Origin of the sequence: Arthrobacter sp. efr-133-R2A-120 (assembly GCF_030209835.1) — a bacterium.
Classification (GTDB): Bacteria; Actinomycetota; Actinomycetes; order Actinomycetales; family Micrococcaceae; genus Arthrobacter.
This window is the reverse complement of sequence record NZ_JARVRF010000007.1, coordinates 1-115343: the sequence shown is the minus strand read 5'-3', so window position 1 is coordinate 115343 and position 115343 is coordinate 1. Positions and strand designations below refer to the sequence as shown.

Genomic DNA, 115343 nt, shown 5'->3' with positions numbered 1-115343 from the left:
ACCCGGCATGGGCGGTGCGGGGATGCGCCCGGCTTCTGCTCCGGCGTCGGGCCCGTGGCCATGGATCCAACCGAATCGCGCGGTGCGGGCGTCCTCGTCGCTCAGGAGCGCCTGGGCTTCCCAGTCTTCGCGGGCCTGCTCCACTTCCTCGTGCGTCCGGCCCACGAAGTTCCACCACATCAGGATGTCCTCTTCGAAGGGTTCGCCGCCCAGGAGCATGAAGCGGGTTCCAGGAGATGCGTCGAGGCGGAGCGATTCCCGGCCCATGCCGAGGAAGGCCAAGGGGCCGGGGTCGACTTCTTGGCCGTCGATCACCGCGGAACCGTCCAGGACCAGAACCGCATGCTCGAAATCGGGATTCAGCGGCAGCTCGACGGCGCCCGAGGCTGAGACTTCGACCCCGACAATCGGGCTGTACATGACCGCGGGGGAGCGCTGCCCGGCGAATTCGCCCACGAGAACCGTAGCCCTGAAACCGTCCGCCACGACCACCGGCAGCTCGATGATCTGCTCGAACGACGGCGCCTGGTGCCTTACGGCGTCGGGCAAAGCAACCCACAACTGCAGGCCCCGGGACAGCGGCAGGAGGGCGCCGCCGTCGGGCGCGTCAGGGTGAAGTCCTGCCGGCAGGACGCCGAACTCGGAATGCGAAATGCCTCGGCCCGCCGTCATGATGTTCAACTGCCCGGGACGGACCACGACGTCGCTGCCGACGCTGTCGCGGTGCCGCACCTCGCCCTCGAGGGGCCATGTGACCGTCTGCAGTCCCATGTGCGGATGGGGAAGGACGCTCATCGCGATGCGGTCCGGGCCGAAGCTGTCCAGGAAGCACCAGGCGCCTACGGTCGGCATGCCGCGCTGGGGGAGCGTGCGGGAGACATTCATGGCCCGGACGCCGCCCAGGGGAACCTCGCGGGCCGGCCAGAGCTGTACAAAGGGTCCTTGCCCGCGATGTCCGGCTGGGCAGACTTCCTGCGACGGGGCCGTTTCCAAGTTGGTCACAATACAACTCCATGTGCTGAACAGTGTTCTCCCAGCTTAGGCCTAGGCTGGCTCCATGAGCATCCAGTTCGACACCCGCCCGGCCGCGTACGGAGTGGTCATCCGCGACGGAGCGATCCTTCTCGCCTATTGGAAGCAAGACGGCAAGGAAGGCTGGACCCTCCCTGGAGGAGGCCTTGATTTGGGCGAGCATCCCGTGGACGGTTGCCGCCGCGAGATCCAGGAGGAAACCGGGTACGACGCCGACATCGGAGCGATGCTGGGCATCGACGTCGGCCACTGGCCGGGTGAGGAGCGGCTCGACGGATCAGACCGTGATTTCCAGGCAATCCGTCTCGTCTACGAGGCAAGCATCACGGGCGGCGAATTGACCCATGAGATAGACGGCAGCACGACCCACGCCGCCTGGGTGCCGCTGGGCAAGGTTTCTGGACTGAACCGGGTGTCCCTGGTCGATATCGGCCTCCGCCTGCACAGTGAGCGGCCCCTCAACGGAAAACTGCCGACGCCCTGAGCATTGCCGATTCATTACGGTCTTCGCGCCTGCGCTGACATCGTCGGTGGTGCTGGTTAGGCTGTAGAACATCAGTTCGCTGTTGATTGAGTTCCATCGTTGATATTTGCGGCCCGAAAAGTTAGGTAAGCCCCGGAATGGCTGAAGCCATGATTGAGTTCCAGAGCGTCACCAAGCAGTATCAGGGCGGACAACCCGCTGTTGATGGATTGAGCATGTCTATCGACAAGGGTGCCATCACCGTATTCGTCGGCCCCTCGGGCTGCGGAAAGACCACGTCCCTGCGGATGATCAACCGCATGGTAGAGCCCACCTCGGGCACCATCACTGTGGCCGGCAAGGATGTTTCGAACGAACCGGCCGCACAGTTGCGCCGCTCCATGGGTTACGTCATGCAGTCTTCGGGACTCATGCCGCACCGTTCCGTGCTGGACAACATTGCCACCGTTCCGCGGCTCAACGGCGTTTCCAGGGCGGCGGCCCGCAAACGGGCGGAAGAGCTGCTCGACGTCGTCGGGCTGGCTTCGGTGCTCGGCAAGCGGTACCCGTCCCAGTTGTCCGGCGGCCAGCAGCAGCGAGTCGGGGTGGCCCGCGCGCTCGCAGCGGACCCGCCCGTATTGCTCATGGACGAGCCCTTCAGCGCGGTGGACCCCGTGGTCCGCGACGAACTCCAGCAGGAACTCCTCCGGCTCCAGCGCGAACTGGCCAAGACCATCGTCTTCGTCACCCACGACATCGATGAGGCCACCGTGCTCGGTGACAAAGTGGCCGTCTTCGCCGTCGGGGGCAAATTGGCGCAATACGCGGCCCCGGAAGAGATCCTCCGGGCCCCCGCCAATGACTTCGTAGCATCCTTCGTGGGCCGTGACAGGGGGTTCCGCCACCTTTCCTTCAACCCCGCCGATGCTGTTGCGGTGCATCCGGTCAAGACGGTCGAGGCCCCGCAAGTGGCCGCGGGCAGCAGCGAATGGGCCTTGGTGCTCGACGGCGACTCCCGGCCCATGGGATGGGCCTCGCCGCGCGACGGCGCCGGACTGATTCCCGGAGGCTCCTTGTTCCGGCGCGGGGATACGCTCCGCCGGGCGCTGGATGCCGCGTTGTCCTCACCTTCGGGCCTTGGCGTAGTAGTCGACGACGACGGCAGGCTCGCGGGCGTCCTCAAAGCCGATGAAGTGCTGGCGCTCATTGAGCAGACCCGGCACAACCGGGAGGACGCCCCCTGATGGAATGGTTCCTGGCGAACAGCGGCATGGTCTTCGAGCGGGCCGGCGAGCACCTGATCCTGGCTTTGATTCCCATGGTTTTGGGTCTGCTCATTGCGGTTCCCTTGGGGCAACTGGCCCGGCGGAACCGTACCCTCAGGACCGTCGTCACCACGGGAAGTTCCCTGCTGTACACCATTCCTTCCCTGGCGCTTTTCATTATCCTGCCGCCGATCCTGGGAACCCGGATCCTGGATCCGCTCAACGTGGTGGTTGCCCTCACCCTCTATGCCGTTGCCTTGCTGGTGCGGGCCGCAATGGACGCGTTCGATTCCGTGGACGACGACCTCCGCATGGCGGCAGTGTCCATGGGATTCAAGCCGACCGCACGGTTCCTGCAGATCGACCTTCCGCTTTCCTTGCCAGTGCTCTTCGCTGGCCTGCGCGTGGTGTCCGTCAGCAATATCTCCCTCGTGAGCGTCGCCGCGCTGCTGGGGGTCGGGAACTTGGGAATGCTGTTCACCGACGGCCTGCAGCGAGCGTTCGTCACTGAGGTGGTCATCGGCATCATCGCGATTCTCCTGCTGGCCCTCATCATGGACACGTTCTTGGTCCTGCTCGAGAAGCTGCTGACGCCCTGGACGCGTGCCGGTGCGGCAACCGCCAAGCAAGACGCCAAAGCAGCGCAGTTCATCGCGGATGCCGAGATCCACGCGGAGGCGGCCCGATGAGCAACATCTTCGTGGATACGCTCGCTTGGCTCACGGATCCGGTTCACTGGTCGGGAAGCGGCGGAATCGCCACGCGGCTCCTGGAACACTTGCAGTATTCCGGGCTGGTCCTGGTGATTGCCGCGGCCATCTCCGTGCCGCTGGGTCTCTTCATAGGCCACACGGGACATGGGCGCGTCGTTGCCGTGGCATTCGCCGGCGCCTTGCGGGCCCTACCCACCCTCGGCCTACTTGTCCTCTTTGCCCTGTTGGCGGGAAGCGGACTCATGCCTCCCGTCTGGGCCCTGGTCATCTTGACGGTGCCGCCCCTCCTGGCCGGGACCTACGCGGGGATTTCCAGCGTGGATCCAACAGTGGTTGACGGGGCCCGGGCCATGGGCATGACAGAACTCCAGATCTTGTTCCGGGTGGAGCTGCCCAACGGACTCCAGGTCATGTTCGGTGGCATCCGCACGGCGGTCCTCCAGGTCATCGCAACGGTTTCCGTGGTGGCGTACCTTCCGTTGGGCGGCTTGGGGCGTTATCTTTTTGACGGATTGGTCCTCCAGGACTTCCCCCGCATGCTCGGCGGGTCACTGCTCATCGCGGCGTTGGCAATCGCCGTCGACCTCATTCTGGCCATGGCGCAGAGGATCCTCCTCCCGCCCGGACTTTCCATCGATTCCAGCGGCGGCCATAAGGCCGCCGGAGATCTCGCAGCCGCCGCACCAGCAGGGGCTGCCGTTCAAGGAGGTACCGCATGAAGCAACCCGTCACCCTGACCCGCCGCGGGTTCGGCGGCCTGGCGGCCGGAGTCGGCATTGCGCTTGCTCTGAGCGCGTGTGGCGGCAGCCCGCTGTCCACCCCGTCCACCAACGCTCCCTCCGGGGCCGGCGGCTCGCTCACTGTGGGCTCGGCAGATTTCCCCGAGAGCCAAGTCATCGCCGAAATCTACGCCGGAGCACTTAACGCCGCCGGCGTCACTGCTACCACCAAGCCCAATATCGGATCCCGGGAAATCTACTTCAAGGCTGTCCAGGACGGTTCGATCGACCTCGCCCCCGACTATTCCGGCAACCTCTTGTCCTACCTGGACGCCAACGCCACGCAGGTCTCGGCCGATGACGTCTACAAAGCGCTGCCCGGGAAGCTTCCACAGGGCCTCGGAGTGCTCGACCCCGCCAAGGCTGAAGACAAGGACGCCATGGTTGTCACGAAGGCCACGGCGGAGAAGTACCAGCTCAAGTCCATCGAAGACCTTGCCAAGGTCTGTGGGGACTTCACGATGGCAGCACCTGCAACCTTTGAGACCCGCGCCTATGGGTTCCCGGGCCTCAAGGCCAACTACAACTGCGTGCTCAAGGGCCTGAAGCCGTTCAGCGACGGCGGCGGCAACCTCACGCTGCAGGCCCTGCTCTCCAACGACGTCCAGGTTGCCGACATCTACACCACCACGCCGTCCATCCAGGACAACGCCCTGGTGGTCCTGGATGATCCCAAGAACAACTTCAAGGCCCAGCAGGTCCTCCCGCTATACAACATGGCCAAGATGACGGACAAGGCGAAGGCAGCCCTCAACAACGTTTCCAAGATCCTGACCACGGATGACCTCATCAACCTCAACCGGGCAGTCAGCGGCAACCAAAAGCAGAATCCCAAGGACGCTGCTGCCGCTTGGCTCAAGGACAAAGGGATCGTGAAGTAGGTCCCCACCGCCTCCCTCGCCTCGCTCCGCTCGTCCAGGGAACCCTCCCCGCTACCTCCCCAATCTCGCAAGCTCTATTGGGGCCCCTCGGTAGCGGGGGCCCAGGCGGCGGAGGCCCCTGCCAAGGACGACGGCGGCGTGGAACCCTTTGGGGGCCCCGCCGCCGTCGTCCTGAATGTGAGTGATGTCTCAACGGAAGTACATCCCCGGTATGGCATATTTGATGAATGGCAGAATTCAAGCAGTCCACCAAGCTTCATAATGTCCTTTACGACATCCGTGGACCGATTCTTCAGGCCGCCCAGCAGATGGAGGCAGAGGGTCACCGCATCCTCAAACTGAACATCGGAAACCCGGCACCGTTCGGATTTGAAGCGCCGGACGCGATCCTGGTGGACATGATCCGCCATCTGCCACATGCCCAGGGCTACAGCGATTCGCGCGGAATTTTCTCGGCCCGCACCGCCGTCTCGCAGTACTACCAGACCCGCGGCATCCAAAACATCCACGTTGACGACATCTATCTTGGCAACGGCGTCAGCGAGCTCATCACCATGTCGCTCATGGCGCTGCTGGAAGTGGGGGATGAGATTCTCATTCCCACTCCCGACTACCCGCTCTGGACCGCCTCGGTCGCACTCGCGGGCGGCCGTCCGGTCCACTATCTGTGCGACGAAGAATCGGGCTGGCAGCCGGACCTTGAGGACATGGAATCGAAGATCACGCCTCAAACCAAGGGCATCGTGGTCATCAACCCGAACAACCCCACGGGTGCTGTGTACCCGGAGGAAACCCTCAAGAAGATCGTGGCCCTGGCCGAGAAGCATGGCCTTGTGGTGTTCGCCGATGAGATCTACGAGAAGATCCTCTACGAAGACGCTGTCCACGTGAATCTTGCCGCACTCACCGGCGACGACGTGCTCTGCCTGACGTTCAGCGGATTGTCCAAGGCCTACCGGGTATGTGGCTACCGTGCCGGCTGGATGGCCATCTCCGGTCCCAAGAAGGACGCCGCGGACTACCTCGAGGGCATCAACCTGCTGGCCAACATGCGCCTGTGCGCCAACGTGCCGGCGCAGCATGCCATCCAGACCGCCCTCGGTGGCCACCAGAGCATCAACGATCTCATCCTGCCCGGCGGCAGGCTCCTTGAACAGCGGAACAAGGCCTACGATCTGCTCAACGCCATTCCTGGCGTGAGCACACAACAGGCCCGGGGTGCCCTTTATCTGTTCCCGAAGTTGGACCCTGAGGTCTATCACATCCGCGACGACGAGAAGTTCGTCCTCGACCTACTCAAGGAACAAAAGATCCTCGTCTCACATGGACGGGCCTTCAACTGGGTGCGTCCGGACCACTTCCGCATGGTGACCTTGCCAAACGTCAAGGATATTGAAGAAGCGATCGGCCGCATGGCGGACTTCCTGGGGCGGTACCAAGGCAACTAGCCTGTTGTGCAAGCCGCGATGAATGCGGCCGGACCAGAGGGGACGTCGAAATGGCCGCTGCAGTGCGTTTCAAGCACAGTCCGTCAAAGGAACTGAAAGCCCGGCCGGGCTTCTTGTTGTCCGAGGTGGACCCGGAATCGACGCCGGGCTACAAGGGGAAGAAGCCTGACGGCGTCGCCTTACTGGCCGCCCAGGACGAACGCTTGGACGAACTGCAGGAAATGCTCTTTGCCGAGGGAAAGTTTGGCTCCTCCAAACGGGTGCTGTTGATCCTCCAAGCAATGGATACTGCCGGCAAGGGCGGGATCGTGGAGCACGTCGTCGGATCCATGGATCCCCAAGGTGTCAAGGTTGCTCCGTTCAAGGCTCCCACCGACGAGGAGAAAGCCCACGATTTCCTCTGGCGGATCGAGAAGGCACTTCCCGCCGCCGGATTCGTCGGGGTTTTTGACCGTTCGCACTATGAGGATGTGCTCATTCACCGAGTGCACGGTTGGGCTGATGAGGCCGAACTGGAACGGCGCTACGCGGCCATCAACGGGTTCGAGGCACGCCTCGCCGAACAGGGCACGGCGATCGTCAAGGTGATGCTCAACATCAGCCGCGATGAACAGAAGGAACGCCTGCTGTCACGCTTGGACGACCCGTCCAAGCACTGGAAGTACAGCACGGGCGATCTCAAGGAACGCGCGTTTTGGGATTCCTACATGGAGGCCTATCAGCTCGTGTTCGAGAAAACGTCAACCGAGGTGGCGCCTTGGTATGTGGTTCCGGCGAACAAGAAGTGGTTTGCGAGGATCGCTGTCCAGGAGCTTCTTCTGGAGGCGCTCGAGAAACTGGATCTGGGCTGGCCTAAAGCCGACTTTGATGTGGCGGCGGAACGGGCCCTGGCGGTCCGATCCTAGCTGGCCGCCGGGTCATCCTCGCCGCTGTTCCGGGCCGCGGCCAGCCTCCTGCGGGCACCCTCCAGCCACTCTTCGCAGCGCTTCGCCAAGGCTTCGCCGCGTTCCCAGAGAGCGAGCGATTCTTCAAGGCTTGCTCCGCCGGCTTCAAGGCGGCCAACCACGGCCATGAGCTGCTCGCGGGCTTCCTCATAGCTGAGGGCGTCCAGGTTGTCGGCGGAAGCCTTGGCCGCAGGGGATGTGTTCTCTGCTGTCATTTCTCAGTCCTCATTGTGCTGGTGCTTACTGGGGTGCCCGGGAGCTCCGGAAGATACGGGAGCTCCGGAAGATACGGCCGCAAGGCGGCCTTCCGCCAGGCGGAGGGTCAGCTCCGTGCCGTCGGGGGCTTGATCCGGGTTCCGGACGACGTCATGGCCCACTCCGTCCGCCCCTGCGACCTGGACGACGGCGTACCCCCGGTCGAGCGTTTTTTGGGGGGACAATGCCCTCACCTGGGCGCGGAGGTGGTGCACCTGATCAAGTGCGCGTACAACTGCGGAGCTCACCGCGGTGTGGGCATGTTTCCGGAGCCGTTCGACGTCCTCTTCCCGTGCAATGACCATTCCCTCGGGGGACGCCAGCACGGGGCGCGATCTCAACGCATGGAGTCGATCCGTTTCGCGGTCCACGAGGCGTCCGACGCCGCGGCGTAGCTGCTCGCGGGCCTGACGTACCCTTGCCAGTTCCTCGGAGACGTCGGGGACGATCCTCTTCGCGGCGTCGGTGGGCGTGGATGCACGAAGGTCGGCGACATCGTCCAGGATAGGGTGGTCGGCCTCATGGCCAATTGCGCTGACTACCGGGGTGGCCGCTGCGGATACTGCCCGGACCAGTTCTTCGTTGCTGAACGGAAGCAGATCTTCCAGGGCTCCACCACCACGGGCGATCACGATCACATCCACGTGCGGATCGGCATCGAGTTCCTTGAGCGCAGCCAGGATCTGGCTGACTGCCGTGACACCCTGGACTGCAACTTCCCGGACGGCGAATTCGACGGCGGGCCAGCGAAGGGCCGCGTTGCGCAGGACGTCTTTCTTGGCGTCGGAATCGCGGCCGGTGATGAGCCCGATCCGGTGGGGGAGCAAGGGCAGCCGTTTCTTCCTCGAGTCTGAAAACAGCCCTTCAGCGCCAAGGGCCTGGCGCAAGCGTTCGATTCTGGCGAGGAGATCGCCGAGGCCGACGGGACGGATGTCCTTGATCGACATGTTGAGCCGGCCGGTCTTGAGCCAGAATGCGGGTTTCACCAAGGCCACGACGCGTGAGCCACGCTCCAGCGGCATCTTCTGGCGGTCCAGGACGTTGGACCACAGTGACGCGGGCAAGGAGATTTCGGCGTCGGTGTCCCGCAGCGTCACGAAGGCACTGCCCCCGCGACGGTTGAGTTCGATGACCTGGCCTTCGATCCACGCGGCCGGGGCCCGTTCTATGTGGGTCTTGAGCTTGCGGGACAGAAGCTGCAGCGGCCAAGGATTGTCCGGACTTGTCTCCGACGCCGTCGCGGGCAGGGTTGACTCTGCCTTCGTGGACTCTTCTCCGGCGGACACTTCTTCCTGGTCTCCCGCGTTCGGGAGTCCGGAAATCGGCAACGCCCGTGGCGCGCCGCCGGGAACGGCATCATAGGACACGCGGGTAGCCTCCTGTTGGTGGCTGGTGCATGGTTCTGTCCTCGCTGGTACTTTGCTAGGAGGTGCCGGAAGCATCCCTGCTATAGGTGCTACTGAAATTTTGCTACCGAAAAGATTGTGCTACCGAAAAGCGGGCGGCAGGCTTCCAACTCTATCCATACCTTGTAGCATGCATGACCGACATTTACCCGTCGTTGCCCCGCCTGGAACTGCTGCACTCCAAACTTGAGGAATCCATTGCGCTCGTTCGTCTCTGCAATCGCAGTGATCTTTGCCCTTCTGCTCACAGGAATCGCCGTCCCGATGGCATGGACGGACGCCAACATCGTCCGGGAAGACGGGTTTGTGGCGCTCACCTCGTCGATCGGGAAGGACCAGGCGTTCCAGGCGCGCCTGGCCGCTACAGCCGTCGCGAGCCTTGAATCCAAAATCAACCTACCGGCGCCGGTGGAACAACTTGGCGCTTCCTTCCTCAAAGACGCGGCCGCCGCAATGACCACGTGGCCCGAATACCCGCAAGCGTGGAATGAAACCGTAGGCCGGAGCCACCAACTGAATTTCGCAGGCAACGGCAGCTCCGGGAACCCGACCGCGGGGACGTCCTTGGTGCTCGACGTCGGGCCCTTGGTCAAGATCGCGGCGGACCGGCTGCACGCGGCAACCGGCCTCCCCATTGCGACGCCGGACTCCACACTGATCAACATCGGCGGCCCTGCCCAGCGCCAGCAGGTAGACGCCATCGCCGCCTATGCGCCGATGTGGTGGATTGCCGGCCTCGGCGCCGTCCTGCTGTTTGCCCTGGGGCTGCTTTTCGCGAAGCGCAGGGGCGTGGTTCTCCTGTTCGCCGGACTGGGCCTGGCCGCAGTCGCGGCGTTGTGGCAAATGGCTACGACTGTGCTGAAGGGGGCAGGCGACGCGGGCCTGGGCGGAACCGGCACGGGCGGCCTCTTCGCGCGCGAGTTGCTGGCAGCCTCGGTCGACAATTTCACCGGCTGGATCACTAACGCCTGGATTGCTGCGGGAGTGCTTGCGCTTCTTGGCCTGTTCGTCGTGATCTTCTCGCGCAAAGCCGGGCCGAGCTTGCGGGCGAACGCTGCCGGTAGCATGGAGGGATGACCAGCTCAGCAGTTTCCATTCCGATGCCCTCTGTCCCGCGTAGGCGTCGGACGCCGGACGAGGTGCTGGCCGCCGCTCCGGTCTCCGGCCCCAAGCGCGTCTTGCTCGCGGCCCCCCGCGGATATTGCGCCGGCGTCGACCGCGCAGTCATCGCAGTGGAGAAGGCATTGGAACACTATGGGCCGCCGGTTTACGTTCGTAAGCAGATCGTGCATAACGTGCACGTGGTCACCTCCCTGGAGGAGAAGGGTGCCATCTTCGTCGAAGAGACGGACGAGGTACCCGAAAGCGCCCTCGTGATCTTCTCGGCCCATGGCGTGTCCCCGGCCGTCGTGCAATCGGCCGAAGACCGCGGTCTGCGCACCATCGATGCCACCTGCCCGCTCGTCACGAAGGTGCACCGCGAAGCCGTCCGCTTCGCCAAGGAAGACTACGACATTCTCCTTATCGGCCACGACGGTCACGAGGAAGTGGAAGGAACGGCGGGCGAAGCCCCGGATCATATCCAGATCATCAATGGTCCGCACGAAGTGGACAAGGTCACTGTGCGCAACCCGGAGAAAACCATCTGGCTTTCGCAAACCACGCTGAGCGTCGACGAGACCATGGAAACCGTCCGGATGCTCAAGGAGCGGTTCCCCACGTTGCAGGATCCGCCCAGCGACGACATTTGCTATGCCACCACCAACCGCCAAGTGGCCATCAAAAAGATTGCCCCGCAGGCCGACCTGGTGATCGTGGTGGGATCTGCGAATTCCTCCAACTCCGTGCGGCTCGTCGAAGTGGCGCTTGAATATGGTGCCAAGGCCTCCTACCGGGTCGATTTCGCGAATGAGGTGGACGAGGGCTGGTTCGAAGGCGTCGCCACCGTGGGCGTCACCTCCGGCGCTTCCGTTCCTGAGGTCCTTGTCCAGGACGTTCTCCGTTTGCTGGCCGACTACGGTTATGGTGCGGTTGAAGAGGTGGTAACGGCGGAGGAAGACCTGCTGTTCTCCCTGCCGAAGGAACTGCGCGCTACCCTCAAAGAGGCCGGAGATGTCACACGGGCCTTGGGCGGACGCGGGAACCGGCCAACGTCGTAGTCCCGGTCCGGGCGCGGCACCCTGTGCCCGGCCCGGACCCCTACTAGGCCGGTCTTAGGCCGCGGATTCGCCTTCGATCAGTTCGGGTGCGGCAAGCGCCCGCGGCACTGCTTCCACTGCGGACGGTGACACCAGACCGTCGGTGTCCATTGAATTGAGTTTCCGTGCCGTCGGCAAGACGCGTGCTTCCAGGGTTCCGACGAGTGCGTTGTAGCGATCCACCGAGGTCTTCAACGATGAACCCAGCTTGCCCACGTTGTCGCCGAGAGTGCCCATCCGTTCGTACAGCTGCCGGGCGAGCTCGAAGAGTTCCCGGGCGTTGTCCGTCAAGACGTCCTGGCGCCAGGTGAAGGCGACGGACTTAAGAACTGCCAGCAAGGTGCCGGGGGACGCGAGCACTACGTTCCGGGACAAGGCGTGGTCCAAGAGGGCGGGGTCCGCTTCGAGTGCGGCGGCCAGGATGGATTCCGCGGGCAGGAAGCAGATCACCAGTTCGGGGGAGTTGCCGGGGATGTCCCAGTACTTCTTGGACCCCAGGGCATCCACGTGGGACTTGAGGGCCTTCGCGTGCGCGAGGAGCAAAGCATCCGCGGCGTTGCCCACAGACTGCTCGCCGTTCCCTGCCAGGTGCCTCGTGTTGCCCTGTTCCTGGGCGGCGAGGTAGGACGCCAACGGAACTTTTGCGTCCACCACTAGCTGCTTTCCACCCGGCAACTGGACCACGAGATCCGGCCGGACGGCGTTGTCGGCGGAAGCGGAATGTACCTGTTCGTGAAAATCGACGTGACGCAGCATTCCGGCCGCTTCCACTACCCGGCGGAGCTGGACTTCACCCCACTGGCCCCTGGCGCTGTTGGACCGGAGGGCGGAAGCCAGGGCATGCGTGGAGCGCAGGAGTTGTTCATCGGACAGCCGGGCTTCCTGGAGCTGCTGGGCGAGCTGGCCGTACTGCTCCAAGCGATCCCGTTCCAGAAGCGATACTTGTTGCTGGACGGCAGTCAGCTTCTCGGCAACAGGGGCGAGAGCCCGCAAGACGCTGCCATCCTGATTCCTGGACTCGTTCAGTTCACGGTTCTGCGACAACAGAAGCCGCCGTTCGGCGTCGGCGGCGGCAAACTGGGCGTTCACCGCGGCAAGCCGGGCCGAGACGCCGTCGAAATCTTCTTCGAGCGCGGCATTGCGGCGCCGAAACAGGAAGAAGCCAGCCACCACGCCGGCGGCCGCTCCCAGAAGAAGCATGAACAAAGCGAGTATTACTGCAAAACCATCCATGTCTCCAACCTTGGCATAGGGGTCGGACAATTTAGCGAAGCCGGGTCACGGCACCCGGGCGTGGGGTCCAGGGTTCCACCCGCGAAAGCGGGGAAGGGCACTCAACGGGTAGAATCAATGCTCGTGGCTCTTACTATTGGCATCGTCGGACTGCCCAACGTCGGCAAATCAACTCTTTTCAACGCACTGACCCGCAACCAGGTGCTGGCCGCGAACTACCCGTTCGCCACCATCGAGCCAAACGTCGGCGTCGTCAACCTCCCGGACCCGCGCCTGCAGAAGTTGGCGGAGGTCTTCGGATCGCAGCGCCTCCTGCCCGCCGTCGTCTCGTTCGTTGACATCGCAGGCATCGTCAAGGGCGCCTCCGAAGGCGAAGGCCTGGGCAACAAGTTCCTGGCGAACATCCGCGAGGCAGAAGCCATCGCGCAGGTCATCCGTGTCTTCGATGACCCCGACGTTGTCCACGTCGACGGCAAAGTCGATCCGCGCTCGGACATTGAGACGATCAACACCGAACTGATCCTGGCCGATCTCCAGACGATCGAAAAGGCCATTCCCCGGATCGAAAAAGAAGTCAAGATCAAGAAGCGGGAAGCCGCGGAACTCGCAGCAATCCTGGCTGCCCAGGCCGTCTTGGAGCGTGGTGACACCATCTTCTCCTCGGTCAAGAGCGACAAGCTCGAGATGGAGCACCTCAAGGAGCTCAGCCTCCTCACGGCCAAGCCCTTCATCTACGTCTTCAATGCCGACGAAGGAATCCTGGGCAGCCCGGAAAAGCAAGAGGAACTGCGCGCCATGGTGGCGTCGGCAGACTGCATTTTCCTTGACGCCAAGCTGGAATCCGATCTCGTCGAACTCGACGAGGAAGAAGCCCGCGAGATGCTCGAGATGAACGGCCAGGACGAATCCGGCCTCGACCAGCTGGCACGCGTCGGTTTCCACACGCTCGGACTCCAGACCTACCTCACGGCCGGTCCCAAAGAAGCCCGCGCCTGGACCATCCACCAGGGCGACACTGCGCCGCAGGCCGCAGGGGTCATCCACACGGATTTCCAGCGCGGATTCATCAAGGCCGAAGTTGTCTCATTCGATGACCTCATCGCCGCCGGATCCATGGCCGAGGCCAAGTCCCGCGGCAAGGTCCGTATTGAAGGCAAGGAATACGTCATGGCCGACGGCGACGTGGTGGAGTTCCGCTTCAACGTCTAGAACAGCGGCCAGGGCACCGCCGACATCTCGCCGCTCGGAGCCGGAAACCGCCCTGCCGAACGCAACCGGGCGCAGCGCGCGGCGAGCGATGCGATTTCTTCGGCGCTGAGCAATTCCGCCAGGTTTCGGCCCAGCCCACCGTGCAGTCCTTCGCTGACACGATCGATGCCCTCGCGTTCCTCGGCGGTCAGAGGGTCTCCCAGCCATCCCCACAGCACCGTGCGCAGCTTGTGGTCACGGTGAAAGGTGAGCCCATGGTCCACGCCGTGCCGGTGTCCGTCCGGCATGGCAAGAATGTGGTCGCCCTTGCGGTCGGCGTTGTTGACGACTGTGTCGAACACCGCAATGCGCCTGAGCGCTGGCGAGTCTTCGTGAACGAGGGTGACCATGCGTCCGTTCTCATCCCGTCCCTCGAGAACGTGCTTCCAGCCCGTCTCCGGCACGTGGTCTGTCGCCACGAGGTCCACGGCGTTTTGGGCGGGGTCTTGGTCCTGCCAGAGCTGCACCATTCCTTCGCCCATCGGACCATCGCGCAGCCAGGTGTGCGGCACGATGTCCCAGCCGAATGCCTGCGAGACCAGGTACGCGGCCACCTCCCGGTGGGCCAGGGTGCCGTGGGGAAAGTCCCACAGCGGAGTTTCGCCGGCTATCGGCTTGTAGACGACCACCACGTCGCCGATGCTGCCCAGAAATGTAGCGTTTGAAGCCGTCGTGATGCGGCCGGTGAGCGTCAACTCGGCGGTCCCGAGCTCCGGCGTCGGCATCAGACCTCGGGAAGGGTGCAGATGTGCCCGTCGGCGTCGATGGGGTACCCGCAGAGCGGGCACGTCGGACGCCCGGCGCCCACGATCTCTCGGGTGCGCTTGGCGAAGGCGCGGGCCGTGCCGACCGGCATGCGGAGCAGCAGCATTTCGGTCTCGTTAGCGCCGTCCTCATCGTTGGCATGGGCATCGGCATCGGCCTCGGTGATGGCGTAGGCCTCTAGTACCACCTGGGCCGTGGTTGGGTCCCAACCTAGGCTCATGGCGCCGGTGCGGAACTGCTCCTGAACGGCCTCGAGCTTGTCATTGTCGACAAGTTCAATGGGAGTACCCGTGGGGACGCTGAACGGGTTGCCCTCCACGGTGATGAGCTGGTCGAGAATTTCGTCGATCTTCTCCGCGAGCAGAGCCGACTGCTCTTTCTCCAGGGCAACACTCACGATCTGCGTCCCTGCGCGCACCTGCAGGTAGAACGTGCGCGCCCCCGGAAGGCCAATGGTGCCGACGACGACCCGATCAGGCCAGGCAAACTCGTGAACACGTGTAGGCATGTCAGTATTCTAGGCACATGAGGTTCATGGCGCCTTTTGCCCTGCACCGCCGCCCACCGGCGCATCGCCAGAGTGGATGCCGTTCGTCAGCCACGACAGATCACCCGCGTCGGTGTTGGTCGCATAGACGCTCGGCCGACTACCGCCGTAGCGCACGATCGATACGGAACCGGGGCCCACGGTAATACGCTGGAACAGGTCAAGGTGCATGCCGAACGCGTCGGCGAGGATTGACTTGATGATGTCACCGTGGCTCACCGCCACCCACACGGCTCCTGGCCCGTACTCGGCTTCGAAGGCTGCATCGTGGCGTCGAATCGCGGCCACCGACCTAGCCTGCATCGCGGCCATGGATTCACCTCCGGGAAAGACGACGGCGGACGGTTGGGACTGCACAACCGGCCACAGATCCTCGGTCGCGAGGTCACTGAGCGTGCGGCCCTGCCACTGGCCGTAATCGCACTCGGTGAGATCGAGATCGACCGGCGCGTACGGCGTGCCAGCCTGGCGATCGAGGATGAGCTGGGCGGTCTGCTGACACCGCTCAAGCGGGCTCGACACCACCGCGACCAAGGGCACCGCCGCGAGCCGGTCTCCAGTCAGAGCCGCCTGGTCGCGCCCGACTTGGTCCAGGCTGATGCCGACCGCCCGCCCGGCCAGCAGCCCCGTGGCATTGGCTGTGGTGCGGCCGTGCCGCACGAGAATAACTGTCGCCATCCACCCAGCCTAACCACCCGCTCGCTGCGGTGGAGCCGATATTTACGCCGTCCTATCCGGCACGGGGTAGACCAGGGCAACTTCGCCGGCCGGACGCCTGCTGCCCACGGCGAGCACGGCGTGTACATCCTGGTCAGGTGCCCGACACGGCACTACGTCTCGGCAAGTATTTTAGAACGTCGGCTCAGTTCTGGCTCAACCTGCAGACGCATTACGATCTCGACGTTGCCGAAGATCGTGCGGCTGGGCGGATCGCTGCCTTCACGCCTCTCAAGGTCGCGTGAACAAATCGGTGCGGCTGGTCATCGACATGCCGGTACAGTTCATCTCGCGAGTTATCCACATAGCGCAACTCAGCCGTCCTGCGCAGCTTGCGCTTTGGCAATACTTGGTGGATGGGAATCAGATATTACGCATATGCATTCGACGGCGACCTCACTGAACAGGTGCTTTCCGACCCGATGACCTTCGTGTCGGTCGATCCGCTTGCTGATGCTTGGGGCCTTGACCCTGGTGTCGGGATCAGTGGTACCACCTTCGAACAATTGATATCTGAGCGCGACATGCTCTATCTGGACAAGGCATGGCGGCATCTGCAGGTTCTCACGGCCCCATTGGGGGAGGCCATGGCGGCGCGACCCGCTTTTCGTATGTTTGAAGGCAACGTGACCATGCATGGCGAAGGTTGGGATCCGTGGGTAAGGGCCTTGACTCCGCCCGAGGTTTTGGCGATTGCTCAGGACTTGGACGATATCTCTGATGCGGAGGTGAGGCTGCGGTTGCCGGATTCGCCATGTGTGGATCGGGACCTTGACGTCGAGTATGCCGTTGGCTATCTTCGACGGGCTCGGGTCTTCGCCACCAATCTCGCCGACGAGGGGCGCGGCATGGTCTACCTGATCGGGTAACGATCATCCTGTCTTAACCCCAACCGGCGACATCCTGGCTCAGGATATTAGGCCAGGTTTCGACGTCGTCCGGGGTGCGGGCTACTGTCAGCGTTGCTTGCGGGAGCAGCGCGGCAAGGGTTTCCGCGGTTGACAGGGGGTGGCCCGGATCATCGACCCACGCCAGGATCGTCGTCGGTACGTCGATTCGCGCGAGGGCCTCAGGAGCAGGCAGATCGCTGAGTGCCGCGCCTCGAAACAATGACGGCAAGAGGGAGTCGGCGACGTCGGGCACCGTCTCCGGCGCACCAATTGTGGCCGGCGGCGCCGTTGCCCCGCGCGTGGTGGCGAGGAACGCCTCGACACCAACAGACTCGATAAGCGCCGCGGCTACCCGGTAGTTTGCAGCCTGTGCAGCTCGGGTTTCCCACGCGGTGGGTGGCACCATAAGCGTGAGCCCGGTAAAGCGGCCTGGCTCGCGGGAAGCGGCGTGCAAGAGTGTGCCGGTACCCATGGAGGGACCAACTCCGTGGACACGTTCGCCTGGGAACCAGTGATCGAGCAGTCGCAGGAGGTCGTCTGCGAGGTTTTGCCATTGATATTCCTCGGGGACCTTCCGACCCGTCGACCGGCCATGGCCGCGTGCGTCGTACCGCAGCAGTCGAGTTCCACTAAGCCCTCGGCCGAGGTCGAGGTTGAGCACCCGATCGCGCGCGCGGCTTGAGGTAAGTCCATGCAGTTGGACAATCGGGTGTCCACCTTCATCGCTCAAAGCAACCGCAAGCTCGGCTCCGGGAACCTCGAAAGTGGGCATCAGGCTCCTCGTTTCGTGACTGGCCGCGTCACCTCTTGCGGCCGCGTTGAACATTCAGGCTATCTGGGGCGATAGGATACTGCCATGCGCCTGACCAACGTCACGCACCTGCGCCTACCATTCGGACGACTTTGGGGCTATGACGTCAGTGTGTCTGCGCTCGGCCGACGCCTTCCAGTGTCCTTTGACCAGCGGCTCCATGTAGGGGCAGGCGACCGCCCCGGCTCCTGGATGGCATTGTCTTTTCGGCTGCCTACACCAACTCATCGTGAGTCAATTGCCGATGCCTGGCTGGCTGTCGTCGCCCGTCATGGCACACTGCGAACGGCATTCGTGCCCGGCGCGGATGGTGATCCGGAGCTTCACGAAATTGATATTGCTCCGGGAACCTGGGTGGAGCATCAGGTACCTTCTGGCCAGGCCGTCAATGACGCGGTGCGGGACATTCTCGACGCCGCATGTTCGCCATACCAACGTCCCTCACACCGGCTGTGCGTACTGGAGACCGCTGCCGGACTCACGGTCGTGATTGCGGCCGACCACGCCCACGTCGATATGTGGTCGATGCTGGTGATCGCGCGCGACCTGCTGTCGGCGCTCGACGCCGGGAGGGCGGGCCGTGAACCGTTGCCCGGGCCGGCGCCGGCATTTGTTGAACACACGCAAGCACTGCTGGATCGGAATGCGGCGCCGGATCACGTGCGTCACCGATGGGAAGAAATCATCGGGGACAGCGGCGGCGTCATGCCGCAATTCCCCCTGCCCCTGGGTGCGCCCAATCCGCAGCGCGAGCGTGTGGAAGTTCGCGATGTGTTCGATCTCGACGACGGTGCCGCATTTGCTGCGCAAGCCCGCAATGACGGTGTCTCGACGCTCGCACTCGCAGTTGTTGCGATGACAGCGGTAACCCGCGAGTTGGCAGGGGCCCCATTGCGAGCCGTCTTTCCCGTGCACAGCCGCTTCGACGACAAATGGCATGACTCAGTCGGCTGGTTCATAACCAATTCGGTACTTGAGTCGTCGGCCGCCGAGCCACTCGCTGCGGCGGCCGCCGTGAAAGAGGCTGTGCAGCTTGGCTCGTGGCCGCTTGCAGACGTGCTGGCTCCATGGGGCGGCATGCCCGTAGCTCCTGGGATGTTCGCGATCTCCTGGCTGGACCTGCGCAGGCTGCCGGTGCGAATCGACTCTGTCGGACTCGACGCCCAGTATGTGAGCGCGACAATCGACACGGACGGCGTCATGCTTTGGTTCATCCTGGACGAGTCCGGTCTGCACTTGAGATGCCGCTATCCCGACACCGTTGAGGCTCGAGCCAACGTCGGCGGATGGCTTGATCTGCTGGTCGCCCGGCTGCAGGCAGATGCGCGATCCTCGGTTCGAGGACTGCTGCGGGTGGCGGGCCGCACCTTCAGGCTGGAACGGGCGAGTCGCGATGATGTCGAGGCCATCGCCGCGCTGCTGTCTGATGATCAGTTCGGTCCCGATCGTGAGTGCGTCGAGCTCGAACGGTACGAGGCGGCCTACAACCTGGTTGTTCGAGACAGTTCCAACTATCTGGGGGTTGTCCGCAATGATGCCGATCGCATCGTTGCCACGATGCAATTGACCGTCATTCCAGGACTTTCCCGGGGTGGTTCTTCCCGACTTCAGATCGAGGGACTGCGGGTTGCTGCCGCGGAACGTTCACAGGGCCTGGGCACCGCGATGCTTGAGTGGGCACACAATTTCGGGCGTGCGCGTGGGGCGCAACTGGCGCAGGTGACCACCGACGAAGCACGGGAACGGGCTCGCGCCTTCTACACGCGGCTCGGATACCGGACTGCCCACGTAGGGCTGAAGCGGAGCATATAGGCATCTTCAGTGATGGAGAAATAACCGAGATAAGCCCCCGGTTCGCCTTGAATCGGGGCTTATGTCATGTTGGCGTGGATTACGGAACCACTAGGACGTCCTTCAATGATTGCATCTCGATAACAAACTTTACCGGCGGGAAACTTTGGACCCAAACATCCGTTCCGGGCGCTAGGCTACTGCTCATGTGAGACCAGCCACAAGCCTGCTGAGGGGGTTGTGGCAGTCTGCCGGAGTCAACAGCGCCGGCTTTTTCCACTCAAAAAAATAGGAGGCGGAATGCGTTTCGGACGTACTTCCAAAGCAGTGGGCATTGCGGCAATCGCCGCGATCGCACTGAGCGCCTGTGCCGGCAATTCCGGTGGCAATACCCCATCCACCGGAGCAGCCAAGACGGGTGGCACGGCCACTGTGGTCGAGGTCAACGCTTTCAACACGTTCAACCCCAACACAGCCGACGGCAATACTGACATCAACTCCAAGGTCAGCTACGCGACGCACTCGGGCTTCTACTACATCGACAACAAGCTGAACGTCGTCCACAACGACAAGTTCGGCAAGATGGAAAAGGTCTCGGACAATCCGCTGACCGTCAAGTACACCATCAACAGCGGCGTGAAATGGTCCGATGGCACGCCCGTTACGGCCGCGGACCTCCTCCTGCAGTGGGCGGCCTTCTCCGGTTACTACGACGACGCGGATCCCAAGGCCAAGACCGGTACGTCCTACTTCTCCTACGCTGGTGACAACACCGGCCTCAGCCTGACGGACTTCCCGGAGATCGGCGACAACAACCAGTCCCTGACGCTCAAGTACTCCAAGCCGTTCGCTGACTGGGAGATCGTGCTTGGTGGTCCCGGCATTGACGTTCCTGCCCACGTCCTTGCGCAGAAGGCCGGCCTGAAGGACACCCAGGCCTTGATTGACTTCTTCAAGAGCAAGCCGCGCGGAAATACCAAGGCACCGCTGCCTACGGACCCGAAGCTGAAGGCAATGTCGGACATGTGGAACACGGGCTTCGACACGAAGACGCTTCCCGCAGACCCCACCCTGTTCCTCTCTAACGGTCCTTACATCGTGAAGAGCATGAACCAGGACCAGTCCCTCACCATGGTCCGCAACAAGGACTACAACTGGGGACCGACTCCAAACCTTGACGAAATCACCGTCCGATACATCGGTTCGGCACCGGCACAGGTCCAGGCCCTCAAGAACGGCGAAGCGGACATCATTGCCCCGCAGGCTTCCGCCGACACCCTTGAACAGCTCAAGGCACTCACCAGCCAGGGCGTCACCGTTGACCAGGGCAACCAGCTGGCCTTCGATCACTTGGACCTGAACTTCTCGGGCCCGCTGGCTGACCAAAACGTGCGCACGGCATTCATGAAGACCGTGCCCCGCAAGGACATCGTCAGCAAGATCATCGGCAAGCTTGACCCGAACGCGAAGCCGCTGGACTCGCAGATCTTCGTTCCCCAGCAGGCTGCCTACGCTGATTCCGCCAAGAACAATGGCTCCTCGGCCTACCAGGACGTGGACATCGATGGAGCCAAGAAGCTCCTCAACGGCGCTACACCGGAAATCCGCATCATGTACAACAAGGACAACCCGAACCGTGTTGACGCTTTCTCGCTGATCCGCGAATCCGCCACCAAGGCGGGCTTCAAGATCGTCGACGGCGGCCTCGGTGCCTCCGACTGGGGCAAGGCGCTCGGAAAGGGCGGCTACGATGCCACGATCTTTGGTTGGATCAACCCGGGCGTCGGAGTCTCCGGCGTTCCGCAGATCTTCAAGACCGCTGGTGGCAACAACTTCAACCAGTTCAGCAACACCGATGCTGACAAGTTGATGGAAGAGCTCGTAGTCACTACGGACCGCAGCAAGCAGGACGACCTCGAGAAACAGATCGACAAGAAGATCTGGGACAGCGCTTATGGTGTTCCGCTCTTCCAGTCGGTGAACGTGGACGCTTACAGCGACCGCATCACGGGCGTGAAGCTCATGCCGAACCAGACTGGCGTTTGGTGGAACTTCTGGGAGTGGGCTCAGAAGTAGGTCCCAACTCAGCGAGCAACACCGCTAGCCGGGGCGCCGGGACCGAAGATTCATGGTCCCGGCGCCTTCGGGTTGGTACACCAGCTAAACTGTCTGCTTCCCACCGACCTCAAGCAGGGAAGGGACACGATCCTGCGATAGGCACTGGCGATCCCGGGCCTGGATTTCGAGGTTTCACACCATGTTGACCTATATCGTCCGTCGGCTCGTCACGGCGGCACTCATTCTTCTTGGAGCATCATTCCTGGTGTATCTCCTGACAGCGTTGTCAGGGGATCCCTTGGCAGAGTTCCGAGCCAGCAGCGCACCGAACCGGCAAGCGCTCATGGACTCACGAACCAATTTGCTCGACCTCAACACACCTGCCCCGCTGCGCTACTTCAAGTGGCTCGGCGGCGCCGCCCAGTGTCTCGTGCCTTTCGGGAACGCCTGCAACCTCGGTAAGAACATCGCGGGACAGCCGATTACGGAGGCACTCGGCTTCGCGCTGGTTCAAACTTTGACTCTCGTCACCGGCGCAACAGTCCTTGCCATTCTCATTGGCATTTCCCTAGGCGTGGTCACTGCCCTCCGTCAGTACAGCGCCTTGGACTATGGCGTGACGTTCATGGCCTTCCTGTTCTTCTCCCTGCCGATCTTCTGGGTTGCCGTGCTCCTCAAGGAATTCGGCGCCATCGGCTTCAATGACTTCCTTCGAAATCCGGAAATACCACCGGCCGTGGCCTTGGGGATTGGTGCCGTTCTTGGCGTCATCGCCGCTGTGGTCGTCGGGGGAGCGGCCAAGCGCCGCCTGATCGTCGGTGGATCGGTATTTGCGGTTGTCTCCCTCATCCTCTTCTACTTCTCCCTGACGCAGTGGTTCCGCAACCCTGGTTTGGGCCCCGTCATCATCGCCATTCTTGGTGCGGGAATCGCCGTCGGAATCACCATTCTGGTTTCCGGGCTTAAGAACCGGAAAGCGCTGCAATCGAGCTTGATCGTGGTCGGCATCGGCGTCATCGCGTACTTTGCAATGCAACCGCTGCTCAATGAGGCTACCGGGCTGATGATTTTCCTTCTTGCCATCGCCACTATCCTTGTTGGCATGGCCGTCGGGTACTTCATGGGCGGCTACGACCGGGGACAGTCAATGCGTGCAGCCGCCATCACCGCCTTCCTGGTCGGGGCCCTCGTGATCGTGGACCGTTTCATGCAAGCGTGGCCGTCCTACTTCAACAACAGCAGGGTGCGTGGACGTCCGATCGCGACCATCGGGGCCGGAACCCCGAACATCCAGGGCGATTTCTGGATCCTGTCAACGGACACCCTCACCCACCTCGTCCTGCCGACGGTCGCCTTGATCCTGGTGTCCCTGGCCAGCTACACGCGATTCACGCGTTCGTCGATGCTGGAAATCATGAACATGGACTTCATTCGGACGGCGCGGGCAAAGGGCTTGAGTGAGCGTTCGGTGATCATGGGTCACGCCTTCCGTAATGCGCTGATCCCGATCGCGACGATTGTTGCTTTCGACATCGGAGCCCTCATCGGCGGTGCCGTCATCACGGAGACAGTTTTCTCTGTCCGCGGCATGGGCTTCTTGTTCATCGACGGGCTTCTGCACATTGACCCGAACCCGGTCATGGGTGTCTTCCTGTGTGTGGCCGTTACGGCCATGGTCTTCAACCTGATAGCGGACCTCGCTTACTCCGCACTCGACCCACGTGTAAGGATCAAAGCATGAGCCAGCCAACACAAGAGGAAGAACTCCTCGCGCAACAGGCGCTCGCTGAAGCTGCAGCCACCCAAACAGGCAGCGAAATCACCAGCGGCCTGAGCCAAGGCCAGATCGTCCGCAAGAGGTTTTTCGGCCACACCGGCGCCCTGATCGGTTTGGCAGTCTTCGTGGTGATCTTCCTGCTCGCCTTTACCGCGGTGGGTGCCTTTGGCCTACCGGGATGGTGGAAGTACAACTATTTGGACGTTTCGCCGCTCGTCAACGACGGCGCTCCGACGTCATCATTATGGCCGTTTGCCTGGGGCGAGCATCCCTTCGGCCAGGACCGGATTGGACGCGACCTGTTCGCCATGACAATGCGTGGCGCACAACAGTCCATCACGGTCATGCTCCTGATCGGCGGGATTGCGGGTGCGATCGGCGCGATCATCGGGGGACTTGCAGGCTATTTCCGCGGCTGGGTCGAAGCCATCCTCATGCGCCTCACCGACGTCATCATCATCATTCCGCTGTTGCTCCTCGCAGCCGTCGTCGGTCAGATTGCCAGCCGAAGGGATGAAGGAAGCTGGATCGCCGGCTTCGCGTCCAGCAACAGCGTCGTCATCCTGGGTATTTTCCTCGGACTCGTCAGCTGGGTGGGCCTGGCCCGTCTTGTCCGCGGTGAGTTCTTGACCCTGCGGGAGCGGGAATTCGTAGATGCCGCCCGGATCTCCGGAGCCTCCAACGCCAGGATCATCTTCAAGCACATTCTCCCGAATGCAGTTGGCGTGCTCATCGTCAACGTCACCTTGACGATGTCCGCTGCGATCCTGCTTGAGACGGCCCTCAGCTACCTCGGCCTGGGTGTACATTCACCGGACACCTCGCTGGGCCTGTTGATTTCGCAGAACCAGGAGGCCTTCGCCACTCGGCCATGGCTGTTCTGGTACCCCGGCCTCTTCATCATCCTGATCTGCCTCAGCATCAACTTCATTGGAGACGGCCTGCGGGACGCCTTCGATCCGCGGCAGAAGAAATTCAAAGCCAAGAGCGCCGTCGAAACAACGCGCCAGTCAAGCACGACGACGGCGCCGCTCGCCGATACTGCGCAGGGCAGCTGAGTGGGACCCACCTTGGGGGACCTATTGCAGGAAGACCGCCCAGTAACTGGCCGCCACGAGAGCTACCGTGGCGGCCACGCGGAACCAAGCAACGCTCACGGTCACCAAAGTGTCCTCTGCCCGGCCAGGTTCGACACGGCCGGATTCCACGAGGCTCTGCCAGCGACTCCTGACCAAGACAGCCGCGATACCGGAATCCGTGTTCCTCAGGTCTCCGGGACGGACAGAGCTGCCCGGACCGTACGAAGTGCCGGGGAGGCCTTTCAGGTGCTCGGGGCGGGCATTGCGCCCGCCCCAGATACCGGGGGCGGGCGCAGCCCACGCCGGATACTTCTTGCGCGGCGTCATGAGGGTGAGGGCATACCGGGTATCCACCTGTACCAGGGCGTCCCACGGGACTTCGATGGTCCGGTAGGGATTTTCCAGCGTGACTCCGGAGTCCCGGACCTCCACCGCCGGGCGCCAAAAGAGCAACCAGCCCAGGAAAGCAATCAAGAGCAGGGGAGTGGTGCCCAAAAGCGCACCGGGTCCGGCCACCACAAGGGTCACGACTATCCCGAAGGCCGCGACTGCCCAGCAAATCCAGGCGAACAGCCTGCTGGTGCGGGCCTTGAAGATTTCGACATTTCCGGCATGCGGCTCTTGGCTCATGCCCCTAATAATTCAGGATTCCGGGCTACTTCACTAATCACCCCTTGGAGGGTGGCCCGGGTGGAAGGGAATACCCAACATGACTGACAACGCCAGCCCCGAACCAGAGGCAACGCAGCTTGAGACTGCCTCGGACAAGACTGCGCCGGGGAGCGTGGTACTGGAAGTCCGCGATCTCAGTGTGGACTTCGGCGTGGAGAAGAAGTGGATCCCGGCCGCCATCGGACTGAACTATGAGGTCCGGGCAGGCGAGGTCCTCGCGATCGTTGGAGAGTCCGGTTCCGGGAAGAGCGCGAGCTCCATGGCTTTGCTGGACCTCCTGCCCAGCAACAGCCGGGTAACCGGCAGTGTGAAGCTCTCGGGCAAGGAGTTGCTTGGCGCAAAGGCAGGCGCTATCCGGGAAGTCCGCGGCAAGGACGTCGCAGTGATTTTCCAGGAGCCCATGACGGCCCTCAACCCGGTTTACACAGTGGGTGCCCAGATTGTTGAAACAATCCGGCTGCACAATGTGGTTTCTCCGCTCGAAGCCAAGGAGCGTGCATTGCGCATGCTGGAACTGGTGGAGCTTCCCGACCCGGAGAAGGCCTTCAAGTCATATCCGCACCAGCTTTCCGGTGGCCAGCGCCAGCGCGCCATGATCGCCCAGTCGTTGTCCTGCGATCCGAAGCTCCTCATCGCGGATGAGCCCACCACGGCCCTCGATGTGACTGTCCAGGCCGAAATCCTGGACCTGATGCGCCATCTGCGCAACAAGCTGGACAGCGCCATTGTCCTCATCACGCACGACATGGGCGTGGTGGCCGACTTGGCCGACCGCATTGCAGTGATGCGCAAGGGCGTCATTGTGGAGACCGGCACCGCGCAGCAGATCTTCAGCAACCCGCAGCATGAGTACACACAGGCGCTTCTGGCAGCGGTCCCGCACCTGGGGCAAGGGGCGGACAAGGCCGACGTCGACGTGACCGCGGCATTGGCTGCGGCAACCAACACGGAGCTGGAATCCGTTGAACATGACGAGCTGCTTCGCCGGGAACGCGAGAACCAGGCAGCGTTGAAGGCAGCGGCGGAAGAAGCGGCCAAGCCCAAGGGAAACCCCGTGCTCGAGCTGATCGACGTCGCTATTGAATACCCCAAACAGGGACGGGTGCCCGCGTTCCGCGCTGTCGAGGGAGCCAACCTCGTGATCTACCCCGGCCAGGTGGTGGGCCTTGTCGGGGAGTCCGGTTCGGGCAAAACGACCATTGGACGCGCCGCCGTCGGGCTCTTGCCTGTGGCCGCCGGCAGTATGCGTGTGGTGGGACAGGACATTTCCGCGGCCAAACGGAATGGAAAGCAACTGCGCGAAGTGCGGCGCGACATCGGCATGGTGTTCCAGGATCCGTCGTCGTCGTTGAACCCGCGGCTGCCCATCGGCGAAAGCATCGGCGAACCGATGTTCCTCGCCGGGGTCGCGAAGGGAGTCGATCTGCAGAAACGGATCGAGACCCTCCTGGACCAGGTGGAACTGCCGCGCGGCTACCGAAACCGCTATCCGCATGAATTGTCAGGTGGGCAGAAGCAGCGCGTCGGTATTGCCCGTGCGTTGTCCCTGCAGCCCAAGCTCATGGTGGCAGATGAGCCGACGTCGGCGCTGGACGTTTCGGTCCAGGCAAAAGTTCTTGAACTCTTCCAGAACCTGCAGAAGGAGCTCGGATTCGCTTGCCTGTTCGTCACGCACGACCTCGCCGTGGTTGATGTGCTCGCAGACCGGATCTGCGTGATGCAGCGGGGCCGGATTGTGGAGCAGGGCACCAGGGAGCAGATCCTTCGCAATCCGCAGGAGCCTTACACACAGAGGCTGCTGGCCGCGGTCCCGCTTCCGGACCCCGAGAAGCAGCGCGAGCGTCGGGAACTGCGCGCCCAGCTCATGGCTGCCGGCATCGAGTAGCCACCCGGGGGCATTCCCGGCGGCACGAACCGACTGTCGCAACCACAAAAGAGTCTCCGTCGCCATTGGCGGCGGGGGCTCTTTTCGTCATTGTGTGGGGCACAGGATTTGCCCGTCGCACTCCCTTTAGGGTCCCCGAAAAGGCCCTGGTTTCCGCGGGAAAACAGGGGTCAGGCATGTCGAGTTTACCAAGGACCAACCCGTTACCTGAAATGACTGCTTCATTTACTTGAAATGACTGCTTCATTACTAAAACTGTCAAGAGCACACTTCGTTGTTCATGCCAATGGGATTCCATATTTCGGACAAGGTGTGGTTAGGATTACACATCCACGTAGGCCGCGTCACAGGATAATTCTGTGTCTGGCCCCGGAGGCAGCCATGAGTTGCCCCGACCCATCCCCCTGAATCCATAGGAGGCGGAATGCGTTTTTCGCGCACTTCCAAAGCTCTAGGCTTGCTGGCAGTCGCCGCACTTGCCCTTACCGGATGCGGCAGCGCCGGCTCCGCGAGCAGTGGCCAGACCGCTGCCGGCGATCCGAACAAAATCATCACCGCATACAGCAATGAACCCCAGCACCCCCTGCTGCCGTCCAACACCAACGAGGTGTACGGCGGTCGCGTCGTCGAACTCCTGTTCGAAGGCCTGCGAAGCTACGACGCCAGCGGAAAGTCCGTGAACGCTCTCGCGGAATCCATTGACACGACTGACGGCCAGAATTACACCATCAAGGTGAAGAAGGGCACCAAGTTCACCAACGGCGAGGAAGTCACCGCCAAGAGCTTCGTTGACGCCTGGAACTTCGCCGCCCTGAGCACCAACGCGCAGGCCAGCAGCAGCTTCTTCGAATCCATTGAAGGCTACGACGCAGTCAGCGCCACCAAGAAGACCACGGGCGCGGACGGCAAGTCCACGTCGACTCCCGCGCCGACCGCGCAGACCATGTCCGGCTTGGTTCTGAAGGACGACTCGACCATCACGGTGAAGCTGGCCCAGCCGGAAGCCGACTGGCCGTTGCGCCTCGGCTACTCCGCCTTCATGCCGCTCCCGTCCGATGCCCTCAAGGATCCGAAGGCCTTCGGCGAAAACCCCATCGGCAACGGCCCGTACAAGATGGCCGCCAAGGGCGCCTGGCAGCACGACAGCCAGATCGCCCTCGTCAAGAACGCCGACTACCAGGGTCCCCGCATGGCCAAGAACGGCGGCGTGACCTTCAAGTTCTACACCGATCCTGCTCCGGCATACACGGACATCCAGGCCAACAACCTTGACGTCACCGACGTCTTGCCGACGAACGCCCTGAAGACGTACACCACGGACTTCCCGGACCACAACCTCAACAAGGCTTACGCAGGCAACGCGACGCTCAACATCCCGAACTACCTGCCTGAGTTCCAGGGAGACGCCGGCAAGCTCCGTCGCCAGGCCATCTCCATGGCCATCAACCGCGACGAAATCACCAAGGTCGTCTTCAACGGCACCCGCATCCCCGCCAAGGACTTCACGTCGCCCTCCGTTGATGGCTACAACGCCAACGTGGCCGGCTCCGATGTCCTGAAGTTCGACGCCGCGAAGGCCAAGGAACTCTGGGCCAAGGCCGACGCCATGAGCCCGTGGCCCGCCGGCAAGACCCTCCAGCTGGCGTACAACACCGACGGCGGCAACAAGGAATGGATCGACGCCGTTGCCAACAACCTGAAGAACAACCTCGGAATCAAGGCCGAAGGCCAGCCGTTCGCAAAGTTCGCCGAGATCCTCAACCTCCGCAAGGCGAAGACCCTCCCCGGCTTCACCCGCGCAGGCTGGCAGGCCGACTACCCGTCGCTGTTCAACTTCCTCGGCCCGGTCCTGCAGACCGGTGCCAGCGCCAACTATGAGGGCTACAGCAACCCGGCATTCGACAAGCTGCTGAACGAAGGCCTCGCCTCCAAGACCACGGACGACGCCAACAAGAAGTTCACCCAGGCACAGGAAATCCTGTTCCAGGACCTGCCGAACCTGCCCCTGTGGTACCAGGCACGCCAGGCCGTATGGAGCCAGAACGTGACCAACGTTGACTCCGGCTGGAACGGCGTCCTGCTGTACTACAACATCACCGCAAAGTAGTCCTTCTGGACTTGTTCCAAGCTCGTTAGCGCATGGGGGTCCGGCCACAAACCGGGCCCCCATGCCTTGATTCGGCACGAAAGCTGTCCCTTATGAATCCCCATACTTCCAAGAGCGCCCAGGAACCGTTGCTGTGACCCAGTACATCCTCCGGCGTTTGCTGCAGGTCATTCCCGTGTTCCTGGGAACCACCCTGCTCGTGTACTTCATGGTCTTCGCCCTCCCGGGCGACCCCATCCGCGCCCTCTTCGGCGACCGACCGCCCAGCGAAGCCGTCATTGCCGCGCTGCGCCAGCAATACAACCTCGACCAGCCGTTCTGGGTCCAATACGGCCTGTTCCTCAAGAACCTGTTCACCTTCAACCTCGGGGTGGACTTCACTGGCCAGCCAATCGCAGCCACCCTTGGCCGCATCTTTCCCGTGACCGCCATGCTCGCCGTCGAGGCCTTGGCCATTCAGGCCGTCTTCGGTGTGGCCTTCGGCCTGATTGCCGGCTTGCGCAAGGGAAAAATCTTCGACTCCACCGTGCTGGTCGCCTCCCTCGTGGTCATTGCCGTCCCGACGTTCGTCCTGGGCTTCGTGCTTCAGCTCGTCGTCGGCGTCCAGCTCGGCTGGGCCAAGCCGACTGTTGGATCCAACGCGGATTGGGGCACCCTGGTCCTTCCGGCCACGGTGCTTGGCCTCGTGTCCTTTGCGTACGTGCTGCGCCTGACCCGCGCCTCGGTCATTGAAAACATGAACGCCGACTACGTCCGCACCGCAACCGCAAAGGGCCTCTCCCGCCCCCGCGTGGTCCTGGCCCACATCCTGCGGAACTCCATGATTCCCGTGGTCACCTACCTGGGCGCGAACCTGGGTGGCTTGATGGGCGGCGCGATTGTCACCGAAGGCATTTTCAACGTGCCCGGCGTCGGCCAAAAGCTCTACCAGGCCGTGATCCGAAGCGAAGGCCCCACCGTCGTCGCCATTGTGAGCGTGCTGGTGCTGGTCTTCGTTGCCGCCAACCTGTTGGTGGACCTCCTCTACGCCTGGCTTGACCCCAGGATTCGCTATGAAAAGTAGATCCGTTATGAAAAGTAACCGTCAGATCGAGCACTACGTTGCCCCTATCGACGAGACACCGCTGCTGGCGACCGATACCCTCAAGGTCGACGCAGCCCCCCTGAGCCTGTGGGCGGATGCCTGGCGGAAGCTCCGCCGTCGGCCGCTCTTCATTATCTCGGCGCTCATGATTCTGCTGCTCCTCGTCGTCGCGTTCTTCCCGGGCCTGTTCACGCAGACAGCCCCGAACGACAACTGCCAGCTGGGCGATTCCCTCGCTGGCCCCTCGGCCGGCCACCCCCTGGGATTCACCTTCCAGGGCTGCGACATCTACTCCCGCGTCATCCACGGCACACAGGCATCCTTGACTGTCGGCGTCGTCTCCGTCATTTTCGTCCTGATCATCGGGGTCACCCTCGGTGCACTGGCAGGCTTTTTCGGCGGCTGGGTTGACACCATCATTGCCCGCATTGGCGACATCTTCTTCGCGTTGCCCTTGGTCCTCGGCGCACTGGTAGTCACCCAGCTCCCCTTCTTCCGCGAGAACAAGAGCGTGTTCACGGTGGTCATGGTCATCGTGATGCTCGGCTGGCCCCAAATGGCCCGCATCACCCGCGGGGCCGTGATCGAAGTCCGCAACGCGGATTTCGTCACCGCCGCACGCTCGCTCGGTGTCTCCAAGATCGGCACGCTGGTCCGGCACGTCGTTCCGAACGCGCTCGCGCCGATCATCGTCCTGGCCACCATGGAGCTTGGCGTCTTCATCGTGACGGAAGCAACGCTGTCCTTCCTCGGCATTGGCCTGCCCGGCAGCATCATGTCCTGGGGTAACGACATTTCCGCGGCGAAGGACACGTTGCGCACCAACCCCGAGGTGCTGATGTTCCCCGCAACCGCACTGTCCATCACGGTCCTGAGCTTCATCATGCTTGGCGACGCGCTGCGTGACGCCCTTGACCCCAAGAGCCGCAAGCGATGAAGGAGGCAATCATGGCAACATCCAACGTCACCATCGACGAAGCCGGATCCGAAGAGCGTCCGCTCCTGGAAATCCGGGACCTCGCCATCTCCTTCCAGACGGCGGGCGGCGAATTCCAGGCCGTCAAGAACGCGCACCTGACCATCATGCCCGGCGAGACTGTCGCCATTGTGGGGGAGTCCGGCTCGGGCAAGTCGACGACGGCGCTCGCCGCCATTGGTCTCCTGCCGGAGAACGGCAGGGTTTCCGGCGGGCAGATCCTGCTCGACGGCGAGGACATCTCCCACGCTCCGGAACGTCGCATGATCGAGCTGCGCGGCAACACGATCGGCATGGTTCCGCAGGATCCGATGTCCAACCTCAACCCGGTCTGGAAGATCGGCTACCAGGTCCGCGAGACGCTGCGCGCCAACGGCAAGCCCAACGCTCCTGCCGACGTCGCCCGCGTCCTGGGGGAAGCCGGCCTGCCGGACTCCGCACGCCGCGCCAAGCAGTACCCGCACGAATTCTCCGGCGGCATGCGCCAGCGTGCCCTGATCGCCATCGGCCTGTCCTGCCAGCCGCGGCTCCTGATCGCGGACGAGCCGACGTCGGCCCTGGACGTGACGGTACAGCGGCAGATCCTGGACCACCTCGAGACCATGACGGCGGAGCTCGGCACAGCGGTCTTGCTCATCACCCACGATCTTGGTCTTGCGGCCGAACGTGCGGACAAAGTGGTGGTCATGTACCGCGGCAACGTGGTGGAGGCCGGTCCTTCCCTCGAATTGCTCCGTAACCCGCAACACCCCTACACCCAGCGATTGGTGGCCTCCGCACCGTCCCTCGCTTCCCGGAGGATCCAGGCCGCCAAGGCCGAAGGAATCGAGACGGAAGAACTCCTTGCACCCACCGAAGCTGTGGTCGAAAAGGCGCTGTCGGACGACGTCCTGAAGGTCGAGAGCCTCAGCAAGGTCTTCAAGCTGCGCTCCGGCGTCGGCAAGTCAACGGACTTCACCGCGGTGGACAACGTCTCGTTCAACGTCAAGCGGGGGACGACGACGGCGATCGTGGGGGAGTCGGGTTCCGGCAAGTCCACTGTGGCGCAGATGGTCCTCAACCTGCTCGCACCGACGTCGGGGCGGATCGTGTTCGACGGCGTGGACACCTCCACCTTGAACAGCCGGGAGATCTTCAAGTTCCGGCGCCGCGTCCAGCCGATTTTCCAGGACCCGTACGGTTCGCTCGACCCGATGTACAACATCTTCAGGACCATCGAGGAACCCCTCCGGACCCACAAGATCGGTGACAAGGCCAGCCGCGAGAAGAAGGTCAGGGAGCTCCTGGACCAGGTGGCGCTGCCGCAGTCCACCATGCAGCGGTACCCGAACGAGCTCTCCGGCGGGCAAAGGCAGCGCGTCGCGATCGCGCGGGCCTTGGCCCTCGACCCCGAAGTGATCATCTGCGACGAGGCGGTCTCCGCTTTGGACGTCTTGGTGCAGGCCCAGGTCCTGAACCTCCTGGCCGAGCTGCAGTCAAATCTTGGACTGACGTACTTGTTCATCACGCACGACCTCGCCGTCGTGCGGCAGATCGCCGACCATGTCTGCGTGATGCAGAAGGGCAAGCTCGTGGAAACGGGCAGCACCGACGACGTCTTCGATTCGCCGCAGCAGGACTACACCAAGGCCCTGCTCAACGCGATCCCGGGCGCCAGCCTGATGCTGCCGCCCGTGGTGGCCTGACGGGCATAGCGACCGTCCGCTCCGTGTGAGTTAGGGGAGCAAGGGAGCCGGTACCACTTCCGTGGGGGGAAGTGGTACCGGCTCTTTTGTCGTTTCCAGCTTGCCCGGAACGCCTTGCCGATTGTGATGAAGGGCACAATTCGATGGCTTGGAGGGTGATTTTTAGGCCAATAAATACCACAGCGTTTAGACTCTATGAAGGTGCCCTGTGTCAAAGGGTCTAATCCGTCGTGCGTTCCGGTTGGAAATGTCGCGATACAACAGCTGACTTCACCACTGAATCGAGCCATTACGCATGTCTGAAACCACCACCAACACCGCCGCGGCCACTGCATCGCGCAGTGATCTGCGCAACGTCGCGATTGTGGCCCACGTTGACCACGGCAAGACCACCCTGGTCGACGCCATGCTCAAGCAGACCAACTCCTTCGCCGAGCACAACCACCTGGAAGACCGCGTCATGGACTCCGGTGACCTGGAGCGCGAAAAAGGCATCACCATCCTCGCCAAGAACACCACGGTTGCCTACAACGGCCCGTCGTCCAATGGCGAGACCATCACCATCAACGTGATCGACACCCCCGGCCACGCCGACTTCGGTGGCGAGGTGGAGCGCGGCCTGTCCATGGTTGACGGCGTGGTCCTCCTGGTTGACGCTTCCGAAGGTCCGCTGCCGCAGACCCGCTTCGTGCTCCGCAAGGCCCTTGCCGCGCACCTGCCCGTCATCCTGCTGGTCAACAAGACCGACCGCCCCGACGCCCGCATCGAAGAGGTTGTCCACGAGTCCATGGACCTGCTCCTTGGCCTGGCCTCCGACCTCGCGGACGAAGTCCCGGACCTGGACCTGGACAAGATCCTGGAAGTGCCCGTGGTCTACGCCGCAGCCAAGGTTGGCCGCGCCTCCCTGGACCAGCCCGCTGATGGCTCGGCACCGGATAACGAAGACCTCGAACCTCTCTTCAAGACGATCATCGAGCACATCCCGGCGCCGACCTACAACCCGAACGGTGTCCTGCAGGCGCACGTCACCAACCTCGACGCTTCCCCGTTCCTCGGCCGCCTCGCACTCCTGCGCATCTACAACGGCACCCTCCGCAAGGGCCAGACCGTCGCTTGGGCGCGTGCCAACGGCGAACTGAAGAACGTCAAGATCACCGAGCTCCTGGCCACCAAGGCCCTTGACCGCGTACCGGCAGAGTCCGCCGGCCCGGGCGAGATCGTGGCTGTTGCAGGTATCGAGGAAATCACCATTGGTGAGACCCTGACCGACGCGGAGAACCCGCAGCCGCTGCCCCTCATCACGGTGGATGACCCCGCGATCTCCATGACCATCGGTATCAACACCTCTCCGCTGGCCGGCAAGGTCAAGGGTGCCAAAGTCACGGCCCGCCAGGTGAAGGATCGCCTGGACAAGGAACTGATCGGTAACGTCTCCATCAAGGTTCTGCCCACCGAGCGTCCCGATGCTTGGGAAGTCCAAGGCCGTGGCGAGCTTGCCCTGGCCATCCTCGTGGAGCAGATGCGACGCGAAGGCTTCGAACTGACTGTCGGCAAGCCGCAGGTTGTCACCCGGACCATCGACGGCAAGATCCACGAGCCGATGGAACACATGACCATCGACGTGCCTGAAGAGTACCTCGGTGCGGTCACTCAGCTCATGGCCGCCCGCAAGGGCCGCATGACCAACATGGCCAACCACGGTACGGGCTGGTGCCGCATGGAATTCATCGTTCCGGCACGTGGCCTCATCGGCTTCCGCACCAAGTTCCTCACGGACACCCGTGGCGCCGGCATCGCTTCCTCGATCTCCGAAGGCTACGAGCCGTGGGCCGGCCCCATCGAATACCGCACCAACGGTTCGATGGTTGCCGACCGCGCCGGCGTCGTCACCCCCTTCGCGATGATCAACCTGCAGGAACGCGGTTCCTTCTTCGTGAAGCCTACGTCCGAGGTCTACGAGGGCATGATCGTCGGCGAGAACTCGCGCGCCGACGACATGGACGTCAACATCACCAAGGAAAAGAAGCTCACCAACATGCGTGCCGCTTCCTCCGATACCTTCGAGAACCTGACGCCGCCGCGCGACCTGACCCTCGAAGAGTCCCTCGAATTCGCCCGCGAAGACGAGTGCGTTGAGGTCACCCCGGAGTCCATCCGCATCCGCAAGGTGATCCTGGACGCCAACGAGCGTGCCAAGGCTACCCGCGCACGCGCCAAGGTCTGATCCTGCGCTGACTGCGCATTGACGCACCGAACGGACTGACGCATTGAATAGGGGAGCCACCGGAACAGCACGCGGCATTGCCGCGGCAGTTCCGGTGGCTCTTTTTGCTGCCCTTGCAGGCACCGCACTTCACCGGCAAGTGCTCCCCATTGACGGCGTCGACGTCTACTGGGGTGCCGCGGCGGCATTGCTCCTGCTCGCATCGCTCCAGCTCCTGCTGGGTGCGTGGTCGCGGTCCTTGCTCCCGACGGCGGTAGCGGGCATTGTTTGTTACGCAGCTGTCGGTGCGCTTTCTTCAGCCGGAACCAACAAGGCGCTGATCGTCGCAGATGCGCCGGGCAATGTATGGGTCTACGGGAGCGCGGCCGTGACGCTCGTGATGCTCTTGTGGTGCCGGCGCTACAGGCGTCCGCCGCGCGGCTAGCTAGTCGGCGCTTGGGTCCCGGTGGTGGGCGATCAAGAGCGAGGTGGCCTCGCCGTCGTCGTCTGGCGGAAGGCGCATGTATTCCTCGACGACCTCCCGCAGCTTGCCCATCATTTCCTGCTGCCGTGCGGCGTTGAACTTCACTCCAAGCCGCCAGACATCAACGTCCTCGGGCGCGAGTCCGCGGGTTTCCTGGACGAATGTTTCGATCAGGACCGGGGCAATATCGTCGACGGGAGTGCTCCACGAGGTGCGGGTGGCGATGTACGGCACCTCCTTGGCGCCCCTCTTTCCCTTCCGGCCTTCCTGCGGCTCGAGAAAACCGGTGCGCACCAAGGTCCTGACATGGTGCAAGCTCGACGCCGGATTGATGTCCAACAGCCCGGCGATCTCTTTGTTGGTGCGCGCGTGGTGCAGGCAGAGCCGGAGAATCCTCAGGCGCAGGGGCGAACTCAAGGCGCGACCCTTGGCCACCAGGTCACTGTCCTCCCGCTCGTGTTCCGTCATGGTGGCCAGTGTAGCCACCCATGAGTGATTGACATATACCAATCACTGCAGGAAACTGGGCGGGTGAATGCCGGGACCACGGACAATGCTCAGCAAACTGACACAGCGCAGCAAGCGGCCTCGCTTTGGCGGGACCGGAACTTCATTACCTTTTGGTCTGGCCAGGCCGTCAGCCAGCTCGGGGCGCAACTTGGGCAATTGGCTTTTCCCGTCCTCGCGGTGACTTTGCTCGGAGCCAGCGAGTTCGAGGTTGGCGCACTCAATGCCGCCAGCCTTGCCGCCTTCCTGCTGATCGGCTTGCCGGCGGGAGCCTGGGTGGACCGCTGGCTCAAGCGTCGCGCCATGATTGTGGCGGACCTGGTCCGGACCGCGGCGATGGCCACCGTACCGATCCTCTGGTGGGGCGGCGTCCTGCAGATCTGGCACTTGTACGCCGTAGCCGCCGTCGTCGGGGCCGCAACGGTCTTCTTCGACGTTTCTTACCAGAGCTATGTGCCGGTACTCGTGGATGCCGCGAAAGTTCCGCAGGCAAACTCCAAGCTGGAAGCCACCTCCCAGATCGCGCGGATCGGGGGTCCGGCCGCGGGCGGTGGGTTGCTGACTATTGTGTCCGCCCCGGTGCTGTTCGTCGGCGAGGCGATCGGGTATCTGATGTCGGCCGTTTTCCTGCTCAGGACGGGCGATGCGGAACGTCCCGTGCCCGCGAAGGATCGGCATCCACTGGCAAGCGAAATCAAGGAAGGCCTGGTCTTCGTGGTCAGGCATCCGTTGATCAGCAGGATTGTGGCCTGCACGGGCGGGGTCAACTTCTTCACCACGATCGCCTTCACTTTGATGCCCGTGCTGGTGCTTCGTGAACTGGAACTCGGTCCCGAGGGCATGGGCCTCATCATGGCAGTGGGCGCTGTGGGCGGACTGATCGGAGCTGTTTCCGCGCCCAAGCTCGCTGACCGGGTCGGCGAGGGGACCGTCATTCCCGTGGCGTCGATGATCAGCTCGCTTTTCCTCCTCCTGGTTCCGTTGTGCGTGCTTGCCCCCGAACGATGGATGTCCCTCGTGATGCTCATCGTCTCCGAGTTCGGGTTTGCTTTCGGAGTCCTGGTGTACAACATCATGCAGTTGAGCATGAGGCAGCGCGTGTGTCCGCCCCGGCTTCTCGGGCGCATGAATGCGTCCATTCGCTTTGTGGTGTGGGGAGTCATGCCGATCGCAGCCCTAGCCTCGGGTCTCCTGGCCGAGAACATCGGCCTCGTCCCGACACTCTGGATCGGCTTGGGCGGAAGCATTGTCTTTGTTGCACCCGTGCTGTTCTCTCCGCTGTGGGGAATGCGCAGGCTGCCGGACGAGGTGCATGGCGCCTGACCCTCTGGGGACAGGAGGCCGGGATTACTCGCGGGTTGTGCGCGTACCTCGGCGTGGCGGCGGAGGGGGGACCTCTTTTGCCGCCACGACAAGGCCCAGCGGGATCTCGACGTCGGACTGCCGGGTACGGATGATGCACGCACCGTCGGTGACGGAGAGTAGGTAGCCGAGGGCATCGGTGAAGCCGTTGTCCAGCCGGTATCGGACAACTACCCGCGTTCCGGATACGGTATTGAGCAGGAAATCCTGGGGGTGGGGCAACGTCACCAGTTCATACTATGACGCCCAGTAGTTTGGTAAGTTCCGGCTGGGGGATAATAGGCTACAGAATTCGATGTACCGGCCACAGGGCCGGTGGTACTACCCGGACATTGGCCGGGACAACTGTGGAGAGGCAAGGGACGTGACCTACGTAATCGCGCAGCCGTGTGTGGACGTCAAGGACAAGGCGTGTATTGAAGAATGCCCTGTTGACTGCATCTACGAAGGCGAGCGTTCCCTCTATATCCACCCGGACGAATGCGTGGACTGCGGAGCTTGTGAACCCGTGTGCCCGGTGGAAGCGATTTACTACGAGGATGACACCCCGGAGGAATGGGCCGACTACTACAAGGCCAACGTCGAGTTCTTCGATGACCTTGGTTCCCCGGGCGGAGCTGCCAAGATCGGCAACACGGGCAAGGACCACCCCTTCATCGCCGCGCTCCCTCCGCAGAACCAAGACCACTAAGAACGGTTGCTTCCTTTGATTTCTGCGGCCCCCGCTTTCGGCCTCAACCTGCCCGACTACCCTTGGGAAGCTATGGCGCCGTACGTGGCCAAGGCTTCAGAACACCCGGGCGGAGTAGTCAATCTCTCCATCGGAACTCCTGTGGATCCTACGCCGCAGCTGGTCCGCGAGGCGCTCGCCGGGGCAGCTGACGCCCATGGTTACCCAACGGTCCACGGAACGGAAGCTCTTCGCGAGGCTGTGTCCACTTGGTTTGCCAGCCGTCGCGGGGTCCCGGGGATCGATCCGAGGGACGTCCTGCCCACGGTCGGCTCGAAGGAACTGGTGGCCTGGCTCCCGTTCCTGCTGGGACTCAGCGCAGGCGACGTCGTGGTCCGCCCCACTGTGGCTTACCCGACCTACGACATCGGCGCTATGCTCGCCGGGGCCACTGCGGTCGCCGCGGACAGCCTGGACGAACTTGACCCAGCCACCCGCGCAAGGGTCCGGCTGATTTGGATCAATTCTCCGGGCAACCCCACGGGCAGCGTCCGTGACGTCGAATCCCTCCGGCAGATCGTGGCCCAGGCCCGCGAGATCGGCGCAGTCGTGGCATCGGATGAATGCTATGCCGAACTCGGCTGGGGCGAATGGGATGCCCAGCGCGGCGGCGAAGCAGTGCCGAGTGTCCTTGATCCGCGCGTCACCGGAGGGTCCACGGACGGTCTGTTGTGCGTCTACTCGCTCAGCAAGCAGTCGAACCTCGCCGGCTACCGTGCCGCCTTCGTGGCAGGCGACTCCTCAATCGTGGCGAATCTGGTCAACAGCCGCAAGCACGCAGGCATGATTGTGCCCTACCCCGTCCAGGAAGCCATGCGCATCGCGCTGGGCGATGCCAACCACGTGCTCGTCCAAAAGGATCTCTACCGCGGCCGCCGTGAACGGCTTTTGCCAGCCCTGCAGAACTTCGGCCTGGACATCCACGAGTCCAAAGCGGGCCTGTACTTGTGGTCCACCGCAGGGGAGGCGACGTGGGACACAGTCCAGCGATTCGCTGACTTGGGGATCGTCGTCGGGCCCGGAGTGTTCTACGGAGACGCGGGCAATGGTTTCATCCGGGTGGCGCTCACGGGCACGGACGAACGCATCGATGCGGCCGTGGAACGCTTGGACACCGCTCGGTAACAATGCTGTGACTTGCCGCACAGGGCGCGTCATTCCGCGAGTAACCGTAGCTTGTGAATTAGTTTGTCCCGCTTACTGGCGGTAGCTTTTAACTGACTATCAATGGTGGCTTTCTCCACGAAGGCAGTCCGGTTGATGGCGCCTGCACCTGCAGGCGCCCGGCTGGAGTCACCAGATGTTGGTTGGATCAAGCTTTCGACCGAGGCCAAGAGCCTCATGAAGGGGACTCCATGACTGAGACCACCAGCGCTACCCTGCGCCATGCCGGCGGAGAACTCGAACTCCCGCGGATCAAGGTTGTAGAAGGGAACGAAGGATACGACGTTTCCAAGCTGCTGAAGCAGACGGGCGCCGTCGCCTATGACCCCGGCTTCATGAACACCGCCGCCACGACGTCGGCAATCACCTACATCGATGGCGACGCCGGTATCCTGCGGTACCGTGGCTACCCGATCGAGCAGCTTGCCCAGCACTCAAGCTTCCTGGAAGTTTCCTACCTGCTGATCTACGGCAACCTACCCACGCCCACCGAGCTGGACGCGTTTGACCAGCGGATCCGCCACCACACGCTGCTCCACGAAGAGCTCAAGGGCTTCTTCGGCGGTTTCCCGCGTGACGCGCACCCGATGCCGGTGCTTTCCTCGGCTGTCTCCGCGCTGTCCACGTTCTACCAGGACTCCTTGGACCCGTTCAACCCTGAGCACGTGGAAGTTTCCACCATCCGTCTCATGGCGAAGCTGCCGGTCATCGCGGCCTACGCGCACAAGAAGTCCATCGGCCAGCCCATGCTGTACCCGGACAACTCCATGAACCTCGTGGAGAACTTCCTGCGCCTGAGCTTCGGCCTGCCGGCGGAGCAGTACGAGCTGGACCCCGTCGTCGTCAAGGCACTGGACCTCCTGCTCATTCTGCACGCCGACCACGAGCAGAACTGCTCGACGTCGACCGTCCGACTCGTGGGCTCCTCGAACGCGAACCTGTTCGCTTCCGTTTCCGCCGGCATCAACGCCCTCTTCGGTCCCGCCCACGGTGGCGCCAACGAAGCCGTGCTGAAGATGCTGCGCCAGATCCAGGCCGACGGCATCAAGCCGGAGGACTACATGGAGAAGGTCAAGAACAAGGAGGACGGCGTCCGCCTCATGGGCTTCGGCCACCGCGTCTACAAGAACTACGACCCCCGCGCGAAGATCATCAAGGCGACGGCACACGAGATCCTGGGCAAGCTCGGCGGCAACGACGAGCTCCTGGACATCGCGATGCGCCTCGAAGAGAAGGCCCTGGCTGATGACTACTTCATCCAGCGCAAGCTCTACCCGAACGTCGACTTCTACACCGGCCTGATCTACAAGGCCATGGGCTTCCCCGAGAAGATGTTCACGGTGCTGTTCGCGATCGGCCGGCTCCCCGGCTGGATCGCCCAGTGGCGCGAAATGATCAACGACCCCCAGACGAAGATCGGCCGTCCGCGGCAGCTCTACACAGGAGAGCCGGAGCGCGACTACCCGGCGATGTAACCAGCCAACGCGGGGTCACTTACAGCCCGTCCCGAGGGACATCATGGGCCGTAAGCGACCCCGCGTTTGCTTTTAAGAGCTGTAGCCGAGGGGGTTGTTCTTCTGCCAGCGCCAGTGGTCTTCGCACATTTGGTCCACGGTCTTGGTCGTGGACCAGCTGAGATCCGCCAGGGCGGAGGAGGCGTCGGCCCAGAATGCGGGCAGGTCTCCGGCGCGGCGTCCCGTGATCTCGTACGGCAGCGGGTGGCCCACGGCTTGCTCGAAGGCGTGGAGCATCTCCAGTACGGACGTGCCCTTCCCGGAGCCGAGGTTCCAGCGGTGCACGCCGGGGCGTTCCGCAACGTAGTCCAGCGCGGCGACGTGGCCATCGGCGAGGTCGACCACGTGGATGTAGTCCCGCAGGCAGGTGCCGTCCGGGGTGTCGTAGTCTCCACCGAAGACCATGAGCTTTTCGCGGCGTCCCACGGCAACCTGGGCGATGTACGGGACCAGGTTGTTCGGGATGCCCTGCGGGTCCTCGCCGATCCTGCCGGACGGATGTGCGCCCACCGGGTTGAAGTACCGCAACAAGGCGATGTGCCAGCGCTCGTCCGCGGCGCCGAGGTCCGTGAGAATGTCCTCGATCTGTTCCTTGGTGCGGCCGTAGGGGTTGTTCGCCCCGATCTCCATCTTCTCGACGTAGGGGATCGGGTTGTGCTCGCCGTACACCGTTGCCGAGGAACTGAAAACGATCGAACGGACCCCGTGCTTGTCCATGGCCCGCAGCAGGTTCAGCGTGCCCACGATGTTGTTGTAGTAGTAGTTCAGGGGTTCCTGCACGGATTCGCCCACCGCCTTGAGCCCGGCGAAGTGGATGACGGCGTCGATCTGATGCCGGTCGAACACGGCCTCAACCGCGGGCTCATCCACCAGATCCACCTGATGGAACGCCGCGGTCCTTCCCGCCAGTTCACCGACGCGGCGCAGGGATTCTTCGCTTGAATTCACGAGGTTGTCCACCACGACCACTTCGTGCCCGGTTTCCAACAAGGACAGGACGGTGTGCGATCCGATATAGCCGGTGCCACCCGTGACAAGAATTCTCATGTGACCAACGCTAGCCGAACTTGGTCCGTGCCCGCTCAGTGTTGCGTACGCCACAGTCGCGCGGTTCCCGTGCGCCGACGGCACGGTTCAAGCACGTTTGTGCTAAAAAGTTTTGTGCCCAAGATTGTTGATGCCGAAGCCCGGCGCCAGGAAGTAGTCGAAGCCGTCTTCAGGATCATTGCCTCGGATGGCCTCGAGCGTGCCTCCTTGCGGGAGGTCGCCGACGAGGCCGGGCTTGCCGTCGGCTCGGTCCGTCACTATTTTGTCAGCAGCGATGAACTGCTGGTCCATTCCTTTGCCGTGGTCATCGACAGGATCGCCGGGCGGCTTGAGGAAGCGTACGCCGTCGTCGAATCACTAGACAAAGCCTCTGCGGAACACGACGCCGCCGTGTTAACCCTGCTGGGTCAATTCCTTCCGCTCGACGAGCAACTGGCAGTCGATGCCTGCGTGTGGATGGCATTCCGGCACGCGGCCCGGATCCGGCCGGTGCTTGAACCGGAAGCCGCACGCAGCCACCGTGCCGTGGCCGCCGTCGTCGGCCGTTTGGTGATGCGGCTGATGCCCGACGGCGGATCCATCCAGGAGCATCTGGTGACCGAGGCCGAGCGCCTCCTGGCGACCCTCGACGGACTGTGCATGCATGCCTTGCTGCAGCCTGAGTGGATGACAGCCGAGGTCTGCCGCGACGTTCTGACCGCGCATCTGGAGACTCTGGTTGCGGTCCCGTCGAACCGTTAACGTCAAGGCTCATCGGGAATAGACTGGAACCCTGAGCGGGCACCTGCCAAGGGAGGCAATCGGATGCATGACACAGGCGGTCAGGGGTGGCGGATCACAATGGACACCTCCGGACCGATGCTCATTGCCTTGTATCTGAGAGACGTTGCTGGATTGGACGGAGCCGGAACGCCGACGTTGTCCCACGCCACACCCAAAGTCAGACACGCGGACCACACGCACCTCACCGCCGAGGTAGGCGGGGTGCCGGCCCTCAAGACAGAGTGGGAGGCCTGGTGGGAGCAGTTGTTGAGGGCGTATCCGGATGCGGCGCCGGAACTTTCACCTCCGGGATTCAACGCCTTCGGCAATTCGCCTGCCCTGCGCCGAGTACTGCAGGCACACTTCGGGGCCGCCCTCACGTGGGCCCGTGAACGCCTTGAAGATTACGAAAAACTGGAAGCCGAACGCGAAGCGAGCGGCGCCACCTTGCTTCTGGGGGACATGGTGGAGGACCGCCTTCTGGAAGTCGGACGGAGTTCCCGGGACTTCCAGTTGACAATCATCGAACTTCCCCTCAGCGAGCCAAGGGCCTGGTACCTTGAGCCGGACAAGATGATCATGAGTCACCGGCTCTTGTCCGAGCCGGACATCTTCCGCAGCTACGTCCAGCCAGTGGTTGAGCTACTCGTCTGAAGCCCGCAGCCTGACGCCCGCAACCTGTGGCTTCAGCCAGAAATCATGTCTTCGGAGCCGAAACCGTGATGGTCACGGCTCCCGATGCTGCCGCTGGATCCTGCCAGCCCTTGTGGTCCTGGCGGTTCCAGGTGGCGCCGGCCACGTCAACCTGCGTCACCGAAAGGTCCTTGGCATTCGCTACTGCCCACTGGGCCACAGCCCACGCCTGCGCACCGGTAATGTTCAACTGGACCGTGCGGCCCTGGGCAACGGCTGGCAGGGAGCCGAACGCCGTCGTCATGGCCGCCACAACGGCGTTCGGATCACCGGCAGCGTCCGCGGCACGGAGCGTGCAGTCGAGGGCCCTCTCGGAATGTCCCGTCAGCGCCGACGCGTAGGCCCGGCCCATGGGTTCCTGCTGCGCGTAAGCCTGGGGGTAGGCGGAATGCTGGACCGCTTGCGCCGCATCAGTGATCGCCATGGTTTCGTAGCCGGGCACTTTGACCAAGTGGTCATAGAAGGCGTTGGTCGCGTAGACGGGATCCATGACTTCGGCCTCGGTGCCCCACCCCTGGGACGGGCGCTGCTGGAATAGTCCCCTCGAATCGGGGCCCACCTCGTCACCGTGGCCGATGTTGCGAAGCTTGGATTCCTGCATCGCGGTGGCCACAGCAATTGTGGCCGCGCGCGGAGGCAGCCCCCGCTGCACCGCAATGGCGGTGATGAGGGCGGCATTCGCAGCCTGGTCCGTCGCCAACTCGTATGAATCCGAGCCGACGACGGCGACGCAGCGCTCCGTAACCAAGGTGTCGGAGCGCTGCAGTACAGTCACCACGGCGTAGATGGCACCAGCCACCAAGGCAAGCGCCAGCAACAAGATAATGGTGCGTCGGAGACGGCGCATCCAGATAACAGCTAGTTGGCGTGGAGGGCTTCGTTGAGTTCCACCGTCTGGCCCTTGCGGGGAAGGACCTCGACTTCACCAGTGGTGGAGTTGCGGCGGAACAGCAGGTTCGGCACGCCGGAGAGCTCAACAGCCTTGATGATGCTGCTGGTGTCCTCGCCGTTGGCGTCCTTCGGGCCAGGGATGCGCACGCGGGTTCCAGCCGTGACATAAAGGCCTGCTTCGACCACGGAGTCGTCGCCGATGCTGATGCCCACGCCGGAGTTGGCGCCCAGGAGCACGCGTTCACCCAAGGCAATCTTTTCCTTGCCGCCACCGGAGAGGGTTCCCATGATGGAAGCGCCGCCACCGACGTCGGTACCGTCACCGGCAACAACGCCCGCCGAGATCCGGCCTTCCACCATGGACGTGCCGAGCGTGCCGGCGTTGAAGTTCACGAAGCCTTCGTGCATGACCGTGGTGCCTTCGGAAAGGTAGGCGCCCAAGCGGACGCGGTCGGCGTCGGCGATCCTGACGCCCGTGGGGACGACGTAGTCCACCATGCGTGGGAACTTGTCCACTCCGTAGACGGTGACCGGCCCGCGCTTGCGCAAGCGGGCACGGGTCAATTCGAAGCCGTCCACTGCGGCGGGGCCGAAGTTCGTCCACACGACGTTGGGGAGCTTGCCGAAGATGCCGTCCAGGTTGATGCTGTTGGGCTTGACCAGCCGGTGCGAAAGCAAGTGCAGGCGCAGGTAGGCGTCAACGGTGTCCGCGGGGGCCTCGTCCAGGTTGATCTGGGCAAAGACCACCTTCTGCTCGGTCCTGCGGTCTGCGTCGTGGCTTTCAGCCGCAAGTGTGGTCAGCGACTCGTCGGCGTGCTCCACGGCCCGGAGGGATGCGGCAACTTCGCCCAGTGCCGGCGCCGGAAACCATACGTCCAGCACTGTCGCTTCGCCGGCGTCGGACGTGGCGATGGTGGCCAGGCCAAAGCCATAGGCGGAGCGATCGTTGGCAGAAGCGCTATCGAGAGCGGCAGAGGCAGCGGTTTCAGTCATGGCGCAAGTCTATCGAGAGCCACTGCTTCCTTTGAAACCGTGTGTGGACCGAAGGGGTCGCAATTCGCTCGGGATACAGTGGAGAGGTGACTGTTGAAACTACCCCGATCCTTCTTGACATCAGGCAAGACGTTGCGCTGCTGACTGCCGCGCTGATGGACATCAACAGCGTGTCCGGCAACGAAGCCGCGCTTGCAGACGCCGTTGAATCCGCACTTCGTACGATCCCCGGCCTGCAGCTTCTGCGGGACGGTGACGCCATCATGGCCCGGACCGAGCTGGGACGCCCGGAGCGCGTGATTCTGGCCGGCCATCTCGATACCGTGCCGTTGCCCACCGTGGAAGGTTCGCTCGGCACCGTGCCTTCCACGTGGGAGTCCGGCGTTCCCGGGACGGGAAACCTGTATGGACGCGGAGCGACCGACATGAAGGGCGGAGTCGCGGTGCAGCTTGCGCTCGCCGCAACCATGTTCGACGGCGGCGCCGAGCCGGGTAAGGACGTGACCTTCGTCTTCTACGACCATGAGGAAGTCGAAGCGGTCAAGAGCGGCCTTGGCCGCTTGGTGCGGAATCACGGCCATCTCCTGGAGGGGGACTTCGCGATCCTGCTCGAACCCACCGACGGTACGGTGGAAGGCGGTTGCAACGGCACCAGCCGCTTCGAAGCCACCACCGTCGGGGAAGCGGCGCACTCTGCCCGGGCGTGGATGGGCAGCAATGCCATTCACGCTGCCGCACCCATCCTGGGCCGCTTGGCAGCCTACGAACCGCGCACCGTCAACGTCGATGGGCTGGACTACCGGGAAAGCCTCAATGCCGTGAAGATCAACGGCGGGACCGCCGGAAACGTGATCCCGGACCGTTGCGTCGTGGAGATCAACTACCGCTTCGCGCCGGACAAGACCCCGGATCAGGCCGAAGCCCATGTCCGCGAACTGTTGGAGGGCTTCGACGTCGTCCGCACCGACGCCGCCGCTGGAGCGCGGCCGGGCCTCAACCACCCGGCTGCCGCGTCCTTCGTTGCCGCCGTCGGTGCCGAGCCCAAACCCAAATACGGTTGGACCGACGTCGCGCGCTTCAGCGAGCTGGGCGTTCCCGCGGTCAACTTCGGGCCGGGCGATCCGCTGCTGGCGCACAAAGACAACGAACACGTCGACGCCGATGCCATCCGTGAGTGCCTCCGCGCACTGCGGTCGTGGCTGGCTGACTAGGTGGAGTGACCTCACTTTTTGCTTGAGATCGTGGGTGTGGCCCGTGGGCTTGGTTCCGGAACCAAGCCCACGGGCCACACCTGCGTTTACGGCGTTCTTGTGCCTAGCCCTCGATTGCCACAATCTCCGACTTGGTCACCTTCACCACTTTGACGTTGCGGCGCATCCGGCCTTCAAGCCACTTGGCGATTCCGGCCAGGATCAGGCACATTCCGACGTACAGAACGCCCGCGATGATCGCGGAAGGAATGATCGGCGAACCGTACTGGGCCTGGCTTCCGAAGTACTTGGCCTGGAAGAGGATCTCGTTGTAAGTCACGATGAATCCCAATGCGGTGTCCTTGAGGATGACCACGAGCTGGGAAATGATCACCGGGAGCATCGAGCGGACCGCCTGTGGCAACAGGATGTTTGTCATGACCGCGCTCTTCGGCAAGCCGATGGCATAGCCGGCCTCGCTTTGTCCGCGGGGGAGCGATTCGATGCCGGCCCGGAAGACTTCAGCCAGCACAGATCCGTTGTAGAGGACCAGGCCCGCAACGACTGCCGTGAAAGGCGTGATCCCCTGAACGCCGAGCGGAGGGAGCCCGTAGTAGAAGATCATCATGAGGATCAGCAGCGGAATGGCGCGGAAGAGTTCCGTGAATCCATAGCAAGGCAAGCTGATCCACTTACGGTCGGAGAGCCTGCCGAAGGCCAGGAAGACACCCAGCACCAGGCTGAGCACGGCTGCCGTGGCAAAAGCCGAAAGCGTGGCACCCACCGATTGGATGATGGTCTGCTGAACCAGGGGGAAGGTGAACAACTGCCACTTCTTCGCGTCGAACTGCCCGCTTTGGGCGAAGCGAAGGACGATGAATCCGACGATGGCGATAATGACCAGGGCGGTCACGACGCCGAGAATCCGGTAGCGTGCGCGGGCCTTTGGCCCCGGAGCGTCAAAAAGGACCGAGCTCATCGGGCCACCTTCCATTTCTTTTCAAGCTTCCGCTGGACAAAGGAAAGAATGAAAACGAGCAGAACGAAGATGAGTGCGACCCAAAGCAGCCCGGCCATGGCGGGCTCACCGCGCTCAGAAAGATTCGATCGGATGGCTCCTGCTTCTGCGACTGAGAAGCCCGCCGCCACGGTGGTGTTCTTGAGCAGTGCAATGAACACGCTGAACATGGGCGGGATGACGGCGCGGAAAGCCTGCGGGAGGATCACCAGCGTAAGGGTTTGCGTGAACGGCAGGCCGATGGCGCGCGCAGCTTCGGCTTGGCCGACAGGGACTGTATTGATACCGGAGCGGACGGCCTCCGCCACATAAGTCGCGGTGTACAGGCTGAGGCCGACGGTTGCGGCGGTCATGAAATCAATTTCAACGAGGCCGAGCTTCGGGTAGCCCAAGGCAAAAAAGAACAGAACCAACGTCAACGGAGTGTTGCGCACGACGTTGATGTACAAGGTGGCTGCAGCGCGCATCGCAGGAATGGGGGAAACACGCAGCGTTGCCACGATGGTGCCCAGGATCAGGGCGAAGATCCCGGCGAAAAAGAAAAGTATGAGGGTGTTCCGGAACCCCGTAATGAAGAGGTCCGAGTTATTCAGCAGCGTATTCACAGAATGGTCGCTTTCAGCCGATATTTGAGGGGGCGGCCAATGGCCGCCCCCTCAACATGGGTTTAGTAGTTGTCCACTGCGGGCTGGGTGACCTTGGTGCCGGACTGTCCCAGCGTGGAGTCGTAGATCTTCTGCCACACCGAGCCGCCATCGGTGAACATCTTGTTGACGAACTTGCGGAAGGCGGTGTCGCCCTTCTTCAAGCCGACGCCGTACTTCTCAACGGTGAACGGTTGGCCGACCACCTTGAGGTTGTCGGCGTCCTGGGAGGCGTAGCCGATCAGGATTGCCTGGTCGGTAGTCACGGCATCGACCTGGCCGCTCTTGAGGGCCTCGACGCACTGCGAGTACGTGTCGAACTCGGTGGTCTTGGTGCCGGGGAAGTTTGCCTTGATGTTCTGGATGGGGGTTGAGCCGGTGGCTGAACAGACGTTCTTCCCGGACAGGTCCTTCTCACTATTGATTGAGGTGTTGCTCTTCTTGACCAGCAAGCCCTGGCCAGTCACGAAGTAGGGTCCGGCAAAGTCGACCAGCTGCTTGCGCTTGTCGGTGATGGAGTATGTCCCCACGTAGTAGTCGATGTCGCCGTTGGTAATGGCGGACTCGCGGTTGGCCGAAGGGATTGGCTTGAATTCGATCTTGTCCTTGGAGAATCCGAGGGATGCCGCAATCCACTGGGCAACCTGAATATCAAAACCGCTGTACTCGCCGGTCGCGGCATCCTTGAATCCCAGTCCGGGCTGGTCCTGCTTGACGCCGATCGTGACCTTTCCGTTCGACTTGATCTTGTCGAACGTGGGGCTGCCCGTGATGGACACGTTCTGGGCCACCGTGAACGGTGCAGACTCGCTGCTTGGCGCGGTGGTGGAACCCCCGCCGCCACCGCATGCGCTCAGCGAAAGGGCGAGCGCCGCGCTTGCAGCGACCAGGAGGGTTTTCCTCCGGGTGATAAAAGCCTTCATGATATTCCTTTCATTGTGCGGCCACCCCCGCGGCCTGGGTGCGGTGAGTGCTAGTGAGTCAGGAGTTTGGAGAGGAAATCCTTGGCGCGGTTGCTCTGGGGATTGGTGAAGAATTCCTCTGGCTTGGCGTCTTCCACGATCTGGCCGTCGGCCATGAAGACAACGCGGTCGGCGGCTTTGCGCGCAAAGCCCATCTCGTGGGTGACCACGATCATGGTCATGCCTTCCTTGGCCAACTGGACCATGACATCCAGGACCTCGTTGATCATTTCCGGATCAAGTGCCGAGGTCGGCTCGTCGAACAGCATGACCTTCGGCTTCATGGCCAGCGCCCGGGCAATTGCCACGCGCTGTTGTTGTCCGCCGGACAGCTGCGCAGGCATCTTAGGTGCCTGCTGCCCGACGCCAACCCGCTCCAACAACGCCATGGCGTCCTTGTCCGCGGTTGCTTTGTCCAGTTTCTTGACCTTGATCGGCCCCAGGGTGACGTTTTCGAGAATCGTCTTGTGGGCGAACAGGTTGAAGGATTGGAAGACCATCCCGACGTCGGCCCGGAGGAGGGCAAGTTCCTTGCCTTCTTCGGGCAGCTTCTTGCCGTCGATGGAGATCTCACCCGTGTCGATGGTCTCCAAGCGGTTGATGGCCCGGCACAGCGTGGACTTGCCCGAGCCCGACGGCCCGATGACAACCACAACCTCACCCTTTTTGACCTGGAGGTTGATGTCCTTCAGGACATGCAGTTGACCATAGTGCTTGTTGACGCCATTCAGGGAGACGAGGGCATCGCTGGCGGCTTGAATAGTCATGGGACGAATCTAGCGAAGAATTGATTCAAGATGAGCCAGCTCACAATAACTTCCGCAGATCGTGATTCAACAGATACCTGTCTTGCAGGTATTTGACAGTGAATGGTGCGCGGGACAAACAACACCGCAAACTACAGGGCCACGCTGGAACGGCAGCAGCCGCCATCCGCGCTAGCCTAGGTCAATGAGTACCAGCCAGCCCCAAGTTCCTAGTCCAGACGCCAATGGCAAGGCGATGAGCAACGGATCCGCAGCGTCAGCTCCGGCCGTTGCCCCGGAGCCGCCAGCCAAGCACAAAGGACCCTTGGAGCTTCGGCGCAAACAGGCTGCCATGCCGATGTCGGACCAGCGACTCCTGGACACGAGGGGAGCCGACCACTTCATCCACACCGACCCGTGGCGGGTCCTGCGGATCCAGAGTGAATTCGTTGAAGGCTTCGGCGCGCTTGCTGAGCTCGGTCCCGCTGTCAGTGTCTTTGGTTCCGCCCGCACCAAGCCGGGCACCGGCTATTACGACATGGGCGTGCAGGTCGGCCGCCACCTCGCGGAAGCCGGGGTCGCCGTCATTACCGGCGGTGGCCCGGGATCCATGGAAGCCGCCAACCGGGGCGCTGTTGAGGGCAACGGCGTTTCCGTCGGGCTGGGAATCGAACTGCCCTTTGAACAAGGCCTCAACCGGTGGGTGGACCTTGGCATCAACTTCAGGTACTTCTTCGCCCGCAAGACCATGTTCGTCAAGTACGCCCAAGGGTTCATCGTCCTGCCGGGCGGCCTGGGGACCCTGGACGAACTGTTTGAAGCCATGGTTCTGGTGCAGACCCGCAAGGTGACATCGTTCCCCATCGTCCTCCTGGGGGTCGACTTCTGGAGCCCGATGATCGAATGGATCAAGGGGACCCTGGTGGCCGAAGGCATGGTCTCCGCAAAGGACCTGGACCTGATCCAGCTTGTGGACGATCCCGCGGACGCCGTGCACCGGGTCCTGCACGGAATCCCGCGGCCACCTTCGACCAACGGAGACCAGCGCCCGGAGTAGCGTTGCCGGCGCTGAGCTCCCAGCTGAGTCTGGCACGATGGTTGTTGTGAGCTTTTTTCTGGTCTTTCTCGCGATTGTCATCGTCGGTGCCGTGTTGTTCCTCGGCGCCGGAATGGCCAAATCGAGCCGCGACTCCGGCGCCGGGTTGGATGAACCTGTCCCGAACCTGCCTCCGGTTCTGCTACCGGCCGGAGCAAAGGCGTCCGACGTCGACCGGGTGCGGTTTGCCCTTGGCCTGCGGGGCTACCGGATGGACCAAGTGGACGAGGTGCTCGATGAGCTGAGGGATCAGCTGACCTCCCAGGAGAGGGAAATCGAACGGCTGAAACTGGCCCTTGAAGCAGCCGGGAACCAGGAAGAACCAAAAGAGTGACCCAGTCAGTCGAAGCGCGGTCCCCAAAGGGGTACCTGGCCCGAAGACTGCGCCGCCTCGGGGCCCATGCCGCGAGCTGGCCGTGGTGGCTCCAAGTGGCCCTCGTCTACATCGCCTCGAGACTTGTCAGCGCTTGTATCTTCATGGCTGCAGCATTGCAGCAAGGCGTCAATCCGTGGTTCCCGCCCGCACCCGACTACTGGAACTTCATCACCATCTGGGATGGGCGCTGGTACGCCGAAGCCGCAAACAACGGTTATCCGTCTGTTTTGCCGGTCAATGCGAACGGCGGCGTCGCGGAAAATTCCTGGGCGTTCTATCCGCTGTTTCCCTACCTTGCCAGGGCCCTCGGCGCCCTCGCCGGACTGGCGACGCTGCCCGCGCTGACGGTCGTCGCCATGGTGGCCGGGCTCGGAGCGGCCCTGGTGGTCTACAAACTGTTCCGCGAATACGCCGGGCGAACCACGGCACTGTGGGCACTGACCTTCTTCTCGATGTTCCCCGTCTCGGCCATCCTGCAGGTCCCCTACGCTGAATCCCTCAATACCCTGCTCCTGGCGGCTTCCCTCCTGCTGATCGTGCGTCGCAAGTACCTCGGGGCGATACCCGTGGTCTTGCTCATGTGCCTGTCGCGGCCCACCGGCGTGCCCTTCGCAGCCATGGCAGGGCTGCTCCTGCTCCACCACTTGTGGAAGAGGTTCGGGCGCCGCCCATCAGTGCCAGGCGACGTGCCAGCCGGCGTGCCCGCAGCCCGGTCCATTCCGACGCTCCGGGAACTTGGATCGCTGGCCGCGCTCGTAGTGGTCAGCGTGGCTGGGGCTTTCGCTTGGCCGGCCATTGCCTGGGCAGTCACGGGGGATCCGCTCGCCTACACCAAGACCGAAACTGTCTGGCGCGGGGACGACCTCGTTCCGTTCAAGCCGTGGTTCGAGACTGGTCAAATGCTCTTCGGACCGGTACTCGGCATCCTTGCGCCGTTCGTCTTCCTGGCTCTCTTTGCCCTGCTGATGTTGAGCAAACCTGTCCGGGCCCTGGGCACCGAACTAAGGCTGTGGTGCACGTGCTACATGGGGTATCTTCTCGTCTTCCTGCACCCCCAGACGAGTACGTTCCGGATGCTCTTGCCATTGTTCCCCTTGGCGCTCAGCGCGGCCTGGTTGTCCCGTTCGAAGGCCTACCGGGGCACTGTGGTGGTCATGTTCTTCCTCCTCCAGATCGTATGGATCGTCTGGCTGTGGGCGTGGGCGCAGTTGCCGGGCGGCGGCGACTATCCTCCGTGAGGCACCGCGTCGTTTCGCCTGTTCAAGCGCGATCACGGCCCGCCGGGAAAAGTCCATCAATTAGCTACGGGCGGGTAATTACGAGATAATGGACACAAGCAAGGACAAAGGCACTCTCGGGTGCCCGGCGACGACGACTGAACTGCCATGACTGTCGACGCCGTATATTCCACGCGGAGCCAACCCGGCCGGGTTGGCGGGATTTGGGACAACTGGAGGGGATTTTCCTAATGGCGGCTATGAAACCACGTACTGGCGACGGCCCTATGGAAGTAACCAAAGAGGGCCGCAGCCTGATCATGCGTGTGCCGCTCGAAGGCGGAGGACGGCTGGTGGTCGAGCTCAACGCAGCAGAGGCGGCGAACCTCAAGGAATGCCTCGTAGGCGTTACCGAATAGATTCACTGGGCAGGGCCCGGCAGAAGAGCCGGCGCCCTGCTTTCATGTTTAAGCCTGAAAGCGAATGGTGGCCGCTTACTTCTTGACCGCTACCAGCAAGCCGTCGCCGGTGGGAAGCATCGCCGAGGAGAGCCGTTCGTCGTCGCGGATGGCCTTGCCGATCTGGCGCAACACGACGGTGGTGCTGTCCCTGGCAGCCGGATTGGAAACCTTGTCCTTGTCCAGGGCGTCATTGATGACGAGTGTCCCGCCCGACTTGAGCAACCGGATGGCTTGCTCGACGTAGCCGGGAAAGTTGGGTTTGTCGGCGTCGATGAACACGAGGTCGTACGCGGAGTCGGTGAGGCGCGGCAGGACGTCGGCCGCGCGGCCGGAGATGGTCCGGGTGCGGTTCGCCGGACTGCCGGACTCCAGGAAGGCCTCGCGGGCGGCCTTGAGGTGCTCGACGTCGACGTCGATAGTGGTCAGGACAGCCTGCGGGCTGAGGCCCCGCAGCAGGCAGACGCCGGAGACACCTGCCCCGGATCCGACCTCTACAACCGTCTGGGCCTTCGACGCCGCGGCCAGCACCGTCAGGACGGCGCCAACGCCGGGGCTCACGGGAGTAACGCCCAGCTCGAAGGAACGTTCACGGGCGCGAAGCAACACGTCGTCCTCGGCAGGCAGATCTTCTGCATAGGACCAGCTGGTTGACTTGTCGGCACTCATGGGGGTTCGCTTTCCAGGCAGAGGGGTATTGCTTACAGACTACTGGCTACGGGCCGCCCAGCCCGGACGCCTGTGGCGCGCAATTCTGTGTCTTCCAGGTGTCTTCCCCATGATGTTCGCTCTGCGGGAAAAGTGTGACTGCGATCAGCAAAATCTCAGGCAACACTGGGATGATGTATATCCAGCCATCCAAGTGACGGCCGGCAACGAACTCCTGAGTGACCGGCAGGATGACAAACAGTTTGAGGGGAGCGGACGATGCGGGCATCAAGTGCTGCGCCAGTCCAGACAACGGCAGCAGTCCTGGGTTCCACCGACACGGCCCCGCCGGCCGAAGAATGGGTCAGGCCAAGCTGGGAGGAAGTGGTGGAGAACCACTCCGCCAAGGTCTTCCGCCTTGCCTATCGGCTCACTGGAAACAAGTTCGACGCCGAGGACCTCACCCAGGAAGTCTTCGTCAGGGTCTTCCGTTCGCTCGAAAACTTCAAGCCAGGCACACTCGACGGCTGGCTGCACCGCATCACCACCAACCTCTTCCTTGACCAGGCGCGCCGGAAGAGCCGTATACGCTTCGACGCCTTGGCCGAGGACGCCGAATCCCGCCTGCCGGGGCATGAACCCGGTCCGGAGCAGAGCTTCGAGCTGAACAACCTCGATCTCGACGTCCAGCGCGCCCTGGAAGAACTCCCCCCGGACTTTCGCGCCGCCGTCGTGCTTTGCGACCTTGAAGGCCTCTCCTATGACGAAGTTGCCGAAGCGCTCGACGTGAAACTGGGGACCGTCAGGTCCCGCATCCACCGCGGACGGACAATGCTCCGCGAAAAGCTCGCCCACCGGGATCCGCGTCCGGTCCAAGCCCGCAAACCGCGGCTCAAGATGCCGCGCATCGCCGGTCTCCTTTAGTCGCCGATGGGTCTGCTGAAAGGACGACGCGGTGGTTTGGCCCGGGGAACTATCCGGCACAGCCGCGCCCCCGGCCATCTGCAGAAGTGCTCTGAATGCCACGCCGCGGTCCTGCGGGAACGCCAGTACCTCGAACGGCTTCGCCGCGCCGCCGTCCCTGAGGCCAGCCAGGATTTCACCAACAGGCTGATTGAGCACACGCAGCGGTTGGCGCAATCCGATTTTCCTGAGCGCCCTGCGCCTCAGCGAAGCGTGTGGCACGGTGTCCGGCTTGCCAGTGCCGCCGCCGGCGGACTCGCCGTCAGCGCCGGAATCCTCGCGGTTGCAGCCTACGCGCTCGGCGGTGAAGTTGCGCCACAGGCGTCTAACCGGGGAGAGCAGGAAGTCCGGACCTTGGTCAGTTCAACCGTGCCCGGAAACTCCGGCGAGCAGCTGCCCATGACAGGGTCGCAGTTGAGCCTGCCGGTCAGCGTAGCCGGAACGGTGAGCCTGAGCGAGCAGCAGTTGTCCGAGCTGCGGAAAGACGGCTGGGCATGTCCCGAAATGGCAAGCATGGGATACCATGTGGTTTCCGCCCGGGCCTTGATGCAGGACGGGCACCCCGCCGTTGAGCTGCACCTCAGCGACGGTGACCACCACGCCACCATGGTGGAGCAGCACTTGGAGGGCAGCAGCACTTCGGGAACCCAGCTGTCCATCACCCAGGGGGCCCCGTGGCAAGCCGTCTACTCCTCGCCCGTGGCCGTGCTGCGTTATTCCTCCGACCTGCCTGCGAACCAGGCTGCGGGAGCCGTTCCGGAGCTCGTGAAGGCCGGCGACTCGCTGATGGTTGCCCGGCCCGCCGAAAACAGTGCAGAGACCTGGAACGAACGCTTGCAACGGGGACTCCACGCCCTGGCCGGCCTCGCGGGTTTCTGAGCGCACCAACAGACAAGGTAATCTTCGATACGTGTTTGGAATCAATGGCTCGGAGTTTCTCATCCTGCTGATCATCGGCGTCATCGTGATCGGTCCCAGCCGTTTGCCTGAATACACGCGGAAGTTGACGAATCTGGTCAAGGAACTGCGGCGCATGGCGTCCGGTGCCCGTGAGCAGATCAAGGAAGAAGTCGGCATCGACATCGATGAAGTCGACTGGAAGAAGTATGACCCGCGCCAGTACGATCCGCGCCGCATCATCAAGGAAGCGCTGCTCGACGACGACACGAAGCCTGTCAGCGACGGTGCGCCCGCCGCTGTAGCAGCCGTGGACGCCGCGCCGAAAGTTCCCGAGCGGGTTGTTGAACGGCTTTCCGTCGGTGAGAAAGCGCCCTTCGACGCTGAGGCCACCTAGAAGCTATTTCGGCTGGATCCCTAGGGACATACCAGCCAGGCCGCGAGGCTTGGCGTTGAGCTTGCCCGCGATGCCCTGAAGTGCCTGTGCGGCGGCCGTCTCCGGAGCCGTCAACACCACGGGGAGGCCTGCGTCTCCGCCTTCGCGCAGACGGATGTCCAAGGGGATTTGTCCCAACAGCGGAACGTCGGTTCCGACGGCGGTGCTCAGCCGCTCAGCCAGCACCTGCCCGCCGCCGCTTCCGAACAACTCCATCCTGCCGCCGTCGGGCAGTTCCAGGAAGGACATGTTCTCCACGACTCCGGCAAGCTTCTGGCCCGTCTGAGTAGCGATGGTTCCGGCGCGCTCGGCAACATCCGCTGCCGCGGCCTGCGGGGTGGTGACCACGAGGATTTCGGCGTTGGGAAGCAACTGCGCCACCGAGATGGCGATGTCGCCCGTGCCGGGCGGAAGATCCAGGAACAGGGCATCCAGATCGCCGAAATAGACATCCGTGAGGAATTGTTCCAGGGCGCGGTGCAGCATGGGCCCGCGCCAGGCCACTGCCTTGTTCCCGGAAACGAACATGCCAATGGAGATCACCTTCACGCCGAAGGCCACGGGCGGGAGGATCATGTCGTCCACGCGTGTGGGCTGCTGCGTGATTCCCATGAGCGCCGGGACGGAGAAACCGTGGACATCGGCGTCGACGATTCCGACGCGCAGCCCTTGTGCCGCAAGGGCACACGCAAGGTTGACCGTCACCGAGGACTTGCCTACACCGCCCTTGCCGCTGGCTACGGCGAAGACCTTCGTCAGGGAGCCCGGTTCGTTGAAGGGGATTCCGCGTTGCCCGCCTGCGCCTCGCAGACGTTCTTTGAGGGCATCGCGTTGCGCTTGCGTCATGACCTTGAGTTCGACCTCGACGCCGGTCACGCCCGGAACCCGCGTAAGGGCGGCAGTGGCGTCGGTCGTGATGGTTTCCCGCAAGGGGCAGCCGGCGATGGTCAGCAGCACCGCAACCCGGACGGTTCCGTCCGGACTGGCCTCGACCGAATCCAGCATCCCCAATTCCGTGATGGGACGGCGGAGTTCGGGATCGATGACGGTTGCCAAGGCAGCGTTGAGGGCCTCGACGGATGGAGTGCTCATGGGGTGGGTGTTCAGCTTTCGGGCTGGTTGGGAGGACCCGGGTTCCGCGCCGGCGCCGTGCCGACGGCCGAGAGGTCGGGTTCGGATTGGTCAGCGCTGGAATGCGCCGGATGGATCTTGGGGATCTGCTGGGTGGGGGGATTGCGCTGTTTGTTGCGCTTGTCCTTGATTTTGTCCTTGGCTTTCTCGCCGTTATTGGAGCCGCCGGAATTGTTCGGACCCAACTCTTCCTGGGCTTCGAGCAGATCTGACAGCAGCGAGCGGAGTTCGGCACGCACGTAATCCCTGGTAGCGACCTCGCGCAAGGCGATGCGGAGGGCTGCGACCTCGCGGGTCAGGTATTCGGTGTCAGCCAGATTGCGCTCGTCACGGGCGCGGTCCTGCTCGATTGTCACGCGGTCCCTGTCATCCTGGCGGTTCTGGGCCAGCAGGATCAAGGGCGCAGCGTAGGAGGCCTGCGTGGAGAAGAAAAGATTGAGGAGGATGAACGGGTAGGGATCCCATTGGAAGCCGAACAAGCCAATGACGTTGAACGCGATCCAGACGACCACGAAGATCGTCATGTAGAACAGGAAATTCGCCGTACCCATATAGCGGGCGAATCGCTCGGCAAACCGGCCGAAGGCATCGGGATCGCTGCCGAAATTCGGCAGCATGCGGGAGCGCAGCTCGAGCGGCGTGTCCAGTCCTCCGCTGGTGGGCTTCTCAGCCAATTCGGCCTCCTAGTTTCCTGATCGGGGCTCCGTCTTCGTGGGTTCGCCAGTCGTCCGGGAGCAAATGGTCTAAGAGGTCATCAACAGTCACCGCCCCTACGAGACGGCCGGCGCTATTCACGACCGGGAGGGAGTTGAGGTTGTAGGAGGCCATGGTGTGGCTGACCTCGCTGACGCTGGCGTGATCGGAAACCGGCTCCAGGTTCTTGTCCACGATGCTGCCGAGCTGTTCGGGCGGGGCGCTGCGGAGCAATTGCTGGATATGCACGACGCCGAGGAAGCGCCCCGTGGGGGTCTCCAACGGCGGGCGGCAGATGAAGATGGCCGAGGCCAGGGCGGGGGAAAGCTCTTCGCTGCGCACATGGGCCAGCGCTTCAGCGACCGTGGCTTCCGGGGGCAGGATAACGGGAACCGGGGTCATGAGGCCGCCGGCAGTGTCTTCGTCGTACTGCAGGAGCCTGCGGACGTCGTCGGCCTCGTCGGGCTCCATCAGGAGCAGCAGTTCCTCGGCCTTCGCGGAAGGCAGGTCCGCCAACAGGTCGGCGGCGTCGTCCGGGTCCATTTCTTCCAGCACGTCGGCTGCACGTTCGTTGTCCAAAGCGGACAACAGGGTGACTTGGTCTTCTTCGGGCAATTCCTGGAGCACATCGGCGAGGCGTTCGTCCTGCAGTTCGCTGGCCACTTCGATCCGTCGCTTGTCCGACATTTCCTGGAGTGCATCGGCAAAGTCGGCCGGTTTGAGGTCCTCGTGAGTAGCAACGAAGTGGCTTGCACCCTGGGGATCGTTCTCGGAGCCCTGCAGCGTGTCCGCCCAGTCCACAAGGAGGGTATGACCGCGGCGCAACCCCCGGAGCCTGGAGGTGGACGTGCCGCGTCGAATGAAAAGTTTGGAGACCAGCCAGTCACCGTTGCGCTGCTGGTCCATGGCGATGTCTTCGATGATGGCGTCGCCGCTGCCGTCTTTAAGGGTCACCTTGCGGTCAAAGAGCTCGCCGACCACCAGTTGCTCGGCGCCGCGTTGCTGGAAGCGGCGCAGATTGACCAGCCCGGTGCAGATGATCTGGCTCTGGTCCATGGACGTCAGCCTCGTCATGGGAACGAAGACGCGCTTCTTGCCCGGAACTTCGACGACGATACCCACTGCGTGCGGGGCCCCGCGCAGGCCGCGCGAGAGCACCACGACATCGCGCAGCCGGCCCAGGCGATCGCCCAGGGGGTCGAAAACGTCGAGGCCGAGCAAGCGCGCAACAAAGATGCGTGACGGATTTGTGCTCACCCTTACAGGCTACCGAGTCTGCTCTCTTTTAGCTGAATTTCAGCCGGTTCACATGTGTATGGGACAGAATGGGGGTATGGCGAACATTTTCGGTGCCCCCAAGGCCACGGAGGAATCCCGCAGCGTCCCCAAAGGCGACACCGTGGGCTCTTACACTTCCTATCTCGATGCCCAAAAGGCGGTGGATTACCTTGCCGACCAGCAGTTCCCCGTCCAGCATGTCTCCATTGTCGGAAACGACCTCAAAATGGTGGAGCGGGTAACGGGACGGCTCAGTTACCCCCGGGTCGCTTTGTCCGGCGCCCTGAGCGGTATGTGGTTCGGCCTGTTCGTGGGCGTCATGCTTTCGTTCTTCACCCCGGCCGGAGGCCCCTTCTCGATCGTGACGTCGGTCCTCATGGGTGCGGCATTCTTCATGCTCTTTGGGATCGTCACCTACGCTGCGCAGCGCGGGAAGCGGGACTTCACCTCCACCAGCCAGGTGGTGGCGACGAACTATGACGTGATTGTCGCGCTGGAAGCGTCACAGGAAGCCCGCCGGCTACTTCACCAGTTGCCGATGAATCCCGCCGAGGCGGCTTTCGGCCGGCCGCCGCAGGCATACACGCCGCAGGACTACCGGAATCCGCCGGTCCATCCAAGTGCACCGCAGGGCCCGGCCCCGGAGCGCCCGGCTTCTTGGCAGGATCCTTACGGCCAGCGTGGACCCGAAGCAGCACAGGGAACGGCTGGTGAGGCCGCCCAGCCTGTCGCAGATGCCCCGGTCGCGGCCGCGCGGCCAACCACCGGCGTTCGCTACCCGGACCTTCCCGATGGCCGGCCGCAGTACGGTGTGCGGGTGAACGAACCAGGAAACGGCGAGCAGACCGGAAACGGTGAGGATCAGGCGAAGCAGTAGTTATTACTCGGCCCTCAGGGCCGCTACAGGCTCTATTCGAGCCGCCCTGCGGCTCGGTCCTATCGCCGCCAGGCATAAGGCAGTCAAGGTGACAATTGCGATTCCACTGAATGGCAGGACGGAAAAAGTCGTGCTCAGCGTCACGCCGAGTGCCCCGGCGACAAGCTGGGTTAGTACCCACCCAGCCAACTGACCAACGAGAAGTCCCGCAGCCAGCGCCGCAATTCCGATCAAGATCGCGTCAACGGCAACGAGCCTCGTGATGTCGCCCCGGGTGGCACCAATCGCGCGCAACATCCCGAACTCTTTCTCCCGACGAGCGACGTCGACTGAGAACAGGCCGGCCGCGCCGAGCGCGCCGAGACTGAGCGCCAGCACAACGATGCCGAAGGCGGCTCCGGCGTAGGAGCCGAGCTCTGATTCTGCGCGCTCCTTCATTTTGGCGGCAGTGATCACCGAGACCCCAGGGATGTCGGCAACTGAATCAGCGATCGTGTCCCGGAGCGCTGTGACGTCGGCACCCGGCCTCGCTTCTACATTCCAGCCGTTGGATCCAGTAATTCCGAGCTCGGCTGCCGCGTTGCGACTCATCACCACCTGGTTTCCTGTTGCCAAGGACGCGTACGTCCCGACAAGGCGAAGCGAGAGGGTCTTGCCTGCTCGATCTAATTGGACGGTGTCGCCCAAGGAAATATCGCGGCTCGCGGCGAGCGCTTCAGGAATGATGACCGCGCCTCCCTTTTTCAGGGCAGCGGGTGCAGATCCGTCACTTCCCTGACTCCACGGAAGCTGAGCTGTGGCGAAGTAGCTATTTGGATCGACAGCCAGGATTGCAACCTGGCTCGTGGCGCCTTGGAACTGCAATGCTGCGTGATCCCAAACTGTGTCCGAAACCCTGTTGATCAATTGAATTGCCGCCAGGCGTTCGTCTAATTTTTCAGCGATGGGCGTCGTGGACGATATTTGAATGTCGGCCCCGAATTGACGGCCAATCTGCTCCGTCATGGCACTCCGTACAGAGCCGACCCCGATCACAAGGGCCGCAGCCAGGCAGACGACAACGCCCATGATGGCCGTCGTCGAGTCGAGCGATGTGTGGTTGCGTAGACGCTGAGCCGCAGCCTTGCCCGTCCACCCTCTGAAGATCTGTAGCCTGGTGCAGGCGATGAGAATTGACGGAGCAAGGAAGCCCGCGGCGGCCAGCGATATGACGAAGCCAATGAGCTTGACGACGAGCGAGTCGAACAAGTAGCTGCCCGCTCCGAATATGAGGAGCATGATGCCGAGGGCGACGCGGAATTTCTTTGAAGACCTGCGCTCCGCGTCTTCGGGCGAGATGGCCGTAAGAGGGGCCTGGCGCAGCACTTTCACTATGGCCCGGGCCGCCCCGGCGCAGCCCGCGGCGACCCCGCTCAGGATGGCAAGCAGAACTTGCCAAAGTTCGACCGCCACGGTTGCTGGAGGTATGTTGCCAACAGACGATAGGCCTTGGTTGAGGATCCAGCTGACACCAAACCCAAGCCCCAGCCCGACCATCGAGCACGCGAACGCGAGCATCAGTGCCTCACACAAGACGGCGCCCGCCAGCCAGGAACCGCGGGCGCCGACAGCGCACATGACACCATAAGTCAGCCGGCGGGCATTCACTACGGACTGGAAGGCCATCGCTGATAAGAGGATCGAGATGCCTAGTACGGTGCCGGAGGCGATCATCAAGATGAGTGAAACAACCGCGATGAGGGGACCGAGGGTCGAATTGAAGGCAGAAGTGTCCTGTACTTTGAACTGAGGAGGCAGGCTGGACGAATACTCGCTCTGCCAGCGTTCAGCGGAGGTCCCGGCCGCCAGCTGGATGTCAACCCTCGATACTTGGCCTTGTTGCTTGAAGATCATCTGGGCGTAGGACAAATCGACAAAAATGTTGTCGTACGCCAACGGACCAAGAACCTTGCCATTGAACACGCCCACAATGCGCAGTTGGGTGGTTGCGTCGCTCGACGCGACCACCAGCGAATCGCCAACGTCTACGCCTAAGCGCGAAGCCACGTCAGACGGAACCAGTGCCTCAGGCTTGCTTACGGCAGGGAGCCCGCCCCGAAGCTCAAGCCTCATGAGTTGAAGCTCAGTGTTGAACGTCGTGGGGTAACCCGTAACCGTCAGCGGGCGGCCTGTTCCAACGGTTCCCGCAGGCCGGACGCTCGAATTCCGTGCCAGAGTCGGGATCGGCGTCGCAACGCCAGGGAGATCCGCCACGGCCTTCACTGCGCTCTCCGGGACCGTGGTCCCGGGAATAGCAGGCACGACCGCGACGTCGCCTATGCCCGACAGCGAGCCGGCTCCTTGCGACAGCTGGTCGTTGATGCTCTTCGATGTAAGCAGGGTGCCGAAAGTGAGCGCAACGCCGAACACCAGCGCAACCGCTGCGACTCCATATCGGGAAAAATCAAAGCGAAGTTGCCGCAAACCACGAGCGAACGCGCTCATCATGGTGAGAATCTCCCTCCCGATGTGGTCCGTTGAGGGTCAGGTCAAGTTGATCAACGATCTTCCCGTCCCGCAGCGCGATGATCCGGTCGGCGTAACTCGCAGCATATGGATCATGGGTGACCATCAGCCCGGTCGTGCGACGACCGTCTCCGATCGCGTCGCGAATCAGACAGAGAACAATATCCCTATTCCCGGAGTCGAGGCTTCCTGTCGGCTCATCGGCTAGGACGACGCTAGGAGCCCCGAATAGCGCTCGAGCGACGGCGACCCGCTGACGTTGCCCGCCTGACAATTGATCGGGAAACCTATCGGCATATTCAAGCAATCCCAGCTGATCGAGCAGCACCAGAGCATCTGATCGCCAACGAAAGCCTCTTTGACCGGAAACAATCGATGACAACCCGACGTTCTCCACCACCGTCATGCTCGGAACAAGATGAAATGCCTGGAAAATGAATCCAATATTCTCCCGCCGGAAGATTGTCTTCTGTTTTTCATCCATCTCGGAGACCCGGAGTCCTGCTACGTCTATACTCCCTGCAGTCGGCGAATCGATTCGACCGAGCAATTGGAGCAGGGTTGACTTGCCGGATCCAGATGGGCCAATGACGGCAACAAGTTCACCCGGCTGGATCTCCAGTTCAGCAATGTCTAGTGCGGCTTTCTCGTTTCCGGCACCGTCGTCATAGTGGCGACGAACGCTTTTGAGGGAAATGGCGGGAAGGTTGCCGGTCATGTCTCGATGGCCCAGACCTGGGGGAGCATCCGCTCAAATTCGAACCACATTTCCCATTCTCCGACTTCTCCGGCGAGAAGCTCCGACTCGATGACCTCCCAAACGGCAAGCAGGGAGCGGCGACGTTCTTGCTATCTCACTTGGTTCGTTGGTGGCGATACACAAGCCTCGCCACCAACGAACCAAGCATGGCAACAGCACCAAACGGGGGATCGACTATCGGTGCTGCGCCTAGGAGGAGGGTACAAGTGCCGAGGGGCGTCTCCGTGTGGAATTCGTCAATCTCAGTGGTCAAAACGGCAAATCTCCGTGTAAAAAACCCGAAATTAAGTGGACGGTGGCCGGCGTCTACGTGTTTGAACGCCAGCAGGACATGGCACAGGAGCACCTGCCCATCGCGGCCGGCCATCATTACTAGGGCCGCCCAAAGCAAAAGAGGAGGGCTGCCGGATCATCAAGATCCGGTAGCCCTCCTCGTGCGTTCTGCCTCGGCGGCTACGCTTCGGCGTCCTGGTAGATGCCCGCCATCCAGGACTCGACGTCGTCGGCCTTGCGGGGGAGGGCGGCGCTGAGGTTGACGGGACCGTCAGCCGTCATCAGGATGTCGTCCTCGATCCGGACGCCGATTCCGCGGTATTCCTCCGGAATGGCGAGGTCCTCGTTCTTGAAGTAGAGCCCGGGTTCGATGGTGAACACCATGCCCTCGGTGAGCACGCCGTCCAGGTAGAGATCACGCTTGGCCTGGGCACAGTCATGGACATCCAGACCAAGGTGGTGGCTGGTACCGTGCGGCATCCAGCGGCGGTGCTGCTGGCCCTCGGCACTAATGGCTTCTTCGACGGAGACCGGCAGCAGGCCCCACTCGGCAAGGCGCTCGGCGAGCACCGTGGTGGCGGCCGTGTGGATGTCACGGAACTTCACGCCGGGCTGTGCTGCGGCGAATCCGGCGTCGGCGGCGTCAAGGACGGCTTCGTAGACCTTGCGCTGGACGTCCGAGAACTTTCCGTTGGCCGGAATGGTACGCGTGACGTCGGCTGTGTAGAGCGAGTCTGCCTCCACGCCGGCGTCCAGCAGCAGGAGTTCCCCGGCGTTGACCTTGCCCGTGTTCCGGGTCCAGTGCAGCACCGTGGCGTTGTTTCCGGCGGCCGCGATGGTGTCATAGCCGAGCTCGTTCCCTTCCTCACGGGCACGCGCGAAGAAAGCGCCTTCAATAACGCGTTCGCCGCGGTGGTGGGTCATGGCGCGGGGGAGGGCACGGACGACGTCGGCGAAACCCTCCACGGTCGCGGCCACGGCGATCTTCATCTGCTCGATTTCCCAGGCGTCCTTGAGCAAGCGCAACTCGGAGAGCGCCTCGCTGAGCAGTTCGTCGAGGGCATCGAGTTCGCCGAGGTCCAGGTTCTCCGGATCCTTGGCTGTGTTGTAGCGGGCGGTGTCCACGAGGGCATCGATGTTCTCGTCGACTTTGCGGACCAGGCGGATGGAGATGCCACCGATTTCCGGGGCGCCTACGTTCTTGGTGATGGCCATCTCGAGTTCGTCGAGATGTGCCGTCCTGAGTCCGAGGCGCGCTTCGAATTCTTCGAGCGTTGGGCGCGCGCCGATCCAGAACTCACCGGAACGCGAGTCGGCGTAGAACTGTTCCGTGTCCCGGCCGGCCAGCGGGCGGAAGTAGAGCGTCGCGAGGTGGTTGCCGCCGTCGTCGCCGGTTCCCTCCTCGACAGGTTCCAGGACCAGCACGGCGTCGGGCTCGTGGTCCAGGCCCAAGCCCGTGAGGTGGGCAAAACCGGAGTGTGGGCGGAAGCGGTAGTCGCAATCGTTCGAGCGGACCTTGAGCGGGCCGGCCGGTACGACGAGTCGTAGGCCCGCGAACTTGTCGGAGATGGCCCGACGTCGGGTGGCGGCGTGGTCTGCGACGGCGTCACGTGCAGGGGTTACCTGCGGCGAGGGCGCCCAATTGCTGGCCATGAACGCCTTGAAGGCATCGGATGTGGGCCGCTGGGAGCGGTTGTTGACGCGCTCCTCCAGTGGCTGGGAGGCTGTGGTATCACCGTTTTGGGTGTTTTCTGCATCGTTCACCGTCCCATCGTCCCATCAAGGCCGACACTAGGCCAACGCCGCAACGGTCCAAGCCGCCCCTAATCAAATACGCTTGGAAAGTGAAGATCGACCTGCACGCGCACTCCAATGTTTCCGACGGGACCGAGGCTCCCGCGGGAGTGATCGCTTCCGCGTCTGCTGCGGGTCTGGATGTGGTGGCCCTGACCGACCACGACTCCACCGACGGATGGGAGCAGGCCTCCGTCGCGGCCCTCGAATTCGGGGTGGCTTTCGTTCCGGGGATTGAGATCTCGTGCCGCACCCGGGAAGGGATCAGCGTCCACCTGCTGAGCTACCTCCATGATCCCGCACATCCAGGCCTGCTCGAGGAAATCACCAAGGCGAAGGACGCGAGGCTCACCCGCGCCAAGCGCATGGTCACGCTTTTGGCGGAGGATTACCCCTTGAGCTGGGACGATGTCATTCATCATGTGGCTCCGGGTGCCACAGTGGGCCGGCCCCACATCGCCGACGCCCTCGTGGCCGCCGGTGCCGTTGCGAGCCGCTCCGAAGCGTTCACCGCGATCCTGACTTCGCACTCGCGCTACTTCGTGCAGCACTACGCACCCGACCCGGCGCTCGCCGTCGAGCTCGTCCGCGCGGCGGGCGGTGTCCCTGTTTTCGCGCATCCAGTGGCTTCGGCCCGCGGCCGGGTAGTCGGGGAACGGACTTACCGGGAAATGATCGACGCCGGCCTCCTGGGGCTGGAAGTGGAACACCGCGACAATCCCGAGGAAGGCCGCGTGTTCCTGCGCCGCCTGGCCGCCGAACACGGCTTGTTCATGACCGGTTCGTCCGACTACCACGGAACCGGCAAGCCCAATCTGCTCGGGGAGAACCTGACGTCCCCCGAGGTCCTGGCCCGCATCGAGGAACTGGGCACGGGAAGTTTTGTGGTCCGCTAGGTGGGATAGAAGGTGGCCTTGCCGTCCAGGCGCTTCCGCATCACTTCGATTGCCGGGGCGTTCTGGTCCACGCACACAAACTTGCGCTCGAGTTTCGCCGCGACTGAACCGAGGGTGCCCGAGCCGGCGAAGAAATCGAGGCACCAGTCTCCTGGCCGGCTCGATGCCGTGACGATCCGCCGGACCAGTCCTTCGGGCTTTTGCGTCGGGTAGCCGGTCTTTTCCTTGCCGGTCGGGGAAACGATGGTGTGCCACCAAACATCCGTGGGAAGCTTCCCCAGTTCGCGTTTGGCGGGCGTCACGAGGCCAGGTGCCATGTACGGCTCACGGTCAACCTCGGCGTTGTCGAAGTGGTACTTCGAGGGGTTCTTGACGTACACGAGGATATTGTCGTGCTTGGTGGGCCAGCGGTTCTTGGCGCGTGCGCCATAGTCGTAGGCCCAGATGATCTCGTTCAGGAAACACTCCCTGCCGAAGATCGCGTCCAGCATGACCTTGGCGTAGTGCACCTCGCGGTAGTCGAGATGCAAGTACAAAGTGCCGTCGTCCGCGAGCAGGCGCCAGGCCTCCACGAGCCGGGGTTCCAGGAAGGACCAGTAGTCGCTGAACGCGTCGTCGTAGCGGTGCAGGGCGCCCTTGATGGTGTCATACGAGCGCCCCTTGAAGCCGACGCGGTCGCCGTCGCCATCGGCGTTGCGGACCATGCGCGTTTCCTGGCGGCTCTGGACCCGGCCCGTATTGAAGGGCGGGTCCACGTAAATCAGTGTGAAGGCGCCGTCCGGCAGCGTCGGGAGGAAATCCGCGTTGTCCGCGTGAACCACCAAATTGCTGCCGTCCGGCGCCCAAACAAGGTCAGTCATTGAGGCCGTTAAGCCTCGGTGCTCTCGCCGGATGCACCGGAAGCGGATACCACTTCGCCGTTGCGGCGGCGGGTGCGGGAACGACGTGCGCGGGCAGGCTTGTCAGCGCCCTCGCCGGACTGCGGCTCGGCAGACTGGGCCGTTGCCTCAGCGGGGGCTGCCTCACCTTCGGACGTACGACGGCGGCGGGTTCGGTTGCGTCCGCCCTCACCGTCGCCTTCCCGGGACGGAGCGTCGCCGGACTTGGGACCGCGGCGGGCACCTTCACGGCCACCGTCACGGCCGGAGCGTCCACGCGCGGAATCGCCGCTGGAACGGGAGTTCTTCTTGCCGGTCTCGCCCAGGTCTTCAAGGACCTCGGCGTCGACGCCCGCAAGGGTGCGCTGGTTGCGGGGCAGGCGGCCCTTGGTGCCTTCCGGAATATCCAGGTCCGAGAACAGGTGCGGGGACGAAGAGTACGTCTCCACGGGCTCGGGAGAGCTCAACCCGAGGGCCTTGTTGATGAGGGCCCAGCGGGGGACGTCGTCCCAGTCGACGAACGTGACCGCGGTGCCCTTGTTGCCGGCACGGCCGGTGCGGCCAACGCGGTGCAAGTAGATCTTTTCGTCTTCGACACACTGGTAGTTGATGACGTGCGTGACGTCGTCCACGTCGATGCCCCGGGCGGCGACATCCGTGGCCACCAGGACGTCGACCTTGTTGTTGCGGAAGGCGCGCAGGGCCTGCTCGCGGGCGCCCTGGCCGAGGTCGCCGTGGATAGCCGCGGCAGCGAAGCCGCGATCCACGAGTTCCTCGGCAACCTTGGCTGCGGTGCGCTTGGTCTTGGTGAAGATGATGGTCCGGCCACGGCCGCGTGACTGCAGAATGCGGGCCACGACCTCGATCTTGTCCATGCTGTGGGCACGGTAGATCAGCTGGCGGATGTCTCGCTTGGTCAGGCCTTCGTCGTTCGGGTCGGCGGCACGGATGTGCGTGGGCTGCGTCATGTAGCGGCGGGCCATGGCAATGACCGGGCCGGGCATGGTTGCCGAGAAGAGAAGAGTCTGGCGGACGGCGGGAGTGCCGGCAATCAGCGTCTCCACGTCCGGAAGGAAGCCGAGGTCAAGCATCTCGTCTGCTTCGTCGAGAATCACCATGCGAACGTTCTTGAGGTTCAGGTGCTTCTGCTTGTAGAGGTCGATCAATCGGCCGGGCGTGCCGACAACAACCTCGACGCCCTTCTGCAGGGCTTCGATCTGGGGCTCGTAAGCGCGGCCGCCGTAGATGGTAGCGATGCGGGCGTTGCGCTTCCGCGATGCTGTCTGGAGGTCGTTGGCCACCTGAACGGCGAGTTCACGGGTAGGAACAATCACGAGGGCCTGGGGTGCGCCCGGGACAGCGAGCTTTTCATGGCCGGCGTCGCCGGGTCCGACGACGCGCTGCAGCGCCGGAATGCCGAAGCCGAGGGTCTTTCCGGTGCCGGTCTTGGCCTGGCCGATGATGTCGTGACCGCCCAAGGCCACCGGGAGGGTCATGGCCTGGATGGGGAAGGGGTGGGTGATTCCGGCATCGGCGAGGGATTCAACGATGTCGGCGCGGACGTTGTAGTCGGCGAAGGACTTTTCTGCGATCTCGTGCGGTGTTTCGTCCGAGGAAATGGTTTCCTCGGGTTCGATCGTTTCGGTTCCGTCTGTCAGAACTTCATGGGTGTGCAATTCACTCACAGTGGAGTTTTCCTTATTCATTTTGGGCTGCGCTGCGTGCTCAACGGTTGTGGCCGGGCCGTTCCGGAGCACGAATGGGCGCAAGCAAATCCAGTGGAAGCCGATCGCGGGCTATCTAAATACTGGCACTGGGGACCAGCTGGTGTATCTCAAGATCGCGTAGGGGCGGGCTTGTTGATGTCAAAAAAAATTAACTGAATCAACGACCGGGCATCCATTACTACTCACACAGTCTAGCGTCTGGGGGCAATAAACCCCTGATCGCGGTTCCAGGCCTGCGAACTGAGTGCGCTACGGGAGCAGTTCGAAGGTGATTTCGCGGGTGGCGATGTCCGCGTCAAGCAGTTTCACACGGACCTTCGTACCGGACTCCATTTCGCCGTCGCAACGAGCGGTGACCGCGGGTTCGGCGATCTGGACGATGCCGTAGGGGCCGTGCGGGGCTCCGTTCCCATTGCCGTTTCCATTGTTGCCGTTGGTGCTGTTCCCGTTGCCGTTTCCGTTGTTCTTGGCGGGTTTCGATCCGGAGATCACGACGGCGTCGAATTCCTGTCCGATGTGGTTCACCAGGAGTGCTGCCTCCACGGTGTCCAGGGCCAGGCGCTCCATTTTGGCGGCAAGCTGGTCGGATGACGCCATGATCTCGGGCAGGCTCGGCAAAGCGTCCCTGGCCCATGCAGGGATCTCTGTTCCATTACTCAGTGCTTCGCAGATGACCAGGACAAAACGATCGACCAGCCTGCGCAATGGCGCCGTGGTGTGGGCGTACGGTGCGCCGATGGCTGACTGCATGACGCTTCCCGGTACTTCGCCGTCGAAAGGCGTGTAGCCGGCGCCGCGGAAAAGCAGCCCCGCGGAGTGGAGGATGGCCAGTTGCCGGGGGTCCTTGGCGTCGAGGGTCCGCAGGTACTCGCCATAGCTGGTCCCCTCGGTCCAGGGCTTGCCGAGTGCCCCCGTTTGCCGTTTGAAATGGAGCAGCGAGCGTTCATCGGGCGCCGGCATGGTGCGCAGGATTCCCACTTTGCCGTCGAGCATCAGTTGCGCGGCGGCCATCCCGGTCATGAGGGAAATCTGGGCGTTCCAGTCCTCCACCGGCAGCGAGGGAGCTGCGACGATCCTGTACCCCTCGCCGTCGGGCAATTGGACGATTTCCTGTTCAGGCATGTTCAGGCTTGCTCCGCCGCGGCGGCGTTCGAGTTCCACCCGCTTGAGCCCGACGTCCTTGAGGAGTTGGAGGACCGGATCGGCCGTTCCGGAATCGATCTCCGCCTGGACACCCTTGTAGTTGAGCTTCGCGCGGCTGCGAACGCTTGCCCGGCGGACGGAGACGGTGCGGAACTCCGCCTCGGCATCGAGTTCGAAGTCCCATACAAATGCGCCGCACGTTTGGCCGGCCAACAGGCTTCCGGCATGCTCGCTGATGATCTCGGGGTGCAGCGGTATGCGGCCATCCGGGGCGTAGTATGTTTGCCCCCGGTGGCGGGTCTCGGCGTCGAGCGCTCCTCCGGGCGGCACAAAGGATGGCACATCGGAGATGGCGTAGAGAACCCTGTAACCATCGCCGGAACGGTCAATGAAGAGGGCCTGGTCCAGATCGGTGGAAGAGGCCGGGTCGATCGTGATGAACGGAACGTCCGTGAGGTCCTGCACCGGCAGGGTGTGTCCGGAAACCGCGGCTTCGGCGTCACGCAGCGCTTCAACGGGATAGCCGGCGGGCAGCTCGAGTTCAGTCCGAAGCGCCGCCAGTGCTTCCGCGAGCCGGTTCGACGTTTCACTGACATTCGGGGCTATCCGCTGATGTGACACGAAAGTCAGGGTAACTCCAAAATCTTTCGGCGTCTCGCTAGGCCGCCGCTGCGTCAAGGGCGGCCAGGAGTGCCTGGGCCGCCGCCGTCGGATCCTGTGCTTCGGTGATGGCTCGCACCACCACGATGCGGCTGGCGCCAGCCCGCACTACCTCTTCCACGTTGCTGAGATCGATGCCGCCGATCGCAAACCAAGGGAGCACAACACCGCCGACGGTCTCCTCGTCTGCCTGCTTCACCGCGTTGGCGGCGTACTTCACCAGATCGAGCCCGACGGCGGAGCGTCCGGGCTTGGTGGGGGTGGCCCATACCGGCCCGACGCAGAAGTAGTCCAGGCCGCTGCGGCCGGGTGATGCGGCGATGGCTGCGTCAATCTGTTCCGGCGTGTGCGTGGAGAGCCCGATGATGGCGGGGTCGTGGAGCAGCTTCCGGGCCGCCCGCAGTGGAATGTCCTTTTGGCCGATATGGAACACCGGTGCGCCGGAGAGGGAAGCTACGTCCGCGCGGTCGTTGACGGCCCAGAGACGGCCGTGGCGGTGCGCCACGGATTGCAGGATCTCCAGGAGCTCCAGTTCCTCTGCCGCTTCGATGGTCTTGTCGCGCAGCTGGATGATGTCCACGCCGCCCTCGAATGCGGCGTCGACAAACTGCTCAAAATCACCCTGTTGCTTGCGGGCGTCGGTGCAGAGGTAGAGGCGGGCGGTGGTGTGGACATCGTGCTGGGTCATGGAAACAGAGTAGTTCCTCTAAACTGGGCTGGTACCGCGGGAGCCGCGGCGGCAGTCACAATCGCCGCGCGGCTGAGAGGGCTTCAGCGCCGACCGCTTGACCTGATCCGGCTAGTACCGGCGTAGGGAAGGACTCCATGGACGAAGTAAACACCCGGCACGAACCCCTGCGCGCGTCCCTGCACGCGGATGCGGTGGTGATCGGAGGCGGTGTCATCGGCCTTGGCATCGCGTCGGAAGCCCGAAGGTCCGGCCGCTCGGTTGCCCTGATCGATCCCGCACCGGCCAGCGGAGCCACCTTCGCGGCGGCGGGCATGTTGGCGCCCGTCAGTGAACTGCACTACCAGGAAGAGGACCTCCTGGAACTCATGCTCGAATCGTCGGCATTGTGGCCGGACTTCGAACACAATGTGACTGGCTCAAGTGCCGGACGCAGCACGGGTTACCGTACGACGCCGACCCTCGCCGTCGGCGCGGACGCTGCGGACCGCCGGGCGCTCGCCGACCTCCGGGACGTGCAACTGGCCAACGGCCTGCTGGTGGAATCCGTGCCGTTGCGCGAGGCCCGGGAGCGTGAGCCGCTGTTGAGCCCGCAGATTTCCTGTGCCTTCGACATCCCGGGCGACCACCAAGTGGATCCGCGCCGGCTTTCGGCCGCGATCCTAGGCGCACTGGCAGACCACCAGCCGGGCAATTCCAGCTGGATTGCGGGGGCCGAGGGCGGTTTTGCGGTCCACGACACGGCGGCGGGCCTCTTGTGGGAGGACGGACGCGTCGTCGGGGCCGTGCTTGGCTCAGGCGTCAAAGTGCTCGCCGCGGAAACCGTGGTTGCCAACGGCCTGGGCGCCGCCCGCTTGAAGGGCCTGCCGGATGGATTGTCGCTCCCGTTGCGTCCCGTGTACGGCGACATACTGCGGCTGCGCGTCCCGGACCAGCTGCAACCTCTGGTCACCGCCACAGTGCGGGGAATCGTGCGCGGAGTGCCCGTCTACATCGTTCCCCGCGAGGACGGGACAGTGGTGATCGGCGCAACGCAACGTGAAGACGGATTGTCGGCGTCCGGGGGAACGGCCAACCCGGTGTCGGCGGGCGGTGTGTACCAGTTGCTCCGCGATGCCCAGGTACTGGTCCCGGCCGTGGCTGAACTGGAGCTCCTGGAAGCAACTGCCCGCGCCCGTCCGGGCACTCCGGACAATGCACCGCTGCTGGGCCGTGTAAGGGTAAAAAGTGCCGAAAGGGTGGAAGGAAGCGAAGGGACCGTGCCCGGACTCATCGTGGCGAGCGGATTCTTCCGCCACGGCGTCCTGCTCACTCCGGCGGCGGCGAAAATCTGCGTCGGGCTGATGGACGGCACCGCCGATCCCCGGTGGAGCAAATTCCGCCCGGACCGCTTCTCCCGCCCCCTTTCAGCAGCAAGGGCCTCCACAAACGGCCCATCGGCCGATACCTCGAATCCCCTTCCGAAGGACCACGCATGAACATCAAATTGAACGGCGCAGACCACACGCTGAGCGACGACGCGTCCGTCACCACCCTCGTCAGCCACATCACCGGTCGGGTTGTGGACTCGAGCGGCCAGGCGGCCGACGGACGCAAGATCGGCGTCGCCGTCGCACGCAATTCCGAAGTGGTGCCGCGCAGCCAGTGGGCGGCAACCGCGCTCGCAGAGGGCGACGAACTCGAAATCGTTACCGCAGTACAGGGAGGCTGAACCATGACCACGGCAAGCACTGAAGCAGCAAGCACCCGGACCGACGCCCTGGTGATCGACGGTGTTGAGTTCGGCTCGCGCCTCATCATGGGGACCGGCGGAGCCCCGAGCCTGGACGGACTGGGGGCAGCCTTGCTGGCCTCCGGCACCGAACTCACCACCGTTGCCATGCGGAGGTACTCACCGACGGAAACAGGTTCGCTGTTCCAGTTGCTCGTGGACCACGGCATCCGTGTCCTGCCCAACACGGCCGGCTGTTTTACCGCCAAGGATGCTGTCATGACAGCCGAGCTTGCCCGGGAGGCCTTGGAAACGGATTGGGTGAAGCTTGAGGTCATCGCGGACGAGCACACGCTCCTGCCGGACGCCGTGGAGTTGGTGGACGCAACCGAGAAACTCGTCGACCGCGGATTCAAGGTCTTCGCATACACGAACGACGACCCCGTGCTGGCACTTCGCCTCGAAAACCTCGGAGCCACTGCCGTGATGCCCTTGGGCGCGCCCATCGGCACCGGCTTGGGCATCCTGAATCCCCACAACATCGAGCTGATTGTGTCCCGCGCTTCTGTGCCGGTAGTGCTCGACGCCGGCATCGGCACCGCGTCCGACGCAGCGCTGGCCATGGAGCTCGGCTGCGACGCCGTGCTGCTGGCCACCGCGGTCACCCGTGCGCAGAACCCGGTGCAGATGGGCGAGGCCTTCAAACACGCAGTCATCGCCGGTAGGCTGGCGAAGCAGGCGGGCCGCATCCCGCGCCGGGAACACGCCCTGGCCTCCTCGGCGATGGAAGGCCGGGCCGAGTTCCTCTAGCGGCCCACGCTGGCCTCTCCGGGGATTCCTGCGAATTTCCCCGTCAGCGAAGGAGTCACCATGGCCGGCAAGGATGACGTTCTTAGCAGGTCCGCGATCGACGACGCCTTGGCGGAGCTGCCGGACTGGCGGTACCGCCTTGGCGGCCTCGTCACCGTCTATAAATCCCCGACGTCGGCTGCCGCACTGGAGCTGGTTGCCGCCGTCGGGCGCATCGCCGAGCAGCAGAACCACCACCCGGACCTGGACTGGCGCTTCAACCGGGTGTTCGTCCGGTACACCTCCCACGACGCCGGGAGCGAGGTGACCCGGCGCGACGTCCGGGCGGCCACGAACGCCAGCCAGGTGGCCGCGGAAGCCGGGGCAGTGGCCGAACCCGGGCTCTACCGGACGGTTGAAGTCGGAATCGACACCCCGGATCCGGAAGAGATCTCGGAAGTCTGGAGGGTGGCGCTCGGCTACCGCAAAGGCCGCTTCGGAGACCTCGAAGACCCGTATGGGCGAGGGCCCAACGTGTGGTTCCAAACAACTGAAACACCCAACCCGAACCGGATCCACCTGGATGTGCACAGGAGCCAGGCTGAATCGGGACCCGCCATGGAGAAAACCGCGGCGACGGGTGCGTTAATGGACCGTGACCACGCACCCAAATGGGTGGTGGTCACGGATTCACAAGGAAACCGGCTGTGCCTCTGCACCGAAGCAGGTGACGGGCCGGATCTGTAGATTGAGCCGAAGCGGTAGAGCCGCGGCGCCAGCTAGGGTCTCGCCGCCAGCTAGAGCCTGAGGGCCGCGGTTAGCTGGGCGGTGTCGTGCCGGGCCCGGTGGCGGCCCAGGAAGTACGAGACCACCGCGGCCGCCACGGTACCCAAAATGACGGGCAGGACCCACGGGATCCACGTCACCCCGGGCTGGTAGCCAAAGCCAAGCTGGATGAAGATCATCCAACTCAGCATGGCGACGGCCAGGGAAACACCGGCGGGCAGGGCGATGCCATATGTGCCACGGTGTTTGTCATTTCCCCAGACGATGAAGCCTGAAGCGATGGTGGCTAGCGCCACGATGACAAGTGAAAGCATGCGGACTCCTGGCTCGCTGGTGTTCTGACGTATGAGCTAGAGCGCGCCGAAGCCGACCCGGCGTACTTCTTCGGCACCGATCTCCACGTATCCGAGGACGTTGCCGGGAACGATGACCTGACGGCCCTTTTCGTCGGTCAGACGCAGGTCCGTGCCATTGGCAATGGCGTCGCCCACGATCTTGGCAACAGCCTCGGCATCCAGAGCGGATTCCAGCACGATCTCACGGCCAACGTTCTGAATGCCGATCTTTACTTCCACAGCAGGGCCTCCCAGCCAATCAAGAATTTACTCAGTCCTCTATTTGTAGCCTAGGACTCTTTCGGGAAGCGACTGATTCCGCGCCAAGCTAAACGGTAGATCAAATCGCTGGCGACATCGAGGTCCAAATCGCCATCGGTCTCAAGCCAATACCGGGCACTGACCTGCGCCATTCCTGCTAAGCCCCGGCCCAGCAACTGGGCCTCCAGCGGAGGCAGCTTGGTGTCTTCGGCGATGACCTTGGCGACGGCGTCGGCGAAAGTGCGGTTGAAAGTTTCCAGCCGGGAGCTGACGTCCGGGTCATTGATGAGATCGGATTCGAAGACGAGCCGGTGGGCTTGGTCATCGCTCGCGATGAAACGGTAGTAGGCGCGCATGACGGCCTGGACGCGTTCCTTGTTGTCCGACGTCGAATTGAGTGCCGTCAGCATCTGGTCCGTGAGCATGGCCAGGTGGCTGTCGAGGAGGGCCATGTAGAGCTCCCGCTTGGACGGGAAGTGTTGGTACAGCACCGGCTTGCTGACATGGGCGGTCTCGGCGATTTCGTCCATCGCAGCACCATGGAAGCCGTTGGCAACGAAAACTTCCAAGGCGGCGTTCAAGAGCTGGGCCCGGCGCTCATCGCGTGGCAGCCTTGCCGAGCGTGGCGAACCGATCCGATCTTGCCTGACCTGTGCCTCCTGTTTGATACGTGCACTCTCAGCCACTTGTCTGCCGCCTTTCCTTTGCAGTTATGACCACAATACTGCGCAGTAATATGACCGGGCGGCAGCGGCAGGCATACTTTGGAGTATGGCCACTATTTTTGCTGCCCAAACGTTGCCGCCCTCTCCTTCTTCAACGCTGCCGCCACTCGTGGAACCGGCCGCGGGGCTGACCACCGAAGAGGTCGAACGGTACTCGCGCCACCTCATTATTCCCGAAATCGGAGCGGCCGGTCAGCGTCGGCTCAAGAATGCAAAAGTCCTCGTGATCGGGGCAGGCGGGCTGGGCTCTCCGGCGTTGCTGTACCTCGCCGCCGCGGGGGTGGGGACGCTCGGAATCGTGGACGACGACGACGTAGACCTCAGCAACCTGCAACGCCAGATCATCCACGGCGTCGGCGATGTGGGCCGGCCGAAGATCGAATCGGCACGTGACGCCATCAAGGAACTCAATCCGCTGGTCAACGTGCAACTGCACAACGTGCGCCTGGACTCCTCCAACGCTTTGGAGATTTTCTCCGGCTACGACCTCATCCTGGACGGCGCAGACAATTTCGCCACCCGGTACCTGGTCAACGATGCTGCCGCGATTCTCGGCAAACCGTACGTCTGGGGATCCATTTTCCGCTTCGACGGCCAGGTCAGCGTGTTCTGGGAGAAGCACGGACCCAGCTACCGGGATCTGTATCCCGAGGCCCCTCCGGCCGGTTCGGTCCCGTCCTGCGGCGAAGGCGGCGTGTTCGGCATGCTGTGCGCCGCTGTCGGCTCGCTCATGGTGACGGAGGCAGTCAAGCTGATCACCGGCGTCGGGCGCTCCATGCTGGGACGCGTGGCGCTCTTTGACGCGCTCGGCGGCAGCTGGCGCGAAATCAAGGTTTCGAAAGACCCGGAGGCCGAGCCGATCACCGAATTGACCGACTACGAAGCCTTCTGTGGCATCACCCCGGCGCCCGCGGGCGACTCGGTTCCGACTGTGACCGCCACCGAACTTTCGGGAATGCTCGAGGCCCGCGCTGCGGGGGAGCGCGACTTCGAACTGGTGGATGTCCGCGAGATCGGTGAACACGAGATCGTGAGCATCGACGGTTCAGTGCTCATCCCGCAGGGACGCATCCTGGCGGGAGAGGCATGGACGGAACTGCCGCAGGACAAAGAGATCGTGTTCCACTGCAAGGGCGGCACCCGTTCCGCCGCGGTGCTCGCGGCCGCACAGCGCGCCGGCTACACGCGCGTGAGCCACCTCGACGGCGGGATCCTGGCGTGGGTGCACGACGTCGAGCCGGGCAAACCGGTTTACTGAACCCACAATGCTGGTGAGCGCGAAGGTCCCGACATGATTGAGGAATCCATGAACACACCGCAATACCCCATCGGATCGGGTTTCGGCCACGGATCGACGGCGTCGGACGTTTTGGCGGGAGTGGACCTCCACGGCAAGACGGCAATTGTCACGGGCGGGTATTCCGGGCTCGGACTGGAAACGGTGAAGGCCCTGTCCTCCGCTGGAGCCCGGGTCACAGTTCCCGCCCGGCGTCCCGAACACGCCACGGAAGTCCTCGCCGCGGCCGGCCTGGCACCGGAGCAAGTCACCGTGGAGGCCTTGGATTTGGCCGATCAGGGGGCAGTGAAGGATTTCGCAGTACGCTTCCTGGAATCGAACCCAACGCTGGACATCCTGATCAACAACGCGGCCATCATGGCCAGCCCGGAACAGCGCGTGGGTCCGGGCTGGGAATCCCAATTCGCCACCAACCACCTGGGCCACTTCACGCTCCTCAACACTTTGTGGCCCGCACTGGCAGCTTCCGGTTCTGCACGCGTCGTGTCCTTGTCCTCCACCGGGCACAAACTCTCGCCCATCCGTTTCGAGGACATCAATTTCGAGAACGGCTACGACAAGTGGAAGGCCTACGGCCAGGCAAAGACGGCCAACGCACTGTTCGCCGTCGAGCTGGACCGCGTGGGCAGTTCCTCCGGGGTGCGGGCCTTCGCGGTCCATCCCGGCGGCATCATGACCGAGCTCCAGCGCTATCTTCCCCGCGAAGAGATGGTCGCGGCGGGTTGGATGGACGACGCGGGCAATGTCCGGGAGGGTTTCAAGACTCCGGAGCAAGGAGCCGCCACGTCCACGTGGGCAGCCACGTCGCCGGCCCTGGCAGGCATGGGCGGGGTGTATTGCGAAGACTGCGACATCGCCAAGCCCACGGACCCGGCCTCGCCGCTCGCCCGATACCAGGGAGTGGATGCGCACGCAGTGGACCCGGAAGCCGCGACAAGGCTGTGGGCCGTGTCTGCGGAAATGACGGGTGTTAACGCGTTCGCGTAGAGCGGGATCGTGTGGGCTAGGCGCTTTCAGCCTGCTGGGGTGCCTTTTGGTGGTCCACGGGGCACTCGGCTGCGGATGACGCAGCCGGTTGCTCCACCTGGATGCCATACAAGGCCTCGAGGGCTGCCACGTAATCGTCTTGCTGGCCGTTGGCGGCGAGTTCGCGTGCGCGGACCGTGGGGATGTGGAGCAATTGCTTCACCATGCGGCGCAGCGCGAACTCGACCTCTTCGGCCGCAGCGGTGCAGCCGTGCCGGGCCCGGACTTTCTCCATTTCGGCGTCGAGCACGTTCATGGTGTGGCGGCGCAGTGCCACAATGGCCGAGTCGACGGACCGGGCTTCGCGCTCTTGCTCGAAGGCCTCTGCCGCGCCGGAAACAATGGTGCTCGCTTGCGCCAGCGACTCCGCTTGTTCCTGGGGCGCTGCGAGCCGCACGGATTCGAGCGTCAGGAGCTCGACGCCGTCGAGCTCGCCCACTGCGGGGTCGAAGTCGTGGGTGAGCGCGAGGTCGATCGCGATGAGTGTCTGGGTGGACAAAGCGCGGACCTTGGCAAGCTCGGCGGCCTCAACGCGGGTGTCCGATCCGCTGCAACCGATCATGACATCGGCGGCAGCGACGGCGGCAGGAAGGGTTTCGGCGTCGAGCGCGGTTCCGCCGCGGGTCGCCACGAAAGCCTCGGCCCGGCCGGAAGACGAGTAAACCGAGACGTCGGTGCAGCCGCGATCGCGAAGCAGCGACATAGTGGCCCCGGCGTAGGCCCCGGTCCCGAAGACAACGACCTTCTTGGTGCTCCAGTCGGCATTCTCGGAGAGGTCGGTGGCGAGGTCCAGGGCAACTGAGACGATGGACAGCCCCCGCGAACCGAGGGCGGTCTGGGCCCCGACGTCCTTGGCAGTCTTGGAAGCGGCTTGGAACAAGCGGACCAGCCCGGAACTCGCGGTTCCTTCGTGCTGGGCCGTGATGAGGGCGCGGCGCACTTGGCCGGCGATTTCGCGTTCGCCGACGACGGCGGAGTCCAGTCCGGCGCTGACGGCGAAGAGGTGCCTGCTGACCTCAGGGCCGGTGCGGGTGCTGAAGGCACGGGAGACGACTTGCTCGTTGAGTCCGCTCAATCCGCTGATCTGCGCGACGAGCGCCGAGCGGGCGGCTTCGAGGTTCTCGGCATGCGGGGTTTCGCCGTAGATTTCGTAGCGGTTGCAGGTGGCCAGGACCACGGCGCCTGAGACAAGTTGGGAATCGGCCAAAGCGGACGAGGCAACCTCGGATGAACCGTTGCTCAACTGAGCGACGGTCTCAAGATCGATGTCGGCGTGTGTAGCCACCAATGAGAAAAGAACCACAGCAAAGCAATCATAGCTTTTTCGGTGCCATGTAGAACAACGCAGGCCAGTGGTTCTCCGCACTGCCCGGAGTGACGCCTGTCACCCGAGGTGGTGCGGGACAGGCTGTCGTTATCTTTTGATCCCGATCTTCGGCACAATCGAAGGCATGACTTCCAGTTCCGCACTGCCTCACTCTGTGCCGGCCAACGGCGTTTCCGGCACCGCCGCCTCGAGCCTTGATGCAAGCCACCCGCTCATGGACGGCCGCACCGCAGACTCCCCCCTGATCCAGGCGTACCGCGGAGGCAAGCCGTCCCGCCGTCCAGTGTGGTTCATGCGACAGGCCGGCCGATCGTTGCCGGAATACCTCAAAGTCCGTGAAGGCGTCGCGATGCTGGACTCCTGCCTGCGTCCCGAGCTCGCCTCCGAGATCACTTTGCAGCCGGTCCGTCGCCACGACGTCGACGCAGCCATCTTCTTCTCCGACATCGTCATTCCCCTCAAGCTGGCGGGTGTCGGCGTGGACATCGTCCCAGGCGTCGGGCCCGTCCTGGACAAGCCTGTCCGCACCGCCGCCGACGTAGCAGCCCTGCCGCAGCTGACGTGGGAAGCCCTCGAGCCGATCCGTGAGGCCGTGCGCCTGACGGTGGCAGAGCTTGGCACCACGCCCTTGATCGGCTTCGCCGGCGCTCCGTTCACGCTCGCCGCGTACATGGTGGAAGGCAAGCCTTCCCGCGACCACCTCGGTCCGCGCACCATGATGCACGCCGATCCGGAAACCTGGACCGCCCTGGCGAACTGGGCAGCCGACGCCTCCGGCATGTTCCTGCGCGCGCAACTGGAAGCAGGCGCCTCGGCAGGACAACTGTTCGACTCCTGGGCCGGTTCCCTTGGCTTGGCCGACTACGCCAAGTACGTTGCACCCGCCTCGACCCGCGCCCTTGACCACGTCCGCCACCTCGGCGCGCCGCTGGTCCATTTCGGTACGGGAACGTCCGAGTTGCTCGTCGCGATGCGCGACGTCGGTGTGGACGTCGTCGGCGTGGACTACCGACTGCCTCTTGACGAAGCAAACCGGCGGCTCGGCGGCACCGTGCCCTTGCAAGGCAACATCGACCCCGCGCTGCTCTCCGCGCCTTGGGAGGTCCTGGAAGCCCATGTCCGCGAGGTGATCGCAGCCGGATCCGCGGCCCCGGGCCACGTCCTGAACCTCGGCCATGGCGTGCCCCCGGAGACAGACCCCGCGGTCCTGACCCGGGTAGTGGAACTCATCCACTCGATCCCGGCAGGATAGCGAGCATGAGCCGCGGGCACGCACGGTCCGAACAAACACGGCCCGAACACGCATTTCCCGGAGATTCAGCAGCTGGCCCGGCCGCCGTCGTCCTGGGCGGCGGCATTTCCGGCCTGCTCGCAGCCCGGGGACTGGCCAAGGCCGGATTCACTGTCACCGTACTCGAAGCGAGCGACGCGTGGGGCGGCTGCGTGGGAAGCCACACTGTTGGCGGCCTTGGGCTGGACAGCGGAGCAGAGTCCTTCGCGACGCGTTCCACCGCCGTGGCCGATCTCGCCCGCGATCTCGGGCTCGGCGGCAACATCGTGGCGCCCCACCCTGGAGGTGCCTGGGTGCAGTTGCCGGACGGTCCGCAGGAACTGCCCAAGACCGGAGTGCTCGGAATCCCCGCGAATCCCTGGGACCCGGAGGTCCGGCGTTCCCTGGGCTTCGCCGGTTCCTTGCGGGCCTCGCTTGACCGCTACCTGCCCGTATCGGTGGGTACTTCCGCCGAGGTCACCAGCGTCTCTTCCTTGGTCCGGGCGCGGATGGGCAAGCGGGTGCTCGAACGGCTTGTGGCACCCGTCGTCGGGGGAGTGCACTCCGCTGATCCCGGATTGCTCGACGTCGACATGGTGGCCCCCGGCCTACGTGCGGCATTGCGTCAGCACGGCTCGTTGGCCGCGGCGGTGGCCAGCCAGCGCAAGGCCGGTTCAGGACAAACTGCTTCAGGGCAAAACGGGACCGAACCGGCGAAGGCCGGATCCGCCGTCGGCGGCTTGAAAGGCGGAATGAACACCCTGGTCTCCGCCCTCGTTGCGGAACTGCGTTCGCAGGGCGTCGCCCTCGTTTCCGGCGCCCTGGTGGATTCGATCACCCGCATTGAAAGCGGTTGGCAGGCTACCGCTGCGGGCACAACGTACGACGCCGGGCGGCTCGTGGTGGCGCTCGACGGTCAGGCCGCGGTCGGGCTGCTGGAGGGGGCACTTCCGGAATTGTCCGCGCTGCGTCCCTCCGCGGGCCCCTTGGTGAGCCTCGTGACGTTGGTGGTGGACGTGCCCGAGCTGGACCGCCGTCCCCGCGGCACAGGCATTCTCGTCGCTCCGCAAACCGCTGGTATCGAGGCGAAAGCGCTCACGCATGCCACGGCAAAGTGGGACTGGCTGGCAGAAGAAGCCGGCCCGGGAACGCACGTACTGCGCTTGTCCTATGGGCGGGGCGAAGGGGTGGATGCCCCTGAATCGGCGGCCGCGCTGGATGACGATGCCTTGTTTGAGGCTGCGCTTCGCGACGCCTCGACTTTGCTGACCGTGCCGATTGTCCGCGAAGACGTGCTCGATTGGGACGTCGTCCGGTGGGCGGGCGCCCTGCCGTTCGCCGCCGTCGGTCACAAACAGCGCGTGGCCGAGGTGCGCCGCATCTGCGCCGAAGCCGACGGCTTGTCCGTTGTGGGCGGCTGGCTCGCCGGAAACGGCCTGGCCGCGGTGGTTGCCGACACTTCTGCGCAAATCGACGCAACATTGTGAAATGCACCACTTCTACGCCTTGTAGAAGTGGTGCATTTCGACTTAGCGCCATACACGGGGCAGACTTGTACCATGAGCCACACTTCTGCCGAATCTGTCACTAAAACTGCCGAATCCGAAGAGCAGTTCTTTACGCTGTGGACCGTGTTCAAGCGGTCGGGCGATGTCCTGCGCAGCGCCGATGCTGTCCAGGATTTCGAGCAGCTGGCTGCCAAGCTCGCCGAGGACGGCGTGGTCCTCCGCGGGAGCTACGATGTCTCCGCAATGCGCTCCGACGCCGACATCATGGTGTGGCTCCACGGGGCCAAGCCCGAGGCCCTGCAGCAGGCCGTCCGCGACATCCGCCGCAGCGCGCTCTTTGCGGGCACTGAGATTGTCTGGTCCGCCATGGGCGTCCACCGCGAAGCCGAATTCGCCAAGAACCACGTTCCGGCCTACGCCCGGGGCGTCGAGCCCAGCACCTGGCTGTGCGTTTACCCGTTCGTCCGCTCCTACGAGTGGTACATCCTGCCGGCCGAAGAGCGTGGCAAGATGCTTCGCGATCACGGCATGCTCGGCCGCGACTTCCCCCAGGTCATCTCCAACACCGTGTCCTCCTTCGCTTTGGGCGACTGGGAGTGGATCCTCGGCCTGGAGGCGCCCGAGCTCGTTGACCTCGTGGACCTCATGCGCCATCTTCGGGCCACGGATGCCCGCAATCACGTCCGCGAGGAAATCCCGTTCTACACCGGCCGCCGCATCAGCGCCGCGGAGATCGCCGAGGTCCTCGCGTGAGCGGCCGCCACTCCACCGGCCCGGCCAGCCTCACCGAGGTCAATGACGTCACCGAGGCTGGACGCATGGCTCCCAAAGAGTACGACGCGGTCCTTCTCGCCTCTTTCGGCGGGCCCGAGGGCCAGGACGACGTCATTCCCTTCCTGCGCAATGTGACCCGTGGGCGCGGCATCCCTGATGAGCGTCTCGAAGAGGTGTCGCACCATTACCGCGCATTTGGTGGGATCAGCCCCATCAACCAGCAAAACAGGAACCTCAAGGCCGCCCTCGAAGCGGAGCTCGCATCGCGGGGCATCAGCCTGCCCGTGCTGTGGGGCAACCGCAACTGGGACCCCTACATCCCCCAAACGCTCCAGGAAGCCTACGACGCCGGCCACCGCAAGTTGCTGATGGTCACCACGAGCGCTTACTCCTGTTACTCCAGCTGCCGCCAGTACCGTGAGGACATCGGCATTGCGCTGACGGAAACCGGCCTTGACGGCAAACTTGAGGTGGACAAGGTCCGCCAGTATTTCGACCACCCTGGCTTCGTCGAACCCTTCGTGGAAGGAACGGCTGCAGGACTTGCGGAGGTCAAGGAGAAACTCGAAGCGGCAGGTCTCCAGGACGCTCCCGTGCACATCCTGTTCGCAACGCACTCCATTCCAACCCGCGACGCCGAGGCTGCCGGGCGTTCGGACGCCGAGCCCCGCGAGTTCGAGCAGGACTCGGCCTACGTGGCACAGCACTTGGCTGCCGGCGCAGAGGTGGTTCGCCGTGTTGAAGCCGAATCCGGGCTGACTGCGCCGTGGTCCTTGGTGTACCAGTCCCGTTCGGGTGCCCCGCATGTTCCGTGGCTTGAGCCGGACATCAACGATGCCATCGAGGAACTGGCCAGCCAGGGGATCAGGGGTGTTGTGATCGTCCCCCTCGGCTTCGTCTCCGACCACATGGAAGTGGCCTGGGACCTGGACACCGAGGCCTTGGAAACGTGCAAGAACCTCGGCGTCGCGGGGACCCGCGTCCCCACGCCCGGTACGCACCGCAAGTTCGTTGCCGGCCTGGTGGACCTTATTTGCGAGCGGACGGTAGCCAACAACGTCGCCGATCGCCCCGCCATGACCGGGCTGGGGCCGTGGTACGACATCTGCCGTCCGGGCTGCTGCGCCAACTTCCGCGGCGAGAAGCCCACGATTGCCGGGGCGGACACCACAGTCGGCACCGGACACGATGCCTACCCCGTAGAAGAAAGCGCGAAATGACGGTTCGGATCGGTACCCGCGCGAGCAAACTCGCGCTCACCCAGAGCCAGCAGGCCGCGGACCAGCTGGCCGCCGTCGGTGGCTTCCCCGTCGAACTGGTGCGCATCAAGACCGAAGGCGATGTCCGGACGGGCTCCCTGTCCCAGATGGGCGGCACCGGAGTATTCGTCGCCGCCCTTCGCGATGCGCTGTTGGAGAACGCGTGTGACGTCGCTGTGCACTCCCTGAAGGATCTCCCGACAGGTTCGGCACCGGGACTCACCATTGCCGCAACGCCCAAACGCGTCGACGTCCGGGACGCCCTCTGCGCCCGTGATGGGCTCAAGCTGGCGGACCTTCCGGCCGGCGCCAAGGTCGGCACCGGATCGCCGCGCCGCGCCGCCCAGCTGCGCGCCGCCCGCCCGGATCTCGACGTCGTGGACATCCGCGGCAACGTGGACACCCGGTTGGGCAGGGTTCCGGGGCTTGCCGGGAATGCAGAAGACGCACCCGGCGACCTCGACGCCGTCGTCCTCGCCGCCGCGGGACTGGAACGGATCAGCAGGCTAGATGTCGTGACTGAGTTCTTCGAGACCGACGTCATGCTTCCTGCTCCCGGGCAGGGCTCACTTGCGATCGAGTGCCGCACGGCCGACGCACCCGGGCAGTCCGGCTCGGGTGAAGGTTCCCAGGGCGCACTCGCCCAGGCCCTTGCCGCACTCAATGATGAAGACACCCGTCTGGCCGTCACCGCGGAGCGGGCCGTCCTGGCCCGTCTCGAAGCCGGCTGTGCCGCGCCCGTGGGCGCCTATGCTTACCGCAAGGGCAGCATGCTGTACCTGGAAGCCGTTGTCTGCGCCGTGGATGGGAGCAAGTCCGTGCGCGAGAAAAAGGCCACGGACGGGCTCACTAAGGTGGGCGCCACGTTGCTGGGCATCGAAGTCGCCGAGCTCCTGCTTGCCGCGGGTGCCGCGGACATCACAGATCTTGCAGCTTCCCGATAACCGGAGCCAACAGGAGACCATGGGACGGCACAGCGCGGTGAAGCCGGGGGAGACCCGGGTCCTTGAAGGCGCCCGGGTCCTTGTGACGCGCAGCCCGGATCGCGCCGCCCCGCTCGTCAGCGCACTGCGCGAGGCCGGAGCCGAGCCGCTCCTGTTGCCCTTGATCGACTTTGAGCGTGCACGCGACCAGCACTCCCTCGAAGTCGCCTTGGACGCCCTCCGCGCGGGAGCGTACGGCTGGCTGGTGGTCAGCAGCATCACCACGGTGCGCGCCCTGAAGGAAAAGGCAGCCGAGCGGCGCTTGGAACTGAAGGAGCTGATTCCGGATTTCGTCCGGATCGCGACGATTGGTCCGTCGAGCCGGCGAGTCCTCGAAGCGGAGGGCATTCCCGTGGACCTCGCGCCGGAGCTTGTCCAGTCTGCCGCTGGACTCGTCAGCGTCTGGCCGACAGGCCCGGCCAACGTACTGTTGCCCCAAGCGGACATCGCCGACGCCGTATTGGCGGCGGGGATTGAAGCCAAGGGAGCCGCGGTCCAGGCAGTGACGGCCTACCACACCGTTGACTACCCGGCCGACCCCGAGCGCCGGCTCGCGGCTGTCCTCGAGGCGGCGAACGGCTGGCAGCCCGGCGACGCATCCCGGGCGCCGGAACTCACTCCGGCAGCCGCCAAAGCCGAGCTCGCAAGCGGCCGGCTCCACGCCGTCGTCGCCGCCTCTCCCAGTGCGGCCCGCCGCATCCACGCCTCGCTGTCGCCGCTGCGGGATTGCCGCTTCATCGCGATCGGGCGCTCGACGGCCGCAGAGGCTGCCGCGCTCGGCATCCCGGTCGCGGCAACCGCCAAGGAACCCACACCCGCCGGCATCGTGGCCGCCCTACGCACCGTATTCGACACCGAAGGGAACGAAAGTTGAGCTTTCCAAACCACCGGCCCCGCCGGCTCCGCACCACCCCCGCCATGCGCCGGATGACCGCAGAACACCGGTTGGCGCCAGCGGACCTCATCCTGCCGGCCTTTATTCGCGAGGGACTCAGCGAACCAGCCCCGATCAGCTCCATGCCCGGCGTCGTGCAGCACACCACGGACTCGCTCAAGCGCGCCGCTGCCGAAGCCGTGGAATTGGGTGTCAGCGGAATCATGCTGTTCGGTGTTCCGGCAGTCCGCGATGCCCGCGGCACAGCCTCCCTGGATCCCGACGGCGTGTTGAACAAGGCCATCCGCGATGTCCGTGCAGAAGTCGGCGATGACCTGGTTGTCATGGGCGATGTGTGCCTCGACGAATTCACTGATCACGGCCACTGCGGTGTCCTGGACGCCAACGGCTACGTGGACAACGACGCCACCCTCGAAATCTACGCCCAAATGGCAGTAGCGCAGGCCGACGCCGGTGCCCACGTCCTGGGGCCGTCCGGGATGATGGATGGCCAGATCGCCGTGATTCGCCAGGCCCTTGAAGAGGCCGGACACCAGAACACCGCGCTCCTGGCGTACGCGGCGAAATACGCCTCCGCCTTCTACGGCCCCTTCCGCGAAGCTGTCGACTCGCAACTCAAGGGTGACCGCCGCACGTACCAAATGGATGCCGCCAACCGCCGGGAAGCCATCATCGAGGTGGAACTCGACCTCGAAGAGGGCGCAGACATGGTGATGGTCAAGCCGGCCATGAGCTACCTCGATATCCTCGCCGACGTCGCCGCCATGAGCCCGGTTCCCGTGGCGGCCTACCAAATCTCCGGTGAATACGCCATGATCGAAGCGGCTGCCGCGAACGGCTGGATCGATCGCCGCGGCGCCATCACAGAATCCGTGCTCGGCATCAAGCGGGCCGGCGCCGACATGGTGCTGACGTACTGGGCCTCCGAGCTTGCCGGCTGGCTTAAGGAGTCCTGATGACCGATACCGCTTCCACTCCCACAGCCCCTGTCGGAGCTACTGAGATCCTCCTGGGACTGAATACTTTCGGTGACGCCGGGGTGGACGCCGACGGCAATCCGAAACCGCACGCCCAGGTTTTGCGGGAGCTGCTGGGGGAAGCGGAACTGGCGGACGCCGTCGGGCTTCATGCCTTTGGGGTGGGGGAGCACCACCGGCGCGACTTCGCCGTCTCGGCGCCCGAAGTGTTCCTCGCGGCCGCCGCCGCCCGGACATCACAGATCAAGCTTGGCTCGGCCGTCACCGTGCTCAGCTCCGACGACCCCATCAGGGTCTTCCAGCGCTTCTCCACTGTTGACGCGCTCTCCAACGGTCGTGCGGAAGTGATGCTGGGCCGCGGCTCCTTCGTGGAGTCGTTCCCATTGTTCGGCCTGGACCTGGCGGACTACGAAGTCCTGTTCGAGGAGAAGCTGGAACTCTTCGACAAGGTCCGGGCGCAGAAGCCGGTGCATTGGGAAGGCCGCACCAGGCCGAACGTGAACGGAATGAGCGTCTTTCCACCGCTGGAACACCACTTGTTGCCAACATGGATCGGTGTGGGCGGCACCCCCGAGTCGGTACTGCGCTGCGCCCAATACGGCTATCCGATCATTTTCGCCATCATCGGCGGGGAACCGCGCCGCTTTGCCCCGCTCGTGGAGCTCTACCGCGAGGCAATGGGAAAATACGGGCACACCATGCAGCAGATTGCCACGCACTCTCCCGGCTACGTCGCCCCCACCGACGAGCAGGCCCGGGAGGAACTGTTTCCGCATTGGCTGGCCCAGCGCAACCGCATCGGCGCGGAACGCGGCTGGGGACCGGCGAGCAGGGGCGAATTCGACGCCATGTGCGGCCCGGAAGGAGCCCTCTACGTGGGCTCCCCGGAAACGGTCGCCCGGAAGATCGTCTTGCTGAAGCGGAACCTCGGCGTTGACCGTTTCGACCTCAAGTACAGCAACGGGACCTTGCCCCACGAATCGATGATGCGCTGCATCGAACTTTTCGGCACCGTGGTGGCCCCACTGGTGGCCGAGCAGCTTGCCAGCGCCTGAACCGTCTTTGCAGGCGCCTTGCTGTCGCCTGAACCGTCCCGAATCCCTGAAAGAATGGACACCATGACTTCAAACACCCCTGTCTCCGACCAGCTGTTCGACCGTGCCCGCTCCCTGATGCCCGGCGGCGTCAACTCTCCGGTGCGCGCCTTCGGCTCCGTGGGCGGCACCCCGAAGTTCATGGTTTCAGCAAAGGGGCCGTACCTCACCGACGCGGACGGCCGCGAATACGTCGACCTCGTCTGCTCATGGGGCCCGGCGCTGCTGGGTCACGCGCACCCGGCCGTCCTCGACGCCGTCCACGCCGCCGTCGACCGCGGCTTGTCCTTTGGTGCCTCCACACCCGATGAGGCGAACCTCGCCGCGATCGTCAAGGAACGCGTCTCCGCCGTTGAACGCATCCGCATGGTGTCCACCGGAACCGAGGCCACCATGACCGCGGTGCGCTTGGCCCGCGGATTCACTGGGCGCAACCTGATCGTGAAGTTTGCCGGCTGCTACCACGGCCACCTCGATGGACTGCTCGCTGCGGCCGGCTCGGGACTGGCGACCATGGCGCTGCCCGGTTCCGCCGGAGTCACTGAAGCGGCCGCGGCCGAAACGCTCGTCCTGCCGTACAACGACCTCAACGCGGTGGAAGCCGCTTTCGCTGCGCACGGGAACAACATCGCAGCCGTCATCACCGAAGCTGCTCCTGCCAACATGGGCGTCGTTACGCCGGACGAAGGCTTCAACGCAGCGCTGTCACGCATCACCCGTGAACACGGCGCACTCTTGATCCTGGACGAGGTCCTCACCGGCTTCCGCACGGGCTACGCGGGCTACTGGGGCCTCACCGGCCGGCAGGAAGGCTGGGCGCCGGACCTGCTGACCTTCGGCAAGGTCATCGGCGGCGGCATGCCGACGGCGGCCCTCGGCGGGCGTGCCGACGTCATGGATTATCTTGCGCCCCTTGGCCCGGTGTACCAGGCGGGAACCTTGTCCGGGAACCCGGTGGCGATGGCTGCCGGCGTCGCCACCCTGACGCTCGCGACGCCCGAGGTCTACAGCTTCGTGGATGCCCGCTCGCTGGAACTCTCGGCGGCACTCTCATCCGCGCTGGACACCGCCGGCGTGGACCACTCCATCCAGCGAGCGGGGAACCTCTTCTCAGTGGCGTTTGGCACGTCGGCCAACGGCGTGCACAACTACGCCGACGCCCAGGCCCAAGACGTCTTCCGCTACGCGCCCTTCTTCCACTCCATGCTGGACTCCGGCGTCTACTTGCCGCCGTCGGTCTTCGAGGCGTGGTTCCTGTCCGCTGCCCACGACGACGCCGCCATGAACCGGATCTTCGACGCGCTCCCTGCAGCAGCCAAGGCGGCCGCGGAGGCCGCAGCCTGATCTACGGCGCTTTTCCGATGTTTTGCAGCCTGCTCCTTGCACGCACTGCCGGGCCGGGAGCAGGCTGTGGGCAACGATCGAATCGACAAGGCGATGATTCATCTGCTCAAGCCGTCCAGAATTTCACTGCTCGTCCTCTTCGCCCTGATGGCCGGGGCATTTGCCGGAATTGCGCATTCTGATAGCGCGGACCGCGGTTTGTTGGCGGGCGGGGACCCTCCCACGACGCTGGGCATTCCCCAGGCCGCCCCGCCGCCCAGGCTGTTAAACTCTCCACCGGTGGGATCGCCGAGCGCATCTACAGCGCCGGCCGGGCCTACTGAGCCGCCACCGCCTCCGCACCCGACGCCGGAACAGCGGCTCGCGGGCCTGACCCTGGAACAAAGGGTAGGGCAGTTGTTCATGGTGGCAGCCAAGGCCGACGGAAGCGATGCGGGCACCGTGGCCGATCTCCTGAACAACTACGTGGGCAATATCTATTTGGCCGGACGCAGCCAAGCAGGCGTTGCGGCGACAGCCTCAGTGGTGGCAAAGCTTCGGGCGGGCATTTCGCCGACCTCAAGCCGTGGCTTGCCGCTGTCCGTCGCTACGGACCAGGAAGGCGGCTCCGTTCAAGTCCTCAGGGGACCCGGGTTCCTGCCTATTCCCGCGGCCTTGGACCAAGGGAATTCGAGCCCGGAACAACTTCGCGCCGACGCCCGGAACTGGGGGTCCGAGCTCTTGGAAGCCGGAGTGAATGTTGATCTTGCGCCGGTACTGGACACAGTTCCCAGCCCCGAATTTGCTCCCTCGAACAAGCCCATTGGTGCGTTCAAGCGCGAATATGGCTCCACCCCGGCTGCGGTGTCCGAGCATGGGAACGCAATGGCGGCGGGATTACGGGATGCCGGTGTGGCGCCGGTGGCCAAGCACTTTCCGGGAATGGGGCGCGTAAGCCTGAACACGGACGTCAGCGCGAACGTTCACGATACCGAAACCACCCGGACGGATCCCTACCTAATGCCGTTCAAGGCCGCGATCGACGGCGGACTCCGGTGGGTCATGATTTCCAACGCCTACTACGACAAGATCGATCCCGACCTTCCGGCCCCGTTTTCCCCCGTGATCATGCGCACCATGTTGCGGTCGGACGCAGGGTTCACCGGCATCATCGTGTCCGATGATCTGTGTAACGCCGTGCAGCTGTCGCCTTGGAGCGTGGGGGACAGGGCAACGAATTTCATCGGCGCGGGCGGCACCATGGTTCTGTGCGCAGACACTGCTTCAGTTCCGGCGATGTATGCCCAGGTCCTGCAACGGGCGCAGACCGATCCTGGATTCCGCAACTCAGTGGATGCCGCGGCCTTGACCGTTCTTCAAGTGAAAGCAGGGAAATAGGCTGGACGCGAAAAATCCCCGGCTTCCGGACGGTTCACCACTACGGGTGTTTCGTCCGGAAGCCGGGGATTCCCGTCACAAGGCCTAGAGCACGTCCGAAAGGAAGCCCTTCAGGCGATCGGTCCGCGGCGCGCTAAAGAGTTGCTCCGGCGATCCGGTCTCCACAACGACGCCCGCGTCCATGAACGTCACGGTGTCGGACACGTTCCTTGAGAAGCCCATTTCGTGGGTCACAACCACCATGGTCATGCCGCCCTTGGCCAGATCGGTCATGAGCGCGAGCACGCCCTTGACCAGTTCAGGGTCCAGGGCCGATGTTGCTTCGTCGAAGAACATGACCTCGGGCTTCATGGCAAGCGCGCGGGCAATGGCCACTCGCTGCTGTTGCCCGCCCGACAGGTTCGCTGGCCGGGCGTCGGCCTTGTGCTTAAGTCCCACGAGGTCCAGTTGGGCCAAGGCATCTTCGCGTGCCTGTTCCTTGGACATGCCGCGGAGCTTCCGCAGGGCCAAGGACACGTTCTCCGCCACTGTCTTGTGCGGGAACAAGTTGAACTGCTGGAAGACCATGCCGATCCGCCGGCGCAGTTCATCCGGGTTGTCCTTGAGTACCGAACGGCCATCGAGCAGAATGTCGCCCTGGGCGGGTTCGATCAGCCGGTTCATCACTCTTAGGAGCGTGGATTTCCCTGAGCCGGAAGGGCCGATCACGGAAGCCGTGGTGCCCTTCTCGACGTGCAGGTCTATGCCCCGCAGGACGTGGTTGGACCCGAAAGACAGATGGATATTTTTTGCCGTCAGTGTTCCTGAAGCGAACTCGCTCATGCCTGGGCTCCCTTCCCGACGACGGCCGCTGCCTCGTCCGGTTCCTTCTTTTCCGGCCGGCCTGTCCTTAGGCGGCGGTCAATCCAGTTCACGAAGTGCGTCAATGGAATGGTCATCGCCAGGTAGAAGATTGCTGCCGCTACATAGGGCGACAGATTTCCGCTTGTGGAGGCCGCATCCTTGCCAATCTGGAAGATCTCGCGCTCTGAGGCCAGCAAGCCAAGGAGGAAGACCAACGACGACTCCTTGATCAACGCAATGAATTGGTTGACCAGCGCCGGCAGGACCCGCCGGACGCCCTGGGGAACCACCACAAGCCGCATGGCAGGGCCGTAGCCGAACCCCAGGGCACGTGTTGCCTCTAGTTGGCCTTTGTCGACACTCTGGATACCGGAACGGAAGATCTCGCCGATGTACGCCGCCGACATCAGGGACAGCGCCGCGACGGCCAACGGATACGGACTCGTGGAGCCGCTCAGCTGACGGATGATGGGGCCGAAGCCGAGGCCGATCACGAGGATGGTGAGGACGGGCGGCAGCCCACGAAGGACGTCGGTGTATATGCGGGCTATCCACCGGGCCACGGGGTTCCGGGAGATCCCCATCAAGGCGAGCGCCATGCCGAGCACAGTTCCGATCACGCCCGAGGTGACGGCCAAGACAATGGTATTCGGCAAGCCGACGGCGAACATCTTGGGGATGACTTCGCCTATCGCCTTCCAATCGAGGAAGGTCTCACCGAGTTGCTTGAGGATTTCCTGGAGATCCATGGAACGCCTGGGTTACTTGGCCGGGATCTGGACGGCCTTGCTGCCCGGCTTCCAGCCCTGAGGGGTCTGCTCCGCCTGGGTCGGGCGGTCCTTGTACCACTCGGCCGTCAGCTTGGTCCACGTACCGTCTGCGATCACGGCGTCAAGGCCGGAGTTGAGGGCGTCGATCAGGGGCTGGTTGTCCTTGTTCACGGCCCAAGCAGTGAAGTTCTGGGTGTTGACGACCTTTTCGGCGATCTTTGTGTTGTCGCCGTCCTTGACCTGGCCGGTTGCCTGCTGCGACGGGGCGACCCAAGCGTCAACCTGGCCGCTCTTCACGTTGGCGTAAACCGTGTTGTAGTCCGGGAAACGGACGGGCTCAAGCTTGAGCGTGTTGGTGACGTAGTCGTCCTGGACGGTGCCCTGGACGACGCCGATGCGCACGTCGGACTTGAGGTCCGCGAAGCCCTTGACCTTGGAGTCGGTCTTGGTCACGACGGCCATGTAGCCGAAGTCGTAACCATTGGTGAAGCCGACGGTCTCGCGGCGCTTGTCCGTGGTGGAGATCGAGGAGGATCCGACGTCGAACTGCTTGTTCTTGACCTGGGAGAGCAGCGCCGAGAAGTCAGTGGAGGCGAACTCGACCTTGAGGCCCAGCTTGGCGCCGACGGCGCGCAGGAGCTCGTTGTCATAGCCGGTGAACTTGCCTGAGGGATCGATGAAGATGTTCGGCGGGGCGTCCGAGAGCGTGCCGACGCGCAGGGTGCCGTCGGTGATCAGGCCCAGCTTGGACTTGTCGATCTTGTCCACCGGAGTGACGTCCTTGGTGGTGTACTTGTCCAGCGTCTTCTGGTCGCTGCCCTGGAGGGCGTCGGTCGGCGAGGCGCTGCTGGTGCTGCCCGCTCCGCCACCGCAGGCGGCCAGGGAGACGGCGAGAACTGCAGCCACAGGGACAGCAGAGAACCACTTCAGGGCTTTGATTTTCATCAAGCAAATCACTTTCATCGGGGAACACGCGTTCGTATCGAGACGGGCGGGGAACGCAGCCAAAGCAGGTTTGGGCCGCAATATCAGAACTCGACCCGCCAAACTTAATTATGTCATCCGCCCATTCATCGATAAATTGACGACGATAAGGCGTGCAGTTCCCGGAAACTCCGAATTAAATTCAGCATTGAATGGAATTTGTCGCTGAAGTGCAGCACCCTACGGCGTCGAGGGGAATTCGTGACTGACGTCCAGCTGGCTTTCAGGCAGCAGCTGCCATGTGACGTGCGTCCCATCATGCGGACGCTGGAAAAGCGTCCGGTCCGTGGACGGGCGCTTTGAAAGTCCCGACGCTTTAGAAGTCTCCGCGGCTGGCGTCTTCCGGGGGAAGAACCGGCCAATTGCCTTCGATGACGGCTGTTGGTTTTGTCTTGCGCAGGTAGCTCTGGAAATCCGCGGCCTGTGCAGCTGCCCAATCAACCTGGAGGTGGTGCAGCTTGGAAGCGGGCATCTGCAGCTTCGGGAATTTGCCGGCCATGGCATCAAGGACGCGCAGGGTGGCGAGGGCGTCTGCGGCGGAGGTGTGGGCGTTATCGAGGTTCACGCCGTACTCCTCGCACAGCGCGGTCAGGGTCCGCTTGCCCTTGCGGTATCGGTCGACCTGCTTGTTCATGACGTAGGGGTCAAGCACGGGGAAACGGCTCAGTTGAGGCACGCCGTAGCGGGCGGATTCGGCCGCCAGAACTGTGAAGTCATAGCTGGCATTGAACGCAATGACCGGCACGCCGTCGTCGAACAGTTCCTGGAGCGCTGCCGCGACTTCCCGCGTCACGTCTGCGGCCGGACGGCCCTCGGCCCTGGCCTTTTCCGTGGTGATGCCGTGGATCTCGCTGGCCTCCAAAGGGATCTCCACCCCCGGATCCGCCAACCATTCGAGTTCCTTGATGATGCCGCCGTCGTCGTCCACTACAGTGACGGAAGCGGTGACGATCCTCGCGGAACGGGAGTTCCGTCCCGTGGTCTCAAGGTCGAACGCGGCGCGGGGGAGGGTGTTCCAGGAGCTCATGCTTCAACGCTACCGGCGCCCTCCGACAAGAACCGGAGCGACACTCCTTCTGCGCCGATCCGGCTGCGCATGCCGATAGGCTGGTGGCATGCGGATGGAGTTTGTGACGGCGGTACTGGCCGTCGTGGATCTCATGCCGCCCGGCGTTGCCGTGTCCTATGGGGATGTTGCCGAGCTTCTGGGCTCAGGTGGTCCCCGGCAGATCGGATCGGTCATGAGCCACCATGGGAGCACAGTGGCTTGGTGGCGCGTACTGCGTGCAAGCGGGGAAGCGCCCCCAGGACTTGAATCGGAAGCGCTACATCACTACTTGGATGAGGGAACGCCGCTGCACGGCGCCTACGCGGAGTATCTGCGGACCGGCGAGGGCCGCTGGCGGGTTGACCTGTCCCTGGCCCGGTGGGCTCCCACGGACCGCGATTTCGACAGTATCGACGCGATCTCTGAGCAACTCGAGCGTCAGCTCCATAAATTGTCGGTACCCGATGATGAAATGACCGTGTGAGTCCAACACCGACACCTCAAGCAACAACGCAGGAAGCAACATCGGCACAACCGCGGCAGGCACAACCGCGGCAGGCGCCCGCCCGGTTGCGCCTGCTTCCCCCGCGCGAGGTCCACTACGCAGCGCCGGAGTTGTCAGCCGACCAGGCTGCCGTCGTCGGGCTCCCGCACGGATCCGGGCCGGTCCTGATACCGGGGGCGCCGGGCACCGGAAAATCCACTGTGCTGGTGGAAACCGCCGTCCGCCGGGTTCAGCGTGACGGCGTGGATCCGGAACGGATCCTGATTCTCGCACCCGGCCGGCATGCGGCGTCGGCGTTGCGGGACACCTTTACCGGGCGGCTGGACCGCAGCTTGAGTACGACGCCGGCACGCACCTGGGCATCATACGCTTTCGACCTGATCCGGCGAGCCAAGGCCGAGGGCGTGCTGCCGCTGCAGCGGCCGCCCAAATTGCTCTCGGGGCCGGAACAGGACCTCATCATCAAGGAACTGCTGGAGGGGCACGCCCGGCCGGGCTTCGAACTTCCCTGGCCGCAGGACTTGTCGGCCGCGTTGCCAACTCGGGGTTTCCGCCAGGAGATCCGGCAACTCTTCGACCGGATCATCGAATCCGGCCGCACCGCGGACGACCTCACGTCGCTTGCCTATGAATGCGGCAGACCGGACTGGATCGCTGCCGCAGACCTCTATTCGGAGTACCGGGATGTCCTGGACCTGCGCATGCCGGAAGCCTTTGACCCGGCAGGAATCATCACCGCGGCGCGCCAGATCTTCCAGGACTCGCCCGGATTCCTGGCGGCAGAGCGCGAGCGGCTGCAGTTGATCCTGGTGGACGACGTCCAAGAGGCAAATCCCGCCGTGTTTGAACTGCTCGCGGACATTGCAGAAGGAAAGGACGTTTTGGTGGCGTCCTCCCCGGACACCGTGGTCCAAGGGTTCCGCGGTGCCCGTCCTGACCTTGTCGCCGAACTGCCGCGGCTTCTCGGAGGCCTTGCAGGCACGGTGCGGGAGCTTCCGCTATGGCACACCCACCGGCATCGCCCTGTCGTTGCGGAGGCGTGGACCGGCGTGGCTGCGCGTATTTCGCAGCGTGCGGGAGGCCAATTGGCGCGGCGCCTGGACCCGTTGCCTGCATCGGCGGAGGAAACGCGTTCCGGAGGCAGGCAGGGCGCGGGCCGGGTGGAAGCACATGTCCTTCCCTCCACAGTCCACGAATTGCGCTACGTGGCACAACGCATCCTCGAAGCACAGCTGCGCGAGAACCATGAGTTCGGCGACATTGCTGTGATCGTGCGCAACGGTGGTCAACTAGCGCAATTGCAGCGTTATCTGAGCGGCCAAGGCATCCCCGTCCGTGTCCCGGTCGCGGATTCCGCTGTCCGCGACGAAGTGGCTGTTCGTCCCCTGCTTGAGGTGTACGGCGTCGTCCTGGATGCCGCCAAGCTGACGCCTGAGTCTGCCGTCTCGCTTCTCACGTCGAGGATCGGTGGCGCTACCGCCATCGAGTTGCGCCGCCTACGGCAATCCTTGCGCCGGGAGGAGCTGTTGGGCGGCGGTGGACGGTCCAGCGATGCGTTGTTGGTTGAAGCGTTGCTGGAGCCGGGGGCGCTGGGGTCTTTGGGTATCGAGGTTAGCTCGGCACGGCGTTTGGCCCGCATGATCGCGGCGGGACGTTCGGCGGCCGCCGAACCCGGAGCCAACGCGGAGACGGTGTTGTGGGCGTTGTGGCAAGCCACCGGTCTGTCTTCGCGCTGGACGGAAATGGCGCTCGACGGCGGCGCGGCCGGCGCCCGCGCGGACCGGGACCTTGACGCCATGATGGCCCTGTTCCACACTGCCGAGCGCTACGTCGACCAGCTCCCTGGCTCAGGTCCCGAACAGTTCCTGGAATATCTGCTCAGCCAGGAACTCCCCATGGACACCCTTGCCGCCAGGGCGCAGTTGGAGGAAGCGGTGGAGCTCATGACGCCGGCCAGCGCGGCCGGGCGGGAGTGGGCCGTGGTTATCGTCGCGGGCCTGCAGGAGGGAGTCTGGCCCAATACCAGGCTCCGGGGTGAACTCCTCGGCAGTACTTTGTTTGCCGATGCCGTGGAGCATGGAGTTGAACACGCCTTGCAGCGCGGGCCCCTCAGCAGGCTGAGGGATATCCGCTACGACGAACTGCGGAGCTTCTCCACAGCCGTTTCGCGTGCCCGGGAAGTCCTCATATGCACAGCGGTTTCTTCCGAAGACGAGCAGCAATCGGCCTTTCTCGACTACGTGGTGCCTTTGGAACCAGGGCAATACCGGCGCGAGTACACGCCGGTTGGCCGGCCCATGACCCTGCGCGCCTTGGTGGCCGAGTTGAGGCAGCGCGTTCAGCCGGACGACGCCGCGCTTGCCCGCCCGGGCGTGGCCGAGGACGCCGCCGAAGCCGCGCGCGTGCTGGCACACCTCGCCACCGCGGAGCCTGCAGTGCCGGGGGCGCATCCGGATTCCTGGTGGGGATTGGCACCGCTCAGCAGCGAGGAACCGGTGGTCCCGGTGCAAGGCACGGTGTTCGTTTCTCCTTCGAAGGTGGAAACTGTGCACAAATCGCCGCTGGATTGGTTTGTCCAGGCGGCAGGTGGCGAAGCCGCTACCGACTTTGCCCGTAGCCTGGGCACCTTGGTCCATGCGATTGCCCAGGAGTTGCCCGATGCCTCCGGGGCCGAGTATGTCGCGGAGCTTGTGCGTCGCTGGCCGACCCTGGGCATGAAGGACAACTGGGAGGGCAGGCTGGACTTCCAGCGAGCAGAGCAGATGGTCCGGAAACTCGCCCAATACGTCCTTGTCATGCGGAGCGAGGGCCGAAGCCTGGCCGGGGTCGAAGCGGACTTCGAGGTTCCCCTTCCGGAAGTCCGCCTGGGCCACGTTGCCGAGGATTCCGATGCTGTCCGGAACGCCGTGCTTCGGGGACAAGTGGATCGTTTGGAAATAGACACTGAGGGCAGGCTGGTGATTGTTGACCTCAAGACGGGCAAACGCCAGCCAGGCAAAGCCGAGCTCGCCAGGCACCCCCAGCTGGGTGCCTATCAGGCGGCGGTGCTGCACGGGGCATTCCAGGATCTGCCTGTTCCGGGGCTTGTCCCGGGCGGCGCCGTCCTGGCGCAGCTGGGGACCAAGACGAAGACACCGGCGGTCCAAGTGCAAGAGCCCCTGGACCCGGGAGACAACTGGGCGCAGGACCTTGTCAGCGAGGCCGCCGTGCTCATGGCCGGAGCAAGCTTCGAAGCACGTCACGATCCCTCAAAGGGCAGCCATGGAGGCCACGGCTGCCGTCTGCCCGATATTTGCCCATTGTGCGCCAGGGGAAAGCAGGTCACCGAATGACCGTCCAGACACTCGCCGGAATCGAAGCCGGAGAGGCCGCCGAGGTTGCCTCCGTACTGCCGGAACCTCGATTCTCGCCCGGCGCATTGGCCGATATCCTCGGCGAACGGAACCGTCCCACGGAGGAGCAATCCGCCATCATTGCCTCGCCCCTGACTCCCCGGCTGGTCATCGCCGGCGCCGGATCCGGGAAAACCGCAACTATGGCGGACCGGGTGGTGTGGCTCGTCGCGAACGGATGGGTTCGCCCCGAAGAGGTCCTTGGCGTCACCTTCACCCGTAAAGCGGCAGGGGAGCTGGCCAGCCGCATCCGGGCCAAATTGGCCACCTTGCAGCGCATCGCGTCCTCGGACAACGGGCAGTTCGGCTTCCCGGAGGGGGTTGCCGGCTCCGACGAGCTTGAACCCAAAGTGTCCACCTACCACTCCTACGCCAGCGGGATCGTGTCCGATTACGGTCTGCGCCTGGGTATCGAGCGCGATGTGGTGCTGCTCGGCGGCGCCCAGGCCTGGCAGCTTGCGAGTGAAGTGGTCGAAGCTTACGACGGCGACTATGAGCACTTCACCGCTGCCAAGTCAACGTTGGTCAACGCCGTGATGCAATTGGCCGGCGAGTGCGCCGAACACTTGCGCGAACCCGCCGAGGTTCAGCGCTGGTTGATGGAGCGCGTGTCCGAATTCGCGCAGTTGCCCTATATGTCCGCGGCGAAAAAGAACCCAACCCAAGCCGCCGGCGATCTCGGCGCCATGTTGCGGACCAGGGCAAGTGTCGCGGATATGGTGGGGCGTTACCAAGACGCCAAGAGGGACCGCGGCGTCCTGGACTTCGGCGACCTCGTTGCGCTCGCTGCGAAGATTGCCCAGGACATACCCTTGGCGGCCGCCACCGAGCGGGCCCGGTACAAGGTTGTGTTGTTGGATGAATTCCAGGACACCTCGCACGCGCAACTAGTCCTGTTCTCCCGCCTGTTCGGAGGAGGGCACGCCGTGACGGCGGTGGGGGATCCCAACCAATCCATCTATGGGTTCAGGGGTGCATCGGCCGGCCAACTGTTCCACTTTGTCCAGGAATTTCCCGTCCGGGTGGAAGACAGCGTCGGAGCGGGATCCCTTGCCACCGCACCTACCTCGTACCTGACCACTGCTTGGCGGAACGGGCGCAACATCCTGGCCACCGCCAATGTCATTTCTGCGCCGCTTAACAAGGCCGGCGCGAGTGAGGGAACCCCGGGCTCGAGGGCCGAAGACAGTGCCGTGGCGGTGCCTCCGCTGCAGCCGAGCCCGGCGGCCGTGGACGGCAACGTTGTTCTCGGACGTTTTGCCACAGATGAAGACGAAGCCGCAGCGATTGCCCGGGACGTCCGCCGCTACCGGCGCACAGTCTTTGAAACCTCTGCGGACGGTACGCCGGTTTCTCCCACCATGGCAGTACTTTGCCGCCGTCGGGCCCAGATGGAGTGCTTGCGGCGTGAATTCGAGGTCCAAGGGATCCCGTACGAAATAGTCGGACTGGGCGGCCTCCTCGATACCCCTGAAGTAGTGGATCTCGTGGCAGCGCTCCGGGTCCTCGCCGATCCCGGCCGTTCCGATGCCCTGATGCGTTTGCTGGCAGGCGCCCGGTGGAGGATCGGAACTGCAGATCTGATGGCATTCCGCGACTGGTCGCAGTTCCTTGCCAGGCGGCGATCCCACGGCGGTGCGGGAGACAGCGGTATGGGGGACGATCTGTCAAGCGCGGATGAAAGCCCGACGGAGACGGTCGTGGAGAGCGACATAACCGATGCAGCCAGCCTTGTTGAAGCGCTGGACTTCCTGCCACGCCCGGGGTGGACCTCCGGCCATGGACGCTCCCTCAGCGCAGCGGCCTTGGACCGTCTCGGCCGCTTGTCTGCAGAGCTTCGGAACCTGCGCGGGTTCATCGGAGACGATCTGACCACGCTAATTGGCGAGGTGGAACGTGCCATGCTGCTGGACATCGAAGTCGCAGCCAAGCCCGGCACGAGTATCCACCAGGCCCGCCGGAACCTGGACGCATTCCATGACGCCGCGGCGGGTTTCCTGCAGACCTCGCAGCGCGTCGATCTATTGGCTTTCCTGGGGTGGCTTGAGGCGGCCGCATCAGAAGAAGGCGGACTGGACATGGCCGACGCCGAGGTGAACCACGAGGCCGTGCAACTGCTGACAGTTCATGCCTCCAAAGGCTTGGAATGGGACGTTGTCTTCGTCCCTGGCCTCAACGCCGGAGCCTTCCCAAGCAACCGGGACTCCCGGTGGAGCAGCGGTACCGCGGCCCTGCCATGGCCCCTCCGTGGCGACCGGGCGGACCTCCCCCAATGGGATCTGGACCAGCCGGACCAAAAGGGCTGGCTGGACGCAGAAAAGGACTTCAAATCGGAAGTCCAGCATCACGGCGAGGCTGAAGAGCGGCGACTCGCCTACGTTGCCTATACCCGTGCAAAGTTCGTCCTGTGGGCATCGAGCGCCGCGTGGAATGGTTCCCGGGCAGGCATTGCGGAGACGTCACCTTTCCTTGCCGAGCTGGCCGGCCTCGCCGGTGGGGCAGGAGACCATTCCGGCGGAGCATCGGCCGCTGCCATTCACCCGCAGTCCCTCAGCGAAGACGCGCTGCCCACTGAGAGCCCCCTGACCGCCGGCACAGAGGTGGCAATCTTCCCCTATGATCCGCTCGAAGGTCCCAGCGACCCTCGTACGGGGGAACGGCTCCGCTTGGTACCGGGGCGGCGGGCCGCCATGGAAGCGGCAGCAACCCGGGTCCGGGACGCTGTTGAGGCACTGCGACCGGATGCGCCGCTGGTCGATGCCACCCTGACCTCCCTCCGCGGGGCGGCAGCCGGCTGGGCCGCCGAAGCGGAGCTGTTGCTGGAACGGCAGTTGCGGCGGAAACCCGTCCAGGACGTCCATTTGCCCGGACACATCTCAGCATCCATGTTCGTCGACCTCGGAGACGATCCGGCTGCGGTCCTGGCCCAGCTCCGGCGTCCGGTGCCCCGGCAGCCCGGGATCTCGGCACGCAAAGGCACCGCGTTCCATTCCTGGGTGGAGGAATACTACGGAACCACAGGCATGCTGGATCTCGACGAAGCGCCCGGTTCTGATTCCCATATCGACGAAGCTTACGGACTCGATAACATGGTGGCGACGTTCACCAATTCAGAATGGGCACACCGGTCCCCGGCTTTCGTCGAAGTTCCCGTGGAAACAAGGATCGGGGACGTCGTGGTGCGCGGACGGATTGACGCAGTTTTCCGCGGCGCGGACGGCACGTGGGAACTGGTGGACTGGAAGACGGGCAAGCGCCCGGCCGGCAGGCAACTCAAGACCCGTGCCGTGCAACTGGCCGTCTACCGGCTGGCATGGGCGCGCCTCAAGGGTGTGACGTTGGAGCACGTCAGTGCAGCGTTCTACTACGTTGCCGACGACGCTGTCGTGAGGCCCCACGACCTGGGCACAGCCGAAGAACTGGAGAAGATCATCGCTTCCGCGTTAGGCAACCGAAACCACCAGGCAGCCGAAACCACTAGGCAACCGAAACCACTAGGCAACCGAAACCACGGTAGCTAAGCCGGGACGGACTAGTGGTCCTTGGCGTCCTGGAGCGGCGCGGGCTCCACCACCTGGAGGGCCGTCGTCGACGTGTCGTCTGATTCGGACGGCGCCTCCGGCGTGGAGCCGGTTCCGTTTGCTGAATCTTCCGCAGGCTCCACGGCGGCTTCGTCTGTGGTGGCGACATCCAACGGTTCAACCGTGACCGAGGGCGTTGCGGCGGCCGTCTCCGGGCGAACCTCGGGAACGTCGTCGGGAGCAGGCTCGGGGATGGCTGTAACACTCACCGTGGGCTTCGCTGAGCCGCCCTCCGGGGCCTTGGCTTCCGAAGCAATGACGACTGCCGGTGCCGCCAGCCCGTCGGCAGCGGCAAGCTCCGCAGCGGCGGCCTCTGCCTCCTCGGCTGCCAATGCGTTTTGCTCTTCGATGTCGTCGGCGAGGGATTTGAGCATCGCCTCGGCTTCTGCCGTCATCTCGCTGTGACCGGCTGTCAAGGCCTTGACGAGATACTGGGCCAAGGCGAATTCGGCAAGAAGTGCCGAGCGTCGCAGCAAGTGGCCGTCAGGCGTGTCCCGCCGGGCTTCCGTGTAGTGGCGGAGGACGGACTCAACAAACTTCTGTTCGTTTGACGCCACGAGCCAGGCGAAGTCATCGGCAGGATCGCCGATCCGCAGATCCGTCCAGCCTGTCAGGGCGGTGACGCTGTCGCCGTCGATCAGCAGATTGTCTTCATGGAGATCGCCGTGGACCACGCACGGATTGAAGCGCCACAGCGCCACGTCCTCCAGGGCGTGCTCCCAGCGGCGGAGCAGGGAGGGCGGAATCTTGCCCGTGGTGGCGGCCTGGTCCAGCTCGTTCAACTTGCGCTGGCGGAATTCGTTTGCCGTGTAGCTGGGAAGATCGGCGTTATTGACGAGGGACTGGGGGAGGTCATGGACCGCCGCCAGAGCCGTGCCGATCTCCTTGGCCAAGGCATCATTGCAGGTGGACAGCTCTTCGATGCTGCGCGTGGCCCCCGCCAAGTGTGCGTATACAAAGGTGCTCAGCGCACCCTGGCGAACCGTTCCGGCCACGGTAGGCATCAGAAAGGGCAGCTCGGCCCGGATGGCCGGGGCGAAAGCCCTGAGAATCATGAACTCGGTTTCCAGCCGGGCACTGGCTTCCGGATGGCGTGGTGAACGGACGCGCCAACGCTTGCCCTCCGAATCCAGCAGAAGTGCCGAATCGAAATCGGCAGCATCATCCGGGGCGGAGGCGGCAGCCATCGGCGTCAGGCCGGGCACCGCCGCGGTAGCTACAGCGGCCAGTTCGAACGGTGTTCTTCTCACGTCTTCCACGGTAGATTGACAAGCGCCTCTGGCAGCGATGCAGCGCGGCGAGTCTCGAGATCCGCAGGAAAACAGCATCCAGGGGCGTGCATCGCTGGAGGATCCAAATGTCAATTGTCGGTGCGAGTCAGTACGGTAGGTACATGAGTTTCACCGAGTTCCAGGCGCCGGCAAACCACCTTATCGATACCGTTCTTCCCGTGCGCCCCGCCATGGTTGACCGTGGATCTGCTGAACGCCTGAAACCGGGCATGCTTGACGAAGTGATCTCATCGGGCAAAGCCAAGGCCCTGGTATTGTCGCAGCGCCAAGCCCTCGTAGTGGGCGACAAGCTGTGGCTGGGCGACGCCGCGCCGCTCTTCGAATCCCTCCAAGCCGCAAGCGGACCGCTCACAGCCATTTATCTCGGCCGGACCCTTGCTGCTTCCTCCGTCCCGGAGCAAACACCAATCGTCCTCTTTGTCCCTGCTGAGCCGGTTTCGCCTGGAGCCGCGGGCCTTCCGGCCGATGGCTCGTGGGCGGGATTCCGGGAGGTAGCCGCCCGCCTTGGTGCACTGGACACAGCCTTGTTTGTCGAGGCCAGTGCCATTTCCAATTGGCATGCCACCCATACCCACTGCCCGCAGTGTGGAACTCCCACGGAAATCGAAGCCGGCGGCTGGGTGCGGCGATGCCCGCGGGACAAATCGGAGCACTATCCGAGGACCGATCCGGCCATCATTGTCACCGTGGTCGGTTCCGACGGCAGGCTGCTCCTGGGTGGAGGCGGGCCGCTTGACGCCAAGAACTACTCCACGCTGGCCGGCTTCGTTGAGCCAGGGGAATCGCTTGAACAGGCCGTGGTTCGCGAAATCGGGGAAGAAGTGGGTGTGCGGGTCACCGCTTGCCAGTACCTTGGTTCGCAGTCGTGGCCATTTCCGGCCTCGCTTATGCTCGGGTTTACGGCAACAACGGACGACGTCGAGGCCCGGCCCGACGGCGTCGAGGTCACCCGGGCGCGCTGGTTCAGCCGCGCGGAACTCCAAGCAGCCGTGCTCAGCGGTGAGATCACGATCTCCACGAGGCTTTCGATCGCGCGTTCCCTGATCGAGCACTGGTACGGCGGCGTCATCGAGGACCTCCAGCAGTGACAGGCGGCATTTTCAACGACACCGTTTCACTCGAGGACCGGATTCTCGGCGGCCTCGATGCCGAGCAGCGCGAAGTCGCCAGCAACCTCAACGGGCCAATGTGCGTTCTCGCCGGAGCGGGTACCGGAAAAACCCGGGCCATCACGCACCGCATTGCCTACGGTGTCCACTCCGGGGTCTACAGCCCACAGCGCCTCCTGGCTGTCACCTTCACCTCCCGGGCCGCCGCCGAGATGCGCAGCCGGCTGCGGGATCTCGGCGTCGGAAACGTCCAAGCACGCACCTTTCACGCCGCTGCGCTCAGGCAACTGCAGTTCTTCTGGCCGCAGGCGATCGGCGGCGTCCTGCCAAACTTGCTGGACCACAAGGCGAACATGATCGCCGAAGCCGCGCGGCGGTTCCGGCTGAGTACCGATCGGGCTTCCATCCGCGACCTCGCGGCGGAGATCGAGTGGGCCAAGGTATCCATGCTCACGCCGGCCAACTACCTTGAGAACGCGCATGGCCGAGGCACTCCGGGAGGCTTCGACCTCACAGCCGTCGCACGGGTTTTCCAGTCTTACGAGGACGTGAAGACGGACCGCAACGTGATCGACTTCGAGGACGTCCTGCTGATCACGGTGGGCATCCTCCAGGAAGACCCGAAAGTGGCTGCCACAGTCCGCGAGCAGTACCGGCACTTCGTGGTGGACGAGTACCAGGACGTTTCTCCGCTGCAACAACGGCTTTTGGAACTGTGGCTTGGCGGTCGTGACGAACTCTGCGTCGTGGGCGACGCCAGCCAGACCATCTATTCCTTCACGGGAGCCTCTCCTAAGCATCTCCTGGGATTCAAGGGCCATTACCCCTCGGCGACGGTCGTCAAACTGGTCCGTGACTACCGTTCTACGCCCCAAGTGGTGAAGCTGGCCAACGATCTCCTCGGGTCCCGCCGCAGCGGTGGAACTGTTGCCGACGCCGCGTGGGCCAAGCCCCTGCAGTTGGTGGCCCAGCGCCCGGCCGGACCGGAGCCGCGGTTCATGGAATGCCCCGACGACGAGGCCGAGGCGGCGGTGGTTGCAGGCCGGATCCGGGAATTGATCGACGCCGGCACCAAGGCGAGCGAGATTGCCGTGCTGTTCCGCACCAACGGACAATCGGAAGCCTATGAACAAGCACTTGCTTCCGCAGGTATCGGCTACCAGCTGCGAGGCGGTGAGCGGTTCTTCGCGCGCAAGGAAGTCCGGGACGCCATCCTCCAGTTGCGCGCCGCCACACGTGCGGTAGCCGAAGACTCCGCCAAGGAGCCGCTCGGTCAACTGGTCCGGGACATCGTGGCTTCGCTCGGCTACACGGATTCCGCCCCGCATAGCGGCGGCGCCCTCCGCGAGCGCTGGGAGTCCCTCGCAGCGCTCGTGGCGCTCGCGGACGAACTCGCCGTCAGCCGCGGGGCGGAATTCACGTTGATGGAATTCGTCAACGAACTCCAGGAACGTTCGGTGGCCCAGCACGCTCCTACGGTCCAAGGTGTGACGCTCGCATCGCTGCACGCCGCGAAGGGCCTGGAATGGGATGCTGTGTTCCTGGTTGGCCTGAGCGAGGGACTTATGCCTATTTCCTTCGCCGACACTCCCGAGAGCGTGGACGAGGAACGCCGCCTGCTCTACGTCGGAATCACGCGGGCACGCGAGCACCTGACCCTGTCCTGGTCGACGGCACGCACGCCCGGTGGCCGTGCCAACCGCAAGCCTTCACGCTTCCTCGACGGACTCCGCCCCGATTCGGTGCTCGGAGCCAGCGCGCGCAGCCGGGCCACGCCACGGCGCAAGGCGGCAGCACCGGCGTCGTGCAGGGTCTGCGGCACCATGCTCGCCACTGGCGCCGAACGCAAGGTGGGTCGCTGTAGCCAGTGCCCGCCCACATACGAAGAACAGACCTTTGAGGCTTTGCGGCAATGGCGCAAGGAAGAGGCCCTGAGCAACGAGGTTCCCGCTTATGTGGTCTTCACGGACGCGACGTTGACGGCCATCGCCGAGGCCCGCCCGGCATCGCTCGAGGAACTGGCAAAACTCGCTGGTGTCGGTCCTTCCAAGCTGGAAAAGTACGGTGAAGCCGTGCTGGCGGTTCTCGTCGAGAACGGGTCCGCCTAGTGCCCCGGGTCGCGGGACAGCCCGCTTTGCCGCTGACCACCGACGACGGCGCACCCGTCGTCGTGCGTCGCTCGGCCCGCCGCCGTCGTACTGTGGCGGCTTTCTGGGAGGACGGGAACGCAGTTGTTGCAATCCCTGCCCACTTCACGAAAGCTCAAGAGGGTGAATGGGTCCGGCGGATGCTGGACAAGCTCAAGCGTCAGGGGGATAGGGGCGCCCAAGGCGCCGGCAGGAGGAGACCCGCGAGCGACGCCGCCCTTGCCGGTCGTGCCGCGGAATTGTCTTCGAGGTATCTGGGCGGGCGTGCCACCCCGACGTCGGTGCGCTGGGTCAGCAACCAGAAGTCACGGTGGGGCTCGGCAACTCCGGCGGACGGGACCATCCGGCTTTCGGACAAGCTTCAGGCCATGCCGCAGTGGGTTGTCGACTACGTGTTGCTCCACGAGCTCGCGCATCTGCTCGTGGCCGGGCACAACGCCGCGTTTTGGCGCTTGCTGGAGGCGTACCCCGAAACGCAGCGTGCCAAGGCCTTCCTCGAGGGCGTCGCCTTTGCGACGTCTCGGGGGCTTGGACCCGATGAAGAAGGCGCCGGCGTCCCGGCCGGGGGCTGGGACGCCGAAGCCGATTAGGCGTTTTAGGAGCGGCTAAGCCTTGGGCTCTCCGGGCTCAGTGTCGTCAGGGGAATCGCCGTCTTCAGGCTTCGGAGCTTCCGGGGTGCCCTCGCCCTTCTCCTCATCGTTCGGAGCGTCGTAGCCGCCTTCAAGGAGCTTCTGCAGCGCATCGTCCACTTCGGTGTCGCTGGCTTCAGCCAGGCGGCGCCGTTCCGTGAAGCCCGCGGGGTCGTCGAGGTCGTGCGCCGTGGGGAGCAAATCGGGGTGCTGCCAGATGGCATCGCGGCCGGCTATTCCACGCTCGTCCTTCAGAGCAGCCCACAGTGTGGCGGCTTCGCGCAGGCGCCGCGGGCGCAGTTCGAGTCCCACCAACGAGGAGAACGCGTGTTCAGCGGGTCCTCCCGTGGCGCGGCGCCTCCGCACCGTCTCGCGGAGCGCGACGGCGGATGGCAGCACGTTCTCGGTGGCGGCGGCCGTCAGTTCGTCCACCCAGCCCTCAACCAGCGCGAGCGCGGTTTCGAGTTTCTCCAGGGCGGCCGATTGTTCGGGAGTGCGCTCGGGCGTGAACACCCCTTGGGAGAGGGCTTCTTGAATGCCCTCTGGGTTGCCGGGATCCAGGTCCCGGGCGAGGTCCTCGACGCGGGACATGTCGATGTGGATTCCCCGGGCGTACGCTTCGATGGCGCCGAGGAGATGGCCTCGCAGCCAGGGAACCTGCACGAAGAGCCGGGCATGAGCGGCTTCGCGGACGGCGAGAAACAGCCGGACGTCGTTCTCCGGGACGCTCAGGCCTTCACCGAATTTCGCCACATTGGCCGGTAGCAATGCCATCTCGAGATCAGCGAGCGGAACTCCGATATCGGTAGAGCTGACCACCTCGGCGGACAGGGCACCGATGGCCTGGCCGAGCTGCATGCCGAAGATGGCTCCGCCCATGTTCTGCAACATGGACGAGGTGCCACCCATCATGGCCTTCATTTCCTCCGGCATCTGCTGTGTCAGCGCGTCCGACAGGGCATTGGCGATGCTGTTGGCCACCGGTTCCGTGAGTCGTTTCCACGTAGAGAGGGTGGCTTCCACCCATTCGGCGCGGGACCAGGCGCGGCCGATGAGGCCCGTCGCCTGAAGATCGGTGACCGGATCCAACCAGAGTTCCGCGAGCCGGAGCGCCTCGTCGACTTCTCGGGCCTGCAGGGCATTCACCGACGGATCCGTGCCCGCAGCGGCAACGCGGCGGGCATTCTCGTGTGCGAGCTGCCAATTGACAGGGCCCTCGGAAGTGGAGCTCATCATGGCCTGCACTTGGGCGAACATCTGCTGCAGCATGTTGGGATCGTTCGGGAGCCCCGCGGCCTTGGCTAATTCGGCGGGGTCGATGTTGCCCATGCCTTGCCCGCCCATCAGGTTCTTCAGCATTTCTGCCAAGGGATCCACAGGGGAATCGTCTCCATTGGAGGGGGTATTGGGGTTGGAGGTCATGGTGCCGCCGATCGTCGGTGTGACTGGTGATCACTTTCAAGGTACCGCGATGCCCGGGGGCTGTCTGCCTCAATAACGCGTCGTTCGCTCTAGGCAAAGCAGGTCTGGCGGGCACAGCGACGTAGGGTGGATCGTTGGTATGTTTACTCGCCTCCACCCTGAGGGAGTCGAAACGGTAGCGTCGGGCACACGGTTCCCGGCGCGGAGAGGTCTTTCATTGACTAGTTTGCCGAGCCCCGGAGCTGCCGGGGAACCCGGACAGCCTCTCGGCCCCTCCAACCCCCAGGGCGTCCCGACGTCGCCCGGCCATTCCCCGGCACAGGATGCTGCAGCATCGCAGGAGCCAGGGCAGGAACCGCCCCGCGCGCCCCAAGCGGCACAGCGCCGCGACGGACGGTACATCGCGATGCTCGTCTCCGGCGCCCTGACCATTGTGTTGGGAATCGCCGCGGCTGTTCTCCCTGTTCCTTACGTCGTGGAGTCTCCCGGGCCGACGTTCAACACCTTGGGCACGGACCACAACAAACCGGTCATCAGCATCACCGGGCACGCGACGTATCCTGCCAAAGGAAATCTGGACCTGACCACCGTCTACATCAACGGCGGTCCCAACGGACCCGTCAACATTTTCGAGGCCTTCCAAGCCTGGCTGGACGGTTCCAAGGCTGTGTACCCCGAAGAACTTCTCTACCCCAAGGGCACCACCAAGCAGCAATCCGAACAGGAAAGCGCGCTTGCCATGACCACGTCCCAGGAGAACGCTGTTGCCTCGGCCCTGCAGGAAGAGAACATTCCGTACGGGCAGAAGCTTGAAGTCGCGGGGTTGTCTGACGGCTCCGCCTCTGCAGGCAAACTCCAAACAGGAGATGTCTTCACGTCGATCAACGGCAAGGCGATTACGTCCCTGAACGTCGTCCAAATCGCACTGGCCGACGGCGCGGGCGCGCCCGCCGTCGTCGTCGTCGACCGGAATGGCAAGCCCGTGACGGTGAGCATCACCCCGGGCAAGGGCTCAAACGGCAAGTACATCCTGGGCGTGCTGCTGCAGTACAAGTTCACGTTCCCGTTTGACGTCAAGATCTCCCTGGACCAGGTGGGCGGACCGAGCGCCGGCATGATGTTCGCGCTGGGCATCATCGACAGCATCACCCCCGGCGACCTCACGGGGGGCAAGCATGTGGCCGGTACCGGGACCATTTCGCCGGACGGCACCGTGGGACCTATTGGCGGGATCGCCCAGAAAATGCGCGGAGCCCGCAACGGCGGCGCCACGCTTTTCCTCGCGCCTGCCGCCAATTGCGACGAGGTAGTAGGACACATTCCGGACGGGCTGCAGGTAGTCAAAGTGGACACTCTGGCGGACGCAAAATCAGCCGTGGAGCGACTCGCCTCGGGCCAGGATATGTCCCGCCTCCCGACATGCTCCAACAACTAGACTGATGATGGAACTTAGCTCCACTGCCACTCGTGGCACTAGTGACGGCCTCCGCCATTAGCACCCGGCACCGGGGCCGACGAACACACGCACTGATGACCGTTAACTGACGACCAGCGATGAGGTATCGAGTTTGTCCCGTCCAGCCAGCACCAGCCCGCCCGGAAGACCGCAGCGGAGACGGGGTGCCCTCACTCCAACTTTGATCATCGTCGCCGTCGCGGTGGTGGGATTCATTTTCTTCGCCAATGTGTGGACAGACGTCCTCTGGTATCAGCAGCTGGGCTTCTTCGAAGTTTATTTCAAGGAAAACCTTGCCCGGATACTAATTTTCCTCGCGGGCTTCGTCCTGATGTCCGTGCCGATCTTCTACGCAATCCGCGTTGCTTACCATGCGCGGCCTGTCTATGCCCCGGATGCCGAGGTCAGGGACAACCTGAACCGGTACCAGGCCCAGCTGGAACCCGTGCGACGCGTGGTCATGATCGGCATCCCCGTGCTGTTCGGCCTGTTCGCCGGCAGCGCGGCCGCGAGCCAGTGGCAAGCGGTGCTTTTGTTCTTCAACCAGGTACCGTTCGGCCAGACCGATCCCCAGTTTGGCCTGGACATCAGTTTCTACCTCATGACGTTGCCGTTCCTTGGCTTTGTCACGGGTTTCCTCATGAGCGTTGTGGTGATTGCCGGAATCGCGGGAATCCTCACCCACTACCTCTACGGCAGTATCCGGCTCATGGAGCGGGGGATCTTCACCAGCCGTGCCGCCCAAATCCACCTGGCCGTGACCGGGGCTGTTTTCCTGCTGCTGCTTGGAGCCAACTTCTGGCTTGACGTCTACAGCACCGTCCAAAACAACGGCGGACACTGGGCAGGCGCCCTCTACACCGACGTCAATGCGGTGATCCCGACGAAGACCATCCTGGCCGTTGCCGCGGGTCTGGTAGCCATCCTCTTCATTGTGGCCGCCGTGATTGGCCGTTGGCGCTTGCCCGTCATCGGCACGGCCATGCTGATCATCACGTCCATCCTCGCTGGCGGTGTCTACCCATGGGTCATCCAGCAGTTCCAAGTCCGCCCCTCGGAGCAGACGCTGGAAAACAAGTACATTGACCGCAACATTGCCATGACCCGGTCCGCCTACGGTTTGGACAAGATCAAGGTTTCTCCGTACAACGCCACCACGGACGCCAAGACAGGGGCGCTTGCCAAGGACGCCCAGACGGCCGCCAATATCCGGCTGTTGGACCCGAACCTGGTTTCCTCGGCGTTCTCCCAGCTGGAGCAGTACCGTCCGTACTACCAGTTCCCCAAGTCTCTCAACGTCGACCGTTACACCGTGGACGGCAAGACCCAGGACACCGTGATCGCTGTCCGCGAATTGAACCAGGACGGGCTGAACGCCAGCCAGCAGACCTGGGTCAACCGGCACATCGTCTACACCCACGGTTACGGCGTCGTCGCCGCCAAGGGCAATACCTTCACGGTTGATGGCAAACCGGACTTCCTGCTGTCCGGAATTCCATCTATGGGTACGCTTGGCAGCGATGCGAGCTACCAGCCCCGCATCTACTTCGGTGAAGATTCGCCGGACTACTCAGTGGTCGGTGCCCCGGATGGCGCTCCGCACCGTGAACAGGACCGTCCGGCCGGCAAGGACACCTCTACCGAAACGCAATACACCTTTACCGGCAACGGTGGCCCCAGCGTGGGCAACTGGTTCAACCGACTCCTGTACTCCATCAAGTTCCAGTCCTCGGACCTGCTGCTCTCTGACGGCGTCAACGAGAAGTCGCAGATACTATACGACCGCACTCCGCGTGAGCGCGTGGAAAAGGTTGCTCCCTACCTGACGGTGGACGGCAGCGCTTACCCCGCAGTGGTCGACGGCCGGGTGAAGTGGATCGTGGACGGCTACACTACCAGCCAGTACTTCCCCTACTCCCAGCAGCAGCAACTGGGAAACGCTACGGCCGATTCGCAGACCACCTCCGGGCGTACGGCGGCCCTGCCGAACAGCACGGTCAACTACATCAGGAACTCGGTCAAAGCCACTGTTGACGCCTATGACGGCTCGGTCACGTTGTACGCCTGGGATGACCAGGACCCCATCCTGAAGTCGTGGGAGAAGATTTTCCCGACCACCGTCAAGCCGTACTCGGAGATGTCGGGACAGCTGATGAGCCACGTGCGCTACCCGGAGGACCTTTTCAAGGTCCAGCGTGAGTTGCTTGGGCGTTACCACGTGACCAATGCGGACAGCTTCTACCAGAACAACGACGCGTGGAGCGTTCCGAACGACCCCACGGTCACGGATCCCGTGCGGCAGCCTCCGTTCTATATGTCCCTGCAGATGCCTGACCAGACCAAGCCGGCCTTCCAGCTGACATCGTCGTTCATCCCGCAGGTGGTCAACGGCGCCGCCCGGAACATCCTGTACGGCTTCCTCGCGGCCGATTCCGACGCCGGTAGCCAGAAGGGCGTGAAGGCCGACACCTATGGCCAGTTGCGATTACTCCAATTGCCAACGGATACCCAGGTACCGGGTCCCGGCCAAGCCCAGAACAAGTTCAACTCCGATCCTGAAGTGTCGCGGGAACTCAACCTGCTCAGGCAGGGAGCATCTGATGTGCTCAATGGCAACCTCTTGACGTTGCCGGTGGGCGGAGGCCTGCTCTATGTCCAACCGGTCTATCTGAAGTCCACTGGTGAGACGTCATATCCGACGCTTCAGCGCGTGCTCGTGGCCTTTGGCGACAAGGTCGGCTTTGCCCCCACGCTCGACGGTGCGTTGAAGATCCTCTTCGGCGGTGACTCAGGAGCATCGGCAGGGGACTCGGCCAATAACGGCCAGACTCCCACTCCGCCGGGGACAACGACGCCACCGGCTGCAGCGGATGCGCAGGCCCAGCTGAAGGCTGCACTGGATCAGGCCAACAAGGCCATCCAGGATGGCCAGGCTGCACTGGCCAAGGGCGACTTCGCCGGATACGGTGCCCAGCAGAGCATCCTGTCCGCGGCGATACAGAAAGCGCTCGACGCCGAGTCCCGGCTTGGTGTCACTCCGGCTCCGTCGGCAAGTGCCAGCCCTTCGGCGAGCCCGTCGCCGTCGTCGTCCTCGTCGCCTTCGCCGAGCAAGTAGGCAATTCTCCAGCAGGCTGATTTCGGCTTGGCTGGGGTTTCGAAAGACCGGGCCAGCCCTCAGACGAGGGCTGGCCCGGTTTTCTCTTGATCTGGCTTCTGATCTGGCGGCCCGTGAGAGGTGGCCGCTGGACAGGGGAGACGGAGGTCACGTCGTTTGGATTTGGCCTGACATTCACCTGCAGGTAAAGTAGTTCTTGCGACGCGGGGTGGAGCAGTTCGGTAGCTCGCTGGGCTCATAACCCAGAGGTCACAGGTTCAAATCCTGTCCCCGCAACTGGAGAAAAGATCCGGCACAGTGGAAACACTGTGCCGGATCTTTTTGTTTTCCACCGATTTGTGATGGGGGAGTGCGGGATGGGTGGAATTGCGGGCCCGCGGAATCCCGGGACCGGCAACTTAGGCGAAGAGAATGATCCAGCAGAATCCGACGGTGCCTTCGTTTAACCCCCATTTTCGCCGCGCTCTCGATCCTGAGGTATGCGCACCGGAGACGACCGCCCCCCGCTTCCCCAGCGAGATCTTGGAGACGGTCTTAGACGGCTATGTGGGCCGATCCGGGTGAAACGTTTTTTCACACGCAGAAGCGTCGAGATCCACACTGAGATTGCCGAAAAACACACTGATTTTTGGCAAATCTGCACGGAGTTTGGCCACTTCGACCACTGAGAGGCGAAATATCGCGCTAGTTTCTTGGGCGGGGGAACAAACATTCATCACTGGATTTCCCCTCAGCCAGTTCAACAAAAAAGGAGGAAGCGCCATCGCAGCGATTTCCTCAGCAGCGATTTGGATCATTGTGCCGTGCGTCATCGGTGTCTGGCGCAATCGAACGCGGGATGTAGTTTAACCGCATGATCTCGACAACGGAGTGAAACAATGGAATCAAACCTCAAGCAGGATATTGTGTACGCCCTCAGGAAAAAGGGCGTAGCAGAAACCGAGATACCGCGCCTCCTCGACGAAACGATGGAACAACGCCGGACAGCAGGTGATCGATTCAGCGTTGACACGGCCCTGGAGCGCATGAACTGGACGATGGCTCGCCTGGGCGATAGCTCAGGGTGGCGTCAGCCCCGGCGTCCGTTCGGCTTTCTCTTCCTCGAAAATGCCGCAGGCCACTCTGCGAAAGGACGCTTTCGTCCGATCGATTCAGTTGAATTCTCGGGAGATCCGGCAGCGGTTGCGTGGGTTGCCCCTGCGGCTGCTTTACGGCACGCGTCCTCGCGGATTAGCCGATGAGGTGGGTGTCGTGCGCCTAGGCAAGTTTGGCGAAGTTTGCCGGAGCGATTCCGGCATCGTGTGCCATTGTAGTTACTGCCTGATTCGCTTCAAGCAGCCCCGTGAAGAGGTCGCCAGTGCTGGCATCCCAGCGCGATGGCTACACGCAGCGCTCGAACCAGAACTGCCTTGAGCCTTGGGACCAGGCCGGATCTGGCCTATCAATGGGGCAACAGCAGTCGAGCCTGCTGGCGGACCGCGAAATCACCCATCCTCCACAGGGCCCGCCCAACTGAGTGCTGGGAAGGTCAAGGCCTCATCCACTTACGCCCTGCATGGGATCGCTTTCAAATGACCTAGCGAACCGCCGTATGCGAGGCCCGAACGTACGGTGGTGTGAGGTGGGTCAGGAACCCCGACCCACCTACTCGATTTTGCCACCGATTTGCGGGTGGGGGAGCGGGGGATGGGTAGATCTTCTCCCCGGTACGGGTGTGCAAGCTCCGTCCTGACCTTCTTTGAGCCGTCTCGACACCCAAATAACGCGACTCGCCGTGTCGCAAGCGCTTTCCCAAATCAAAGAAGTTCAGGACGGCGCCGGGTCCCGGCGAGAACAGGCCCGCCTCTGAGGTGCTGTTGCGCCGGCCCGAAGGCTCCCTATGGATCCTGAGTTCCCCATCGTGCCGCAGCGCACACCTGAATGGTCAGGGGCGCCCCTGAATGTGCGGTAGAGTTGATTCTGCGACGCGGGGTGGAGCAGTTCGGTAGCTCGCTGGGCTCATAACCCAGAGGTCACAGGTTCAAATCCTGTCCCCGCAACCAAATAAACGAAAGAGTCCGCCCGTCTGGGCGGACTCTTTCGTTTAACCCCCTATAACCCCCCTTGTCGAGGGTTATGGGCGACCTGTCGACGCGCAAATTACCCGGGGATGCGCTAGATCCCTGTCGACACCTGAATACGGGTGTCGACGTGGATTTGGCGTGTCGCCCAGCTTTTGCCCTGACTTGGCTCATTTCCTTAGACGATATGAAGTGGGACGGGTTGCCTGGCCGTCCGGGGCGGTCCATTATCGCCGGGC

Annotated in this window: 105 protein-coding genes, 2 tRNA genes and 1 riboswitch (1 of these 108 running past the window's edge); of the genes, 67 read left to right on the top strand and 40 right to left on the bottom strand. The window is 63.6% G+C overall.

What is annotated here, in order from left to right:
- Positions 1–1002, bottom strand: the 5' portion of a protein-coding gene (locus QRN52_RS05005) for a pirin family protein (RefSeq protein ID WP_284751660.1). 42 nt of this gene lie to the left of the window's left edge; only the first 1002 of its 1044 coding nucleotides appear in the window; the start codon lies at positions 1000–1002; its stop codon lies beyond the left edge, outside the window.
- A gap of 55 nt (positions 1003–1057) precedes the next feature.
- Here QRN52_RS05005 and QRN52_RS05000 point away from each other — a divergent pair, with 55 nt between their 5' ends.
- From QRN52_RS05000 to QRN52_RS04970, 7 genes are all read left to right on the top strand, one after another.
- A complete protein-coding gene (locus QRN52_RS05000; RefSeq protein WP_284751659.1) occupies positions 1058–1516 on the top strand; it encodes an NUDIX hydrolase in 459 nt (152 codons plus the stop codon).
- A gap of 137 nt (positions 1517–1653) precedes the next feature.
- Positions 1654–2739 carry an ABC transporter ATP-binding protein gene (locus QRN52_RS04995; RefSeq protein ID WP_284751658.1) on the top strand — a complete coding sequence of 362 codons (1086 nt, stop codon included), beginning with the start codon at positions 1654–1656 and terminating at the stop codon, positions 2737–2739.
- Positions 2739–3449 (top strand): ABC transporter permease, encoded by a 711-nt coding sequence (locus tag QRN52_RS04990; protein ID WP_284751657.1) that lies wholly within the window; start codon positions 2739–2741, stop codon positions 3447–3449. The genes QRN52_RS04995 and QRN52_RS04990 overlap by 1 nt, the downstream gene beginning before the upstream one ends.
- Positions 3446–4192, top strand: a complete 747-nt coding sequence (locus QRN52_RS04985; protein ID WP_284751656.1) for an ABC transporter permease — start codon at positions 3446–3448, stop codon at positions 4190–4192. The genes QRN52_RS04990 and QRN52_RS04985 overlap by 4 nt, the downstream gene beginning before the upstream one ends.
- On the top strand, positions 4189–5133 hold the full coding sequence (locus QRN52_RS04980; protein ID WP_284751655.1) for an ABC transporter substrate-binding protein: 945 nt from the start codon (positions 4189–4191) through the stop codon (positions 5131–5133). The genes QRN52_RS04985 and QRN52_RS04980 overlap by 4 nt, the downstream gene beginning before the upstream one ends.
- 227 nt (positions 5134–5360) lie before the next feature.
- Positions 5361–6581, top strand: coding sequence for a pyridoxal phosphate-dependent aminotransferase (locus tag QRN52_RS04975; RefSeq protein ID WP_284751654.1), 1221 nt, complete (start codon positions 5361–5363; stop codon positions 6579–6581).
- A gap of 50 nt (positions 6582–6631) precedes the next feature.
- Positions 6632–7486 carry a polyphosphate kinase 2 family protein gene (locus QRN52_RS04970; protein ID WP_284751653.1) on the top strand — a complete coding sequence of 285 codons (855 nt, stop codon included), beginning with the start codon at positions 6632–6634 and terminating at the stop codon, positions 7484–7486.
- Here QRN52_RS04970 and QRN52_RS04965 read toward each other — a convergent pair.
- Both QRN52_RS04965 and xseA read right to left on the bottom strand, forming a co-directional pair.
- Positions 7483–7740, bottom strand: a complete 258-nt coding sequence (locus tag QRN52_RS04965) for an exodeoxyribonuclease VII small subunit (RefSeq protein ID WP_284751652.1) — start codon at positions 7738–7740, stop codon at positions 7483–7485. The two genes, QRN52_RS04970 and QRN52_RS04965, sit on opposite strands and share 4 nt — an antisense overlap.
- Before the next feature lie 3 nt (positions 7741–7743).
- Positions 7744–9066, bottom strand: a complete 1323-nt coding sequence (gene xseA / locus QRN52_RS04960; RefSeq protein ID WP_284751710.1) for an exodeoxyribonuclease VII large subunit — start codon at positions 9064–9066, stop codon at positions 7744–7746.
- Positions 9067–9384: 318 nt separating this feature from the next.
- Between xseA and QRN52_RS04955 the strand changes: the two genes are divergently transcribed.
- Positions 9385–10263 carry a hypothetical protein gene (locus QRN52_RS04955; RefSeq protein WP_284751651.1) on the top strand — a complete coding sequence of 293 codons (879 nt, stop codon included), beginning with the start codon at positions 9385–9387 and terminating at the stop codon, positions 10261–10263.
- The gene (locus QRN52_RS04950; RefSeq protein WP_284751650.1) at positions 10260–11345 is read left to right on the top strand and encodes a 4-hydroxy-3-methylbut-2-enyl diphosphate reductase; all 1086 of its coding nucleotides are present in this window, start codon (positions 10260–10262) and stop codon (positions 11343–11345) included. The genes QRN52_RS04955 and QRN52_RS04950 overlap by 4 nt, the downstream gene beginning before the upstream one ends.
- Before the next feature lie 54 nt (positions 11346–11399).
- Here QRN52_RS04950 and QRN52_RS04945 read toward each other — a convergent pair whose 3' ends face one another.
- Entirely contained in the window at positions 11400–12617 is a 1218-nt protein-coding gene (locus QRN52_RS04945; RefSeq protein WP_284751649.1) for a DNA recombination protein RmuC, read from the bottom strand.
- 123 nt (positions 12618–12740) lie between these two features.
- Between QRN52_RS04945 and ychF the strand changes: the two genes are divergently transcribed.
- Positions 12741–13826, top strand: coding sequence for a redox-regulated ATPase YchF (gene ychF / locus QRN52_RS04940; protein WP_284751648.1), 1086 nt, complete (start codon positions 12741–12743; stop codon positions 13824–13826).
- Here ychF and QRN52_RS04935 read toward each other — a convergent pair.
- Genes QRN52_RS04935 through QRN52_RS04925 form a run of 3 tightly spaced genes read right to left on the bottom strand, consistent with a single transcriptional unit; the run spans position 13823 to position 15855 of the window.
- Positions 13823–14590 carry an SCO1664 family protein gene (locus QRN52_RS04935; protein ID WP_284751647.1) on the bottom strand — a complete coding sequence of 256 codons (768 nt, stop codon included), beginning with the start codon at positions 14588–14590 and terminating at the stop codon, positions 13823–13825. The two genes, ychF and QRN52_RS04935, sit on opposite strands and share 4 nt — an antisense overlap.
- A complete protein-coding gene (locus tag QRN52_RS04930; RefSeq protein ID WP_284751646.1) occupies positions 14590–15138 on the bottom strand; it encodes a DUF3090 domain-containing protein in 549 nt (182 codons plus the stop codon). The genes QRN52_RS04935 and QRN52_RS04930 overlap by 1 nt, the downstream gene beginning before the upstream one ends.
- Positions 15139–15162: 24 nt before the next feature.
- On the bottom strand, positions 15163–15855 hold the full coding sequence (locus tag QRN52_RS04925; protein ID WP_284751645.1) for a histidine phosphatase family protein: 693 nt from the start codon (positions 15853–15855) through the stop codon (positions 15163–15165).
- Between the two features lie 395 nt (positions 15856–16250).
- Between QRN52_RS04925 and QRN52_RS04915 the strand changes: the two genes are divergently transcribed.
- Complete coding sequence (locus QRN52_RS04915; RefSeq protein ID WP_284751644.1) at positions 16251–16763, top strand: DUF1877 family protein; 513 nt, start codon at positions 16251–16253, stop codon at positions 16761–16763.
- Between the two features lie 13 nt (positions 16764–16776).
- On the opposite strand, the gene QRN52_RS04910 is transcribed toward QRN52_RS04915, so the two are convergent.
- Positions 16777–17556 (bottom strand): alpha/beta fold hydrolase, encoded by a 780-nt coding sequence (locus tag QRN52_RS04910; protein WP_284751643.1) that lies wholly within the window; start codon positions 17554–17556, stop codon positions 16777–16779.
- Between the two features lie 84 nt (positions 17557–17640).
- Between QRN52_RS04910 and QRN52_RS04905 the strand changes: the two genes are divergently transcribed.
- The 4 genes from QRN52_RS04905 to QRN52_RS04890 all read left to right on the top strand — a co-directional run bounded on the left by QRN52_RS04905 (position 17641) and on the right by QRN52_RS04890 (position 24279).
- Positions 17641–19407 (top strand): GNAT family N-acetyltransferase, encoded by a 1767-nt coding sequence (locus QRN52_RS04905; RefSeq protein ID WP_284751642.1) that lies wholly within the window; start codon positions 17641–17643, stop codon positions 19405–19407.
- Between the two features lie 279 nt (positions 19408–19686).
- Positions 19687–21462 (top strand): ABC transporter family substrate-binding protein, encoded by a 1776-nt coding sequence (locus QRN52_RS04900; RefSeq protein WP_284751641.1) that lies wholly within the window; start codon positions 19687–19689, stop codon positions 21460–21462.
- Between the two features lie 181 nt (positions 21463–21643).
- Positions 21644–23185 carry an ABC transporter permease gene (locus QRN52_RS04895; RefSeq protein WP_284751640.1) on the top strand — a complete coding sequence of 514 codons (1542 nt, stop codon included), beginning with the start codon at positions 21644–21646 and terminating at the stop codon, positions 23183–23185.
- Positions 23182–24279, top strand: coding sequence for an ABC transporter permease (locus tag QRN52_RS04890; RefSeq protein ID WP_284751639.1), 1098 nt, complete (start codon positions 23182–23184; stop codon positions 24277–24279). Before QRN52_RS04895 ends, QRN52_RS04890 begins: the two co-directional genes overlap by 4 nt.
- Before the next feature lie 21 nt (positions 24280–24300).
- Here QRN52_RS04890 and QRN52_RS04885 read toward each other — a convergent pair whose 3' ends face one another.
- On the bottom strand, positions 24301–24930 hold the full coding sequence (locus tag QRN52_RS04885) for a PH domain-containing protein (RefSeq protein ID WP_284751638.1): 630 nt from the start codon (positions 24928–24930) through the stop codon (positions 24301–24303).
- Positions 24931–25009: 79 nt separating this feature from the next.
- On the opposite strand from QRN52_RS04885, the gene QRN52_RS04880 reads away from it, so the two are divergent.
- The 7 genes from QRN52_RS04880 to QRN52_RS04850 all read left to right on the top strand — a co-directional run bounded on the left by QRN52_RS04880 (position 25010) and on the right by QRN52_RS04850 (position 35357).
- On the top strand, positions 25010–26857 hold the full coding sequence (locus QRN52_RS04880) for an ABC transporter ATP-binding protein (RefSeq protein ID WP_284751637.1): 1848 nt from the start codon (positions 25010–25012) through the stop codon (positions 26855–26857).
- A 424-nt stretch (positions 26858–27281) separates the two neighbouring features.
- Positions 27282–28964 carry a peptide ABC transporter substrate-binding protein gene (locus QRN52_RS04875; RefSeq protein ID WP_284751636.1) on the top strand — a complete coding sequence of 561 codons (1683 nt, stop codon included), beginning with the start codon at positions 27282–27284 and terminating at the stop codon, positions 28962–28964.
- A 133-nt stretch (positions 28965–29097) separates the two neighbouring features.
- The gene (locus QRN52_RS04870) at positions 29098–30027 is read left to right on the top strand and encodes an ABC transporter permease (protein ID WP_284751635.1); all 930 of its coding nucleotides are present in this window, start codon (positions 29098–29100) and stop codon (positions 30025–30027) included.
- Between the two features lie 7 nt (positions 30028–30034).
- Positions 30035–30985 carry an ABC transporter permease gene (locus QRN52_RS04865; protein ID WP_059387473.1) on the top strand — a complete coding sequence of 317 codons (951 nt, stop codon included), beginning with the start codon at positions 30035–30037 and terminating at the stop codon, positions 30983–30985.
- A gap of 11 nt (positions 30986–30996) precedes the next feature.
- On the top strand, positions 30997–32709 hold the full coding sequence (locus QRN52_RS04860) for a dipeptide ABC transporter ATP-binding protein (RefSeq protein ID WP_284751634.1): 1713 nt from the start codon (positions 30997–30999) through the stop codon (positions 32707–32709).
- Positions 32710–33004: 295 nt separating this feature from the next.
- Complete coding sequence (gene typA / locus QRN52_RS04855) at positions 33005–34933, top strand: translational GTPase TypA (protein ID WP_284751633.1); 1929 nt, start codon at positions 33005–33007, stop codon at positions 34931–34933.
- A gap of 43 nt (positions 34934–34976) precedes the next feature.
- Positions 34977–35357: a hypothetical protein gene (locus tag QRN52_RS04850; RefSeq protein WP_284751632.1), complete on the top strand. Its 381-nt coding sequence runs from the start codon at positions 34977–34979 to the stop codon at positions 35355–35357.
- On the opposite strand, the gene QRN52_RS04845 is transcribed toward QRN52_RS04850, so the two are convergent.
- Positions 35358–35864, bottom strand: a complete 507-nt coding sequence (locus QRN52_RS04845; protein ID WP_284751631.1) for a helix-turn-helix domain-containing protein — start codon at positions 35862–35864, stop codon at positions 35358–35360.
- A gap of 24 nt (positions 35865–35888) precedes the next feature.
- Here QRN52_RS04845 and QRN52_RS04840 point away from each other — a divergent pair, with 24 nt between their 5' ends.
- Positions 35889–37226, top strand: coding sequence for an MFS transporter (locus tag QRN52_RS04840; protein ID WP_284751630.1), 1338 nt, complete (start codon positions 35889–35891; stop codon positions 37224–37226).
- A 24-nt stretch (positions 37227–37250) separates the two neighbouring features.
- Here QRN52_RS04840 and QRN52_RS04835 read toward each other — a convergent pair whose 3' ends face one another.
- Positions 37251–37493, bottom strand: a complete 243-nt coding sequence (locus QRN52_RS04835) for a putative acetyltransferase (RefSeq protein ID WP_284751629.1) — start codon at positions 37491–37493, stop codon at positions 37251–37253.
- A 136-nt stretch (positions 37494–37629) separates the two neighbouring features.
- Here QRN52_RS04835 and fdxA point away from each other — a divergent pair, with 136 nt between their 5' ends.
- The 3 genes from fdxA (at position 37630) to QRN52_RS04820 (ending at position 40634) form a co-directional block, all read left to right on the top strand.
- Positions 37630–37956 (top strand): ferredoxin, encoded by a 327-nt coding sequence (gene fdxA / locus QRN52_RS04830; RefSeq protein ID WP_018776555.1) that lies wholly within the window; start codon positions 37630–37632, stop codon positions 37954–37956.
- Between the two features lie 15 nt (positions 37957–37971).
- On the top strand, positions 37972–39120 hold the full coding sequence (gene dapC / locus QRN52_RS04825) for a succinyldiaminopimelate transaminase (protein ID WP_284751709.1): 1149 nt from the start codon (positions 37972–37974) through the stop codon (positions 39118–39120).
- A gap of 230 nt (positions 39121–39350) precedes the next feature.
- The gene (locus QRN52_RS04820) at positions 39351–40634 is read left to right on the top strand and encodes a citrate synthase (RefSeq protein ID WP_284751628.1); all 1284 of its coding nucleotides are present in this window, start codon (positions 39351–39353) and stop codon (positions 40632–40634) included.
- A 72-nt stretch (positions 40635–40706) separates the two neighbouring features.
- Here QRN52_RS04820 and galE read toward each other — a convergent pair whose 3' ends face one another.
- Complete coding sequence (gene galE / locus QRN52_RS04815; protein WP_284751627.1) at positions 40707–41720, bottom strand: UDP-glucose 4-epimerase GalE; 1014 nt, start codon at positions 41718–41720, stop codon at positions 40707–40709.
- 114 nt (positions 41721–41834) lie between these two features.
- Between galE and QRN52_RS04810 the strand changes: the two genes are divergently transcribed.
- Positions 41835–42461 (top strand): TetR/AcrR family transcriptional regulator, encoded by a 627-nt coding sequence (locus tag QRN52_RS04810; protein ID WP_284751626.1) that lies wholly within the window; start codon positions 41835–41837, stop codon positions 42459–42461.
- A gap of 63 nt (positions 42462–42524) precedes the next feature.
- Positions 42525–43136, top strand: a complete 612-nt coding sequence (locus QRN52_RS04805) for a hypothetical protein (RefSeq protein ID WP_284751625.1) — start codon at positions 42525–42527, stop codon at positions 43134–43136.
- A gap of 43 nt (positions 43137–43179) precedes the next feature.
- Here the strand turns inward: QRN52_RS04805 and QRN52_RS04800 are convergent, their stop codons facing one another.
- On the bottom strand, positions 43180–44022 hold the full coding sequence (locus tag QRN52_RS04800; RefSeq protein ID WP_284751624.1) for a transglycosylase SLT domain-containing protein: 843 nt from the start codon (positions 44020–44022) through the stop codon (positions 43180–43182).
- 11 nt (positions 44023–44033) lie between these two features.
- Entirely contained in the window at positions 44034–45059 is a 1026-nt protein-coding gene (gene dapD / locus QRN52_RS04795; protein ID WP_284751623.1) for a 2,3,4,5-tetrahydropyridine-2,6-dicarboxylate N-succinyltransferase, read from the bottom strand.
- Positions 45060–45145: 86 nt separating this feature from the next.
- Between dapD and dapE the strand changes: the two genes are divergently transcribed.
- Positions 45146–46270, top strand: a complete 1125-nt coding sequence (dapE, locus tag QRN52_RS04790) for a succinyl-diaminopimelate desuccinylase (RefSeq protein WP_284751622.1) — start codon at positions 45146–45148, stop codon at positions 46268–46270.
- A 103-nt stretch (positions 46271–46373) separates the two neighbouring features.
- Here dapE and QRN52_RS04785 read toward each other — a convergent pair whose 3' ends face one another.
- From QRN52_RS04785 to QRN52_RS04770, 4 genes are all read right to left on the bottom strand, one after another.
- The gene (locus QRN52_RS04785) at positions 46374–47228 is read right to left on the bottom strand and encodes an amino acid ABC transporter permease (RefSeq protein ID WP_284751621.1); all 855 of its coding nucleotides are present in this window, start codon (positions 47226–47228) and stop codon (positions 46374–46376) included.
- Positions 47225–47872 carry an amino acid ABC transporter permease gene (locus tag QRN52_RS04780; protein ID WP_284751620.1) on the bottom strand — a complete coding sequence of 216 codons (648 nt, stop codon included), beginning with the start codon at positions 47870–47872 and terminating at the stop codon, positions 47225–47227. The genes QRN52_RS04785 and QRN52_RS04780 overlap by 4 nt, the downstream gene beginning before the upstream one ends.
- A gap of 62 nt (positions 47873–47934) precedes the next feature.
- Entirely contained in the window at positions 47935–48834 is a 900-nt protein-coding gene (locus QRN52_RS04775; protein WP_284751619.1) for a glutamate ABC transporter substrate-binding protein, read from the bottom strand.
- A gap of 50 nt (positions 48835–48884) precedes the next feature.
- A complete protein-coding gene (locus QRN52_RS04770) occupies positions 48885–49640 on the bottom strand; it encodes an amino acid ABC transporter ATP-binding protein (protein WP_284751618.1) in 756 nt (251 codons plus the stop codon).
- Between the two features lie 235 nt (positions 49641–49875).
- Between QRN52_RS04770 and QRN52_RS04765 the strand changes: the two genes are divergently transcribed.
- The 4 genes from QRN52_RS04765 (at position 49876) to QRN52_RS04750 (ending at position 52727) form a co-directional block, all read left to right on the top strand.
- On the top strand, positions 49876–50676 hold the full coding sequence (locus tag QRN52_RS04765; RefSeq protein ID WP_284751617.1) for an LOG family protein: 801 nt from the start codon (positions 49876–49878) through the stop codon (positions 50674–50676).
- A 37-nt stretch (positions 50677–50713) separates the two neighbouring features.
- Positions 50714–51049, top strand: coding sequence for a DivIVA domain-containing protein (locus QRN52_RS04760; RefSeq protein ID WP_284751616.1), 336 nt, complete (start codon positions 50714–50716; stop codon positions 51047–51049).
- A gap of 35 nt (positions 51050–51084) precedes the next feature.
- The gene (locus QRN52_RS04755; RefSeq protein WP_284751708.1) at positions 51085–52329 is read left to right on the top strand and encodes a putative hexosyltransferase; all 1245 of its coding nucleotides are present in this window, start codon (positions 51085–51087) and stop codon (positions 52327–52329) included.
- A 230-nt stretch (positions 52330–52559) separates the two neighbouring features.
- Positions 52560–52727: a DUF3117 domain-containing protein gene (locus QRN52_RS04750; RefSeq protein ID WP_009357720.1), complete on the top strand. Its 168-nt coding sequence runs from the start codon at positions 52560–52562 to the stop codon at positions 52725–52727.
- A gap of 75 nt (positions 52728–52802) precedes the next feature.
- Here the strand turns inward: QRN52_RS04750 and QRN52_RS04745 are convergent, their stop codons facing one another.
- On the bottom strand, positions 52803–53435 hold the full coding sequence (locus tag QRN52_RS04745; protein ID WP_028264931.1) for an O-methyltransferase: 633 nt from the start codon (positions 53433–53435) through the stop codon (positions 52803–52805).
- Between the two features lie 258 nt (positions 53436–53693).
- Here QRN52_RS04745 and sigE point away from each other — a divergent pair, with 258 nt between their 5' ends.
- Genes sigE through QRN52_RS04730 form a run of 3 tightly spaced genes read left to right on the top strand, consistent with a single transcriptional unit; the run spans position 53694 to position 55671 of the window.
- Entirely contained in the window at positions 53694–54338 is a 645-nt protein-coding gene (gene sigE / locus QRN52_RS04740; protein WP_234748318.1) for an RNA polymerase sigma factor SigE, read from the top strand.
- A 36-nt stretch (positions 54339–54374) separates the two neighbouring features.
- Positions 54375–55256, top strand: a complete 882-nt coding sequence (locus QRN52_RS04735) for a hypothetical protein (protein WP_284751615.1) — start codon at positions 54375–54377, stop codon at positions 55254–55256.
- A 31-nt stretch (positions 55257–55287) separates the two neighbouring features.
- On the top strand, positions 55288–55671 hold the full coding sequence (locus QRN52_RS04730) for a twin-arginine translocase TatA/TatE family subunit (protein ID WP_284751614.1): 384 nt from the start codon (positions 55288–55290) through the stop codon (positions 55669–55671).
- A 3-nt stretch (positions 55672–55674) separates the two neighbouring features.
- Here the strand turns inward: QRN52_RS04730 and QRN52_RS04725 are convergent, their stop codons facing one another.
- The 3 genes from QRN52_RS04725 to QRN52_RS04715 are packed head-to-tail and all read right to left on the bottom strand — an operon-like array spanning position 55675 to position 58791.
- Positions 55675–56802, bottom strand: a complete 1128-nt coding sequence (locus QRN52_RS04725; protein ID WP_284751613.1) for an Mrp/NBP35 family ATP-binding protein — start codon at positions 56800–56802, stop codon at positions 55675–55677.
- An 11-nt stretch (positions 56803–56813) separates the two neighbouring features.
- Positions 56814–57458 (bottom strand): DUF1003 domain-containing protein, encoded by a 645-nt coding sequence (locus QRN52_RS04720; RefSeq protein ID WP_284751707.1) that lies wholly within the window; start codon positions 57456–57458, stop codon positions 56814–56816.
- Positions 57459–57507: 49 nt separating this feature from the next.
- Complete coding sequence (locus QRN52_RS04715; RefSeq protein WP_236812034.1) at positions 57508–58791, bottom strand: magnesium transporter MgtE N-terminal domain-containing protein; 1284 nt, start codon at positions 58789–58791, stop codon at positions 57508–57510.
- Positions 58792–58867: 76 nt separating this feature from the next.
- On the opposite strand from QRN52_RS04715, the gene QRN52_RS04710 reads away from it, so the two are divergent.
- Entirely contained in the window at positions 58868–59689 is an 822-nt protein-coding gene (locus QRN52_RS04710) for a YflT domain-containing protein (RefSeq protein WP_284751612.1), read from the top strand.
- Between the two features lie 3 nt (positions 59690–59692).
- Here QRN52_RS04710 and QRN52_RS04705 read toward each other — a convergent pair whose 3' ends face one another.
- On the bottom strand, positions 59693–62176 hold the full coding sequence (locus QRN52_RS04705) for an FtsX-like permease family protein (RefSeq protein WP_284751611.1): 2484 nt from the start codon (positions 62174–62176) through the stop codon (positions 59693–59695).
- Positions 62133–62912: an ABC transporter ATP-binding protein gene (locus QRN52_RS04700; protein WP_284751610.1), complete on the bottom strand. Its 780-nt coding sequence runs from the start codon at positions 62910–62912 to the stop codon at positions 62133–62135. Before QRN52_RS04700 ends, QRN52_RS04705 begins: the two co-directional genes overlap by 44 nt.
- 268 nt (positions 62913–63180) lie before the next feature.
- On the opposite strand from QRN52_RS04700, the gene QRN52_RS04695 reads away from it, so the two are divergent.
- On the top strand, positions 63181–63330 hold the full coding sequence (locus tag QRN52_RS04695; protein ID WP_284751609.1) for a hypothetical protein: 150 nt from the start codon (positions 63181–63183) through the stop codon (positions 63328–63330).
- Positions 63331–63407: 77 nt separating this feature from the next.
- On the opposite strand, the gene QRN52_RS04690 is transcribed toward QRN52_RS04695, so the two are convergent.
- Positions 63408–64991 carry an aminopeptidase P family protein gene (locus QRN52_RS04690; RefSeq protein ID WP_284751608.1) on the bottom strand — a complete coding sequence of 528 codons (1584 nt, stop codon included), beginning with the start codon at positions 64989–64991 and terminating at the stop codon, positions 63408–63410.
- A gap of 80 nt (positions 64992–65071) precedes the next feature.
- On the opposite strand from QRN52_RS04690, the gene QRN52_RS04685 reads away from it, so the two are divergent.
- Entirely contained in the window at positions 65072–65917 is an 846-nt protein-coding gene (locus QRN52_RS04685) for a PHP domain-containing protein (protein ID WP_284751607.1), read from the top strand.
- Here QRN52_RS04685 and QRN52_RS04680 read toward each other — a convergent pair.
- The 4 genes from QRN52_RS04680 to thiE form a co-directional block, all read right to left on the bottom strand.
- Positions 65914–66777, bottom strand: coding sequence for a DNA-methyltransferase (locus QRN52_RS04680; protein WP_284751606.1), 864 nt, complete (start codon positions 66775–66777; stop codon positions 65914–65916). The genes QRN52_RS04685 and QRN52_RS04680 overlap by 4 nt on opposite strands.
- Positions 66778–66785: 8 nt before the next feature.
- Complete coding sequence (locus QRN52_RS04675; protein ID WP_284751605.1) at positions 66786–68480, bottom strand: DEAD/DEAH box helicase; 1695 nt, start codon at positions 68478–68480, stop codon at positions 66786–66788.
- Between the two features lie 291 nt (positions 68481–68771).
- On the bottom strand, positions 68772–70286 hold the full coding sequence (locus QRN52_RS04670; RefSeq protein WP_284751604.1) for an RNB domain-containing ribonuclease: 1515 nt from the start codon (positions 70284–70286) through the stop codon (positions 68772–68774).
- Positions 70287–70323: 37 nt separating this feature from the next.
- Positions 70324–71013: a thiamine phosphate synthase gene (gene thiE, locus QRN52_RS04665; RefSeq protein ID WP_284751603.1), complete on the bottom strand. Its 690-nt coding sequence runs from the start codon at positions 71011–71013 to the stop codon at positions 70324–70326.
- A gap of 26 nt (positions 71014–71039) precedes the next feature.
- Positions 71040–71159: riboswitch (TPP riboswitch) on the top strand.
- On the opposite strand from thiE, the gene thiO reads away from it, so the two are divergent.
- The 4 genes from thiO to QRN52_RS04645 all read left to right on the top strand — a co-directional run bounded on the left by thiO (position 71151) and on the right by QRN52_RS04645 (position 74260).
- A complete protein-coding gene (gene thiO / locus QRN52_RS04660) occupies positions 71151–72491 on the top strand; it encodes a glycine oxidase ThiO (protein WP_284751602.1) in 1341 nt (446 codons plus the stop codon). (Overlaps the previous riboswitch by 9 nt.)
- The gene (gene thiS, locus QRN52_RS04655) at positions 72488–72724 is read left to right on the top strand and encodes a sulfur carrier protein ThiS (RefSeq protein WP_269992862.1); all 237 of its coding nucleotides are present in this window, start codon (positions 72488–72490) and stop codon (positions 72722–72724) included. The genes thiO and thiS overlap by 4 nt, the downstream gene beginning before the upstream one ends.
- 3 nt (positions 72725–72727) lie before the next feature.
- Entirely contained in the window at positions 72728–73534 is an 807-nt protein-coding gene (locus QRN52_RS04650; RefSeq protein WP_284751601.1) for a thiazole synthase, read from the top strand.
- Positions 73535–73594: 60 nt separating this feature from the next.
- Positions 73595–74260 (top strand): 4a-hydroxytetrahydrobiopterin dehydratase, encoded by a 666-nt coding sequence (locus QRN52_RS04645; RefSeq protein ID WP_284751600.1) that lies wholly within the window; start codon positions 73595–73597, stop codon positions 74258–74260.
- Between the two features lie 50 nt (positions 74261–74310).
- On the opposite strand, the gene QRN52_RS04640 is transcribed toward QRN52_RS04645, so the two are convergent.
- From QRN52_RS04640 to QRN52_RS04630, 3 genes are read right to left on the bottom strand one after another with little or no spacing between them, the layout of a single operon-like run.
- Positions 74311–74613, bottom strand: a complete 303-nt coding sequence (locus QRN52_RS04640) for a hypothetical protein (protein ID WP_284751599.1) — start codon at positions 74611–74613, stop codon at positions 74311–74313.
- A gap of 36 nt (positions 74614–74649) precedes the next feature.
- Positions 74650–74874, bottom strand: coding sequence for a DUF3107 domain-containing protein (locus tag QRN52_RS04635; protein ID WP_268021085.1), 225 nt, complete (start codon positions 74872–74874; stop codon positions 74650–74652).
- Positions 74875–74924: 50 nt separating this feature from the next.
- Positions 74925–75563, bottom strand: coding sequence for a TetR/AcrR family transcriptional regulator (locus tag QRN52_RS04630; RefSeq protein ID WP_284751706.1), 639 nt, complete (start codon positions 75561–75563; stop codon positions 74925–74927).
- A gap of 103 nt (positions 75564–75666) precedes the next feature.
- Between QRN52_RS04630 and moeB the strand changes: the two genes are divergently transcribed.
- The gene (moeB, locus tag QRN52_RS04625; RefSeq protein ID WP_284751598.1) at positions 75667–76878 is read left to right on the top strand and encodes a molybdopterin-synthase adenylyltransferase MoeB; all 1212 of its coding nucleotides are present in this window, start codon (positions 75667–75669) and stop codon (positions 76876–76878) included.
- 33 nt (positions 76879–76911) lie between these two features.
- Complete coding sequence (locus tag QRN52_RS04620; RefSeq protein WP_284751597.1) at positions 76912–77904, top strand: SDR family NAD(P)-dependent oxidoreductase; 993 nt, start codon at positions 76912–76914, stop codon at positions 77902–77904.
- A 16-nt stretch (positions 77905–77920) separates the two neighbouring features.
- Here the strand turns inward: QRN52_RS04620 and QRN52_RS04615 are convergent, their stop codons facing one another.
- Positions 77921–79246 (bottom strand): glutamyl-tRNA reductase, encoded by a 1326-nt coding sequence (locus QRN52_RS04615; protein WP_284751596.1) that lies wholly within the window; start codon positions 79244–79246, stop codon positions 77921–77923.
- Between the two features lie 148 nt (positions 79247–79394).
- Here QRN52_RS04615 and hemE point away from each other — a divergent pair, with 148 nt between their 5' ends.
- The 10 genes from hemE (at position 79395) to QRN52_RS04565 (ending at position 90751) form a co-directional block, all read left to right on the top strand.
- The gene (gene hemE / locus QRN52_RS04610) at positions 79395–80522 is read left to right on the top strand and encodes a uroporphyrinogen decarboxylase (RefSeq protein ID WP_284751595.1); all 1128 of its coding nucleotides are present in this window, start codon (positions 79395–79397) and stop codon (positions 80520–80522) included.
- A 5-nt stretch (positions 80523–80527) separates the two neighbouring features.
- Entirely contained in the window at positions 80528–82027 is a 1500-nt protein-coding gene (gene hemG, locus QRN52_RS04605; RefSeq protein WP_284751594.1) for a protoporphyrinogen oxidase, read from the top strand.
- A gap of 72 nt (positions 82028–82099) precedes the next feature.
- Positions 82100–82801: a hydrogen peroxide-dependent heme synthase gene (hemQ, locus tag QRN52_RS04600; RefSeq protein WP_284751593.1), complete on the top strand. Its 702-nt coding sequence runs from the start codon at positions 82100–82102 to the stop codon at positions 82799–82801.
- 65 nt (positions 82802–82866) lie between these two features.
- A complete protein-coding gene (locus tag QRN52_RS04595) occupies positions 82867–84042 on the top strand; it encodes a ferrochelatase (protein ID WP_284751705.1) in 1176 nt (391 codons plus the stop codon).
- Positions 84039–85025 carry a hydroxymethylbilane synthase gene (gene hemC, locus QRN52_RS04590; RefSeq protein ID WP_284751592.1) on the top strand — a complete coding sequence of 329 codons (987 nt, stop codon included), beginning with the start codon at positions 84039–84041 and terminating at the stop codon, positions 85023–85025. Before QRN52_RS04595 ends, hemC begins: the two co-directional genes overlap by 4 nt.
- 19 nt (positions 85026–85044) lie before the next feature.
- Entirely contained in the window at positions 85045–85938 is an 894-nt protein-coding gene (locus tag QRN52_RS04585; RefSeq protein ID WP_284751591.1) for a uroporphyrinogen-III synthase, read from the top strand.
- Positions 85935–86915 (top strand): porphobilinogen synthase, encoded by a 981-nt coding sequence (gene hemB / locus QRN52_RS04580; RefSeq protein ID WP_284751590.1) that lies wholly within the window; start codon positions 85935–85937, stop codon positions 86913–86915. The genes QRN52_RS04585 and hemB overlap by 4 nt, the downstream gene beginning before the upstream one ends.
- The gene (locus tag QRN52_RS04575) at positions 86915–87991 is read left to right on the top strand and encodes an LLM class flavin-dependent oxidoreductase (RefSeq protein ID WP_284751589.1); all 1077 of its coding nucleotides are present in this window, start codon (positions 86915–86917) and stop codon (positions 87989–87991) included. The genes hemB and QRN52_RS04575 overlap by 1 nt, the downstream gene beginning before the upstream one ends.
- Positions 87992–88054: 63 nt before the next feature.
- Positions 88055–89374 (top strand): glutamate-1-semialdehyde 2,1-aminomutase, encoded by a 1320-nt coding sequence (hemL, locus tag QRN52_RS04570; RefSeq protein ID WP_284751588.1) that lies wholly within the window; start codon positions 88055–88057, stop codon positions 89372–89374.
- A gap of 66 nt (positions 89375–89440) precedes the next feature.
- Complete coding sequence (locus tag QRN52_RS04565) at positions 89441–90751, top strand: glycoside hydrolase family 3 N-terminal domain-containing protein (RefSeq protein WP_284751587.1); 1311 nt, start codon at positions 89441–89443, stop codon at positions 90749–90751.
- 84 nt (positions 90752–90835) lie between these two features.
- On the opposite strand, the gene QRN52_RS04560 is transcribed toward QRN52_RS04565, so the two are convergent.
- From QRN52_RS04560 to QRN52_RS04545, 4 genes are all read right to left on the bottom strand, one after another.
- Positions 90836–91573 carry an amino acid ABC transporter ATP-binding protein gene (locus QRN52_RS04560; protein WP_284751586.1) on the bottom strand — a complete coding sequence of 246 codons (738 nt, stop codon included), beginning with the start codon at positions 91571–91573 and terminating at the stop codon, positions 90836–90838.
- The gene (locus QRN52_RS04555) at positions 91570–92343 is read right to left on the bottom strand and encodes an amino acid ABC transporter permease (RefSeq protein ID WP_284751585.1); all 774 of its coding nucleotides are present in this window, start codon (positions 92341–92343) and stop codon (positions 91570–91572) included. Before QRN52_RS04555 ends, QRN52_RS04560 begins: the two co-directional genes overlap by 4 nt.
- Before the next feature lie 12 nt (positions 92344–92355).
- Complete coding sequence (locus tag QRN52_RS04550; RefSeq protein WP_284751584.1) at positions 92356–93309, bottom strand: ABC transporter substrate-binding protein; 954 nt, start codon at positions 93307–93309, stop codon at positions 92356–92358.
- Between the two features lie 355 nt (positions 93310–93664).
- Positions 93665–94375, bottom strand: coding sequence for a 3'-5' exonuclease (locus QRN52_RS04545; protein ID WP_284751583.1), 711 nt, complete (start codon positions 94373–94375; stop codon positions 93665–93667).
- 88 nt (positions 94376–94463) lie between these two features.
- Between QRN52_RS04545 and QRN52_RS04540 the strand changes: the two genes are divergently transcribed.
- The 3 genes from QRN52_RS04540 to QRN52_RS04530 all read left to right on the top strand — a co-directional run bounded on the left by QRN52_RS04540 (position 94464) and on the right by QRN52_RS04530 (position 101814).
- Positions 94464–94880: an MGMT family protein gene (locus QRN52_RS04540; protein ID WP_284751582.1), complete on the top strand. Its 417-nt coding sequence runs from the start codon at positions 94464–94466 to the stop codon at positions 94878–94880.
- Positions 94881–94966: 86 nt separating this feature from the next.
- Positions 94967–98233, top strand: a complete 3267-nt coding sequence (locus QRN52_RS04535) for an ATP-dependent helicase (protein ID WP_284751704.1) — start codon at positions 94967–94969, stop codon at positions 98231–98233.
- The gene (locus QRN52_RS04530) at positions 98230–101814 is read left to right on the top strand and encodes an ATP-dependent helicase (RefSeq protein ID WP_284751581.1); all 3585 of its coding nucleotides are present in this window, start codon (positions 98230–98232) and stop codon (positions 101812–101814) included. The genes QRN52_RS04535 and QRN52_RS04530 overlap by 4 nt, the downstream gene beginning before the upstream one ends.
- Before the next feature lie 11 nt (positions 101815–101825).
- On the opposite strand, the gene QRN52_RS04525 is transcribed toward QRN52_RS04530, so the two are convergent.
- Positions 101826–103124, bottom strand: coding sequence for a macrolide 2'-phosphotransferase (locus QRN52_RS04525; RefSeq protein ID WP_284751580.1), 1299 nt, complete (start codon positions 103122–103124; stop codon positions 101826–101828).
- A 143-nt stretch (positions 103125–103267) separates the two neighbouring features.
- Between QRN52_RS04525 and nudC the strand changes: the two genes are divergently transcribed.
- The 3 genes from nudC to QRN52_RS04510 are packed head-to-tail and all read left to right on the top strand — an operon-like array spanning position 103268 to position 107012.
- On the top strand, positions 103268–104254 hold the full coding sequence (gene nudC / locus QRN52_RS04520; protein WP_284751579.1) for an NAD(+) diphosphatase: 987 nt from the start codon (positions 103268–103270) through the stop codon (positions 104252–104254).
- Positions 104251–106383 (top strand): ATP-dependent DNA helicase UvrD2, encoded by a 2133-nt coding sequence (locus QRN52_RS04515; protein WP_284751578.1) that lies wholly within the window; start codon positions 104251–104253, stop codon positions 106381–106383. Before nudC ends, QRN52_RS04515 begins: the two co-directional genes overlap by 4 nt.
- Positions 106383–107012, top strand: coding sequence for a M48 metallopeptidase family protein (locus QRN52_RS04510; RefSeq protein WP_284751577.1), 630 nt, complete (start codon positions 106383–106385; stop codon positions 107010–107012). The genes QRN52_RS04515 and QRN52_RS04510 overlap by 1 nt, the downstream gene beginning before the upstream one ends.
- A 15-nt stretch (positions 107013–107027) precedes the next feature.
- Here the strand turns inward: QRN52_RS04510 and QRN52_RS04505 are convergent, their stop codons facing one another.
- Positions 107028–108473, bottom strand: coding sequence for a zinc-dependent metalloprotease (locus tag QRN52_RS04505; protein ID WP_284751576.1), 1446 nt, complete (start codon positions 108471–108473; stop codon positions 107028–107030).
- Between the two features lie 217 nt (positions 108474–108690).
- Between QRN52_RS04505 and QRN52_RS04500 the strand changes: the two genes are divergently transcribed.
- The 3 genes from QRN52_RS04500 to QRN52_RS04490 all read left to right on the top strand — a co-directional run bounded on the left by QRN52_RS04500 (position 108691) and on the right by QRN52_RS04490 (position 113320).
- Entirely contained in the window at positions 108691–109908 is a 1218-nt protein-coding gene (locus QRN52_RS04500; RefSeq protein ID WP_502869690.1) for a YlbL family protein, read from the top strand.
- A 133-nt stretch (positions 109909–110041) separates the two neighbouring features.
- Positions 110042–113044 carry a UPF0182 family membrane protein gene (locus QRN52_RS04495; RefSeq protein ID WP_284751575.1) on the top strand — a complete coding sequence of 1001 codons (3003 nt, stop codon included), beginning with the start codon at positions 110042–110044 and terminating at the stop codon, positions 113042–113044.
- A 202-nt stretch (positions 113045–113246) separates the two neighbouring features.
- Positions 113247–113320: transfer RNA gene (locus QRN52_RS04490), tRNA-Met, on the top strand.
- Positions 113321–113586: 266 nt separating this feature from the next.
- Here the strand turns inward: QRN52_RS04490 and QRN52_RS04485 are convergent.
- Positions 113587–113841, bottom strand: a complete 255-nt coding sequence (locus tag QRN52_RS04485) for a hypothetical protein (protein WP_284751574.1) — start codon at positions 113839–113841, stop codon at positions 113587–113589.
- Positions 113842–113922: 81 nt separating this feature from the next.
- Here QRN52_RS04485 and QRN52_RS04480 point away from each other — a divergent pair, with 81 nt between their 5' ends.
- From QRN52_RS04480 to QRN52_RS04470, 3 genes are all read left to right on the top strand, one after another.
- The gene (locus tag QRN52_RS04480; protein ID WP_284751573.1) at positions 113923–114285 is read left to right on the top strand and encodes a hypothetical protein; all 363 of its coding nucleotides are present in this window, start codon (positions 113923–113925) and stop codon (positions 114283–114285) included.
- A gap of 101 nt (positions 114286–114386) precedes the next feature.
- A complete protein-coding gene (locus QRN52_RS04475) occupies positions 114387–114560 on the top strand; it encodes a hypothetical protein (RefSeq protein WP_284751572.1) in 174 nt (57 codons plus the stop codon).
- A 449-nt stretch (positions 114561–115009) separates the two neighbouring features.
- Positions 115010–115086 (top strand) — tRNA-Met (locus QRN52_RS04470).
- Positions 115087–115343 lie beyond the last annotated feature (257 nt).

Coding starts and splice junctions, on each gene's coding strand:
- QRN52_RS05000 (WP_284751659.1), top strand. CDS start 1,058: ATGAGCATCCAGTTCGACACCCGCCCGGCCGCGTACGGAGTGGTCATC.
- QRN52_RS04995 (WP_284751658.1), top strand. CDS start 1,654: ATGGCTGAAGCCATGATTGAGTTCCAGAGCGTCACCAAGCAGTATCAG.
- QRN52_RS04990 (WP_284751657.1), top strand. CDS start 2,739: ATGGAATGGTTCCTGGCGAACAGCGGCATGGTCTTCGAGCGGGCCGGC.
- QRN52_RS04985 (WP_284751656.1), top strand. CDS start 3,446: ATGAGCAACATCTTCGTGGATACGCTCGCTTGGCTCACGGATCCGGTT.
- QRN52_RS04980 (WP_284751655.1), top strand. CDS start 4,189: ATGAAGCAACCCGTCACCCTGACCCGCCGCGGGTTCGGCGGCCTGGCG.
- QRN52_RS04975 (WP_284751654.1), top strand. CDS start 5,361: ATGGCAGAATTCAAGCAGTCCACCAAGCTTCATAATGTCCTTTACGAC.
- QRN52_RS04970 (WP_284751653.1), top strand. CDS start 6,632: ATGGCCGCTGCAGTGCGTTTCAAGCACAGTCCGTCAAAGGAACTGAAA.
- QRN52_RS04965 (WP_284751652.1), bottom strand. CDS start 7,740: ATGACAGCAGAGAACACATCCCCTGCGGCCAAGGCTTCCGCCGACAAC.
- QRN52_RS04950 (WP_284751650.1), top strand. CDS start 10,260: ATGACCAGCTCAGCAGTTTCCATTCCGATGCCCTCTGTCCCGCGTAGG.
- QRN52_RS04945 (WP_284751649.1), bottom strand. CDS start 12,617: ATGGATGGTTTTGCAGTAATACTCGCTTTGTTCATGCTTCTTCTGGGA.
- QRN52_RS04935 (WP_284751647.1), bottom strand. CDS start 14,590: ATGCCGACGCCGGAGCTCGGGACCGCCGAGTTGACGCTCACCGGCCGC.
- QRN52_RS04930 (WP_284751646.1), bottom strand. CDS start 15,138: ATGCCTACACGTGTTCACGAGTTTGCCTGGCCTGATCGGGTCGTCGTC.
- QRN52_RS04925 (WP_284751645.1), bottom strand. CDS start 15,855: ATGGCGACAGTTATTCTCGTGCGGCACGGCCGCACCACAGCCAATGCC.
- QRN52_RS04915 (WP_284751644.1), top strand. CDS start 16,251: ATGGGAATCAGATATTACGCATATGCATTCGACGGCGACCTCACTGAA.
- QRN52_RS04910 (WP_284751643.1), bottom strand. CDS start 17,556: ATGCCCACTTTCGAGGTTCCCGGAGCCGAGCTTGCGGTTGCTTTGAGC.
- QRN52_RS04905 (WP_284751642.1), top strand. CDS start 17,641: ATGCGCCTGACCAACGTCACGCACCTGCGCCTACCATTCGGACGACTT.
- QRN52_RS04900 (WP_284751641.1), top strand. CDS start 19,687: ATGCGTTTCGGACGTACTTCCAAAGCAGTGGGCATTGCGGCAATCGCC.
- QRN52_RS04895 (WP_284751640.1), top strand. CDS start 21,644: ATGTTGACCTATATCGTCCGTCGGCTCGTCACGGCGGCACTCATTCTT.
- QRN52_RS04890 (WP_284751639.1), top strand. CDS start 23,182: ATGAGCCAGCCAACACAAGAGGAAGAACTCCTCGCGCAACAGGCGCTC.
- QRN52_RS04885 (WP_284751638.1), bottom strand. CDS start 24,930: ATGAGCCAAGAGCCGCATGCCGGAAATGTCGAAATCTTCAAGGCCCGC.
- QRN52_RS04880 (WP_284751637.1), top strand. CDS start 25,010: ATGACTGACAACGCCAGCCCCGAACCAGAGGCAACGCAGCTTGAGACT.
- QRN52_RS04875 (WP_284751636.1), top strand. CDS start 27,282: ATGCGTTTTTCGCGCACTTCCAAAGCTCTAGGCTTGCTGGCAGTCGCC.
- QRN52_RS04865 (WP_059387473.1), top strand. CDS start 30,035: ATGAAAAGTAACCGTCAGATCGAGCACTACGTTGCCCCTATCGACGAG.
- QRN52_RS04860 (WP_284751634.1), top strand. CDS start 30,997: ATGGCAACATCCAACGTCACCATCGACGAAGCCGGATCCGAAGAGCGT.
- typA (WP_284751633.1), top strand. CDS start 33,005: ATGTCTGAAACCACCACCAACACCGCCGCGGCCACTGCATCGCGCAGT.
- QRN52_RS04845 (WP_284751631.1), bottom strand. CDS start 35,864: ATGACGGAACACGAGCGGGAGGACAGTGACCTGGTGGCCAAGGGTCGC.
- QRN52_RS04820 (WP_284751628.1), top strand. CDS start 39,351: ATGACTGAGACCACCAGCGCTACCCTGCGCCATGCCGGCGGAGAACTC.
- galE (WP_284751627.1), bottom strand. CDS start 41,720: ATGAGAATTCTTGTCACGGGTGGCACCGGCTATATCGGATCGCACACC.
- QRN52_RS04805 (WP_284751625.1), top strand. CDS start 42,525: ATGCATGACACAGGCGGTCAGGGGTGGCGGATCACAATGGACACCTCC.
- QRN52_RS04800 (WP_284751624.1), bottom strand. CDS start 44,022: ATGCGCCGTCTCCGACGCACCATTATCTTGTTGCTGGCGCTTGCCTTG.
- dapD (WP_284751623.1), bottom strand. CDS start 45,059: ATGACTGAAACCGCTGCCTCTGCCGCTCTCGATAGCGCTTCTGCCAAC.
- QRN52_RS04785 (WP_284751621.1), bottom strand. CDS start 47,228: ATGAGCTCGGTCCTTTTTGACGCTCCGGGGCCAAAGGCCCGCGCACGC.
- QRN52_RS04775 (WP_284751619.1), bottom strand. CDS start 48,834: ATGAAGGCTTTTATCACCCGGAGGAAAACCCTCCTGGTCGCTGCAAGC.
- QRN52_RS04770 (WP_284751618.1), bottom strand. CDS start 49,640: ATGACTATTCAAGCCGCCAGCGATGCCCTCGTCTCCCTGAATGGCGTC.
- QRN52_RS04765 (WP_284751617.1), top strand. CDS start 49,876: ATGAGCAACGGATCCGCAGCGTCAGCTCCGGCCGTTGCCCCGGAGCCG.
- QRN52_RS04760 (WP_284751616.1), top strand. CDS start 50,714: ATGGTTGTTGTGAGCTTTTTTCTGGTCTTTCTCGCGATTGTCATCGTC.
- QRN52_RS04750 (WP_009357720.1), top strand. CDS start 52,560: ATGGCGGCTATGAAACCACGTACTGGCGACGGCCCTATGGAAGTAACC.
- QRN52_RS04745 (WP_028264931.1), bottom strand. CDS start 53,435: ATGAGTGCCGACAAGTCAACCAGCTGGTCCTATGCAGAAGATCTGCCT.
- sigE (WP_234748318.1), top strand. CDS start 53,694: ATGCGGGCATCAAGTGCTGCGCCAGTCCAGACAACGGCAGCAGTCCTG.
- QRN52_RS04725 (WP_284751613.1), bottom strand. CDS start 56,802: ATGAGCACTCCATCCGTCGAGGCCCTCAACGCTGCCTTGGCAACCGTC.
- QRN52_RS04720 (WP_284751707.1), bottom strand. CDS start 57,458: ATGCTGCCGAATTTCGGCAGCGATCCCGATGCCTTCGGCCGGTTTGCC.
- QRN52_RS04710 (WP_284751612.1), top strand. CDS start 58,868: ATGGCGAACATTTTCGGTGCCCCCAAGGCCACGGAGGAATCCCGCAGC.
- QRN52_RS04705 (WP_284751611.1), bottom strand. CDS start 62,176: ATGATGAGCGCGTTCGCTCGTGGTTTGCGGCAACTTCGCTTTGATTTT.
- QRN52_RS04700 (WP_284751610.1), bottom strand. CDS start 62,912: ATGACCGGCAACCTTCCCGCCATTTCCCTCAAAAGCGTTCGTCGCCAC.
- QRN52_RS04680 (WP_284751606.1), bottom strand. CDS start 66,777: ATGACTGACCTTGTTTGGGCGCCGGACGGCAGCAATTTGGTGGTTCAC.
- thiE (WP_284751603.1), bottom strand. CDS start 71,013: ATGACCCAGCACGATGTCCACACCACCGCCCGCCTCTACCTCTGCACC.
- thiO (WP_284751602.1), top strand. CDS start 71,151: ATGGACGAAGTAAACACCCGGCACGAACCCCTGCGCGCGTCCCTGCAC.
- thiS (WP_269992862.1), top strand. CDS start 72,488: ATGAACATCAAATTGAACGGCGCAGACCACACGCTGAGCGACGACGCG.
- QRN52_RS04650 (WP_284751601.1), top strand. CDS start 72,728: ATGACCACGGCAAGCACTGAAGCAGCAAGCACCCGGACCGACGCCCTG.
- QRN52_RS04645 (WP_284751600.1), top strand. CDS start 73,595: ATGGCCGGCAAGGATGACGTTCTTAGCAGGTCCGCGATCGACGACGCC.
- QRN52_RS04640 (WP_284751599.1), bottom strand. CDS start 74,613: ATGCTTTCACTTGTCATCGTGGCGCTAGCCACCATCGCTTCAGGCTTC.
- moeB (WP_284751598.1), top strand. CDS start 75,667: ATGGCCACTATTTTTGCTGCCCAAACGTTGCCGCCCTCTCCTTCTTCA.
- QRN52_RS04620 (WP_284751597.1), top strand. CDS start 76,912: ATGATTGAGGAATCCATGAACACACCGCAATACCCCATCGGATCGGGT.
- hemE (WP_284751595.1), top strand. CDS start 79,395: ATGACTTCCAGTTCCGCACTGCCTCACTCTGTGCCGGCCAACGGCGTT.
- hemG (WP_284751594.1), top strand. CDS start 80,528: ATGAGCCGCGGGCACGCACGGTCCGAACAAACACGGCCCGAACACGCA.
- hemQ (WP_284751593.1), top strand. CDS start 82,100: ATGAGCCACACTTCTGCCGAATCTGTCACTAAAACTGCCGAATCCGAA.
- QRN52_RS04595 (WP_284751705.1), top strand. CDS start 82,867: ATGGCTCCCAAAGAGTACGACGCGGTCCTTCTCGCCTCTTTCGGCGGG.
- hemC (WP_284751592.1), top strand. CDS start 84,039: ATGACGGTTCGGATCGGTACCCGCGCGAGCAAACTCGCGCTCACCCAG.
- QRN52_RS04585 (WP_284751591.1), top strand. CDS start 85,045: ATGGGACGGCACAGCGCGGTGAAGCCGGGGGAGACCCGGGTCCTTGAA.
- QRN52_RS04575 (WP_284751589.1), top strand. CDS start 86,915: ATGACCGATACCGCTTCCACTCCCACAGCCCCTGTCGGAGCTACTGAG.
- hemL (WP_284751588.1), top strand. CDS start 88,055: ATGACTTCAAACACCCCTGTCTCCGACCAGCTGTTCGACCGTGCCCGC.
- QRN52_RS04560 (WP_284751586.1), bottom strand. CDS start 91,573: ATGAGCGAGTTCGCTTCAGGAACACTGACGGCAAAAAATATCCATCTG.
- QRN52_RS04555 (WP_284751585.1), bottom strand. CDS start 92,343: ATGGATCTCCAGGAAATCCTCAAGCAACTCGGTGAGACCTTCCTCGAT.
- QRN52_RS04550 (WP_284751584.1), bottom strand. CDS start 93,309: ATGAAAATCAAAGCCCTGAAGTGGTTCTCTGCTGTCCCTGTGGCTGCA.
- QRN52_RS04545 (WP_284751583.1), bottom strand. CDS start 94,375: ATGAGCTCCTGGAACACCCTCCCCCGCGCCGCGTTCGACCTTGAGACC.
- QRN52_RS04540 (WP_284751582.1), top strand. CDS start 94,464: ATGCGGATGGAGTTTGTGACGGCGGTACTGGCCGTCGTGGATCTCATG.
- QRN52_RS04530 (WP_284751581.1), top strand. CDS start 98,230: ATGACCGTCCAGACACTCGCCGGAATCGAAGCCGGAGAGGCCGCCGAG.
- nudC (WP_284751579.1), top strand. CDS start 103,268: ATGAGTTTCACCGAGTTCCAGGCGCCGGCAAACCACCTTATCGATACC.
- QRN52_RS04505 (WP_284751576.1), bottom strand. CDS start 108,473: ATGACCTCCAACCCCAATACCCCCTCCAATGGAGACGATTCCCCTGTG.
- QRN52_RS04485 (WP_284751574.1), bottom strand. CDS start 113,841: ATGATCCAAATCGCTGCTGAGGAAATCGCTGCGATGGCGCTTCCTCCT.
- QRN52_RS04480 (WP_284751573.1), top strand. CDS start 113,923: ATGGAATCAAACCTCAAGCAGGATATTGTGTACGCCCTCAGGAAAAAG.